Consider the following 115343-nt stretch of genomic DNA (forward strand, 5'->3'; position numbering starts at 1 on the left):
GGACTCGAAGATGGTATCCGCGAGACCTATGCGTGGTTTCTGGAGCAGGCAGACACCGATTTGCGCGCCAAATGACCGCCCGGGAATAGCTCTGGACGGTCTAAAGCTCAGAACCAGCGACCGGTTGCGATTACCGTTGGGGACAGGCTGCTTGTGTCCGAGGATGCCGATAGAACCTTAAAGGGCACTTGTGTTTCAGTGGCCGCGCCCAAACCTATAAACCGGCTTGTCGCGCCGCCACTGCCACCGACCGAGGGTGAGGTTCCGGACGCAAAGGCTGCGGGAAAGCTCCAGGTGGTCTCGGCGCTGGAATACAGCGATCCTTCGGCGTTCACGCAATCGGTGGCCGTCAGAACGCCCGTGCAGATTTGTGTACCATCCGCAAACCGGACGTATTCGCCATTGGCGGTTGATCCGCGTTCGACGACCGCGCCGGTTGGCACCCCGGCGGTTTCTGACACAGAGCCCAGCAGGTTTCCGGGGCAGTAGCCATAGTCGGCCCGCATCAGGCGACCTGCGGTGATGTCTTCGGCATCGTTTTGAATGGCAGAGCCTGAGGCTGTTCCGGTGGCTGGGTCAAAGCTCAGCGCCTCGGTCCAGGATCCGCCATCAGCCGAGACTTTGATGGAAAAACCGGTGTTGCCGGACAATCCCATCTCCGCATGACCGACCCAGTTTGACTGGAACAAAAGCGAGGCGGTATCCCCGGCCGCTGCCTTGTTGATCTTCAACTGGTGCCCCGCCCCGTCATGGCTGAGCAACGTCGCAGGCGACCGGACCGATAGCCGATTGGTGCTGTCATACCCGGTTGCGATGCCCAACCCGTCCAGGTTCTGGGTCGCGACCTGAGGTTCGGACCAGTCTGCGCCGTCCCAGATCTTAAACCGGTTGGCCTGTTCATCCCAGGCCCGCCAGCCGATTCCCGGGGTCACAAAATGCCAGGCGTCATCCAACCAGGCCGCAAGGGCGCCCGGTTGCGCGGCCCAATCCCCGGTAGGGTTGGCGCCAAGCGCGTGAATCTCGCCCTGTTCCGGCACCGCAGGCGGGACCGAGGCGTTTGTCGACGCTACGCTCAGCTGGACAATCAGGTCCAGAGCACGCAGCGCCTCGTTATGGGTGACGTGTTTCTGGGCCTGCGAAGGTTGCAGGAAAGGTAAATCCAATCTGGGTGAGTTTTGTGACACGGGCGGCGTCCTCCTGTAGCTGTCGGTCCGACTATTGCATTGCGCGCCACATTGCCGTGCCCAGGATGAATCCGGTCTGATCTGACCGAACGTTCGAATAATCATTTGCTAACGTTTGGAGGATTCCATGGGGCGTAGCCAAAGGTCAGGATTCAACGAAAAAGGGCAGCCGAAGCTGCCCTTAAGTTTACCAATCACCGTGAAAGGTTAGCTGCGGGCGTACACATCCTCGTACCGGATGATGTCGTCCTCACCCAGATAAGACCCGGTCTGGACCTCGATCAGAACCATCGGCACCTTGCCCGGATTCTCCATCCGATGAACGGCGCCGAGCGGGATGTAGACAGACTGGTTTTCAGAGATCAGGCGCACATCTTCGTCGATCGTAACTTTTGCCGTGCCCTGTACAACGATCCAGTGTTCAGACCGGTGGTGATGAGATTGCAGGCTTAGTGAGGCGCCGGGGTGAACGTGTATGCGTTTGACCTGGAACCGATCCCCGATGACCAGGCTTTCGAACCAGCCCCAAGGGCGATGATCGACCGGCAGCGATTCCGCTTGTTTGGCGCCTTTGGCCTTCAGGGCCGCAACCGCCTGTTTGACGTCCTGAGCCTTGTCCATGCTGGCCACCAAAACGGCATCGGGCATGGCGACCGCAATCATGTTTTCCAGACCCATCGCAACAACTTCTTGCGTGGGGGTTTCTGAACGCACCAATACGTTCCGGCAGTCAATGGTGGTAACCTGGCCCGTGGTGGCAACGCCATCGGCGTCTGGATTGCTCAGCTCTTGAACTGCCGACCAGCTGCCGACATCCGACCAGCCCGACGCATAGGGCACGACGCTCAGATTGCGGGCTTTCTCCATGACCGCGTAGTCGATCGAGATATCCTCGACCGTGCCCCAGGCTTGGGGGTCGAGGCGCAGAAACCCGAGGTCGGCCTTTGCCTCACGGACGGCCTTGCCGACCGGGTCCAGCAGTGCGGACGCATGTTCTTTGAATGCAGCGATTATGTCTTTGACCGCGAACAGAAATATCCCCGAATTCCAAAGATAGCTGCCATCGGCGATCATGGCTTGGGCATTCTGCAGATCAGGCTTTTCGACAAAACGGTCCAGCGCAATGGCGGTGTTGCCCGTATCTGGGGCATGGCTGAGCTTGAGATATCCATAGCCGGTTTCCGGCCGGTCCGGAGTGATCCCGAAAGTGACGAGATCCCCGCGATCAGCGATCACGCGCGCGCCTTCGGCAACGGCCTGATGAAACGCGGCTTTGTCCGGCACGACATGGTCCGACGGGGCGACAAGCATGATAGCATCCGGGTCGCTGGCGGCCAGATACAGCGCGGCGGCCAGCACCGCAGGTGCGGTGTTGCGCCCTTCGGGTTCGATCAGAATGGGACCGGGATCAATGCCAATCGCGCCCAGTTGTTCCGGAACCACAAAACGGAATGCATCATTGGTAAGGATCAGCGGCTTGGCATAGGGCGCGTCCTTGGGTCCCTGCATTCGTTCAGCACAATCCTGAAGCAGGCTTGAATCACCGATCAGAGGGACGAACTGCTTGGGGTAACTTTTGCGCGACAGGGGCCACAGTCGGGTGCCGGACCCTCCGCAGAGTATGATGGGATGGATGGTGGTCATTGCGGCTTGCCTCGAAGGTTCTTGGACTTTGTCACTTTTGAAACGACATGCAGAAGGTTGCGAGCGCTATTGAGCGGCCTTCCCGGCGGCGGCTATCTCGTTCAGATACTGGCTCAGGTCATCACGCAGATCACTACGGGCCAACGCAAAGGCAACAGTTGCCTGAAGGAACCCGGCTTTCGAGCCGCAATCAAACCGCTGACCGTCGAATTTATAGCCAAACACAGGCACGCCGTTGCGAATGTCTTCGGCAATCGCATCGGTCAGCTGAATCTCTCCACCGCTGCCTGCTTTCTTTTGGTTGAGGTTGTACAGGACCGAGGGCCCCAGCACGTATCGACCGATAACCGCCAGGTTCGAGGGGGCCTCTTCCGGCTTGGGCTTTTCAACCATACCTCTGGCACGAACCACCGTGCCCACGTTTTCGCCGACGTCCAGAACACCATAGGAACTGGTTTTCTCGGTCGGAACTTCCATCGTCGCGACCATATTGCCGCCGGTTTCCTCATAGGCTTCGATCATCTGCTGCAGGCAGGGCTTGTCTGCGGCGATGACATCATCAGGCAGCATGACGGCAAAGGGTTCGTCGCCAATCAGACGGCGGGCACACCAGACTGCGTGGCCCAGACCAAGCGCCTTGTGCTGGCGGATATAGGCGATGGCGCCGCTTTCCATATTCGTTGCATTCAGCGCTTCAAGCAGGTCATCCTTGCCCTTGGCCTTGAGCTCCTGTTCCAGAACGAGGTTGTGATCAAAGTAGTCTTCCAGCGCAGATTTGCCACGCGAAGTTACAAAGATGAATTCGGTAATACCTGCGGCACGGGCTTCGTCGATTGCGTATTGAACCAAAGGACGGTCAACCAGTGTCATGATCTCTTTGGGGACGGATTTTGTCGCTGGGAGAAAACGCGTGCCCAATCCCGCAACGGGGAAAATCGCCTTGGTGACCTTGCGTACCATGTTACCTCTCAAATTCAATTCTTGCCCGACCGCATAGGGCAGGCCGGGGTTTCCTATTAGGCTGCGCAGTCAGAACAATCAATGACATCGCGGCCGCAGTCTAAAATCTGACAGGAAGGTGCCACCGGGGGTAGGGGAAGTCAAAACGAACCGCCGTTTGATGCCTTTGAAACCCGTCATTTACCGGTGTTTTGTTGTACAATCCGGCCCTTCGTCCATTCATTGGCAAGAATACGCCAAGAATCGTCATGAAGTCGTGCAAAGCCGAACCTGTCCCCGAGGCTGTTCATGCGGCCTCGGGGACAGGGGATTTATGTGTTCGCCAGTATTGTCTCAAGCGGGTCATGCTCGGCCACGAAATGGTTTGGTGCGACCTCGTTGAGCTGTGGAACATAATCGTTCTGACCGGCCGATAGCCGGCTGGGCAAGAACCTGAGCGCCGCTTTCGGGTCCATCGGCGAAGGCAGCTCGCCCGGCAATTTGAGGCGCTGGCGTTGCCGTTCCACATCCGGATCGGGGATCGGGACCGCCGAGATCAGCGATTTGGTATAGGGGTGTAGAGGCTGCGAACAGATCACCTCTCCATCTCCCAATTCGACGATGCGCCCCAGATACAGTACCATGATCCGGTTTGACACTGTCCGTACCACGGACAGGTCGTGGCTGATGAAAATCATCGACAGTCCGAATTCCTGCTGCAGCTCTTTCAAAAGCTCTACGATCTGGGCCTGGATCGACACGTCCAGAGCCGAGACCGCCTCGTCACAAATGATCAGCTTGGGCTTGTTGATCATCGCCCGCGCGATCCCGACCCGCTGGTTCTGCCCACCGGACAGCTCGTGCGGATAGCGGTTGATCATGTTGGCCTGCAGGCCGACCCGCTCCATCATTTCGCCGACCATTTTCTTGCGCTCACGCTCTGTCAGATCCGGGCGATAGGTTTTCAGCGGTTCGGCGATAGAGGCCGAGATGGTCATTCGCGGATCGAGGCTGGCCAGCGGATCCTGGAACACAATCTGCAGGTCCTTGCGGTACTTGTTCAGCTCGGCCCGCTTTAGCCCGACTATCGGATGGCCCAACCAGCTGACATTGCCACCGCTGGGTTCGATCAGCTGCAGAACCGCCCGCGCCAGTGTGGATTTGCCACAGCCGGATTCACCCACAACGCCCAGCGTCTCGCCCTTACGGATGTCAAAGCTGACACCGTCCACGGCCTTCAGCGGCACCTTGCGCCCGAACAGCCCGCCCGAGACATGGATCGGGAAATGCACTTTGACGTCATCGACCCGCAGCAGAGGTTCATCGGTTTCTGCCAGCGCTTTTGGCGCGTCACCGGCATCAATGCGCGGCATCGCTTCAAGCAGGGTGCGGGTGTATTCATGCTGCGGCGCGCGGAAGATCTCGCGTGTGTCCCCGGCCTCAACAAACTGACCCAGACGCATGACCTGAATGCGGTCACACATCCGTGCCACCACGCCCATGTCATGCGTGATCAGCGCAATGGCAGTGCCTTCGTCTTTTTGCAGGTGCACCATCAAGTCCAGAATGTCGGCCTGGACCGTCACATCCAGCGCCGTGGTCGGTTCATCGGCGATCAGCAGCTTTGGGCTGCACAACATCGACATGGCGATCATGACACGTTGGCGCATGCCCCCCGACAATTCGTGCGGGTATTGATCCAGACGACGGTTTGCCTCGGGGATGCGGACCCGATCCAACCACTCCAGACAGCGCGCCCGAGCGGCCGAACCCTGCAACCCTTCGTGAACCTGCAGAACCTCACGCATTTGCTGCCCGACCCGCAGATGCGGGGTCAGGGCGGTCAGCGGATCCTGAAAGATCATGCCGACGTCATCGCCCCGGATCTGGTTCAGCTTGTTGATCGGCAGATTCAGGATTTCCTTGCCATTCAGTGTGGCCGAACCGATTGCACGACCCGCTGAAGGCAACAGCCCCATCGCGGCCATGAAAGTCTGGCTTTTACCGGACCCGCTTTCGCCCACAATACCAAGGCATTCGCCCGGATTAATGTCAAAGCTGATGCCTTTGACGGCCTCGACCACACCATCGGGGGTGTCGAACTGGACGCTTAGGTCCTTAACAGAGAACAGGCTCATATCAGCGATCCTTTGGGTCCAGAGCGTCACGCAGCCCATCGCCGATGAAGAACATCGTGATGATAATGGCGACATAGAATGTCAGAGGGAACATCAGCTGCCAGAGGGTTCCGTACCCCATTGTGCCTGCCCCTTCAGCGATCAGACGGCCTAGCGAGGTATAGGGCTCCGAGATGCCAAGTCCGAGGAACGAGATAAAGCTTTCGGTCAGGATCATCTCGGGCACCAGAAGCGAAGCATAGACGATTACCACGCCCAGCAGGTTGGGCAGGATATGGCGATACATGATGGTGAATTCGCTGACACCGGCGGCACGCGCGGCCTCGATGAATTCGCGGTTTTTCAGGGCCAGAGTCTGCCCTCTGACGATCCGTGACATGGTTAGCCAACCAACCGCGCCCAATGCGATGAACAGGGTAAAGAACGACCGACCGGCCACTACAAGCAACAGAATGATGATCAGAGTTGTTGGAATGGCCAGAAGGATATCGACGAACCGCATCATCGCGCCGTCAAGGCGCCCGCCAATATACCCGGCGGCGATGCCATAGCAGGTGCCAACAATCAACGCGGTGGCCGCCCCGACAAGCCCCACCAACAACGATGTTGTTGTGGCCTGAATGACCCGGCTGTAAAGGTCGCGCCCCAGATCGTCGACGCCAAAGAAGTGCCCGGTCTCAATCGATGGCATTCCCATGCCACGGATGTCACCCATCACGTTCCAGTCGATTTCCTCATTGCTCCAAACGGCGAAATATGGGCCGAAGATTGTGAACAGAACGATCATCAGCAAGATGAATACGCTCGCCATTGCGGCTTTGTTGCGGACAAACCGCATCCGCGCATCCTGCCAGAGGGAACGCCCCTGAACGGCCGTGAAATCGGTGATATCCTCGGCCAGATGGGCGGCTTTTTGTGATTTTCCTAGCATTTTGTGCCCCTCAGTACCGGATTTTCGGATCGAACCAGGCATAAGCCAGGTCGGTCAGCAGGTTCACGATGACAGTCAGCGTGCCGTACAGGATGGTGACCCCCAGCAGCACTGCATAATCGCGCGACAGGGCCGAGCCGACATAGGCCTGCCCCAGACCACCGGTCGAGAAATAGATGTCGACGAAAACCGATCCGGTCAGAACATAGACAAAGACCGGCCCCAGATAGGACACCACCGGCAGCAGCGTGGGCTTCAACGCATGGCGCCAGATTACGGTCCTGGTAGGCAAACCCTTGGCCCGGGCCGTGCGGATAAAGTTCGAGTTCAGAACTTCCAGCATCGACGAGCGGGTAATCCGCGCGATCGACCCCATATAGGATGTGGCCAATGCGATGACAGGCATGATCAGGTATTGCCACTGACCGCCGTTCCAGCCACCACCCGGCAACCATCCCAGCCACAAAGTGAAGGTCAGGATCAGGATCGGGCCCATGATGAAGTTCGGCAGCGCCTGCGCAGCGATCCCCAGACCTACAGCAAAATAGTCGATCCAGCTGTTGTGTCGGATGGCTGCGGCGATCCCAAGGCCAATACCTACGACACTTGCCAGCAGGAATGACAATGACCCATAAGTCAGCGAGATCGGGAAGCCTTGCGAAATGATATCATTGACGTCCCGGTCCTTGAACTTGAAGGACGGGCCGAAATCGAAATGCACGACAATGTTGTACAGATAGTCCCAAAGCTGTTTCCACAGCGGTTGGTCCAGACCATAGCGCGCCTCAATATTGGCCAGTACCTGCGGCGGCAATGGCCGTTCCGAGGTAAACGGCCCGCCGGGCGCGTAGTGCATCAGAAAAAAACAGGCAACGATCAGCAACAGGATCGTTGGAACGGCGATCAGCAATCGCCGGATGATATAGGCAAGCATTTCATGCCCCCATTATTGGCTTTGCCCCGGGGTGATCCTCGGGGCAAAGCGTGGTCTAAGGAAGGTTATTCGGCGATCTTGTAGAGGTTCTTGGAGTACCAGTTCTGCTCTACGTTCTTGACCGGCCAGTTGCCGACATCGCTGTCCATCATGTAGACGCCAGCATAGTGATAGATCGGGATAACCGGGGTCTCTTGTGCAATGATCCGCTCAACCTCGGTATACAGTGGTGCTGCGTCATCTGCTGTCTTGGCCTGGGTCAGCAATTCGTCAACCTTGGAGTTGTTGTACTTGCCGTCGTTATAGCCGGAATCCGACTGCAACAGGTCCAGGAAGGTCGAGGCTTCGTTATAGTCGCCACACCAGGCGCCACGGGCCAGATCGAAGTTCTGGTTGCCGCGCTCTTCCAGGAACACTTTCCATTCCATATTGGCCAACTCGACCTGTACGCCCAGTTTCTGTTTCCACATTTGGCTCAGTGCCACTGCGACTTTCTTATGGGCCTCTGATGTGTTGTAGACCATGTCAAAGCTCAGCGGGTTGTCGGGGCCAAATCCGGCCTCGGCCAGCAGCTCCTTGGCCAGCTCGTCACGCTCGGCTTGCGTCATCGAAGCCATTTCGACTTCAGGGACGGTGAACCCAGCGGTTGCTTCGGGTGCGAACGTATATGCGGGCGGCTCACCACCGGCTTTAACGTTCTTGGTGATGATGTCGCGGTCAACTGCAAGAGACAGGGCTTGACGTACATTTGGGTTCTTGAATTCTTCCGGTCCGCTGTCAGACAGGTTGAATGTATAGTAATAGTTGCACAGGCGCGGGAAGCTGATGGCCTCTTCGGGGTGCTCTTTCTGTAGGCGCGGGAACTGACCAGCAGGTACTTCAGTGCGGTCCAGCTCGCCTGCGAGGTAACGGGTCAGGGCTACGTTTTCGTCGTTGATGACAAGGGCCACGACTTTTTCGACAATCGTATTGTCGTTATCCCAATACATCTCGTTGCGCTCACGGACCGAGCGTTCCTGTGGCAGGTGTTCGGTCAGAACATAGGCGCCGTTCGAGACGATGTTTTCCGGCTTAGTCCAGGCGTCGCCGAACTCTTCGATCACCTTCTGCGGGGCAGGGAAGGTGGTGGAATGGGTCGTCATTTGCGCGAAATAAGGCAGTGCTGCGCTCAGCTTGACCTCAAGTGTGTGGTCGTCGATGGCGGTTACGCCCAGTTCGTCCACCGGCTTCTCACCAGCAATGATTTCGGCCGCATTTTCGATCGACATCAGCTCCATGAACCACGCATAAGGCGAGGACAGAGCGGGATCGACGGCACGTTTCCATGCAAAGACGAAATCGCCTGCCGTGACCGGATCACCATTGGACCATTTGGCGTTATCACGCAGTGTAAATGTGTAAACGTCCTTGGTATCGTTTGTGGTATAGCCGGTTGCGACGCCGGGCACCAAATTGCCGTCTTCGTCCTGGTTCATCAGGCCTTCGAACAGGTCGCGGACAATTTCCGCACCGGTAACGTCTTCAACAACCTGCGGGTCAACCGAACTGTGCTCATCCAGAACGCGATAGGTGAAGGTTTGATCATCCGCCAGCGCCTCGCCGGTTTCGGGATGGGTGCCGGCGGCAAATGCAGCGCCGGTGATCATGGTCGAGGTCAGTAACCCCGCCAGAGATGTCCGAATGTATTTGTTCATATCTTTCTACTCCCATTTGTGTGGTGGCAAGGTACGCACATCCGTTCAGGATGGTCGCTGACCACCATGATTGTCCGACTCAGATAGACCGGGACTTGTTCGAATTTTGCTTTTTCAGATCGCAATGAACACCGCGTCGCAGTCTTTCGGTTTGCTGTCGGAAACGTAGTTGCGAAAGTCGCCTTTCACTGATGCAGAACGTGGCACTATTTCAAAAAAGGTTAAAGCCTTTGCGTGCAAAATGGCCAAGTGCGGCCGAAATCTAAAAAATTCCACGGGAGAATGGAAATATTATAATGATACGCGATGGTTTCTTGACATTTTTGGGAAGCTCTTGATTAAGCGGTTGAGCGTTGACGCAAGGTCCGCTTTTGCGGCTTTCCAAAAATTGGCGCGAATCGCTATTGGGTCAGTGCCCGGACCATATGGGTCTGAGGAAAGCATGTGGCGGACTGATTGGTGGCCTCTTGCCAGCGCCCGATAGAGCGGCGTGTTCTAAAGCCCGGCAGGCCGTCAGCGCCGCCGACGTCATGGCCCATCTGTTCCAATGCGCGCTGCATGGCTGCTATATCCGATCGGTAAAGACCGCCGACTTTATCCCACCGGCCGCGGAAATCCTGGACGCCATATTCTATCCTATCCCCAACATGGCCGACGAACAGGGCGTATAGATCGCTTTTGTTGTATTCCTTCAGGACATAAAAATTGGGGGTGACAATGAAGGCCGGGCCATTGCGCCCGGCGGGCATCATCAAAAACCCTTGTCCCTGCATTTCTTGTTTTGGAAACGGCTTGCCAGATACACGGGTGATCCCCAACCCGGCCCAGTCGCGAATAGGACGGCCCTGATCCGGCCCTTCAAGGGTGCAGGAAACCGAAGACGGGACAGTTACTTCGAACCCCCAATCACGACCCGAGACCCAGCCATGTTGGTCGAGGTAGTTTCCGATCGATGAAATTGTGTCTTCGGCCGAGGTCCAGATATCCGCGCGCCCGTCGCCATTTCCATCGGCCGCATAAGTCAGGTAGTTCGATGGCATGAACTGCGGTTGCCCAAGCGCACCGGCCCAACTGCTTTTCATTTGATCCGGCGGTATGTGGCCAGCCTCGGCAATCTTGAGCGCGGCGATAAGCTCTGACGTGAAATATTCTGAGCGGGTGCTCATGAAACCTTTGGTGCCCAGAACCTGAAATGCATTATGCCGGATAGCCACCTGCCCATATCCGCTTTCGCGGCCCCAGATCGCCAGAATGATGCGCGCAGGGACGCCGGTATCGGATTCCACCTGGCTTAGCGTTGCGCTATAGCGCCGGGCCATCTTGCGCCCGACAGAGGTGGCCCCCTGAACCGAACCAGCGTTGAAATAGCGGCCCGGTGATCCGAACTCGGCCTGTTTTTGCTGTTTGGGAACTGCTTTTGCCGTGCCCGGAGGCACCAGATCTGGCAGTTTCCAGTTCAGCGTGACGCCGTTGAAGGCCCTGTTCATCGTGCGCTTTGAAATACCCTCGGATTTCGCCCGCGCCCAGACCGTGTGTTTCAGCCATGACTGAAACTGAGCCTCGATCGCCGCACGATCCTGTGCTGTCGCACTTGTCGACAGGTAGCAAAGTCCAAGAGTAAGGATTAACCAACGCATTATCCTATGATCTCACCTGCGATCTGCTTTAAGTCAACCTACCAGAATGGCGTTTCTGCCGCTGTGATCGGGGTGGCAAGATCAAATCTCGGGAAACTGGCAGAGCTGCGTAAAAATCCTTGTGAAAATTCAGGACTCTGCCGATAGTTGTCCCAATCAATTTTGAAATGAGGATGAACAGGCGTGACATATTCCAGACCGTCTTTTGCATCCTTGGTTGTCCTGTCTGCCGCCATCGCAGGTCTTGGCTTTGTGCCGGTTGCCGAAGCCAGCAACAATTTCTTGGACCCTCAGGGACCCGTCGCCGCCCTTCAGAAAAGCCATCTTTTACGGGCAACTGTTCTGATACTGGTCGCAGTTGTTCCGGTTCTGATCCTGGTGCCTTTGATTGCCATACGGTATCGAAGGCGAAAGGAGGGGCAGGCAGACTATCGACCGGAATGGGATTTTTCCGCCCGGTTGGAGTTTCTCATGTGGGGTATCCCGGTTGTTATTGTGGCCATCCTTTCATTCTATTTGTGGAAAGCCACCCACCGGCTGGACCCTTACGAGACCTCATTCGGAGAAGAACCGGCGCTGAAAGTGCAGGTTGTTGGTCTCGACTGGAAGTGGCTGTTCATCTACCCCGATCTTGGCATCGCCAGCGTCGGTGAGATGGGGCTCCCGGTCAACCAACAGGTGGCTGTCACACTGACAACAGATACGGTGATGCAGTCCTTTATGATCCCGGCACTGGCCGGGCAAATCTATGCCATGCCGGGGATGACGACCAAATTGCACCTTGTCGCCGATAGGCCCGAAACAATGCAGGGCGAAAATACGCAGTATAACGGACGTGGCTTTACCAAACAGAAATTCAAAGCCATTGCCATGTCGTCTCAGGAGTTCAATGACTGGGCCGAGAATGTCCGGGCAAACGGGGTTCCGTTGAGCGCTGAAACATACCGAACGCTTGCCATGCGAACGGACCGGGACGAGGTGCAGGCCATGTTGGGCAATGATCAGATGCCGACTGATGCGCTATATTTCACGCTAGCCGATGGTGATCTGTTTCAGTCGATCCTGCACCGCTATCACGGGGCCACACCCTTGCCTGCCGATCAGCAACCGGGCACTGCCGAATATGGTCAGGAGAAAACACAATGACCAATGTCGAGACTGGTTTTTTCGGCCGTCTAAACTGGGATGCTTTTCCGATCACCGGGTTGATCCAGTCACCCAACGCAAATGAGATCGTGGCAAATGCTGCCGCTGGGATCGTGATTGTGGGCGTCATTGCCGTTGTGGGGCTGCTGACATGGTTTCGTCTGTGGGGGCCGCTGTGGCGTGACTGGCTGACCAGCGCGGATCACAAGAAGATCGGCATCATGTATATCGTCTTTGCCATCGTGATGCTGGCGCGGGGCGTTCTGGAAGGCGTCGTCATGCGCGCCCAACAAGCCGCTGGCCCGGGCGAAGGCTTTCTGGAAGCCGAGCATTTCGCCGAGCTTTTCAGCACCCATGGTACGATCATGATCTTCTTCGTGGCCGTGCCGTTTGTGTTCGGCGCCGCCAATTTCCTGATCCCGCTGATGATCGGCGCCCGCGACGTGGCATTCCCGGTGATGAACCAGATCAGCCTCGGCCTGACCGTGTCCTCGGGCATGATGCTGATGGTGTCCCTGGTGGTCGGAGAGTTCTCGACCGGGGGCTGGACGGCCTACCCGCCCTTTACCGGAGCGGCCTTTAATCCCGGCGTTGGGCCGGATTACTGGATTTGGGCCATCGTTGTGTCGGGGATCGGAACGACGCTGACAGGGATCAACTTTGCCGTCACGATCTACAAACTGCGCGCGCCGGGGATGCAGTTCATGCGGTTGCCGATGTATTGCTGGACGATCATCTGCAGCTCGATCCTGATTGTCTTTGCCATGCCGCCGCTGGGTGTTGCGGCGCTGATGCTGGCCGCAGACCGGTACTTGGATTTCCACTTTTTCACCAATGACCTTGGCGGCAACATGATGAACTATGCCAACCTGTTCTGGCTGTTCGGACATCCCGAGGTCTATCTGTTGGTCCTGCCCGCCTATGGTATCTATTCCGAGGTTTTTGCGACCTTCTCGGCCAAGCGCCTGTACGGGTATAACTCCTTGGTGATTGCAACGATGTCGATTGCGGTGCTGTCCTTCACGGTCTGGCTGCACCACTTTTTCACTATGGGCCAAAGCGCGCTGATCAATGCGGTGTTTGGGATTGCCACGATGCTGATCGCCATACCGACTGGCGTGAAAGTCTATGATTGGATGGCCACGCTGTTTCGCGGGCGTATCCGGTTCTCGGTCCCGATGCTCTATGGGTTGTCTTTCCTGATGCTGTTCGTGATCGGAGGGTTGTCGGGCGTCATCCTGGCCAATCCGACCATCGACTATCAGGTGCATAACACCCTGTTCCTGGTCGCGCACTTTCACAATGTGCTGCTGCCTGGCGTCCTGTTTGGCCTGCTTGCGGGATACAACTATTGGTTCCCCAAAGCTTTTGGTTTCCGCCTGAATGAAGGCTGGGGACGGATATCTGTCGCGTTGTGGACCGTTGGATTTATGTTGACCTTCCTGCCACTTTATTTTGTCGGCTTGATGGGGATGCCGCGTCGATCTTACAGTTGGGAAGATCCCAGCTTTCACCCCTATATGATCGCCGCCGTGCTTGGGTCTATGGTCATTCTCGCAGCGCTTCTGTCGATCATTGTCCAGCTGTGGGTCAGCATTCGAGACCGGGAAAAAACCCGCGTGCCGGTTGGCGACCCTTGGGATGGGCGCACGCTGGAATGGTCAATTCCCGCACCGCCGCCTCCGTATAACTTTGCAATCATTCCGCATGTGACCGACCGGGATGATTTTGCCGCCGCAAAAGAGCGCGGCAACGCCTATCCGTCCCTTGATGCCTATGAAGATATCCTCATGCCACGCAATACGGCGATCGGGTTCGGTCTGTGCGTGCTCAGCGGTATCTGGATGTTTGCGCTGGTCTGGTGGATCTGGTGGCTGGCTATTGCGACGACAGCCGCGATGTTGGCGGCCTTCATCGCCTGGACGTTCAGAACCGACACCGAAGAGGTTATACCGGCCGACCAGGTCCGCAAAGAGCATGAAGCCTGGCTTGATCTTGTGCGCGCATCGGTTCCGGTCAATCGCGATCATGAATACGCGCCCGAGAACCGCGGCCTGGCCCGTCCCGATCTGGAGGCCACTACATGAAACGCGCGCCGACACACAGCTATCCGGGCCTAAACTTGGGCCGACGGCATCCGGGTGCCGACAAGGCCAGCGAAGTGGTCACCTTTGGGTTCTGGGTCTTTCTGATGAGCGATCTGGTCTATTTCGGCCTGATGTTCGCGATCTATATCACCATGATCGACGCGCAGGCGGGTGGGCCCGGTCCGCATGAGCTGTTCGACCTGACCAGCATTTTTGCCCAGACCCTGATCCTGTTGACCAGCAGCCTTACAGTGGGCCTTGCGATGCTGGCGTTGAAATACAACCTGCCACGGCCCCGTATCGTGCTTTGGTTCGCGGTAACTCTGGTTCTGGGTCTCAGCTTTCTGGTACTTGAGATACGTGACTTTCTGGCTATGGCGGAAAAGGGTGGCATTCCACAGCGCAGCGGGTTTCTGTCAGCGTTTTACGGGCTTGTGCCGCTGCACGGGCTGCATGTCGCTGCGGGGTGTCTGTGGTTGATCGTTCTGGGTATTCAGCTGCGTGTGTTTGGTCTAACCGACGTTCTGATGTCACGGGTGGTTCGTCTGGCCCTGTTCTGGCATTTTCTCGACCTCATCTGGATCGGCATAATCACGATCGTCTATTTCGGAGGGCTGACCTATGGATAGGCGCAGCGAAATGCACCGACGTGAACGCCGCCGATATGTGATTGGCTATGGCGGATCGCTGCTGCTGACACTGGCGGTCTTTACCATTGCATATACGTTCGGGATCGAGACCAAGGGCGTTTATTTGTCGATCGGTTTGTTGGGGCTGGCGCAGTTGATTGTTCAACTGGTGTATTTCCTGCATATCGACCGTCGACGCAGCAGCCGCGAGGACCTGGACCTGGTCCTGTTTTCCACGATGGTTCTATTGATCATCATTGTTGGGACGGTCTGGATAATGGGGAATCTGGCGGTGCGGATGCATACCTATCCGATGTAGGTCCGGCTGCACCGGATCAGCGCATCGCCATCAGCCCAAGCCACAGCGCGCCCCAACACAGCAAAAGGCTCAGCGCGATATTCCCCGCCGCCGTAGCGATTGTGCGTTCGCGCCGCAGTTCCAGTGACTGGTAGGCAAAGCTGGAGAAAGTGGTGAAGCCGCCACAAAAGCCGAACACCAGGCGCTGTTCCTCCTGGCTGACGCCCGTCGGTCCGCCCAGATACCCGACCCAAAGCCCAAGCAACAGACTGCCAAAGACGTTCACGATCAGCGTTGCAACGGGCAGGTCATGGCGAATTCGAATGGCGATCCAGTGCCGCAGAACCGCGCCCAGACCTCCGCCTAAACCAAACATTGCATGCAGGTAGAGATCGCTCACTCTGACGACCTCCGCGGGGAAAAGCGACGCCCGGCGGTTTCACCCAAAATCGCCGCAAAAAGACCCGCCACAATTTCCAAACCCGCTGCGGTTAGGGCAAGCCCGAAGCTGACCTCTGCCAGACGTTCCAATTCCGCGACAAATGAGGAAAACGTAGATAACCCGCCACAAAACCCAACCGCGCCCAAATGCAGGACGTGGGCATGCACCCGGTGCCGGATGGCGTATAACCAGCCAAGCACAAAGCATCCGGCTATATTGATGCCAAAGGTCTCGGTCAGGATCGGCAGGCCCGAGATCCCGAGCGACAACGCTTCTCTGACCAGTGACCCAGTCGCGCCACCCGTGAAAACGGCGCAGAACATGAGAGCCGTGGCCCATGCTGTTTGCGATTTTTTCACAGCCAATGATCCTGCCCGCGTTGCCCTGCCATCCGGGATACCGATTGGCGCGGCCGGGATCAACTGCGCATGGCGGATCACAAGTTTCACCATTTACGTGATTTCGGGCGTAAAGGCTTGCGTGCAATCGCGAATTTGTACCACGGTGACTCAGCTAACAGCCACAGTGGGAGAGCACGAATGATTATACGCAGACTCTATTACGTGTTGAGCCTCGTGTGCCTGCCACTGACAATCGTGGCCGGGTTTTTCTGGCCCCCGGCCCATTGGCTGCTGCTTTTCCTGATCCCATACGCGGTGGTCGGGCTATATGATATCCTGACCACAAGGCATAACGTGCTGAACAACTATCCGGTTCTGGGGCATTTCCGGTACATGCTGGAATTCGTCAGCCCAGAGATACGGCAATATTTTGTTGAAACCAACGAAAACGGCCGTCCCTATAATCGCATCATTCGCAGCCTGGTTTATTCCCGTGCCAAAGGGCAGGTTGATACCCAGGCATTTGGAACCCAATACGACATCCAAACCGTTGGATACCACAGGGCCAATCACTCGCTTGCGCCCAAACAGGTGCCGGAAAGCGAAGAACGGGTGATGCTGGGCGGGCCGCAATGTTCCCAACCCTATAGTGCCTCGCGCCTGAACGTTTCAGCGATGAGCTTTGGTGCCCTCAGCGCCAATGCAATCCGAGCATTGAATGGTGGGGCAAAGGATGGAGGTTTTGCGCATAATACGGGTGAGGGTGGTCTGTCGCCGTACCATCTGGCCGAAGGTGGCGATATCATCTGGCAGATTGGCACTGGGTATTTCGGATGCCGCGCACCGGATGGCGGGTTCGACAAAGACAAATTCACCGAAAGAGCCAGGAACGAGGTCGTCAAGGCGATTGAAATCAAGCTGTCGCAAGGGGCCAAGCCCTCGCACGGGGGGGTGTTGCCTGCGGCCAAGGTGGATGAAGAGATTGCGCAGATACGCGGTGTTCCCCTGCATCAGGACGTGATCTCTCCGCCAATTCATTCCGCATTTGACGGACCTACCGGCTTGATGAATTTCGTTCAGAATCTGCGCGAGATGTCGGGTGGCAAACCTATTGGGTTTAAGTTGTGCATTGGTCGTCCGTCCGAGTTCTTAGCGATATGCAAAGCCATTCTGGAAACAGGCATCCTGCCTGATTTCATCACCATTGATGGTGCCGAAGGCGGCACGGGCGCGGCCCCTGTAGAATTCACCAACCGGTTGGGCATGCCTTTGAACGAGGCGTTGATTTTCGTGAATAACTGTCTACGCGGTGTGGGTTTGCGCGATAAGATTCGCATAATTTGCTCGGGCAAAGTCGCCACAGGCTATGACATCATCGAGAAATGCGCGCTTGGGGCCGATATGTGTAATGCGGCAAGGGCAATGATGTTTGCAGTGGGATGCATTCAGGCGCTTCACTGCAACACAAACCGATGCCCGTCCGGCGTGGCCACACAGGATCCGGTCCGAGGCCGCGCTGTGAATGTTCCGCAAAAAAGACAACGGGTACATCGCTATCACGACGCGACATTAGAGAGCTTTCGCGAGTTGCTGGGCGCCATGGGCAAGGAAAAGGTCTCCGAACTTCACCCTTCGGACATCCTTCGGCGTACTGCAGATGAAAGAGATCGCTCTTATGCTGAACTCTATTTGCATCTTGAAGAAGGCGCTTTGCTGAAGGCTCCGCTTCCGGATGAATATGCAGAGGACTGGAATCGCGCATCGGCGGATCATTTCTGATTTTTTTGTGTGCATTGCCAAGGATTGATGTTTTTGGTTCGTCTTACCCATTGTGATGCGCATGAAAACATCGGATGAGAATCTGGCAAAGGCCGCTGCTGCAGGGGACGCTGATGCGTTTGCCACGCTATTGGCACGCCACTACGACAGGGTCTTTCGGTTGGCTTTTCGACTGACAGGACGCGCGGATCAGGCCGAAGATCTGACGCAGGATATATGCACCGCCTTGCCGTCAAAGATCGTAGGTTTTCGTGCCGAAGCCCGGTTTACGACATGGTTGTACCGTGTTGTTGTCAATGCAGCCGAGGATGCACGCCGTCGCGCGACCCGTCACACAAAGGCGGCCCACGGCTGGGGGGATGTAGAGCAGATGCGCCGGGCCGAGATGCAGGAAACGGCCGAGGCTGTCGATTGGTTGCAACGGGCCATGCGGTCCCTGCCACAGGACTTGCAAGACACTCTGGCCCTGACCCTCGAGGATGAGATGACTCATGCAGAAGCTGCAGAGGTGCTGGGTGTTTCCGAAGGGACAGTGTCCTGGAGGATGTCAGATATCCGCAAACGGCTGCGCGCCTTGCGGCAAGAGGAACTGGCACAATGACCGATGAACTGGACAAGCTGAAGATGCTGATGGACGCCGCCACGCCGACCCCGGATGCGTCGCGACGGATTGAAAATCTGAGCCAGGCGCAAAAAAAATTCGATAATATCCAAGGATCGACCTCTGCGCGACGTCCCACTGTCAAGCGCGGCCTCATAGCCCGCCTGACAGAAGGAGCGAAAGCCATGTTGAATGCCCTCTCTTATCGCGGTGTCCTGACCGCTACCACCGCAGTTGCTGCTGTGGCTCTGATTGTGATCTTGCCGCAGACGCGCGACGAGGTTGTTGCGCCACTGCCCTGGTCCGAGGACCGCGCCGACGCACGGCAGGAGTCTGACCTATTGGTGGCGGATATGCCCGAGGCCAATCTCGAAGAACCAGTTGTTGAGGCGCCTGTTGTGATTGAAGAAACAATCGAACCTTCCGCCAAGAGGCAGGGGGCCGTTGCGCAGCTGGGGGCTGCGGATCTTTTACAGAGCGCGCCGGCATCGGCGGTCGGGAAATTTGACATTCAACATGAGACTGTTCCCGCGCCGGAACAGAATACCGAAACTTTCGCCAACGCGGACAGCAACTCGCTGAAGATCACGACGGACGAACCGGTTTCGACTTTTTCGATTGATGTAGATACCGCCTCTTACGCCATTGTTCGGTCGTCTTTGATGAATGGCCATCTGCCGCCCAAGGATGCGGTGCGGGTTGAAGAGATGGTGAACTATTTCCCCTATTCCTACCCGGCGCCTGATGGGGCGGAACCGTTCCGTTCTACGATCACCGTGACACCGACGCCTTGGAATGAGGGGACGCAGCTTGTTCATGTCGGCATCCAAGGGGTCATGCCCCAGATCGAAGACCGTCCTCCATTGAACCTGGTTTTCCTGATCGACACATCGGGCTCAATGCAGGATGCTAACAAATTGCCGCTGCTGAAACAGTCTTTCAGGTTGATGCTGTCTGAACTCAGTCCGGAAGATCAGGTTTCGATCGTCACCTATGCGGGAAGTGCCGGGCAGGTTTTGCCACCGACCGCGGCAGCCGAAAAGACGACCATTCTCTCAGCCCTCGACAGGCTCGAAGCCGGTGGCTCGACAGCGGGGCAGGCCGGGTTGCAGCAAGCCTATCAAGTGGCAGAAGGTATGGCTGCGGACGGTGAGGTGACCCGCGTAATTCTGGCCACCGATGGCGATTTCAATGTGGGTCTGTCAGACCCTGATGCCCTGAAGGATTTTATCGCCCGCAAGCGCGACAGTGGTACATTCCTAAGCGTTCTGGGTTTTGGCCGAGGCAATCTGGACGATACCACCATGCAGGCTCTGGCCCAGAACGGAAACGGGCAGGCGGCATATATCGATACGCTGGTTGAGGCGCAAAAGGTATTGGTCGATCAACTTACCGGGGCGCTTTTTCCCATCGCCAACGACGTCAAAATCCAGGTCGAATTCAACCCGTCACAGATCGCTGAATACCGACTGATCGGTTATGAAACCCGATCCCTGCAGCGCGAGGACTTTTCAAATGACAAAGTGGATGCTGGTGATATTGGAGCAGGTCACACCGTAACGGCGATCTACGAGGTCACGCCAGTTGGTTCCGATGCGATCAGAAACGGCCCGTTGCGGTATGCTGAACAATCCATATCGGATGATTCAGCGGAAATTGGTTTCTTCAAAATGCGTTACAAGCTTCCTGGTGAAGATCAAAGCAATCTGATGGAGCAGCCTATTTTACCCGGACAAGGGAGAGTCACGGATGACATCCGCTTTTCCTATGCGATTGCAGGATTTGGTCAGTTGCTCCGGGGCGGAGAATATCTTGGCGGCTGGTCCTATGCGGATGCCATTGATCTGGCCACGCTGTCCCGAGGTGAGGATTCTTTCGGATATCGGGCTGAAGCTGTCACCTTGATGCGTCTGGCCCAGACGCTGGCTGAGTAAGGTCCGGGCTTGGGAGAAACTAGAATGACCTAGGGTTGTTGGCTGTATGGGTACTAATTCTACGAATGCTCCATTCGACAGCATCCCGCATGGTTTTCCCCAGAGCAACGTCAAAGGCAGTAACCAGATCTTCGGTCTGGTTACTTTTGGCAATTATGTTCTCTTGGAACGAATTCGAAGCGATGATCTTGTCGTCGAACTCGTCCACGATCTTGATATTCATGCGAACTTCGACGCGTACGGTCGAGCTTTCACCATCCTGGTTAACGACAATGCCCTGAAACTCGCGTAGATCGGGAACAATCACATAATCCGGACGAAGCCCCACGGTCGAACGACCCACGGCAGATACCCGTCCGCTGTTTTCATAGCTTTCGACCAAAAGCGCCTGGACGATCAGCGGCGCGCGATCCACCCATCTGGCACGCGGCAGATATTGAACCTGCAAAGGTGTCGGCTGAACTGCAATTTGATCGGTATTTACCGCGGCAGTCGCGGTTGGCTCTTGGACCACGATTTGTTTCTGGATGCGTGGCAGCGAAGAAGAAAACGTGCTTTTGGGTGTCAGCAGATAGAGATCATTGGGTTCTGAGGCCTGCCGCAGCGTTTCCAGTCCGGTACACGCCCCCAAAGACGCCAAAACTGCGGTCATTATCAAATGCCTGATCATTGACGATACTCCGATGCTTGGGTCCCAAGAAGGAAACGGGCGGGGTCGCGTTCAACTTTGTCCACCAGACGATCGAGGCTGATCACCAGTCGTTGGGATTCTTCTATGAAACGCGTGAATTGTGGCAGGCCAACCCGCATGAAATCGGACAGTTGACGGCGATTGTCCTGAACGATGCCGTCGATGGTTCCCAAAAGTTCCGAGGCCGATTTGGACGCGCTGAGGATATCGGCTGAAATATCATCAAGCCTGTCTGTCACTTTCGTCACCGTGGACGCCACTTGGTTGGCGGCATTGCGGACATCATCCATGACGACGCCGATATCTTTGTTGATCACCTCATTGGCCGAGTCAAATGCGCGTTCAGCTGAGGTCAAAGTGCCCTTTGCTGTTTCCATCGTACCAGTGACGGAGCCGAGCGTTTTGTTTGCGTTCACGAAAGTCTCGGAAACCGTGGCCAGCGCGACGCGCCCATCTTCGGTCAGGACCGTAAGGTGGTCTGCCAGGGTCGAGGCCCGTTCGATGAAGGGCTGCAGATCCTGCTGCATGATGCGATCTGCTGCGTCAAAAGTATCTTTTGCGCTGTCTAGGGCCGATACAGCTGTGTCGGATGCGGTTTTCAGGCTATTTAATGTATTTGTTCCGGCTTCCAGCGTTGTTTCTGCGGTGTCTGCCAATTTTTCGAGGCGTTTTGAGAAGGCTGAAATTTCTTTAGCTGCGCCACCCAAATCTGAGGACAAGTTTTCGAAATCTGCAAGGGTTTTGTCCAGCCTTCCGGTGGCCGAAGATACGTTCTCCAGAATCTGAGATACCTGCTGGCGGTTCTTGTCATCCACCACCTTGTCGATATCCTCGATCAGCGTAATCGCCTTTTCCAACAGTTTAGGGGCACCTTCGAACAAGGACTGGATGGTGCTGCGTTTGCTTTTGATCAGGCTGTCCTGTTCTAAACGCTTGGCCGAGGCCGAGCCTCCGGTCAGTTCCACATAGCTGACCCCGGTGACCCCAAGCGATTGTAACTGGGCGACGGTATCCTCGGTCACCGGGATACTTGCGTCTACTTCAATGCGGACGCGCACTTTGGATGGGTGCTCGTCATCCAAGTTAAGGGAGATTACCTGCCCGACTGGCAGTCCGTTGTAACTGACGCCACCTGCCGCAGACAGGCCGGAAACATTGTCGAACAGTACATTGTAATAGGCGTATTGCCGGGAAACCTCGAATTTGGCCAGCCATAGAAAAAAGCCAAACGCACCCAGTATTCCAGCCAGGGTGAATGCACCGATCAGGATATAATTTGCTCGGGTTTCCATGGGTGTTACCTGTCCTGACCCTTTTTTTGTGCTGCGCGCGCCCGGGGGCCGGTGAAATATTCTTGGACCCAAGGATGATCGACTTTGGTCATCTCTTCAATCGGACCATCAACCAGAACACGTTTTTCTGCAAGAACTGCGATCCTGTTGCAAATCGCATAAAGGCTATCCAGATCATGCGTGACCATAAACACAGTCAGACCCAGCGCTTGCTGAAGCTCGCCAATCAGGTCGTCATAAGCAGCGGCGCCGATGGGGTCCAAACCGGCCGTTGGTTCATCAAGAAATACGATCTCAGGGTCCAGCGCCAGCGCGCGCGCTAAAGCGGCACGTTTGCGCATCCCGCCCGACAGTTCAGACGGGAATTTGCCACAGCTCAGCTGCGGCAGTCCGACCAAGCTGATTTTCAGACCGCCAAGCGCCGACATAAGGCTTTCACTTATTCCTGTATGCTCGCGCAGGGGGGCTACGACATTCTGCAACACGGTGAGCGACGAGAAAAGCGCGCCGTCCTGAAAGGCGACGCCCCAGCGGCGTTCGATGCGCCGCCTCTCTTGTTCGGGGCCGTTCAGGACGTCGACGCCCAGAACTTCGATGCTTCCAGCGGCCGGTTTGTTCAGGCCGACGATGGTGCGGAGCAAGACGGATTTGCCCGTGCCCGAGCCGCCGACAATGCCCAGTACTTCGCCCCGCCAGACATCCAGATTCAGATCCTGGTGCACGATCTGCGGTCCGAACCGGTTGGTCAGATTGCGGACCCGTATCACCGCCTCGCGCTGGGTGTCGCCAATCGGCATCTGTTCGCGGGTTACACCGTCCATTTCAGACCCCCAGTACCGAGAAAAAGATCGAGAACATGGCATCCAGCGCGATCACCAAGAAGATCGCCTGGACCACGGACGCGGTGGTTCTTTGCCCAACACTTTGTGCCGATCCTTTGACCTGTAAGGCCTGCCAACAGGCGATGATACCGATGACCAGCGCAAAGAACGGTGCCTTGATCATACCGATGGCAAATTGCCAGATGCCGGTGTTTTCCTTGAGGCGGGTCACGAACATTCCGGGGCTGACTCCAAGGTCGATCCAGCTCATAAGACCGCCGCCAATCAAGGCGGCGATATCGGCGATGAACCCTAGGATTGGCAGCATGATCAGCAACGCCACAACGCGTGGAATGACCAGAACCTCGATCGGATCCAGGCCCAGCGTCCGCATGGCATCTATTTCTTCTTGCACCTTCATCGAGCCGATGGAAGCTGTAAAGGCAGATCCCGAGCGACCCGCAACAATGATTGCCGTCAACAAAATGCCCAGCTCACGCAGCACAGAGATCGAGATCAATTCGACCACGAATATCTCGGCCCCGAACTGCTTGAGCTGCGTGGCCCCCTGAAATGCTAGTACAACGCCGATCAGAAAACCCATAAGGGCAACGATCGGAATCGCTTTCAAACCGGTTTCTTCCATCTGCGATACCAGCGCAGCCCGCCGCAGACGCCGCGGCATCAAGATTGTGCGGACCAGCCGGTGTAGCGTCAGGCCCAGAAACTCAAGCAACGACAAGCTGTCTTTCCAGCCACCGACTGTACGCTCGCCGACACGTGCCACCCAATCCAGAAAATCTGGCTTTCCGGGATCAGGGGCAGATTCGTCCGGCATGTTGCGGGAAACCGTTTCGATCAGCGCGGAATGCGCGGCGGTTGCACCGTGCAGCTCTACTTGCCCGCCGCTGGACTTCACCTTGCGGACAAGGCCGGCAATCAGCCAAGCCCCGCCAGTGTCGAGTGCCTTAACGCCTGTCAAATCAACTGTGACCGTTCCGCCGTTGGGATGGAAATTCGCGAATTCACGCTCAACCATATCCAGAGACTGGGTGTGAAGATCACCCGATATCTGCAGGTGAACCTGATCCGTATCCAGGTCAGTTGTGAATGTAGGCGGGGTCATGGGGGTATCTGATGTGAATCTGCATGGTGCTGCAACGGGTTTTTGTCACGCTTCAAGTATTTAGCCATCAGGCGATGCAAGATGGCATTCATCGCAAGAATGATGGTGTGAGCTTGCAAAAGGCTTGTTTCGGCAACCAGTAGTGTTATTCTTTGCGCAGGTTTTTTGTTTGGTTATTATGGTTGTGTTCAATGTCTGATCATCACGCGAAGGTAGAAGTCGAAATTGGGTCCGAACGGGGCTTTGGTTACGTCTTCACCGCAGTTTTCTTAATTATCGCTCTTTGGCCCTTGTGGGGCGGAGGGTCGGTGCGCCTGATCCCAATGGTTATCGCTGGGGTTATTCTGGCTTTGACAGTTTTTGCACCCGCTACTCTGAAGGTGCCGAACCGGCTTTGGTTCAAACTCGGCATGCTTTTGGGTGCGATTGTGGCCCCAATCGTCATGTTTTTGGTGTTTATCACTACGTTTGTCCCGTTTGGGCTGGTTACGCGCCTGTTGGGAAAAGACCTGCTGTCACAGAAACTGGACAGTTCATCAGATAGCTACTGGATTGTTCGTGAAGAGCAGCCCGGCAGCATGAAACAGCAATTTTAACAAGGGAGTACCAGGCGTGACATTCGTATCCGAGCTCTGGTCATTTATGAAAGTCAGAAAGAAATTCTGGCTGTTGCCCATTCTGATCGTTTTGGGTGTGTTTGGTGGATTGATCGTGTTGAGCCAAGGCTCGGCGATTGCACCTTTCGTCTACACGTTGTTCTGATCACATGGCATACATTTTAGGTATTTCGGCGCTGTATCACGACAGCGCAGCGGCGTTGCTTTGCGACGGCAAGATCGTTGCGGCCGCGCAGGAAGAGCGTTTTACACGGCGCAAACACGACCCCGGATTTCCGGTAGAAGCCATCAATTACGTGCTGGCCGAATCGGGGGTTGCGCTTGAAGACGTCGACAATGTGGTTTTCTACGACAAACCGTTTCTAAAATTTGAACGGTTGATCGAGACTTACATTGCGGTGGCGCCACGCGGGTTCAATTCCTTCCGCATGGCAATGCCGGTCTGGCTGCGAGAGAAGCTGTTTCTCAAGGATCTGCTTGCAAAGCAGCTTCGCAAAATCGACCCGGAATTCGATCTCGAAAAACTGCTGTTCGCCGAGCACCACATCAGTCACGCGGCCAGTGCGTTCTATCCTTCGCCCTTCGAAGACGCGGTCGTGCTGACTGTCGATGGAGTCGGAGAATGGGCAACCACCACCGTGGGTATTGGTCGCGGTAACGAGCTGACCATGGTGAAAGAGCTGCATTTCCCGCATTCGCTGGGTCTGCTGTATTCTGCATTCACCTATTACACCGGGTTCAAGGTGAATTCTGGTGAATACAAGGTCATGGGCTTGGCGCCCTATGGCGACCCCAAATACAAGGATCTGATCCTTGAGCATCTTGTCGACCTGAAAGAGGACGGTTCGTTCCGCCTGAACCAGAAGTATTTCAACTATACAGCTGGTCTGACCATGACGAGCAAAGCGATGGAAGAGCTGTTCGACCAACCGGTTCGAAAAGCCGAAACCGACCAGCTGACGCAGTTCCACATGGATATTGCCGCCTCGGTTCAGGCCGTGACCGAAGAGATCATGCTGCGGATCACTCGGGACCTGGCGCAAGAGCATGGTATACGCAACCTCTGCATGGCCGGAGGCGTTGCTCTGAACTGTGTCGCAAATGGCAAAATTCTTCGCGATGGCGCCTTCGACAATGTTTGGGTGCAGCCCGCAGCGGGTGATGCGGGCGGGGCGCTGGGTGCTGCCTATGCGGCCTGGCATCAAGAGCTAGCGCAGCCGCGGCAAGTGACCTCGGGTGATCAGATGCTGGGGGCCTATCTTGGTCCGCGTTATGAAGATGACGACATAGCGCAAGAACTGGCGGCGGCCGGTGCGAAGTTTTCCACCTATGAAAATGGTGAGTTGATTGACCAGACGGCGCAGGCGCTGGCTGACGGTAAGGCCGTTGGTTGGTTCCAGGGGCGGATGGAATTCGGGCCGCGCGCGTTGGGTGCCCGCTCCATTCTGGGCGATCCACGGTCAGCTTCGATGCAGAAAACGCTGAACCTGAAGGTCAAGTATCGCGAAAGCTTCCGCCCATTTGCCCCATCCGTTCTGCGCGAAGACGTAGCCGATTGGTTCGAACTGGATGGCGATAGCCCTTACATGTTGATCGTGGCGGATGTGCAGGAAAAAATCCGGCGCAAGATGACCGAGGAAGAAGACGCTCTGTTCGGGATTGAAAAACTGAACGTCAAACGATCTGACATCCCTGCTGTGACCCATGTTGATTATTCTGCCCGTATCCAGACAGTCCACCAAGAGACCAACCCAGCCTATCACGCGCTGATTTCAAAGTTCAAAGAACTGACCGGATGCTCTTTGGTAGTGAACACGTCGTTCAATGTGCGCGGCGAACCGATTGTCTGCACGCCCACCGATGCGTTCCGCTGTTTCATGGGCACGGATATCGAGGTCCTGTCGATCGGGAATTGCCTGTTGCGCAAAGAAGATCAGGATCCCGCGCTCAGGGAGAATTACGAGACAAAATACGAGCTGGACTAATCTGTTGCGCAAGCGACTGAACCGCGACACAGTCTGCCCCTGAGATCTATTTGATGGAATCGGGGGCAGGGGATGCGGCAACGCGGTAATGTCTTGTTTGTCGTGATTGATCAGCTTCGGGCGGATTGTCTGGCCGGAGCGTTGGCCGCGCATGTCAACTTGCCAAACCTACGCGCTTTCATGGACGAAGCCGTCACATTTCAGCGCCATTTCTCGGTCACCAACCCATGCGGCCCGTCGCGCGCGTCTATCCTGACCGGGCAATATGCGATGAATCATAGATCGGTTCGCAATGGTACCCCGCTGAGGCATGACACCCCCAACATCGCGACCGAGATGCGCAAAGCGGGATATCTGCCGTTGCTCTACGGTTATACCGACACATCGGCGGACCCGCGGGTTTACGATGCCAACGATCCGATCTTGAAATCCTACGAACGTCCTATGGAGGGATTCCAGGAAGTCGTGGAAATGCGGCTTGAGGAATCTTATCCTTGGCGCGCCGATTTGTTGAAGAAAGGGTACCGGTTCGACAGCTATTGGGATCTGCACAAACCCACCTCACGCACAGGCAGGCCGCCCAAATTGAACGATCCGGCGGTTTACCGCGCCGAAGACAGCGACACCGCCTTTCTGACTACCGCCTTTCTGGACAGTATCGCGGGGTTCGGCGACCAAAGCTGGTTTGCGCATCTGACCTATATCCGGCCTCATCCTCCTCTGGTCGCACCCGCACCCTATAACGATATGTACGACCCCGACGCGCTGCCGGTGCCGGTTGGTCATCTCAGCCCAGAAGATGAACGGGCGATGCACCCGTTTTTCGGACCAACGATGGCGCGGTATTCGGCTTCGGATTTCGTTTTGGGTTTTGATGAGGTGCAACCCTCCACGGCCAATATTCAGGCGCTGCGCTCTGTTTATCTGGGTCTTGCAACAGAGGTCGATTATCATATCGGCCGCGTTGTCCAGTTTCTCAAGGACAGCAATCAATATGATGAGACATTGATCGTAATCACAGCTGACCACGGTGAAATGCTGGGTGATCGACATAGCTGGGGTAAGATGACCGTCTATGACGCAGCTTATCACACGCCTTTACTGGTCCGGATGCCAGGCAATCAGGCGCAGGCCGGAGCCGTGGTGACGGCACCGACCGAGTCGATTGACATCACGCCAACCATTTTGGATTGGGTGGGCCAGAGTATCCCGAATTCTATAGATGGGCGGTCTTTGATGCCGTTTCTGCAGGGGCAGGGACCCAAGGATTGGCGAAGCTTTTCTTTCAGCGAGCTTGACTTTGCCGAGCCGGAAAAACCAACCCTTTGGCAACAGGAATTGGGAACGGGCAATAGCGATTCATGCCTGTCCATCTTGCGTGACGAACGGTTTACGCTGGTCGAGTTTGCGGCAAACCTGCCTCCGCTTTTGTTTGACCACCTGCGTTGCGGCGAAATGGAAAACGTGGCGAGCAACCCGGAATACGCAACAGACCTGGCCAGGTTGGGGCGCGAGATGCTGCGGCACCGTATGCGAAATATGGACCATACGCTTTCCCTGCATTCCATCACCAAAGAGGGGCCAAAATCCAAGCTCAGGCATTAGTCGGGAATGTTGCCCTGTCTCTGCTACACCTGCGATCAATCTGATGTTACGCATAGCTTCAGAGAGGGGGCAGATTGAACATTACAGATAATCAGATAAAGGCAATGACGACAGCGGGGCTGAATCTGATCGGTCAGGCGTTGTCGATCTACGACAGTCAGTTGCGGCTGGTGCTTTGCAACCGGCCTTTTCAGGTGATGTTCGACCTTCCGGATGATCTGGTCCGGCCGGGTGCGTTGTTCCGTGACACAATACATTTTCTGGCGAGCATCGGCGAGTATGGCCATGATGAGGTTGTCGAGGACATCGTCGCACATAGGGTCAGTCAGGCCCTCACTTTTGAACCGCACTATATTGAGCGCGTCAGGGCGAATGGGCAGGTGATCTCGGTCGAGGGAGCACCGCTGCCCAACGGCGGATGGGTAACGGTCTATACCGACATCACAGATACCAAACAGGCCGAAGCGCTATTGCGGGCGCGTTCCGAAGAATTGTCGGACGAATTGTTGACCCGGGCCGAGGAAATGGCGGCGACCAACCGAAAGCTAGCGTCGACCATTTCGGCTTTGGAAGAGGCAAAACGTCAGTTAACCGAAATCGAAGCCCGCACCCGGATGACAACCGAAATGATGCCAGCGCATATTGCGCATCTGGATGCCGATGGGCGGTACGATTATTCCAATCGCAAGCTCAGTTCGGTTTTGCCCGGCCGTCCCTCTGAAATTCTTGGGATGCATATTTCTGACGCTTTGGGACCGGCCGCATTTGCGCGGATCGAACAGAACCTGAACCGTGCCTACGACGGGGAAGCCACGGTATTTGAATTCACAGAGGGTCAGGATTCACGTCGAATCCGTGTTTCGTTCACGCCCGACAGCGAAGGCGGTGTCTATGTGATGTCAGTCGACATCACTGAAGAAACGCAAGCCCGTGTGGCCCTGCAACAAACACGCCGCCGGGAAATGGCGGCGCAAATGACGAGCGGTCTTGCGCATGATTTCTCAAACTTGCTGACAATTATACTGGGGATGCAGGCCAAGCTTGATAAAATGGACCTGCCGGAAGGCGCACAAAAGCTGGTGGCCGCCACGCGCCAGACTGCTAAACGCGGCGGGCAGTTGCTGAACCGCATGGCAGGCATGACCGGCAATCGAACACCGCATCCCAAAGCCACGGATATGCGTGCTCTCCTCGAGGATTTGCGTATTCTCGCCACGCCGTCACTGCCGCGTGGCATGGGGCTTTCGGTCGTGAATACATTGCCGGATGTGGCACTTATGTTGGATCAGGGGATGATGCAGGACGCCATCCTGAATCTGGTGCTAAATGCGCGAGATGCCTGCGGAGAAACAGGTCAGATCACGATCAGCGCGCATACGATTGGTGGAACCTGGGTCGAGATTTCCGTCTCGGACACAGGGCCGGGCTTTTCGGAAGAAGCGCTTGGCAAGGCACTCAATCCATTCTTCACCACAAAGGGTGACAAGGGATCGGGTTTGGGTTTGCCCATGGTTTACGATACGGTCAAACTGACCGGTGGAAATCTGAGCCTGCGCAATACACCAAGCGGCGCCATGGTGGTTCTTCGGTTACCATACCGCGCCGCGCCGCCTGCGCTGGAAGGACTGGTTCTGTTGGTTGAAGACAGCAGCCAACTTCGTCGGAATTTCCGTGATATGCTTGTGGAGATGGGGTTCACCGTGATTGAGGCGACCTCAACCGATGAGGCGCTTTCATTGGTGAACCAGATCGAAGACATCGCATTGATATTGTCCGACATTCGGCTGGAAGGACCAGAGACAGGGCTTGACCTTTTGCAGAAAGTGAACCCTTCCTTGCCGTGCATTCTAATGACATCGCTGCCTTATTCCGACCCGCTGCATCGTCAGGCACTGGCTTTGGCACCAGTTCTGCGCAAACCGTTCACACAAGCGCAGCTTACTGCCTTAATCCGAAATGAGGCCGCATGATGAACCAACCGCTGGTAACCATCTTAGATGATGAGCCTGAGATACGTCGTATCCTGACCGACACACTGGAAGAGGCGGGGTTCCGCACTCAAAGTTTTTCCCGTGCTCGTGAATTTGAAGCATCGTTGAAAAGAGTGGTGCCCGATGTGTGTCTGGTCGACCTGTCTTTGCCGGATACAGACGGCTTGGCACTTGTTCATCGCCTGGCTTTGGAACAAGGTGCCGCAGTCATCATTATTTCGGGGCGGGCACAGGTACAGGATCGTGTCACCGGATTGGAACTTGGCGCGGATGATTACATCACCAAACCCTTTGATCCAGCCGAAGTGGTCGCTCGTATCCGGGCGCGGCTTCGATCATCGCGGGCACCAGCTCCTCAGTCAGAGATCGCAGAATTCAACGGCTGGACCGCGTATTTCGACCGCTATGTTCTTGAAGATGGTTCCGGATCAGAAACGCCGTTCAGCCACGCCGAGGCCGAGGTGTTACGTCTGTTTCTAGATAGTCCTAAACGATTGATCAGCCGGTCGCAGATGCAAGAAGCGCTCGGGGGAGGCGCGGGCGACAGCTTTGACCGGGCCATGGACGTGCGAATATCCCGATTGCGAACAAAACTGGGCGAGGACCCCAAGAACCCGCGATTGATTAAAACCATCTATGGGGCAGGGTACATCTTTTTGGGCGACGTCGCCTGGCGATGATGATGACGAAGCTGGGTGCATCTGGCATTCGGTGTGAAACGGGCTCATAAGCTGTCGGAACGTAGGGGCGTTAAAGCAGATATTACGGTCGCCACCCCGTTATTGTCGGTCGCGTGTTGATAATCTGTCGGCAGGCACTGGATTCTCGGCACAGTCGGGCATAACTAACACAACCGCGCGGTTCTTTGGCTAAGGCTAACTTGGGTTGAAACGTGATCAGATATCGAATTCGAAAAGGTTTTGGAGCGTAAAATGATCAAAGAGACCTTAGCGAACTGGAGATCCAGCCATCTCGGTCGACTTTTGAGTGAAAGTCTCCGGAAGCAGGGTTGGTTGTACGGTGTTGCCATGGTGGCAATGATTTTCGTCGCAGCAACAACGGCCGGAACCGCTTGGATGATGGAGAACATCGTCAATGCGATGACCACGCCTGAGATGAAATCTAAAGTCTACCTGATTGCCGCCGCGGTGGTGGGTTTGTTTTTGGGTAAGGCGGTCGCCTCTTATATCCAGTCGATCTTTCTGGCGCGTGCAGGCAATCGGATCATCGCTGTGCAACAGGAAAAGTTGTACAATAAACTGCTGAAACGCGGTGTTGGTTTCTTTGCGGAAACAGAATCGTCCAACCTTCTCATGCGTGTGACCCATGGGGCTCAGGCCGCGCGGCGGCTAATCGACGTTATGGTGACCAGTTTCGTGCGCGATGCTCTGACTCTGGTTGGGCTGGTTTTCGTGATGATTTACCAAGAGCCTATGCTGTCTATTCTGTTCTTCTTTGTGGGTCCCGTTGCGCTTTTGAGCGTGCGTTACATTCTCAAAGGTGTGCGGTCGATCATGCAGTCAGAAATGAAGGCGTTGTCCGAAATCATCAAGGTTCTTCAGGAAACATCCGCTGGCATACGGGTCATCAAGGTCTTTGCTTTGGAAGACAACATGACCGATCGTATGAACGCAGCGATCAGGTCGGTTGAAAAGCGGGCAAACTCGATTTCCAGATTGCAGTCGATTGCCAGCCCATTGATGGAGCTTCTGGCCGGTGTCGCGATTGCCGGTATTCTTATCATCAGCACCCTTGATGTTACCGGCAGCGAGCCGACTTCGGCGGGCCAGCTGATGTCATTTATCACAGCCCTTCTGATGGCTTATGAACCGGCCAAACGTTTGTCAAAAACGCGTGTCGTGATTGAAACTGCCCTGGTGCCTGTGGGGATGATGTTCGAACTGCTTGATCAGGAAGATCCGATGGTCGAAAGCTTGAACCCCGAGAAGCTGAAATCCGGCCCGGGTGAAATACGCCTGAACAACGTGACCTTTGGCTATCAAGGCGAGCAAAAAGTAATCAAGGATATGAACCTGACTTTCGAGGCGGGCAAGACCACAGCTTTGGTTGGTCAATCCGGGGGGGGCAAGTCCACGATATTCGGATTGATCATGCGGTTTTATGATCCCGACCAGGGCAAGGTGGAAATAGATGGCCAAAACCTTGTCGAAGTGAGTTTTGCGTCTTTGCGTCGCAAGATTTCCTATGTGGGCCAGGACACATTCCTGTTTTCGACAACTGTGATGGAAAACCTTCGCTATGCACGACCTGGTGCCACCGATGAAGAGGTGATTGAGGCTGCAAAAGCTGCCCATGCTGATGTGTTTATCTCACAGTTGTCAAATGGGTACGATACGCAGGTAGGCGAAAACGGCGCGTTTCTTTCTGGAGGTCAAAAACAGCGTCTGGCGATCGCGCGGGCAATTCTGCGCAATGCCGAGATTTTGCTTTTGGATGAAGCCACCAGTGCTTTGGATGCGGAATCTGAGGCGCTTGTTAAGGCTGCGCTGGACAAGTTGACCGAGAATGTAACAACCATTGTAATCGCACACCGGCTTTCAACTGTGCTTCAGGCAGATACCATTATGGTTGTTCAAGACGGTGAAGTTATCGAACAAGGCAACCTTGATGCGCTAATCGAACATAACGGGACGTTCCGCCAACTGTTTGACCAGCAATTCAAGCTTCCGGGATCCTAAGCTCAGTCCGAATGGGCGGGGTCCCACATAGATTCTGAACGGCATCGAGAAGTAATGGGCGTTGGCCCGGTCAATTACTACTCACGAAGGGCCTGATCTTTGATTTTGACAATCGGCTGCAGCAGGTAGTCCAAAACGGTTTTCTTGCCCGCAAGAATATCCACCTCGGCAATCATGCCGGGAATAATTTCAACCGCTACGCCGTTCCCATCCAACATCGAGTGGTTGGTCCGGATTTCCACGACAAAAACTTCTTCATCGTCCCGCTCAGATCGCATCACGGTATCAGCCCCGATACGGATAATTTGCCCGTCCAAGGCCCCGTATCGAGCAAAATCATAGGCAGTAATCTTGATCCGAACCAACTGTTCAGGGTGCAGAAATGCGATGTCTTCGGGGCGGACATAGGCTTCGACCAACAAAGACTCATCCAGCGGTACAATTTCGATCAGTTCCTCACCGCTCCGTGCCATACCGCCTATGGTCGTGCGGTGAATGCGATTTACGATGCCGCGTACCGGCGACCTGATCTGCGCCTGTTCCGCTCTGTTTCGTAAGGCTGGCAGTGATGGTTCCAGAGTAGCCAGTTCCGCAGTTGCCAATGCAAGTTCGGTCAAAGCCGCGCTTCGAAACCTGCTTTGTGTCGCCCGAACCCGATCATCAATTTCCTCCAATCCTGTCTTCAGACGGTTGGTAGCGGCTTCAGCCCTGGTCCGGCGGCCTTGCCACTCAGCCTCGCTGCGTCGCAAAGACAATAGTGTCGTGGCGGGTTCCATCTTCTGTTCTACTAGGGGGGTAATGATAGCCCGTTCCTCGGCCAGAACTTTCAAGGTCTCGGCCGCGGTCACCGTATCGACAAGCCCTTCTTCGTATTCTCTTAACCGCTGTTCCCGTTGGCTCATCAGAATTGAGATTTCTGCCTGCAACTCTGATCGCCGACCTTGAAACAGAGCTGTCTCAGACTGAACAACAGTCGGCGCACCTTGGACCAGGATCGTATCAAATGTCAGCTCGGTCCCGTCTATCTCAGCTTGCAGGCGCTGGGATCGGGCTCTCAAGCCATATGCACGCTGTTCCTCTTGGCTGAGCTTGCTGTCGATTTGGGTGGTATCGAACTCCATCAGCAACTTCCCCTTTTCAACAACCTCGCCTTCTCGGACATTCAATGACTGCAGAATGCCGGACTCCGTAGCTTCAATCATCTGAACATCCGCCGACGGCACGATGCGGCCTTCTACACGGGTGACATCATCAAGTTCAGTGAAATGGGCCCAAAACGCTGCTGCCGCCAAGAAAGTCAGGATTACCAAGAGAAGCAATGAACTCCTTACCGGTGACCCGCCTCGCATTTCCCGGGCAAGCGAGGCTAGGTCATGATGCTGCGACATTCAGATGCCTCCGTTGCTTTCCGGAATGCTGTGACAGTATGCTTTTTGGTCCATCTACCCGTACTTTGCCGCCCTCTATGACGATAACCCTATCGACAAGTTCCAATAGGCTGGTTCGATGGGTTACGATCAGCATAGTTGTGTCGGGGGTCGCCTTTTTGAGCCGCTGAATGACCTCAGCTTCGGTTTTGACGTCCATGGCACTTGTTGGCTCGTCCAGAAGAAGAACCGGAGGTTTACCAATCAAGGCTCTGGCCAAGGCGATGGCCTGCCGTTGTCCCCCTGACAATCCCTCACCGCGCTCTGCCAGATTTTGGTCATAGCCTCCGGGATGGCGGGAGACAAAATCCTCGACCCCAGCGACTTGCCCCGCCCAAATCAGGTCCTCATCCCTTGGCCTGATTGCGCCGCTTTTGATATTGTCGCGGATTGACCCGGAAAACAGCCAAATATCTTGCAGAACAGAGCCGATATTGCGCCGCAAATCACCTGGATCAATTTGTCTGATATCGACCCCATCCAATTGAACAGACCCGGCGTCTGGATCGTACAAACCAAGCATTAGCCGCGCGACCGTGCTTTTCCCCGAGCCGATCGGACCAAGGATTGCAACCTTCTCTCCGGGCGAGATGGTGAATGAAACACCGGACAAGACGTTGTCGTGTTTTTCGGGATAAGCAAACTGGATATTTTCGAAGGTTAATCTCCCTTCAAAGCGATCGCGACTGATCCAGCTCCGCCCTTCGGGGCGCTCACTGTCGGCCTGCATCAAGGCATTAAGGTTTCGATAGGCATTTCGGGCCTGATTAACCCGTGTCAGGGTCTGTGCCAGTTGCCCAAGTGGCGCAAGAGCCCGCCCGGTCAACATGACCGAAGCAACAAGCGCGCCCATGCTTGCCTGACCATCCATCACAAGAAAAACACCGTAGAAAACGATAAGGACCTGGGCGGCCTGTTGGGTAAATCCGGTCAAATTCAAGGCAAATTGAGTCACTGCCCTGCTGCGCGCGCCATGTGACGACTGAAGCTGTATGGCAGCCTCCCACCGCGACCTCATGGGCCGGGCCGCCGCTGTCGTTTTTATGGTCTCCAACCCGGATACAGTTTCGACCAGAACCGATTGCTTGGATTGACCATCGGTGAAGCTTTTCTCGGCAAGGTGAGAAAGTATAGGTTGCACGATGATGCCTGCTAGCAAAACGACAGGCACAGCCAGAGCTGGAACAAGTGCAAGTGGGCCACCGACCAAGTAAATGACAAAGACAAACAATGCTATGAAGGGTAGATCCACGACTGCCACCAAGGTGGCGGATGTGAAAAACTCACGGAGTGTCTCAAATTCACGAATGGTGCTGGCCATGGCCCCTGTCGAACCTGTGCGCGCCTTCATGCGAATGTTGAGGACCTGGTCAAAGACTCTACGGCCCATCGAAATATCTGCTTTCTGGCCAGCCCGATCTATGAATCCTGCCCGCAGGAGTTTGAGCACGAAATCAAAAAGCAGCGCGATCCCAACACCTGCTGTCAAAGCAATCAGAGATTCTGTGGCTTCGTTTGGCAAAACACGGTCATAGACGACCATGATAAAGACCGAGGTAGATAGACCAAGCAGATTTGCCAACGCCGCCGCAAGCGCAACCTGAGTGTAAGACCAACGATTTGCCGCCATAGCGGACCAAAACCAGTGGCCCGAAGCAGAACTGGACCCCGTGGCTAAATCCTCACGGTGGTTGCGCCGCAGCAGGATCGCAAACCCTGTATAGACTTCTGATAGATCGGTTTGCTGAATTTGACCTATTTCCGTGCCAACCTCCGGATCATAGATCAGAACCCGATCATTTGAGGTTCGGCCATGAAACACAACGGATCTTCCCCCTTCAAGAATCAACAACGCAGGAACCAAAGTGTTGTCAAAAGCTGACAAAGCCCTTTTTCCGTATCCCGCCTGGACCCCAACACGCCGTGCCAGTTCCAATGAATCGCGGATTGTAAGCTCTCCGTTCGGGCCTGTTTGGGCCGCGAGGATCCCGGCAAAAGTGATTGGACAGTCAAGATGGGCCGCAGCGTGCATCAGGCATTTTTCAAAGCACGATAACTCGGGCGTTGCGAAGGCAGGTGTCAATTGTTTCATTGAGAGCCCTCAACGGAACTGATTGAAATGCCAAGGAGGTCCAGGATGTCACCAGTCAAACTAAGGATTGCGTAGTCTGTCAGGAAATAGTTCTGTTCGGCTAGGATAAGTCTTTCCTGCGCATTCACATAGTCGCGCTGTGCGTCAAGGATTTCGATCAGACTGCGTCGTCCGATTGTGAATTGCGCGCGCGCTGCTGCAACACTGTCAGCATTCGCTTGCGCAGCTATTCGCGCCTCTCTAAGCCGTTGTGCTCCAGCAATTTGGTCAGCGCGAATTGTGTCCAGCTCTCTTTGTATTTCTCGCGTTAGGGATTGATGAACGAATTCCGCTTCGCGAACTTTGGCTTCAGCCGCGGTAATGGCGGCACGGCGCTGTCCAGTAGAGTCCAGCTCATAATTGAAAGACAGGTCGACCCCGAAATTTGCGTCATTGCTATCATCCCGATCCGCAAATGCCGAAACATTCACGCCGGGTTGACGGCGTGCCAAAGCGGCAGCACGTTCTGCCTTGGCAGCAAGCAGGGCCGCTTCTGAACGTCGAATCTGCAGGCTTCCCGTTACGATACTATGATCCGATTGTGAGATCGTCGGCGCTTTGACTGGGGGTTGAAGATCACCTGACGGGCTGCCAAAAACTTCACGAAACCGGGCATCGGCGAGGTCCACTCTGGCTTTTGCATCCGCCAGTCGCGTCCGTGCATCGGCCATCCGCGACCGCGCTGTCAATACATCGGCGTTCGAACCAGCGCCTAATGCAGACCTCTCGGAAATTTGTTGAACGAGCTGTTGGTGGACTTCCACATTTTTCACCGAAATATCCAGGATTTTCCGTAAATCCAAGACCACTATATAGGCCTCAATCGCAGCCAGAGCGGTTGCCGAGGCTGTTGATAACTGGCCGCCGCGACTTTCAAAAACCCGTGCTTTTGCAGCAGTCAAATCACCGGATGCGGCCCCCCCGTCATAAACGAGCTGTGAGATCCGCAGATAAGGGGTCACGTTGGCTGTGTCCGAGTCTACCCGCTCGGATCTGGCGTTGATTCCAAGTGAAACCTGCGGAAGAAAGGCCCCTTTTGCCGCGTCGTGGTTGGCTACGGCCACATCCAGCGCGGACATAGATCGCGCGAGGTTGGGGCTGGTCTCGACAGCGTTCCGTACACGCTTGCCAAAGGAACTGGTGGTCAGTTTCTGAGATGGTTCATGTGTGCGGAAACCCACGGCCCCGGTCGAAGAAGAAGCCTCGACCCCGGCAATGTCAGGTGGCTGGGTACAGGCCGATACTATGCTGAAAGAGAGAGCAGAAATCAGAAAACTCAAAAAGCGACCGCATGTGGGCATTTGTCATTCACACTTCATTAGGGCCAGATTACGTCATCGGTTTGGGCTTGGGCGAATGCACTCATGAAACCGGTAAGTTCTGAATTTTCGGTGTATTTTACAGATGCACCGGCCTGGGAAATCTGCTTTTGCGCCTGAAAAAGCCATCTGAGATTGGATAATGAAGCCTGATGGCCATAGATCAGGCGTAAGCCTTTTGTTTCGACCAGTTCCAATTTGCGTTTTGCCGATAGCTGTTCCAGGCGTGCAGAGTTGATTTGCAACCAGTTATGTGCAGAGCCTAATTCCAAATTGTCGCTCAAGGGCTCAAACAGCCCAAATGCGTCTATCATCTTGCAAATTTCGGTAGTTCTAATCTGAGAGGTTGCGCGCGCTTTCAGGAAGTCTTGAACTTCTTTCAATTCAGTGCCGAGCTTATCCGGAGCTGAAAAAAAGGGATTGTCAGAGCACTCTTCGGTCAACAGGCCCGAACCTTCATCTACCACCAGCTGAAAGGTGCTGCCGCTATCCAGCCGGCGGCACGTAAAAGGATGACTACGCAGTTCGGACGGAATATAGCTGGCCAGCCAACGCCCTTCTGTTGAAACAAATGGCGAGGGTTCACCAGCAAGAAGTGAATATACCGCAATCGGTTCAATTTCTGGGCCGGTCCTGCGAAACACGATCGGAAAAGTGGCTGCAATCTGGAGCACCTCTTCTTCCACGATCACGCTCTCGGTGCGTTCAGCTGCAAAGTCATAAGATGTGAAACGCTTCCAATACCGATGACTGTGACGGTTGAAATTGATCGGAACTAGGCCATTCTGTGCCATTTCTACCTCTTGAAAATCGAGAGTACTGCCACCCGCGTAGGGTGGCAGCGTAGTCGAGCGTCAGGCACTGGCCCCGGTTGGATCGGTATGCAGAATATTGTCAGCAGTAAGCCCGCTGAGGTCATCCAATCCGGTGAAATGGGCCACCGTTTCGACTGTCGCCGCATCGGATGCGGAATAGTCGACCTTGACCAGCACACTGTCAGTTCCATCCGTTGCCAGGACATAGATCTCGTCACCTGCTTCGGCGCCGGTAAGGCTTTCGACCGCGGTCTCGATGGTTTGAGCAGTCAGATCGCTCAGCTCTGTCGTCAAACCAACCACTCCGGTGTCCGCGCCTAGTGCATCCCCTACTGAAAGCGTTTCCACACCTGTACCGTCGCCGCGCAGGCTGTCGACATCCAACCCACTGAACATGATCGCATCAGCGGTGTCAGTCGCGGGTCCAGTCGTGAAGCCAGTGATCGTATCAACGCCATTTGCTGTTGGGTCCGGCTCGAACACGACAATGTCCCGACCAGCACCTGAGACATCCACTGTGTCATCGCCGTCCTGGCCACGAATGACGTTGTCGATGTCGGTTGCAATCAATGTGTCGTCGGCTGACGTCCCGATCTGCAGCACCGATGGACCACCATCCGGAGTCGTCAACGTCAGAACAATCGGTTCAGAGGCATCTAGAACTGTCATCGTGAATGTGACGATGGGTTGGGACAGGTCGGAATAGGTGGTCGCCGCGCCAGCAAAACTGACGGCTGATCCACTCACCGGGTTCGTCAGGAACAAATCGAATGCCCCATTCTCGACATCTGATCCGGTGTCAAACGTCACCACTGAGGGATCGAAACCCAGTTCGGCTGTGATCGCCAGACCGCTGGACAGATCCGTATCAGGATCTGCGTAGATTTCAAATGTGACCGTTGATCCACTTTTTCCGGCTTCAGTGATCACATAGGCTGCAGGTTCATGGGCCGTGTTTTCATCCGTAACTGGCAAAGGATCAGGTCCACCTGCCACAGATACCTCTGCACCAAAGTCCAGATCATCCCCCGCCTCGACTGATGCAAAGGTCGCAGCACTTACCAACAGTGCCCAGGTTCCGTCGGCTCCGACCGTAGCGGTTCCGACTGACACGGAATTCAACGTCACATCTACAGCCTCGCCTGCGGCAAGGCCTATTGACGTGCCAGAGACAACCACTCCTGAATTTTGGACGTCATCCAATGAAACAGCACCGTTTGTTCCAGCGTCATTGATTGTCAGGACAGGCCGGAAATCCGTGGTTAACGGGGTGGTGGCGGCGGTAGAGATGTTGCCGGCGGAATCCGTAACCGTCGCAGAAACCTGGAAGGTTGTGCTGTCTGCCAGCGCTTCCAAGTCTCCGGACGGAACGGTTGTCGACCAGGTACCACTTGAGGCGGTGGCAGTATAGGACTGCCCGTCCAACGTTACGGTAACCGTTTCCCCGTCGGCGGCATCTGTTGTGCCGGTGATCGTCAGGTCACTATCTTTTTCGGACACATCCAGCTCCGACCCGACCGAAAGAGGGTCGATGGTGACCGATGGCGCGGTAAAGTCTGTGTCAAAACTGGTTGATGTCGCTGTTGTGTTCCCAGCCGCATCCGAAGCAGATGCCTCGACATCGTAGGTTTCACTATCCTGAAGCCCCGCCAAATCCCCGGCTGAGGCGGTATAGGTCCAGGACCCGCCCGTTACAGTCGCCGTGCCGGTGACGTCAACTGTGCCGTCCTGCCGAACGATTTCTACGGTCACAACCGTGCCATCTGCCGCATCGGAAGTTCCGGACACCGTAAGGTCGGTTCCTTGTTCTGCTGCGTTCATGACAGCCCCATCCGACAACCCGGTGATGGAAACCGCCGGTGCTGTGAAATCCGTTGTGAAACTGCCGCTGGCCTGCGGGGCCGGATTGCCAGCCGCGTCAGAGACATCTGCGGTAACATTGACGGTTGCTGCATCGGACTGGGCAGCAAGATCTACCGCCGGGACGGTCGCCGACCAGGTACCGCCAGAGGCGGTTGCGGTGTAGTCCTGCCCATTCATGGAAACGGTTACGGTTTGACCATCCTCAGCGTTCGTCGTTCCAGAGATTGTCAGATCAGTGCCCTGTTCGGCTGCATTCATGACAGCGCCGTCGGAGAAGTTGTCGATGCTGACAGTTGGCGCAGTGGCGTCCTTGGACAGGGGCACACTTGCCTGCGGTGCAGATAGGCCGTCTGTGTCAAGCACATCCGCAGTGATTGTAAAACTAGCCCCGTCTGTCAGCGATGCAAGATCGCTTGCCGGGACTGTGACACTCCAACTGCCGCCGCTTACTGTGCCGCTGTAGCTTTGCCCATCCAGAGATACTGTCACCACCTGACCGTCCTGAACATTTCCTGTTGTGCCACTGATGGTCAGGTCGGAGGCGGTTTCGGCAGCGTTGATGACCGCGCCAACTGACAATGGCGCGATATTCACCGAAGGCCCCGTCAGATCGACCGGAACTGAGGCGGTGGCCGGTACCGATGAGTTTCCTGCCAAATCATCTACGGCAACACTTACCGTGGCCGGATTTCCGGTGGAAAGCGAGCCGAGGTCGCTGCTGGGTATGGTGACACTCCAAGTACCGCCTGACGCGGTGCCGGTATATGTCTGGCCATCGAAGGTCACGGTGACTGTCTGCCCGTCTGCGGCGGATGTCGACCCGGTGACACTCAGGTCAGAGCCGATGTCCCCCAGGCCGATCGAACCGCCAGAGACCGGATCAAGCGTGATCGTTGGAGCGCTAAAGTCTGTGTCAAAGCTTGCGCTTGTCTGTATCGCCGGATTTCCTGCGCGGTCGTCGACATCGGCAGTCACTGAAACGGTCACCCCGTCAGGCAGGGCGGCCAGGTCTGTGGCCGGCACGGTAACACTCCAGTGGCCGCCGCCATTCACTGTCCCAGTATAAGTCTGCCCGTTTACAGATACCGTTACTGTTTGACCTCTCTCGGCGTCAGAAGTGCCCGAGATTGTAAGATCAGTCGCTTGCTCGGCGGCATTCAGAATGGCCCCGTCCGAAAAGCCCGTAATGCTGACCGTCGGTGGAAGAGTGTCCACATCGAATCTTACCGTTTCGACCGATACTTCCTCACCCGCTCCATCCAGGTTGCGAACGGTGACTGTTGTCACTCCTTGAGGAAGGCTAGCCGCCTCAACCGCCGTAAGGGAAATACTCCAACTGCCATCTGGATAGGGCGTTGCCGTCTTGGTCAGTGACCCGATTGTCACCTCGACGGTTGTGGTTCCGGTCGGCGCCATCAGGTTTGCGCTGGCGCTGTTCAATGCGTTCGCTTGCAGACCAGCAAGGTTCAGGCTTTGGAAATCCGGCGCAGGCGACGGAGCCTCGTCATTTCCACCGCCGCCGCCACCACCTCCTCCTGCTGCGGCTGCACCCGCCAGACCAAGGCCTCCCAAAACAGCACCGGCTCCGCTAACGCCGCCAGCGGCTGCTGCGGCTCCCCCGGCTTCGGCGGCCAGTGCGAATTGCGCGATTTCCGCCGCCGCATCTTCGGCAATCATGATGGAGCCGCCGTCCAGGATATGAACATTCTCTGCCGAGACCAAAATCGTGCGCCCATCTTCCAGTTTGAGAAGAACATCGCCATTTGCCAGTAGCTTTGCGCTGTTAACGCCGGGAATCGCATCAGCGAATTGGAAGGTGTCCAGTTCTTCGGCCGTGGCCTGTGCCAACGCAGGAAGGGCAAGCAAGGCCGAACTTAGGCTGCCTGCGATACCGCGCCCGACCCAGCGGCGCATTTTGTTGTCGATCCACTTGCGTATCTGTTGCCGCTGACCCGCATCGGGCCGGGTACTTGCAGGATTGCGTGTAATATCAGGTGTTTTGGTCATCTTGCCCTCACATGCTGTTTCCGCGCTGAAATCATGGGCAGCGACGTTTTGTTCATGTGTGTTGCCCATCGGATGTTCATGCGGTCGGACCAGAAAAAATTGTGTTAAACTGAAACCGAACTCCTCGTTTTCACCACAATCCCGCTTTGGTATTGGACCGGGCATCAGATCATCCTGTTCAAGAGCCAGATTTTGGCGTGGGGTGATTTGGTATGATGCTTCAGTTCGGCGGAGTAGTTGCAACAGGGAGCGCAGCGCTCGATTCAGGTATCGGCGATACGGCTTTAGAAACGTTTAACGGGGAAACGTATCTGTACAGCCTGACCGGACAGGGAGGGGGCATTGTCGTATGGCACCTCGTCGAAGGCGCGGTTCCCCAGCAGCAAGACATAGAATATTTCAGTGGTGCAATCTCGGGCACCGTTGGACGTTCCGGGGTAATGGTTTCTCTGTTGGGGGGCGATCAGATCGTTCTGGATGTCAGGTCGGCAATCGGCCTTGTCAGCTACGAAATCCTTCCAGACGGATCTATCGGAGAATTACAGGAAACCGGGACCCTGAACGGTGGGGGTGGCTATTCGGCCTTAGTGCAGGTTTCCTTTGGATCGGTCGACATTCTGGCCGTGGCGCAAGAGGGCAGCGGGTTGATTTCGACCTATACGGTCGGCTCAGATGGCTCACTGACCTTTGCGGGGGCCGTTGCAGGTCAGGCCGACTCGATCCAGACCGCTCAGTCCGGGTCGGATCATTTTGTCGTCGCAACCGACGCTACCAGCAATTCGATAACGACCTATTTGGTGGACAGCAGCGCGGGAACCTTGAGCCTCGCAGATTCCGGCGATGGGGTCTCGACCTTGGGCATTGGCGCCCCAACGGCCGTCGAAATTGTGCAGGCGCATGGCCATTCCTGGGTCATCGTTGCTGGCAGCGAAAGCAACACGATCAGCGTCATGGAGCTGTCTGGTGATGGCCGGTTGATACCCACCGATCATGTGCTGGATACACTGAATACCCGCTTTGAATCGGCTCAGGACCTGGCCGTGGTCGAAGTGAATGGTCAGGTGTTTGTCGTGGCCGGGGGAGGCGATGATGGGGTGACACTGTTTACCCTGACACCGGATGGTCAACTGGTCTATCTGGACAGTTTTGCCGATACGTTGAACACCGGGCTGCAAAATGTCGATTCGCTCAGCCTGGCCCATGTCGGGGACGAAATTCAGATCTTTGCGGCCTCACAAGAAGAGGCCGGGTTGACGCAGCTTACTTTTTCGGTCGCTGACCCGGGTATCGTCGCGGACGGTTATGGGACAGTCACTGGCACCGCGCAGAACGATATGCTCAGTGGCAGCATCCTTGATGCCTCTCTACTTGGCGGCGGCGGCGATGACATCCTGATAGCGGGGATTGGGGCCACTACGATGACCGGCGGTTCCGGGTCTGATATCTTTGTGATGCAGACCGGAACCGCGATGACAACGATTACCGATTTTGAAGTCGGATCGGACAGGCTGGATCTGTTTGACTATCCATTTCTGCGCTCACCTGGACAGCTCACTTTTACGTCCACCGCGCAAGGTGCGCAGATCGAGTATCTGGATAATGTGGTTCAGGTGTTTTCGGCGTCAGGTGCTCCGCTGACCAGTTCAGATGTCTTTGGCGCCGGATTTGGCGGGCCAGACCATATTCCGGTGGATTTGAACGGTTTGGGCGGGCTCGACCCGGACAGTTCGGCAGGCATTCAAGGGAATATTACCATTGATTCACAAGCTGCAAACCCCGGTCTGTCAAACGCTGAAATACGTTTCACCCCGGAAGGGGGCGGCACGGTTAGTGTCCAAGCCGACGATGAAGGGAGGTTCGATCTGGATCTGCCTTCGGGCACATTTATCGGTGAACTGGATATCATAAAGTCCTATTCGGCTGGGACCGGCGAGATCACCGCTCTGGACGCATTGCAGGTCTTGCGACTTTCCGTGGGACTGGACCCGACATGGGGGCAGGCAGCACCGGAAAACCTGATTGCGGCCGATATAAATCAAGATGGCCTCATCAACGCTCTGGATGCGCTGGCTATCTTGCAGATCGCCGTCGGATTGCCCACAGCGCATGAGGCAGAGTGGGTGTTTCTGGACGCAGACGCCGATTTGTCGGGGATCACAAGTTCAAACGTGACCTACGAAACCGGTGTCGATGTCGTCGCGGTAGAAGGAGTGATCACGACTGACATGACTTCGATCCTGTTGGGCAATCTCGAAGCAGTTTAAAGACGACGGAATCTATTCCCGGAAGGCCCTGTTAAAGTAATCGGCCATCGGTTTTATCAGATATGAAAACGGGGATCGCTCGTCCGTCTTGATCATCGCTTCGACTGGCATGCCGGGTACAAGACGTTGCCCGTTCAGGCGCTCGATCTGGTTGGCATCAGGTAACATTTCAGCGCGATAAAATGTGTGTCCAGTGTTCTCATCAGTGAACGTATCGGCAGAAATCGTGACAACATGCCCTTCGATTTCGGGGGTTTCGCGTTGGTTGAAGGCGGGAAATCGCAGGAGGGCGGGCTGCCCAATATACACTTGGTCCACATGAATCGCATCTACGCGAGCGGCAATCAGCAGAGGAATTTCCTGTGGTACGACATACATCATCGGTTCTGCCGGTTGTACAACCGAATGCAGTGCAAACACCTGGCTTCCATAGACAGTACCGGAAACCGGCGCCCTAATATCCAGCCGCGATAGACGAACAGCAAGCGAGAGCCTGCGTTCAGACAGTTCGGCGATTTTCGATTGCGCATCGCGTAAGGCGGTGATTGCTTCTTCGCGGCGTGTCGCCTGCAGTTCTACAATCTTGATCTCGGTTGCCGCGATTTGGCCTTTGAGCCGCGCGGCAGCCGCTTCGAGCCTGCCTATTTCACCTGTCAGGCTGGCTTCTTCGCGTTGCAAGGCGGAGACCCGACTGGCTTGTGTCAGACCGCGTTGAAGCAGGCTTTGCTGGTCCTGCAGCTCCTCCTGTATCAGATCGACCTGACGGCGCAGCGAGACCAGTTGCGCCAAGGTGCCCTCGATCTCGCTTTCTATCTGAATGCGTTGCTTGCTCAACTGCTGAGTCTGCTGATTTAGGGTATTCAGACGTGCCTCGAACAGGCGTTGCTGGCCGGCGATCAGCTCAGGGTCAATGTCTTCTTGTTTCTGTACGTCGTTCAGCGCGGATGTCAAAACAGTCAGATCAGTACCATCGCGTTCGGCCTGAAGCCGCGCCTTTCGGACGAGTAATTCAAACAGCTGCGCCTCAACGATGGTCTTTTCCGAGGTCAGAAACGTGTCATCCAGACGTAACAGAATGTCGCCGCCGGTGACGGAATCACCGTCGCGCACAAAAATCTCGCCGACCACGCCACCGTCTGGATGCTCGACTACCTGTCGGTTGCTTTGAACTTCGATGACGCCCTGCGATACAATGGCGCCTGCCAGCCTGGTCTGCACCGCCCAAAAGCCCAACCCGCCGATTAAAATAGCCAGTGCGAGAAACCCGACCAGAGCAGGAAATGTAATGCGCCAAACAGGGCGCGTGTCATTATGATTGGGCTTTTGCATTACTCACCCACCCGTGCCAGACCCTTTTTGATCGCATTTGCGTTCTGAACCATGGCGCTTAGCACCTCATCGCGGCTGCCGGATTTCACGACCTGGCCATTTTCAACAACAGCAAGATCGTCGCATTCCGAAATGGCCTGTGGCCGGTGCGTCATGATGATGGCTGATTTACCCGCGGCCTTCAGTTCTCGGATCGCGGTGTTCAATGCCTCAGTGCCATCAGCATCCAGAGCCGAGTTCGGCTCGTCCAGGATCAGTAGGACAGGATCTCCATACAAAGCGCGCGCCAGAGCAATACGTTGCTTTTGGCCACCCGACAGTTGACTGTCATTGCCTTCCAGAAACGTGTCGTACCCCTTTTCCAACGTCAGGATTAGGTCATGTGCCTTGGCTTTCTTGGCTGCAGCGATGACCGCTTCCGAATCCGGGTTTTGGGACATCCGGGCGATGTTTTCGGTCACTGTTCCGTTGAACAAAGTGACTTCCTGCGGCAGATACCCGATGTGTTGGCCCAAATCATCAGTGCCGTATTGATCCAGCGTAGCGCCTCCAAGCCTGATTTCGCCAACGGCCGGTTTCCACAATCCTAACAGGGCTTTGGCAAGCGTGGATTTTCCTGACCCGCTTTTGCCGATCACGCCCAAAGCTTTGCCCGGCTCTAGTTTCAGTGAAACGTTCCTGAGTGTCGGTAAATCGGCGCCGGGTGGTACAACGGTCAGTCCTTTGGCGATCAGGCGCGCATCTGGTACAGGCAATTTGGTCCGGTCTGGCTCGGGCGGGGTGGTGTCCAGGAATCGGTTCAGTGAAATCCACGCAGATCGCGCACGCTCCACCAATGCCCACTGGCCCACCGCCTGCTCGACCGGGGCCAATGCGCGCCCAAGCAGGATGGACCCTGCGATCATTGCCCCGGGGGACAGTTCGTTTCTTAAAACCAGCAAAGCGCCCAATGCCAGCATGGCAGATTGCAAGAACAGCCGCATCGACTTGGTTAATGAGGTAAAGCTTCCGGTCCAGTCGCTTGCCGAGATGGTCTGTCTCAGCGCATCGGTCCTCTGGGTCAGCCAGCGTTGCGAGATGTCGTGCTGCATTCCTTGCGAGCGGACAACTTCAGCGGCTTGTCTGGCATGTTCTGAGAATGAGCCTGCCCGCGCCGAGGCCTGCTGCGCAGCGGCAACCTTTCTATGAGTGAGCGCCTGATTAAGCAGAGCGATGACAATCAGGATCGCGCCACCCGCAACCGCAAGCCATCCAAGTATCGGGTGAAATAGGAAGATTGCTGCCAGAAAAACCGGTGTCCAGGGGATATCCATTACGGCCAGCAAAACAGGTGAGGAACACAGGTTCTGGATTGCCTCAAGGTCGCGCAAGGCAGTGGCTGGGGCTGCACGGGCCTGCGGAACAAGAGATTTTCGCAGCGTTGCCTCGAACACCCGCTCGTCCAGTTGCGACTGGAACCTCGCTCCGAACCGCGCAACGATACGTCCTCGCGCAAAATCCAGCATGGCCATAAGGCTATATAATAGAGCGACAATCAGAAACAGCGCCGTGAGGGTTTCAACCGCCCGAGAGGCAAGGACGCGGTCATAAACCTGTAGCATGAATAAAGGCCCGGTCAGCATCAGCAGGTTGACAAAGATGCTGAACAGGAAGGCCAGTGCCAGAAATGACAGCCCCTTGTTGCGCACCTTGCGCAACTCATGTCTGGCAGGCAGGGACCTGGGAATTTCAGAGCTCACGTTGTTAGCCTTGGGTTACTGTTCGATACGGGCATTTGCGCCTTAATTTCTTGCACATTAGCCTTTGCTAAGCCTAATGCAAATGTGCGACTTCCCGGTTCAGGGAAATGGGCTGATATGTCAACATGATCACCACAGTCTCAAGCGGGTTTCTGCCAGACTGGGGCGATGGATCGCAAGGTGCTAAACGCTGCACTCAAATGAGCAACTTATGATCTGTAGGAAAGCAAAAACTGACCAACCTGAATCCGGCGTCAGCCTGAATTCTATTGATGCAGGTCAATGCGCAGCGCTAGCGAATGGCGTTCATGTAGAACCGTTCAGGTCGCCTCGGGGTCATTCATCCTTTGTAATCTCAAATTGAGACTGCATGAAGAGACCGGAAGTTTCGAAACCCAATCTCAGCTCTTTTAGGAGTTTGATGACATGAAGCTCAAGTTTCCAACTGCATATACAATTCTGTTTGCGTTGATAGCACTGGTCGCCATTGCAACCTGGTTTGTTCCCGCTGGCCAATATGACCGCGTCGCTAACGAAGCCCTGGGACGCGATGTTCCGGTACCGGGCAGCTATCAGGTTGTCGAGCCCAATCCGCAGGGGTTCTATGATGTCGTACTGGCCCCTATCGGGGGGTTCTATGACCCTGTCAGTTATGAAGCGCGGGCGATTGATGTTGCACTTTTTGTGCTGGTGATTGGCGGTTTTTTGGGAGTTGTAACGCGAACCGGGGCGATTGACGCCGGGATTGCGCGCGCAATGGTGCGTCTAAAGGGGCGCGAGAAATGGATGATCCCCATCTTGATGGCCTTCTTTGCTGCGGGGGGCACAATCTATGGCATGGCCGAAGAGTCACTGGCTTTTTACGCGCTGATCATCCCAGTGATGATTGCCGCGCGCTATGACGCGGTAGTGGGTGTGGCCATCATCATGCTGGGGGCGGGGGTTGGCACGCTGGGATCGACGATTAACCCGTTTGCCACAGTCATCGCCTCGGATGCGGCGGGGGTGCCCTTCACCAATGGCATAATGCTGCGCTTTGCGCTGTTGCTGGCATGCTGGTTGGCCTGTGTGGTCTTTGTCATGCGATATGCAGCCAAGGTCAAAGCCGATCCGGATCTGTCCATCGTTGCCGACAAGCGCGAAAGCAATGAGGCGCATTTCTTCAAAGGTGGCCGCACGGGCGGTGAAGCTCCGACCTTTACGGGTATGCATGGGCTGATCCTTTTGATCTTTGCGGCCAGCTTTGGCGTGATGATCTGGGGTGTCGCGGCAGGAGGCTGGTGGATGGCCGAGATGTCCGGCCTGTTCATTGTGTCCTCGATAATCGTGGGATTGATCGCACGGATCGGGGAAGAGGAATTCACCTCGACCTTCGTTGACGGTGCCCGGGATTTGCTGGGCGTTGCGCTGGTGATCGGGATCGCGCGCGGGATCGTAGTGGTCATGGACGCAGGAAACATCACCGATACCATTTTGTATTGGGCCGAAGGTGCCGTGGATGGTTTGGGCAAAGTGGCCTTTATCAATGCGATGTTCGCCTTGCAGGGGCTGTTGTCCTTCCTCGTCCCGTCATCCTCGGGCTTGGCGGTTCTGACCATGCCGATCATGGCGCCGCTAGCAGACTTTTCCGGCGTAGAACGGTCCTTGGTCGTGACGGCCTATCAGTCAGCCAGCGGTTTGGTGAACCTGATTAACCCCACCTTTGCGGTGGTCATGGGCGGGCTTGCCCTGGGGCGTGTGCCCTATGAACGCTGGCTCAGGTTCATGTGGCCGCTTTTACTGATCCTGATCGTCATCATCATGGCCGGGCTCAGCCTTTCCGCGTTGGCATGAGGTCGCATTATGCCCACCGACACCCGATCTAAACCCAAAGGAACCCTTGGGTTCTGGATGTGCACCGCGCTGGTGGTGGGCAATATGATCGGGTCCGGTATTTTCCTGCTGCCGTCTTCTCTGGCCGTGTTCGGGCCAATCTCGATGGCGGGATGGGTTCTGACCGCAGGTGGCGCGATTGTGCTGGCCTTGATCTTTGGACGGCTGGCGCGATTGTCTTCCAATACCGGCGGGCCATACGCTTATGCGCGCGAGGGCTTTGGTGATTTTGCCGGTTTCCTGATTGCTTGGGGCTATTGGATCGCGCTGTGGTCTGGGAATGCCGCCGTTGCCGTCGCCTTTGCTGGCTATCTCAGCTTTATGGTACCCGCCATCGGGGAAACTGCGCTCGCGGGATTGGCGGTCTCACTTGGTGCGATTTGGCTGCTCACCTGGGTCAATCTGCGCGGCGTTCGGCAGGCCGGGATTGTGCAAGTGCTGACCACGGTGATGAAGCTGGCCCCGCTGCTGGTGCTGATCCTGCTGGGACTGTCCCATGTCCAACCGGCCAACTTCCGGCCGGCCAACCTTAGTGGAATGTCGAACATATCGGCGATCTCGGCCTGCGCGGCGTTGACGCTTTGGGCCTTTGTGGGGCTCGAATCCGCAACGGTTCCGGCGGGCGATGTCAGGAACCCTACCAAAACGATCCCTCTTGCGACGATTGTCGGAACCTGTGTTGCCGCATTGGTCTATATCGCCACGACCTATGTGGCGCTTGGGGTGGTGCCATCCGGCACGCTGGCCGGAAGCAACGCACCGCTGGCGGATGTTGCGCATGTGATGTGGGGGTTTGGCGGTGCGGTATTCATCGCGGTCGGGGCCTGCGTTTCGACCTTCGGCACGCTCAACGGATTTGTGCTGCTGACCGGACAAGTTCCACTGGGCGCTGCCCGCGACGGGTTGTTCCCGGCCGGTTTTGCCCGGGTGTCACGGACTGGTACGCCGGCATTTGGCCTGATCTCTTCAAGCCTGCTAGCCAGCGCTCTGATCGCTATGAACTATACCCGATCCCTGGCTGAACAGTTTGAATTCATCATTCTGTTGGCCACCCTATCCACGCTGGTTCCCTACCTGCTTTGCGCAGGTGCCGAAATTATGATCCGCGCAAAACGCAAAGAACGCACCCGCCTGCCACCGCAGGCCTTTGTGCTGGCGGGTCTCGGTTTTGTCTATTCATTCTGGGCGATTTTCGGCGCTGGAAAAGACGTCGTTTTCTGGGGCGTCCTGTTGCTGTTGGCTGGGTTGCCCATCCATGTCTGGCTGCGTTGGCAGTCCGGCGCGATTACATCAAAGGAGATATCATGACTGGATTTGGCGCACATTCCGAGATTGGGAAACTTCGAAAGGTGATGGTCTGCGAACCGGGTCTGGCCCATTCCCGCCTGACCCCTGGCAATGCGGCAGAGTTGCTTTATGACGATGTCCTTTGGGTGCACAAAGCCCGCTCTGACCATGCCGATTTCCGCATGAAGATGGAGGATCGCGGGGTTCGGGTTTTAGAATTCCAGACGCTGCTTGCAGAAACGCTGAAGGACAAGGGAGCCCGTAATTGGGTTCTGGACCGCCGCATTACCGAGAATCAGGTGGGCGTCGGTATGCTGAATGAGCTGCGCGGCTGGCTGGATGAGATGGCGGCCAAGGATCTGGCCAGATATCTGATCGGCGGTATCGCGGTCGAAGATATGCCGTTCAAACCCTCAGGTATGTTCGGCAGCTATCTGGGGCCATTGGGCTTTGTGATTCCACCGATTCCAAATACGCAGTTCACTCGTGACAACAGTTGCTGGATCTATGGCGGCGTGACGGTCAACCCGATGTACTGGCCGGCGCGGCGCCCCGAAACCCTGTTGGTGACCGCGATCTACAAGTTCCACCCCGAGTTCCGCGACGCAGATTTCGAGATCTGGTGGGGTGACCCAGACAAGGATCACGGCGCGGCCACGGTCGAAGGCGGTGATGTCATGCCCTGGGGCAATGGCAGTGTGTTGATCGGCATGGGCGAACGCACCAGTCCGCAGGCGGTTGGTCAGGTCGCCCGCGCTCTGTTTGCCAAAGGCGCGGCGGAGAGGGTTGTTGCCTGTCAGATGCCCCGCAGCCGCGCGGCTATGCATCTGGATACAGTGTTCAGCCATTGCGACCGTGAGACCGCGACTGCCTATGTTGATGTCTGTAACGACATCCAGTGCATCAGCCTGCGCCCCGGAAACAAAGAGGACACGATCGACTTCCGGCGCGATGACAAACATCTGTTCGATGTGGCCGCCGAATGCCTGGGGATCAAATCTCTGAACATCGTTCAGACAGGCGGAGACGCATTTAATCAGGAACGCGAGCAATGGGACGACGGCAACAACGTGGTGGCGTTAGAGCCCGGCGTGGTCGTCGCCTATGACCGCAACACCTATACCAACACGCTGCTGCGCAAGGCGGGGGTCGAGGTGATCACGATCTCGGGCTCGGAACTGGGGCGTGGGCGAGGCGGCGGGCATTGCATGACCTGCCCGATCTGGCGTGACCCTGTGGATTACTGAAAAAGGAGATTGACCAATGGCATTTAATATCAAGGGCCGCAGCTTTCTGAAACTGCTCGATTTTGACCAACGTGAGCTGCGTTATCTGCTGGACCTGTCGCGCGATCTGAAGCGCGCAAAATATGCGGGGTCTGAAATCCAGCATCTAAAAGGCAAGAACATCTGCCTGATCTTCGAAAAATCCTCGACCCGGACCATGTGCGCCTTTGAAGTGGCCGCGATGGATCAGGGTGCCGGTGTCACCTATCTTGGGCCCTCGGGGTCACAGATCGGGCATAAGGAAAGCATGAAGGACACTGCCCGTGTGCTGGGCCGCATGTTCGACGGCATTGAATATCGCGGTTTTGGGCAGGAACTGGCGGAAACTCTGGCCGCCAATGCGGGCGTGCCGGTCTATAACGGGCTGACCGATGAGTTCCACCCGACCCAGATGCTGGCCGATCTGCTAACCATGCAGGAATTTGGCGAAAAGCCCCTGCATGACATCAAATACGCCTATGTGGGCGACGGGCGGTCCAATATGGGCCATTCGCTGATGATCGCGGGCTGCATGATGGGGATGGACGTCCGCATCGCCGCCCCACGTGATCTGTGGCCGTCCGACGAATTCCGCGGTCCGGCAGAAGAAGCCGCCGGGCGCTACGGCGCGACGCTGACCATCACCGATGATCCTGCGGCCGCCGTGGATGGCGTGGATTTCATCCACACCGATGTCTGGGTTTCGATGGGCGAAGCACCCGAGGTCTGGGACAGCCGGATCAAGCAGCTGACCCCCTATCAGGTCAACAGCGCGCTAATGGCAGCGGCAAACAATCCAAACGTCAAATTCATGCATTGCCTGCCCGCCTTTCACAATACCGAGACTAAAGTGGGCGAAGACATCCACGAGAAATTTGGCATCACCGAAATGGAGGTCACCGAAGAGGTATTCGAAAGCCCCGCCGGTATTCAGTTTGAACAGGCTGAAAACCGGATGCACACGATCAAGGCGGTTCTGGTCGCCACATTGGGGGCCTGAGCCATGCGGATCGTCGTCGCCCTTGGGGGCAATGCGCTGCTGCGGCGCGGTCAGGCCCTGACCGCCGAGAACCAGCGTGAAAACACGGCCATCGCCGCTCAGGCGCTGGCCACCATTGCCGAGGGGAACGAGTTGATTGTGACCCACGGGAATGGCCCTCAGGTGGGATTACTGGCCCTACAGGGCAACGCCTATAAACCGGATGAGGCCTATCCGCTGGACGTGCTTGGGGCGGAAACCGAGGGCATGATCGGGTACATGATCGAGCAGGAGTTGGGCAACCGTCTGCCGCCCGAGACGCCTCTGGCCACGCTGCTGACCATGATTGAGGTCGATGCCAAGGATCCCGCCTTTGACGACCCCACAAAATTCATCGGTCCGGTATATGACAAACCCGAGGCTGAACGAATGGCCGCCGACAAGGGCTGGCAAATTCGTGCGGATGGTGACAAATGGCGACGGGTTGTTGCCTCTCCGCTGCCGAAACGGATTTTTCAAATCAGGCCGATTAAATGGCTGCTGGAACGGCAAACCGTGGTGATCTGCGCCGGTGGCGGGGGCATTCCCACGGCCTATACTTCTCCGGGTTATCTGGAGGGGATAGAAGCGGTGATCGACAAGGATCTGGCCTCAGAGCTGCTGGCCCGAGAGGTCGGCGCCGATCTGTTCATTTCGGCAACGGATGCTGATTGTGCCTATCTGGACTGGGGTACCGATACTCAGCGTGGCATAAAAGCCGCCTCACCAGATGCCATGGCCAAGTTCAATTTCGCCGCCGGTTCGATGGGCCCAAAGGTCGAGGCCGCCGCCCAGTTTGCGCGGCTTACCGGCAAATCCGCAGCCATCGGCGCACTGGCCGATCTGGCGGATATCGTTGCGGGCAGGAAGGGCACAACCATAAGCAAAGACGCAGCTGAAATCCTATTTCACGACTAACTCAGATGATTGCTGGGGCTGACGGCACCTCTAACAGAACCGCCAGCGTGTTCAGTTCCACCTAAGTGGTTCTGTTTGAATTCTGGCAACAAGGGCGAGGCGGCACCGGACGTGTATTCTCCAGAACCAATAACGGCTTGAACTTTCATTTTCTTTGCGCGACTTGAAAGCATGAAGACTTTGAACTGTCCAAACTGCGGTGCGCAAACCCCGATTGCGCTGAAAGGGATAAAGGTTGCCACCTGTGCGTCCTGCGGTACGACGTTGATGATCAATGATGTCCAGGTTCAATCGGCGGGCCAGCAGGGTGAGATGCACGATGCACCGCTTTTGTTCGGGATAGGCGATCAAGTGCAACTGGGTCGAACGTCGACATTGATTCTTGGTCATGCGCGCTATTCCTACGGGCGGGGGTTCTGGGATGAGTTCTGCGGTGTCGATGGTGATGGCCGCACCTGCTGGATATCGCTCGATGAGGGAGATGTCGTTCGGCAGAAACGCTTGACCGAAAAGGACACGCCGAAATTCATGCCTCCGTTCAAGCTGGGCGAAACGCTGGATTTCGACGCGGCCACATTCACGGTTACCGAAGTTGAGCATGCCGAATGCATCGCCCTGCGCGGACAGTTCGATGAGGTGCTAAAGGTCGGGGAAAGCCATGAATTCGTGAACGCTTCCGCCGGGGATGAGGCTTTGTTGTCCGGTGAATTCTGGCCGGGTCATGCGATCTGGTTCTACGGTCGGTGGTATGACGCATTTGATGTGAAGGTTCAGCGGCAGTCATGACCCGAAATCCAAGTCTTCTTTCGATCAACTGCACTTGCTGCGGCGCCGGTCTGGATGTGCTGGGCGGGGGCAGGGTGATCGTGCAGATCTGTTCCTATTGCGGGGCCGAACTGGATGCACAGAACAACTACCGGACTCTACGCCAGTTCAAGGATCAGAAACGCCCGGAAACTCCGCTTTCGATTGGGATGAGTGGGTCGTTGTATGGTGCTGAGTTCACCATAATCGGTCTGATCGAGCATGCCGAACGCTGGGGCGGACGGGTCTATCAATGGATAGACCATCAGCTCTATTCGCCAACTCACGGCTATGCCTGGCTAACGCTTGAGGCGGGGCATCTGGTGTTTTCCAAACGCTATCGCGGATCGGCCTGGATGTCGGAGCGGTGGGTTGAGACAGCGGAATCTCCTCCCTCTGTGACGACCGAGGATGGGCGCTTTGTGTATTACGAGACCACCACAAGCGCGGTCACCTATGTCGAGGGCGAATTCACCTGGACGCCTTCACTGGGCGAAAAGACAACGACGATTTCAGCGATGTCTGATACGGCGATGCTGGGGTTTTCAACCACTGGGTCCGAACGCGAGACCTATCGCACGTTCTATGTTTCGAAACAGCAGGCCGAAGCAGCTTTTGGGGTTTCATTGAACCTGAACCCACATCGGGTGCATCCGCTGCAACCTTTCATCGAGGGCCCAAACTATAGATTTCTGCTGGTCGTATCATTCGTGTTTACGATCCTCTGTCTTGTGATGGCGGTCTCCTTCTCTCAACGATCAGGAGAGAGGGCGATAGAGCGTCAGGCGCTAAAACGTGGCGACTTCCCGGCCGAGATCACAATCCCGCTTGAAGCCAATAGCCAACTGACGAAGGTTTCCTTTTCGGGCAATGTTGAAAACAGTTGGATCTATCTGGACATCGAGCTGCTTGATCCGGACGGAGAGCCGGTGTTCCAGGCGGGTCGGACGATCGAATATTACACCGGCCGCGACTCGGACGGCACATGGCGTGAAGGCAGCAAATTTGCGAGCCTGACGTTTCGGCCAGATCGCACGGGTGACTACACATTGGCACTGGACGTGCCAGAGCAGGGGCTTTGGAACGGGTCGGGCGTAGGCCATGTACCGGGGCAGCCGTTCAGCCAGTTGCAAGTCAGAGTTATAACCGGACTGTCCAGTGGTCTTTGGTCATTCGCGCTGGCCGGGGTTTTTGGAGCGCTGTTCCTGTTTCAGTTCGGGCGCAAATGGTTGCATCAACGCGCCCGGTGGTCGGGAACTGATTGGGTAGATGAGGATTAAAGTGACAGCTTTCAGGATCATTTTCATCGTCATTTCGACCCTGGCCGTGGCCGCCACGGGTTATGTCTCGTGGCATGGGTATTGGGCTGAAAGCCGTGACTTGGACACTTCGGTTCGGGTCGGCAGCGGTGGCGGCGGGTACTATCGGTCAAATCGGATAAAATAGTGAGGGATCAATGGATTATATAGCAGCAATTCAGATTGCAGAAATCATCAGCACAATCTTTTACACCCTTCTGGGTGTGACGCTGATGTGGGTCGTGTGGAAGGTGATCGACTGGATGACACCCTTCTCGGTCGTGCACGAGATCGAAAAAGATCAGAACATCGCGTTGGCGATCCTGATCGGGCTGCTGTTTGTAGCAGTTTCCATCATCATCGCGGCCGTCATCCTGTCATGACCCAGCCCCGCGCGGTTGAGGCGCGTGCCGCGTGGTTGTTGCTGGCCACCTTTCTGGTGGCCGTAGCCGGGCTGATCTACGAGCTGATTGCCGCCACCTTGTCCAGTTATTTGCTGGGGGATTCCGTCCGCCAGTTTTCACTGGTAATTGGCATCTTTCTGTCGGCGATGGGAGTAGGTGCTTGGCTGTCGCGCTTTGTCTCGGATGCGTTTTCCGGTTTTGTCTGGGCGCAGATCCTACTGGGCATCGTTGGCGGTTTTTTGGCGCCGGTGCTGTTTCTGAATTATGCGTGGTTGGGGCAGGTGGCCTTGCCGCTTTACGGCGCTTTGATTGCCATTGGCATCCTGTCCGGGATGGAGATCCCATTAATTGCCCGTGTGCTTGAACAGATCGGGGCGCTGAAGTTCCGATTTGAGAACGTGCTGAGCGTCGACTACATCGGAGCGCTGGTCGCCTCATTGGCTTTTCCACTATTGGTGATCCCGTATCTGGGGCTGATGTCGGCGAGTCTGGCTTTTGGCGGTCTAAACCTTGCCGTGGCTGGCCTGTCTCTGCTGGTGTTTCGGGAATGGGCTACGCGGGTCCAGGTGGCAGTCTGGGCGGTGGCCTTTGTGGCAACGCTGGGCGCACTGTGGCAGTCCGAACGGCTGGTCTCGGTCGCCGAGGCCGAACTGTTCGAAGATGATGTCATCCTGTCCGAGGCCACGTCGTATCAGCAGATCACCGTCACCCGGTACCGCGACCGGGTGCGCCTGTTTCTGGATCATTCGATCCAGTTCGATTCCCTTGACGAACACCGCTATCACGAGCCGCTGGTGCACCCGGCCATGGCCCTTGCGCCGCGCGCGCTTGACGTTCTGATCTTGGGGGGCGGAGACGGCATGGCCGCGCGCGAGGTGCTGCGCTATCCCGAGGTGCAGTCTGTGACGCTGGTGGATCTTGATCCGCGTGTGACGCAGTTGTTTCGCGACCATCCAGATCTGTCCAAGCTGAACGACAATGCTCTCAGCGACCCGCGCGTGACGGTTGTCAACGAAGATGCCTGGAGATTTCTGGAGTGGGAAACCCAGATTTACGACGTGGTGATCATTGATCTGCCAGACCCCAAATCCATCGCCTTGTCCCGGTTATACACCAAGCAATTCTACGGCTTGCTGGCCGAACGGCTAAGCGGGCAGGGGGTCTTTGTCACTCAGGCCGGATCACCGTTCTTTGCCCGACAGGCCTTTTGGTCGGTGGCCGAAACGATCGAGAGCAGCCGCAATCCGCAAAGACCCGGGCGGGGACTGCAGGCGGTTCCCTATCACAGCTACGTGCCGAGCTTCGGCGAATGGGGGTTTGTTCTGGCTACATTTGAACCATTGACCGACCGTAGAATCGAACTGCCGGATGGGTTGAGCTATCTCGACGATGATGTTTGGCGCGCGGCACAGATTTTTGGCGGTGATACCGACCGGATCGATGCCGAACCTAATACACTGCAATCGCACGCATTGATGGGATATTACTTAGACGGTTGGGACTACTGGTTCCGGTAAACCGCGGTTGACGCGCGTAATTTCAACTCGGGCAGGGCGCAGGTGCTTCTCAAGATATGCGACCGCTTTGTCCGGTTGCGTTGTGCCACACATGAAGATTTCCATGGCGGCATAATCATTTTCCGGCCAAGTGTGGATCGAGATATGCGATTCTGCCAGCAACAACACCCCGGTCACACCGCCGTGCCCGCCAAATTTGTGGAACTTGCCCGACAGTATCGTTGCGCCAGCCTCCCGCGCCGCGCGGCTCAGTGCCTCTTCGATGCGCGTTACGTCGGTTAGGTATTGGCTGCCGTAATGATCGACCAGAATATGCATTCCCGAGCCAGCCAGCGTGCCTGTGTCAGCGTTTTTGATTGCCGGTATGGTCATGATCCTGGTCCTTTCTGCGATTTGATTTTTCGCAGATTCTTAGGGGTTTGTGCGCGGCAAGTACCTAGTTGGCTTCGCCCTTCAGGGCAATGGAAATGAAATTGAGGGACGCAAAGAGGACTTTTCGAATTTAATAGTTAAGAAAGAAGAACGTACTCAGGTTAAATTTTCTCTTGATCAAATGGGACGCAGCTTTCCACGATAATGCTCGACCTAAGGTCCAGACTTGCGTGTCATGGTTTTGGGGTGAAGGGCCGAGACGATAGGGTTTCACTGGACAGTAATTTGGAATTTTATCCTTGTAAATCTTCCACCAAATGGAATAAATGCAAGGTATGATCAAGCGCGGTGATAGAAAGTCAGTTGAAGACTCTCTCGAGAACCAGGCGGGCGTAGTCCTGCTTGGGCCGCGGCAAGTTGGGAAGACAACCCTCGCGCAGGATATCGCTGAAAGCCGTGACGCTGTCTATCTTGATATGGAGAGATCTGCTGATCGCCAGGTGCTCGAAGAGCCAGACCTCTATCTCGACGAGCAGGTTGGGCGCCTGGTGGTGATCGATGAAGTTCAGCTTATGCCAGGCCTGTTTAAGGCATTACGCGGTCAGATTGACCGACGACGAAGACAAGGGTATCGGACTGGGCAATTCCTGCTGCTGGGGTCGGCCTCGAACACGCTTCTGCACCAAAGCGCAGAATCCTTGGCTGGCCGGGTCAGCTATCACGAGCTGGCGCCTTTCATTTTGTCGGAAACCGGAGTGGACTCGATCTCTGCGCTGTGGTTGCGGGGTGGGTTTCCAGATAGCTTCCTTGCCAAGAACGACAAAACCAGCCTGGCATGGCGCGAGGATTTCATCCGCACCTATCTGGAACGCGATGTTCCGGCTTTTGGGTTGCGCATCCCGGCGGAAACATTGCGCCGGTTCTGGACGATGCTTGCCCATGAGCAAGGCGGGTTACTCAATGCGGCGAAACTTGCGGGAAACCTGGGTGTCTCTGGCCAGAGCGTTGCGCGCTATCTTGATTTGCTGGTCGACCTGATGCTGGTGCGCCGTTTGCAGCCATGGCATTCCAATGCCGGAAAACGTTTGGTCAAGTCTCCCAAGGTCTATATTCGCGATTCCGGGTTGGCCCATGCACTTCTTAGGATCGAAACGCAAGAAGACCTACTGGGGCATCCGGTTGTCGGCGGCAGTTGGGAAGGGTTCTGCATCGAAAACCTGATCGCCGCGGCACCGCGCGGAACAGAAGCAAGCTTCTATCGCTCTTCAGCAGGGGCTGAGGTGGATTTGATGTTGAAACTTCCCCGCGGCGGCCTCTGGGCCATAGAGATCAAGCGGTCGACATCAGCGAAGGTCACGCGTGGGTTTCACATCGCGACAGAAGAACTGGACGTCTCAGAGCGCATCCTTGTCTATGCCAACGACAAGGAAGTGCCGGGGCAGGGAGGTGTACGAGCTATGCCTCTCATGAGCGCGATGAAACGGCTGGCGTCTGCGTAGACGCAAGAGGGACCGCGCCATTGGCTCAACGTCATGCTCTAAATTCGAAGAAAACGTGGTCGTAGAAGCTATCGAATCCGACTGCTTGTAGTAGATTTCCCGAAGGAGTAGTCACGTTGACCGCCAGCCCGACAGGGACAGCTGGTTTACAGACGGTTGAAAGCTCTACAGAAAAACGCCTGTTTTGATTATTCCAAGCCTGCGCTTCTGCCGCGTCTCAACAAATTGAACCGAAAGCGGCGAGGGTCTCAAGCCGCTACTGAAAGGGAGCAGTACGGACAGGATACGGGATTTTCAGCGCATCTGCCCCGGTTCGTGGCTATACAATAGTCAAGACACTCGTTAAGGGGCTGTCTTTACCCATGGATGATGCATTGATTGCAATACCGCACAATCCCATCTCCTGACCGATGAAAAGAACCACCGCTGTGAAACAAACCATTGCAAATGCGCTGGCTCGCAAGGGCTATGACACCTTAACCCAAGTTCAGCAGGCTGTAACCCGGCCCGAACTGGAAGGGAAGGATATGCTGGTTTCGGCCCAAACCGGATCGGGTAAAACCATCGGGTTTGGCCTGGCGATTGCGCCGCGACTTTTGGGTGACGCTGAGACTTTCGAAACCTCGGGCGCACCGCTGGCACTTGTTGTAGCACCAACAAGGGAACTGGCGCTGCAGGTCAAGCGTGAACTGAGCTGGTTGTTCGCCGATGCGGGCGCGTTTCTGGCGTCCTGCGTCGGAGGCATGGATATTCGGGATGAACGCCGTGCATTGGCGCGTGGCGCGCATATTGTTGTCGCCACTCCGGGACGGCTGCGGGATCATATCATGCGGGGCTCGATCGACCTGACGGCCATTCGCGCCGTGGTTCTTGATGAGGCCGACGAGATGTTGGATCTCGGGTTCCGAGAGGATCTGGAATTCATTCTGGATGAAACACCATCAGACCGTCAGACTTTGCTGTTTTCTGCCACTGTCCCACGTGCGATTGCCAATCTGGCGACACGGTATCAGCGCGATGCAGAACGTGTGAGCACCGTCAGCGAAAAGACGCAGCACGCCGATATCGATTATCGTGCTATGTTGGTCGGCCCGCGCGACGGCGAGAATGCAATTATCAATGTGTTGCGCTATTATGAGGCGCCGAACGCCATCGTGTTCTGCAATACCCGCGCGATGGTGTCACGTCTGACAGCGCGCCTGTCAAACCGGGGCTTTTCGGTCGTCGCCCTATCCGGAGAATTGACCCAGAGCGAGCGCTCGAACGCCTTGCAGGCCATGCGCGATGGGCGTGCCAGGGTCTGTGTGGCAACGGATGTTGCCGCCCGCGGTATTGATTTGCCTAACCTTGATTTGGTGGTCCATGCGGAACTGCCAAACAGCCATGAAACACTGCTGCACCGCTCGGGTCGAACAGGCCGGGCCGGGCGCAAGGGTGTCAGCGCACTAGTGGTTGCACCCGCGTCGCGGAAAAAGGCGGAACGTATTCTGAAATTCGCCAAGCTGACCGCCGATTGGGGGACAGCCCCGTCAGCCGAAGAGGTGACCGAACGCGATCAGGTGAGAATGTTCGCATCAGATGACTGGCAAGCAGAGATCACGGAAAGTGAACGCGCAGCAGTTCAGAAAATGGTAGAGAGCTTTGCCCCTGAGCAGATTGCAGCAGCTTACCTGCGGCAGTACAAGCTGCGTCATTCCGCGCCAGAAGAGTTGTCGACGGTCGATCAGCAAAGCCAGAAACCGCGCGCGGCCTTTGGCCCCAGCGTCTGGTTTTCGCTGTCCGAGGGGCGCAATCAAAATGCGTCGCCGCGTTATATGCTGCCGATGATCTGCAAGTCAGGCAATCTGACGAAGGATGACATTGGGGCCATCCGGATTGCCGATGATGTGACCTATTTCGAGATACGTGAGCCCAGCGTCGAAGGGTTTCTGACAGCCGTTGGGCCCGAGATGAAGATCGAAAAGGTCAAGAATCTCGTGCGTCTGGACACGGCACCGGACTTTGCTGCAACTGGCCGGACCAAGCCCATCGGAAAGCAAAGAGGCAAACCGATTACGAGCAAACGAGATACGACTCCGACCGAACGGAGCAGCACTGCAACTTATGGACGTCGCAAGCCTGAATCCGAGGGCCGGGCACCTTCCAGCCCTGCAGAACGTCCCACAAGGGCCGTCAAATCAGCCAAAGTAGAACGCCAGCGTGCTTCGAAAGACGAGGCAGATGCCTTGTTCAAACCGGTTGGTGCAAAGCCAAAGGCACGTAAGGGCGGTAAATCTGAAGCCAAAGGCGGCGACATCAAATCTGCCCGAACAGCATCAAAGGGTCCACCTCCACCCAAAGGTAAGTCAAGCAGCAAGAAGAACCGAGCGCGAGTCGCAGCGGCCAAATCTACAAAAGGTGGCGATTCTGTCCCGAAACGGCGGAAGACTTAGCCTGCATTCCATTCCGAACCTGGTTTTTTGGCTCTGGGCATTACCTTTAAGGGACAATGGAAGGCATGGGCGAAAGAAACCGCTCCATCACGACCGGGATCGGACTATCCCCACAATGTACCTTTGGTTCACAGGTCGGGATTGTGTGAGAGGCTCACCATGGAGAGCCGGACAAGCCTATCCAGTTTCTGTACCACGCGGGTAGCAGAGACGCTGGTGGAAACCATTAGGCAGAGGTTCTTTCGTATTCGTTTGCTCCCAGAAAATTTGGCGAACTTCACATCAGAACGAGGAAAGCTTCGCGGACAGGTCGAAACCCATGTCTGTAATTGTCGAGAGGCAGATATAACTGCCTCTCGACAAATTGAACCACAATGGCTGCCTATCTGTTGAGGAACTCCATTTCGTACTTATCCTCAACATCGGGCACTGGATGCTCAGCGTGAAGCGACGAGACAATACCATAGATCATGAACAACAAGATCACGGCGATTGGTAGCCCTGCGACGATGGACGCTGTCTGTAGCGCGCTCAACCCACCGGCCAGCATTAGGACACCGGCAACAACGCCTGCGGTAATACCCCAAAACACACGGAACTTGATTGGCGGATGCTCGTCACCCATCGACAGCATTGTGCACATCACCAGTGTCCCCGAGTCAGAAGACGTGACAAACCACGAAATCAGCAGAACCGTAATCAACACTGTGATCGGGTACACCAACCATGTGTAGCCAAATCCTTTGACCGTTTGGAATACGCCAGCGGCGTAGTCATTGTTGACCGCCTCGACGACACCTGCGTCGTAGAACAGATCAACCCCGGCTGCAGCGCCACCAAAGACACCCATCCAGAGCATCACGACTGAGGTTGGGATAAGAAGAACGCAATAGCAGAATTGCTTGATCGTCCGCCCCTTTGAAACCCGCGCAATGAACAGTCCAACAAACGGGCACCATGCGATCCACCAGCCCCAGTAAAAGATCGTCCACCAGCTCTGCCATTGGTTTTCGGGCTCACCGTTGATCCAGAAACCCATGGGTATCACCGTCCAGAGGTAATCTCCAAATCCGGATATGGTTATGCCCAACAGGAATGCCGTGGGTCCCAGAATGATGAACAGGAGCAGCAGGCCAACACTTGCCATAACGTTGGCTTCAGACAAGATACGCACGCCTTTGCCAACACCCGATGCAGCAGAAGCCGTGCCAAGACAGGTGATGATTGCGACGAGGATCAACTGATTTGTCTGGGTGTTTGCCATCCAGCCAAGATCCTCAAGACCGGCGGCGATTGGTGTGACGCCCAACCCCAATGAGGTTGCGAGGCCAAAGATTGTACCAAATACGCCAATCAGATCGACGAGATGACCCCAGGGACCATAGATCCGTTCCTTCAGCACAGGATAAAGAGCGGTGCGCAAAGTCAGAGGAAGCCCATGGCGGTACGAGAAATATGCAAGGCAGAGGCCAACCAGCACATAAAGGGCCCAACCGTGGAAACCCCAGTGGAAATTCGTGATCGTTACCGCAGAAACCGCGGCGTCAACCGAACCTGGTTCAATTCCCGCCCGCTCAAGGAATGGGCTGCCTTGGATATGGAACATTGGCTCTGCAACACCCCAATAGATCAGACCAGATCCCAAGCCCGCACTAAACAGCATGCAAATCCATGAAAACGTTGAAAAATCTGGCTCGTCATCATCCTTGCCCAGCTTCACGTGTCCGAACCGGCTGATCATAAGCCAAATTACGAAAAACAGTGCCGCGTTAACGACCAGTACATAGAACCAGTCCAGGCTACCGATGATGAAGTTTTTACCTGTCGCAAAGATCGCACTTGAAGCTTCAACATCACGGATCGTGAAAAACACAAATCCCAATATCATCACCATCGAAGCGATACCCATCGTCGGATTCATACCTTTGAACAAGCCGCTCTTTGCTACAAGATTGTCAGGTTTCTGTGTTGATTGATCACTCATTTTGCACCTCTTAGACCTGTTGTTTCGGCTTACCGTGTTGAACCCGCAGCGCCCTGACGGGCGGAGGTTGCGAGCCAGGACTGGAACGCCTCTTCCAGGCGCCCGTGGTTGGTGGCCCACCACTCGGCGTCCGACAGAATGTAAAGATTGTCTTCATACGCCGGACCGTTCGGGATGCGCTCCAAAACGTCGTCTGACAGGAGTGTCATCGAAGATTTTCGGGTTGGACCATTTGGCAGGTGCCCGACCATATCGGCCAGCGAATTTGAGCTGCTAGCAAAGCGAATAAAATCAATGGCCTCTTCTTTATTCTGGCTTCCTTTTGGAATGCCGAACAGATCCAGCTCAATCACACGGCCGTCCATGTTGACCGTAAAATCGGAACCGTCTTCCTGGGCGGCCGTTGCACCGGTAGTGGCCCAGATCGATGACATCGCAATGTCACCAGAGTTCAGCAGACGTACGGGTTCACGCCCGGTTTCCCAGATTTGCAGGCCGGTTTTTATGTCGTCCATCTTTTTCAGCGCGCGCTCAACACCTTCTTCGGTTTCGAGCGTTGGATACACATCATCGCGGGCTACGCCGTCGGCCATAAGGGCCCATTCCATGATCACTGTCGGATCATTTCGGATGGCACGTGGCCCAGGATAGGTTTCTGTGTCGAAGAAATCCGAAATGGTTGATGGAGGCGTTTCTGCGAATTGAGAATTGTTATACGCATATGCGGTGCCCCATACGATGACTCCTACGCCACAATCATTCAGGGCACCTTCGACAAAATCCTCTCGAAATGGTGTGCCATCGACGCCATCAGGCAGTTCTATGTCAGATATATTCTCCAGCAAGCCCTCTTCGCAGGCGCGAAGTGAATCTGCTTGCGTAAGGTCGACCACATCCCAAATCACATTTGCGCTTTCGACCTGATCGCGGATTTCCGAGATGCCACCATTGTAATGTGCAACATGCACATCGGCGTTTTTGGCTTGCTCATAAGGGCGCACAAACCCAAGCATCTGACTTCGCATGTAAGGGCCGGTCCAGGATGTGAAGGTGATGGACGGCCCGGGCTCTGGGATTGTGGTTTCGCTCTCAGAGTTACTTTGCGCCATCGCATTACTCAAAGAGAGAGTAGAAAACAGCGCAGCTATCATTATCCGACAGCCCCTGACCGCCTTTAGCCTATAGTACATCATCAAATTCCTCCCTAGTCGCTTCTAATTTTGTATAAGCGCTTTGTTTGGGTCGTCCTCCTGGTCAATTCCCAGCACATTCAGCAAGAATACATCAAATTCACCCTGATGATCAGCAATAATCAAAAATTGCGAAAGCTAAATACGACTATTCCGCCAGACAGAGCGACAGATTTGGCAGAGCCACCAAGAAACAAGGCTTGCGGTTACAGGCTGTTTTCCAGAAGCCAGCGATACAGAGAAACCGGTTCCTGTTCATCGACCACAGTTAATTACGGACCTGATCTTGGGGCCTATCTCACCTTCGGCGAAAGAGCCTCAGGGGCGTGCGCAGGCGCTGGAATGACGACGCCCACGGGCGTAAAATTGATGTTTTTTCTCAAAACCTTGATGTGTCATCGCAATAAATCTGACCGACAGATCGCCAAATTGAATGCACACACAGCGTTTCAAACACGCTCAACCGAAAGGGACCAAGAAATGAAAAAGGCACTGATTTCCTTCGTCACCGCGTTCGCCATTGTTCTGAGTGCTGGAATGTCCATGGCGCACCCGTTGGATGGCTACGACCACCAAACTTCCAAAGCGTCTGGCCCTGGCTTCCATTTGAACTCAGAACTATCGAGTTCGGAACCTTGTGCTTCATGCACTGATGCATGGGGATAAACTTTGACAGCGGATGCTTTGGGGTTTTACCTTCTCCCTCACGTTGCTTTGTCGCGAGAACCTATGACCCGTGGCGGTGCCGACGAGGCGTCAGGTTTCGGATTCCCGATTTGTTGGCCCCACTTTACACTAATCTCGACACGAAAAAGCCGTCCTTAATTGCGACGACGCGAGCACTATGCGCTAAGTTTCAATAGCTGGGCGTGGTGAACGCTCGAATCATGTCGGCAAAACCATATCGGAAGTTTCGCCACCGATCTGCGAGAGTTGTTTTTACCCTCACTTGAACGTTAAAGCCCTCCGCGTGGTTGCGTTGTTCTTTCGCCGAAATTTTAAAGGGGATTTTATATCTACGCTGCAGCTTGTCTACGATATGAATTTCCAACTTTCTGGTGTCACCAATCTCCAGAAGTGTTTCGCTGTGTTCGACATTATGGATCGTCGTTCCGGCATAATGATGAATTCGCCCGTTGTGTGCGCCGTGGACAAAAAGCTGCGCACTTTCACCAGCGTCGATTTCTTTGTTGAATGGCTTATCGTCCGGTTCACCCTGCCAACGCATTCGATGACCTTCGTACCGGCGTGTCGCAGGATCATAAATTAGTGCTGATGCAACGGAGAGTGTGTCGCGTTTCACTGGGTACCCGAAGAAACTCGGTACGTTAGTGATGTTCAAGCGTGACGAACTGAATTTATCGCCGTTATCCAATTTGCCGCTGCGACTGCCGCTGCCAGTGACCCGAACCTTGGGGAGCTTTATCCTATGCCGTACGAATAGCAAAATGAACGATGTGAGAATTCCAAGCCAGTAGTCAGCTGTGGAGATGACGCCTCCTGCCGCTCCAAGTACGTCGAAAATGACACTCAACAAACCATCTTCGCTGCCGCCGTTCGGCACAGGATCAGTCGCCACGTTGCTTCTCTCGCATATATGTACCTTCGTCAATCTTTGGCCGCTCAAAATATAGTGTGTAAGTGTCCGGGAAAACACCCCACCACCGGCATTGCGCCGAAAGAATCTACCAAAAACCGAAGCTATTTGAACACTCGCCCAAAAAAACACCCCACAACTTTAAACGGAGCGACACTTTTTCAGGTCATTGCAATCATTGGTCGGAGTGAGAGGATTCGAACCTCCGACCCCTGCCTCCCGAAGACAGTGCTCTACCAGGCTGAGCTACACTCCGACCGTGGCGGGTGATTTATACCTGAGGGTTTGGATGTGCAAGAGGGATTCTGGGTCTGGTTTGTGATTAGTAACAGGCTTTGGACAGGCTCAAAATCCCTGTGATTAGCCCCATGTCAGATCAGGCGGTCAGTGCGATAAAGTCGGATTTTTGTGCCGCCGTGATCCACTACCGGCCCTGCCGGAAGCAAAGGAAGGCGCGTGGCATGGGCCAGGGATGGGGTGCTTGTTACGATGCCAACGCGCCAGCCTTTGAAGCGTGACATCAGAACCTTGCCGAAACTCCCATACAAGGATCGCAGACGTTTTTCATCGCCTATCCTGGCGCCATAAGGGGGGTTTACGATCACTAACCCCTCAGCACCTTGCGGGGGCTTCAGATCGCTGACGGAGTGGCAATGAAATGTTGTATTGGTCGAAACACCGGCTTGTTCCGCATTGGCTTTTGCGGCCTCGATCGCGCCTGCATTCCTGTCGGAGCCGAAGAACTGAACCTCGGGGGCAGGGGGTTTTGACCCGGCGCGCATGTCGGACCAGATGTCGGGATCAAAACTCCTTAGGCTTTCGAATGCAAAATTACGCGTACGACCGGGAAGCAGGCCCAACGAGATCTCGGCAGCCTCGATGACGAAAGTGCCCGACCCGCACATGGGATCCAGCACCGGTTCGGTCCCGCGATAGCCACATTCACGCAGGAACATGGCCGCCATTGTCTCGCGCATGGGGGCCTTGGCGACGGAAGTCTTGTGACCTCGCTTGTGCAGGGGCTCTCCGGAGGTGTCGATCGAGAATGTGCAGATGTCTTTCTCAATCCGCAAAAGCACGCGCAGGGCTGCATCTGTCGAGATTGGAGTCCCTAGTGTCTCGGCCAGCGCTCGCTCGATCCTTTGGCGCGCGGCACCTGCATGATAGATGCGCGATTTGCGGCTTGTCGCCTCGACTTTTACCGGCACTTCCGGGCGCAGGAAATCTGACCACGGAAATTTTCTGGCGCGTTTGTCCAGTTGTGCCAGATGGACAGCGGGAAAGCTGCCAATCCGAACCAGAACTTTATTTGCGCCCCGAAGGCAAAGGTTGGCACGCCATACTTCGGGCCACCCGCCCCGACAAACCACGCCACCAGCAATGACCTTGGCATCGGCGAATCCCTGTTCGGTGGCCTCGGCATGCAGCGGCACCTCTAGTCCGGGCGTTGCTACCAGAAAAATTTCCAGATCGTTCGTTTGTTCCATCAAGGGTGCTTACACCGGACATGATCGGGGCGCGACAGGCAATTTCAGCGAAAGTGATACAAGAAAGTGAATACCGTGAGGGAATTTTGACGGTTACAGGTTTGCTTTTGGTATCATCCCCGCGTAAAGGGGCCACAATCAGAGGGACGGCCGCGGATTTCAGTCGCAATTCGACGCTTTTGCGACGACTGCTTGGAATTCTCGCGTTATTGTCTGACACTAGATAGGTGTTGGCTCAGCCGGCACAGGTAAAGAGGCTTGGAAGACCGTAGCGACATGCAAACTTTCAAACTGAAAAAAGGGTTGGAGTTGCCGGTGCAAGGCGCACCGGAGCAAACCATCCATCCGGGTCCAGAATTCAAGACTGTTGGGGTTTTGGGGGGCGATTACCTTGGCTTGAAACCGCGAATGCTGGTTCAGGAGGGGGATGACGTTCAACGTGGCACTCCGCTATTCTGTCACAAGGACGCACCCGAGGCGATGATGGTCGCCCCGCTAAGTGGTAAGATCGTTGCCATCAACCGTGGTGCGCGCCGGGTTTTGCAGAGCGTTGTGATCGAGGTTGCGGATGCCAACGACACGGGTATCGATTTCTCGGGAGTTGGTGATGCGGACAGCGCCGAGGGTGTCACCGCCAAGCTATGCGCCGCGGGGCTGTGGACCGCTTTCCGTACGCGTCCCTATTCCAAGATGCCAGTTCCGGGCACCAAGCCAGCAGCGATTTTCGTCACAGCCATGGATAGCGAGCCACTGGCCGGAGATGCAGAACTCATCATCAATGACGCGGGCAAAGCATTTGCGGATGGTCTGGTAGTCGTATCCAAGCTGTCCGAGGGCAAAACCTATTTGTGCCAGCAGGACGGTGCTTCGGTTCCGGGTAGCGATCTGCCAGGCGTAGAGGCGGCGGCATTCTCTGGTCCGCATCCTGCGGGTTTGGCCGGTACCCACATCCATTTCCTCGAACCGCTTGCGGGCGAAAAGCAGGTCTGGACCATCGGGTATCAGGATGTCATCGCGATTGGCCGCCTGATGCAGACGGGCCATCTGGACCCTAATCTGGTGATCGCCCTGACTGGCCCGGGTGCCCGTCAGCCGCGCCTGATCCGTACGGTGATGGGAGCGTCGACCGAAGACCTGACCCGGGATGAGATTGATGTGGAGGGCACGGCACGGATCATTTCGGGCTCGATCCTATCTGGTCAGCATGCGGATGGCCCAACGGCTTATCTGGGGCGTTTTGCAAGGCAGATGACCATCATCCGTGAGGACCACGACCAGATTCCGATGGGTTGGATCCGCCCGATGCCTTCGAAATTTGCGGTTCAGCCGGTGCTGGGTTCTGCTTTCACCAAAAAGCTGTACGCGCTCAGCTCGAATCTGAATGGGGGGCGCCGCGCCATGGTGCCCACGGGTACGTTCGAAGAGCTGATGCCGCAGGACTATCTGCCGACGCAACTGCTGCGGGCACTACTGGTGATGGACACCGATACCGCGCAAGCTCTGGGCGCGCTCGAGCTGGACGAAGAGGATCTGGGCCTTGTCGGCTTTGCCTGTCCGGCAAAATATGAATACGGGCTGGCGCTGCGCGACTGCCTGAACAAGATTGAAAAGGAGGGCTGATCCAAATGGGTTTGCGCAGCTTCTTCGATCGGATCGAGCCGAACTTTACCAAGGGCGGCAAGTACGAAAAGTATTTCCCCATCTACGAGATGGTCGAAAGCTTTATCTACACTCCGAAAACCGTGACCTCTGTGGCCCCGCATGCGCGGTCTTACGTGGATATGAAGCGGATCATGACCTATGTCGTGATCGCGACCATTCCCTGTATCCTTTGGGGGATGTGGAACACCGGCTATCAGGCCAACTCGGCTATCGCCAGCCTCGGGCCGGACTCTGCCGCCGGTTGGCGCATCGCTCTGCTGCAGATGTTTGGTATCTCGCTGAACCCCAGCAGTGTCTTTGCAAATGTGATGCACGGGTTGATGTATTTTCTGCCTATCTACATCGTCACACTGGTCGCAGGCGGCATATTCGAGGTCATCTTTGCCACCGTGCGCGGTCATGAGGTGAACGAAGGTTTCCTCGTAACATCAATGCTTTACACGCTGATTATGCCGGCCACTACACCCTTGTGGCAGGTGGCTTTGGGCATCATCTTCGGTGTGGTTATCGGCAAAGAGGTATTTGGCGGCACCGGCAAGAACTTCCTTAACCCCGCGCTGGTTGGTCGTGCGTTTTTGTACTTCGCTTATCCTGCGCAGATGTCGGGGGACTCGGTCTGGACCCCGGTTGACGGGTTCTCGGGTGCAACCGCGCTGGCGGTGTCAGCGGCCGAGGGCGTACAGGCTCTTGCTGCCGAAGGGATCACATGGTCCAGCGCTTTTTACGGCACCATTCAGGGCAGCTTTGGCGAGACCTCGACCTTGGCCTGCTTGATCGGTATGGCCTTCTTGCTGATGACCAAGATTGCCAATTACCGCCTGATCGTTGGCTGTCTGACCGGGACCATCGGATTTACTCTGCTGCTGAACCTGATCGGGTCGGATACCAACCCAATGTTCGCGATGCCCTGGTACTGGCATGTTGTTCTGGGTGGCTATGCATTTGGCCTGACCTTCATGGTCACCGAACCGGTTTCCGCCAGCCACACCAATCTGGGCCGCTATATCTATGGCGCCTTGATCGGTGTGATGGTTGTGATGATACGCGTGATTAATCCGGCCTTCCCCGAAGGCATGATGCTGGCCATCCTGTTCGGCAATGTCTTTGCACCGCTGATCGACTATTTCGTCGTGCAGGCCAATATCAAACGGAGGGCGCGTCGCCATGTCTGATCCGCAACCTCAAGAACCCAAGGGCGCATTGGCTCGCTTTCTGGCCGCCTCGCCGGATTCGGTTGGCAAGACGATCTTCGTCGCCGTTGCCGTCTGTCTTGTTGCCTCGATGGTGGTCTCCGCCGCTGCGGTCAGCCTGCGCCCGGTGCAAGAAGCCAACGCGCTGAAGGACAAACAGGTTAACGTTTTGCAAGTGGCTGGTGTCTTCGAGCCGGGCATAGATGTGACCGAAGCCTTCGCTGCGTTCGAGCCGCATGTGCTCGAGCTTGCCACCGGCGAATTTGTCGACGATCAGTTCGATCCGGCAACCTTTGATGACCAGGCTGCTGCAAGTGATCCTGAACTCAGCGTAGCATTGGACACTGACCCGGCGGGTATTGGTCGTCAGGCCAAGTACCGAGTGATCTATCTGTTGCGCGATGATGCGGGCGATTTAGACAAAGTGATCCTGCCGCTGCATGGTTATGGCCTGTGGTCGACGCTCTATGGTTTTATCGCTCTAGAAAATAACGGCAACGACATCTACGGCCTGCAGTTCTATCAGCATGGTGAGACCCCCGGCCTTGGCGCCGAGGTGGACAACCCGCGATGGAAAGGTCTGTGGAATGGCAAGAAATTGCGCGACGATTCAGGCGAGCTGCAGATTACCGTCGCCAAGTCGCAACCCGCCGCCGGTCCCGATTTCTATGTCGACGCGCTTGCTGGGGCTACTCTGACCTCGGTTGGTGTCGATAACCTGGTGAAATTCTGGATGGGTGACGCGGGCTACGCCCGGTTCCTGGCCAAACTGCAAGCAGGAGAGTTTTGATGTCTCAGACCAAGAAAGAGATGCTGGTCGACCCGCTTGTCGACAATAACCCGATCACGCTGCAGGTCCTGGGCATCTGTTCCGCGCTGGCCGTGACTTCCTCGTTGCAGGTGGCCTTTGTAATGGCGCTGGCTGTGACCTTCGTGACCGCCTTCTCGTCGATGTTCATCTCGATGTTGCGCAACCAGATACCCGGCTCAATCCGGATCATCGTCCAGATGGTGATCATCGCATCGCTGGTGATCCTGGTGGATCAGGTTCTCAAGGCCTATGCTTTTCAGATTTCGAAGACCCTGTCGGTATTCGTCGGGCTGATCATCACAAACTGTATCGTGATGGGCCGTGCCGAGGCATTTGCGATGAAGAACCCCCCAATCGCATCTTTTATCGACGGTGTTGGCAACGGCATGGGCTATGGGCTGATCCTGCTGCTAGTCGGCTTTATCCGCGAGCTGTTGGGGGCCGGGTCGCTGTTCGGTGTCACCATCTTGCAGACTGTGAACAATGGCGGCTGGTACGTGCCTAACGGTATGCTTCTGTTGCCGCCTTCGGCGTTCTTCATCATCGGCCTGATCATCTGGGCCTTCCGTACATGGAAGCCGAACCAGGTCGAAGAACGTGAATACAAAATCCAGCAGGTAGAGGCACACTGATGGAAGGGCTTATCTCACTGGCCGTAAAGGCCATCTTTGTCGAAAACCTTGCGCTCAGCTTTTTTCTTGGCATGTGTACCTTCATCGCCGTGTCCAAGAAAATCTCGACCGCGCTGGGTCTGGGGATCTCGGTCATGGTCGTGCAGGCGATCACCGTTCCCGCCAACAACCTGCTGCTGACCTATCTGTTGAAGCCCGGCGCATTGGCCTGGGCTGGGTTCCCGGATGTGGACCTGACCTTCCTTGGCCTGATCTCATATATCGGTGTGATAGCGGCCATGGTTCAGATCCTTGAGATGGTCTTGGACAAGTATTTTCCGCCGCTCTACAACGCGCTGGGGATTTTCCTGCCTTTGATCACGGTGAACTGTGCCATCCTGGGCGGATCGCTGTTCATGGTCGAGCGGGATTATAACTTTGCAGAGGCGACGACCTATGGTCTGTCCTCGGGCTTTGGCTGGGCGCTGGCTATAACTGCAATGGCGGGCGTGCGCGAAAAGCTGAAATACTCGGACATTCCCGACGGCCTTCAAGGTCTGGGGATCACCTTTATCACCGCGGGACTGATGGCGATGGCCTTCATGTCCTTCTCGGGCGTGAAACTGTAAGGGGGCGGCAATGGAAACCTTTAGCCTTGGCGTCATTCTTTTCACGCTGATCGTTCTGGCGCTTGTCGCCCTTATCATGGCCGCCCGGTCGCGGTTGGTGTCGACAGGCAATGTCAACATCACCATCAATGGTGAGAAAACCGTGTCCGTGCCCGCCGGTGGCAAGCTGCTGCAAACGCTGGCGGCTGAGAAACTGTTCGTACCGTCCGCCTGTGGCGGCGGTGGCACCTGTGCGCAATGCCGCGTGCGCGTGCATTCCGGCGGTGGTTCGATCCTGCCTACCGAGGAAAGCCATATCACCAAGCGCGAGGCCGCTTGCGGTGACCGCCTGTCCTGTCAGGTTGCGGTCAAGCAGGACATGGATATCGAAGTCCCTGAAGAGGTCTTTGGCGTCAAGAAATGGGAATGCACGGTTCGGTCGAACGAAAACGTTGCCACCTTTATCAAAGCGCTGACGCTGGACCTGCCCGAAGGTGAGGATGTGAATTTCCGCGCTGGTGGCTATATCCAGATCGAAGCCCCCGCCCATGCGCTGAAATACACTGATTTCGATGTCGAGGAGGAATATCGCGAAGATTGGGATCGCTTCAATCTGTGGCAATACGACTCGGTCGTTGCCGAACCCATCGAACGCGCCTATTCCATGGCCAACTATCCGGACGAAAAGGGCATGATCATGCTGAACGTCCGGGTTGCCTCACCGCCTCCGGGTTCCGAAGGGATACCGGCGGGCCAGATGTCGTCGTATATCTTCAACCTGAAACCGGGTGACAAGGTCACGATCTCGGGTCCATTCGGTGAATTCTTCGCCCGCGAGACCGGAAGAGAGATGGTGTTCATCGGTGGTGGTGCTGGTATGGCGCCCATGCGCAGCCATATTTTCGACCAGCTCAAACGGCTTGAGAATCGCGACCGCAAGATCACCTTCTGGTACGGTGCCCGGTCCAAGAAAGAGATGTTCTTTGTCGAGGATTTCGACAGCCTCGCGGAAGAGTTCGACAATTTCGAATGGCATGTCGCCCTGTCGGATGCCCAGCCCGAGGATGACTGGAAAGGCTATACCGGCTTTATCCATAACGTGCTGTTCGACGAATACCTCAAGAACCACCCGGCACCCGAGGATTGCGAGTTCTACATGTGCGGACCGCCGATCATGAACCAGTCGGTCATCAACATGCTGCTGGATCTGGGTGTGGACCGCGAAGATATCATGCTCGACGATTTCGGCGGGTAATCAGTTATCCGGCGCCCTGTGGCGCCGGTTTCATTTTAGGTCCTTTGGTTCGATTACAGGCGCAGGTCGCTTGCCTCGCGTGGCAGGCAGGATTTGATGTCGAAGACTACGCTGTTTTCTTTGCCATAGGCTCGAAACTGCAAAGGATCGAGTGCCCGATATTCCGCATGCGCGACGGCCAGGACGACCCCGTCATAGAGCCCTGGCTCAGGTTGGTCGATCAGGTCCAGGTCGTATTCTTCTTGCGCAGCTTTGGGGTCGGCATGAGGGTCGTGGACATCGACGCTGATGCCATAGCTTTGCAATTCTTCGATAATGTCGACGACACGGGTGTTGCGCAGGTCGGGGCAGTTTTCCTTGAACGTCAGGCCCATCACCAGAACACGGGCGGCGCCAACATTGATACCGCAACGGGTCATACGTTTGACCAGTTGCGACACTACATAGCTGCCCATCCTGTCATTCAGGCGCCGCCCTGCAAGGATGATCTGCGGGTGATGGCCCACGGCCTCGGCCTTGTGCGTCAGGTAGTAAGGGTCCACGCCGATACAATGCCCGCCGACCAGACCGGGGCGGAAGGGCAGGAAGTTCCACTTGGTTCCGGCTGCGCGCAGCACAGCCTCGGTATCAATGCCCATGCGACCGAAGATCATCGCCAACTCGTTCACCAGAGCGATATTCAGGTCGCGCTGGGTGTTTTCGATCACCTTCGCGGCCTCAGCCACGCGGATGCTTTCGGCCTTGTAGGTTCCAGCGGTGATGATCCTGGCATAGAGCGCGTCAACCAGATCAGCGACCTGCGGGGTTGAACCAGCGGTGACTTTGCAGATGTCCGCGATACGGTGGGTCTTGTCACCGGGGTTGATCCGCTCGGGGCTGTAGCCTGCAAAGAAATCCGTGTTGAAGGTCAGGCCCGAGGCGCGTTCCAGCACCGGAACGCAATCTTCTTCGGTTGCGCCGGGATAGACGGTGGATTCGTAGATCACCAAATCACCGGGTTTCAATACGTGGCCAACTGTTTCCGACGCGGCCAGAAGGGGGGCTAAATCAGGCTGCTTACCTGCGGTGATCGGCGTGGGGACGGTTACGACATAGGTATCGCAATCGGCAATCTCCGAGGGGTTGGTTGTGAATTTCAGGCCGCCCGCCGCGCTCAGGTCATGTGGCTCAACCTCATGCGTTGCATCTACGCCAGCGCGTAGTGCCTCGACCCGCGCCGCATTGATGTCAAATCCGATCACCTTGCCAATTTTGCCGAAGGCCACGGCCAGGGGCAGGCCGACATAACCCAGCCCGATCACAGCAATCTTTCGGGAATTGGGGTCGGTTTCAAGCATATGCGTCACTTACCATGATAGTCGCGGAACCATTCGACAAACTGGGCGATTCCATCTTTGAAATTTGTCTGCGGACGATAGCCGGTCAGCTTTTGCAGCAGATCACTATTCGCCCACGTGGCAGGAACATCACCCATCTGCATAGGCATGTAATTGCGGATGGCTTTCTTGCCGATAGCTTCCTCAATGGCTTCGATAAAATCCATCAGGCGCACTTTGTCGCCATTGCCTATATTCACCACGCGCCAGGGCGCCGCTGGCGACAGGCTATCACCTTCTTCAATCTCATCTGCGCTGTCCGGCCGCACCGGAGGGACGTCGATCAGCAGTCGGATACCGCGGACAAGATCTTCGACATTTGTGAAATCTCGATACATGTCGCCGTGGTTATAGATATCGATCGGGCGGTCATCCAGGATGGCGTCCACAAATTTATAGAGCGCAAGATCGGGTCGCCCCCATGTGCCGTAAACGGTGAAGAACCGGAACATGGTCGTGGGCAGGTTCCACAAATGGGCATAGGAATGGCCCATCGCCTCGTTTGCCTTTTTGGTTGCGGCGTAAATCGTCAGCGGTGTGTCGGCCTTTTCGACCTCAGTAAAGGGCATGACCTCGTTGGCGCCATAAACCGAGGATGTCGAAGCCATCAGAAGGTGGTCTACCTTATGCTCGCGCGCGATTTCCATGACGTTGAACGTGCCGACCACGTTGGAATTGATATAGCTGCGCGGGTCCTCAAGGCTATAGCGGACACCAGCCTGCGCCGCGAGATGCACGATCACTTCGGGCTGAAACTCCTCAGCGACCTTTGCAAGCTGGTCGTAGTTTTCCAAAAGATCCTCGGTTGCGGAAAACCCAGGGGATTGCAAGAGCATCTGATGGCGGCGCTGCTTGAGCGAGACGTCGTAATAATCCGTCATCCCATCGTAGCCGTGAACCTGAAACCCCTCGGCCAGTAGCAGTTTTGCCAGGTGAAAACCGATGAACCCTGCTGTGCCTGTGACTAATACACGCTTCATTTAACCCTCGACCCAAACCAAAACCGTTTGAAACATCAGGGATACTTTCAGCCCCTCAAGGTCAAGGGGATTTTCCCACAAACCGCGCCATTGGGGCAATCCGGAACCCGAATTCACTTGCGGATTGTTGTTGCCCGCCAGTCAGGGTAGGAAATTGCGATGGTGTGGGATTGGATCAAAACCAGGTGGAAAAAACCTCAGGCGGCGCAGAATTCAGTTTCTGACATCGCGCCTGACCAGAGGTTTTATGCCGTGGGGGATATCCACGGGCGATTGGATCTGTTGCAGACTTTGCTGGCAAGGCTGGACCCAGATTGCCCCACGATTTTTGTCGGGGACTACATTGATCGTGGCAATTACAGCGCCCAGGTGCTGCACCAGTTACGGCACCTTAGCCGGGTCCGGGGCAATGATTTCATTTGCCTGCTGGGTAATCACGAGGAGATGCTGCTGCGGTTCACCGATGACCCAAAACGGGTCGGCAGGCTTTGGCTGCAAAACGGTGGCCTGCAGACGCTCGCCTCATTTGGGATAACCGGTGTGGATGAAGACACAGTCGGCACGAATGCCATCTCGGTCGCTGACAGATTGCGACGCGCGATGGGCGATGATTTGCTGTCTTGGCTGCGTGCCCGCCCCCTGACCTGGACCAGCGGCAATGTCACCGTGGTGCATGCAGGGCTGGACCCGGGCAAGCCATTGGATGAGCAGACACGCCAAGTCCGCCTGTGGGGCCATCCGAATTTCTCACGGCAGATGCGGGAAGATGGCCAGTGGGTTGTCCATGGTCATACGATCACGTCAGAGCCCCGCGCTGAGAATGGCGTTGTTTCGATCGACACCGGCGCCTTCTTCAGTGGCAGGTTGACCGCCACTGATATTCGCGCCGGCGAGGTCCGGTTCATCGCAACCGACGAGCAGCCGGAATAGCTGTCAACCGACGATCATCTGCTTCATGCGAAGGGCTTCATACTCCAGCTCTTTGAGGCGGAAATGCACGACATCACCGATCGTGATCACGCCACGAAGATGGCCATCGCTGAGGACGGGCATGTGGCGAAAGCGCCCCTCTGTCATGGTTTTCAGCACATCGTTCAACAGATCCTCGGGCGCGCAGGTTTGTACGCTCCGGGTCATCAGATCTTCGACAGATTGGGGCAGGGTCTGGCCCGGAGTATCAGCCATACGGCGCACAATATCACGCTCGGACAGGATACCCTGAAGCGTACCGTTCTGATCTGTCACCACCACAGCGCCAATCCGCTTTTCCTTGAGGATATTCACCACCGAATGAATTGTGTCTTTCGGGCGCACGGAAAAAACCGCGTCCCCTTTGCCAACAAGCAGCTTTTCGACTGTTGTCTGTGTATGAGAAAGGTTCGATTCAACCGACTGGCTATGTGAGGCAGCCGCGGCCTTGTCGCCGCGTGTCGGTGGCTGGTAAGAGCTTGGGGCCATGGGCAATCTCCTCTTGCTTTGCTTTTCACCTTACCGCAGCCATATGACCTGTATAGGGTACAAATGCCCAAACCGGGGAAAACTGCCAAAAACCAAGGAAATCCGGCCCGTTGTCCAACTTTTATCTGACCCCCCCTGTTGCCGCGCTGATATTTTTTGCGGTTGTCGTTTGTGGCCATAATTTTCGCATGAACTGGAAACAGCAGGCTCCGGGATGGCAAAAGAAAGCATGGCTGTTCGGGGTGCCCGCCGGAATCGGTTTGTTGGCGCTAGGCTTCCTGCCGCTGAAAGCCTGATGCAGGTTTGACTCTGATTGGGGCCGCTGTCATACGCCGGGCACGCTTTTCCTCAGGAGGGACCCACATGCGTTTCTTGCCAGTCCTGGCTGTCGCCACACTTATTTCCGGCTGCTTGTTCGACAAAGAGCCCGAGGTGGTACGCCTGTCAGGCGAAACGATGGGGACGACCTTCAACATCACGGCCATCGGTGTCGATGTTGATGAAGAAGCGCTGGCGGGTGCGGTCGAACAGACACTGGCCGAAGTTAACGCAAAGATGTCGAACTGGGACCCGAATTCCGAGGTTTCGACCTTCTCGGACTCGGGCAGCACTGAACCTGTTGCCGTTTCGAATGAATTTGCGCTGGTGCTTGATGCCGCGAATGATGTGCACGAGAAATCCGGGGGTACATTCGACGTGACTCTCGGCCCGCTGATCGAGCTGTGGGGCTTTGGTCCGCGCAAACCGGAAGATCCGGTGCCCGCAGATGCTGACATCCAGGCGGCTTTGGGCAGGGTCGGACAGGCCAGATTGCTGCAACTGGATCGCGATGCCGGAACTTTGGCGAAGGCCGATGCTGGAGTCGGCATTAACCTGTCCGCCATTGCCAAGGGGTATGGCATCGACGCCGTGGCCGAAACGCTGCGCACGGCTGGGATTGAGGACTATATGGTCGAGATCGGAGGCGATCTGGTCACAAGAGGCGATAACGACAAGGGTGAGACTTGGCGGATCGGGATCGAAAAACCCCAGGCCGATGCGCAGAATCTGCAGTTGATCGTACAACTTGATGATCTGGGAATGGCGACATCCGGCGATTACAAGAATTTCTTTGAGCAAGATGGTGTGCGGTATTCGCATATCATTGACCCAACTACTGGCCGCCCGATCACGCATCGGACCACTTCGGTCACGGTACTGGCCGAAAATGCTATGATGGCAGATGCTTGGGCGACAGCGATGTTGGCCTTGGGTCAGGAAAAGGGTTTGAAACTTGCCGAGACGCATAAACTTGCCGTGTATTTCATCTCGCGGGATGTGACAGGCGGTGAGGATGCCTATATCACGGTACACAGCACAGCGTTCAAAGAGGCGTTGGGCACCAACTGACGGGTTGAGCTGAGATGAGCACTTTTATTCTGGCCTTCATTCTACTGCTGATCATCATGGTTGGCATGTCGCTGGGTGTAATGTTGATGGGTAAGACCATCAAGGGCAGCTGCGGTGGCCTGAATGCGATCTCGGGTGCGGATAAATGTGTGGTCTGCCAAAAGGACGTGGACCCTAACAGCCCCTTGCGCGACAAGCTTCAGTGCAAACGCGCCCAAAAGATGCTTGAGCAGATGGAACGGCAGGCCTAATAACTTAGCGCTTCGTTTGGCGGTTGGAATTGGCTAAGCAGGTCCCTGAATAACGGGGGCGCAGATTTGGCCAAAGCAAGAAACATCCTGTTCATCATGTTCGACCAGCTGCGCTGGGACTATCTGAGCTGTTACGGACATCCGCATCTGCACACCCCCAACATAGACCGCTTGGCTGCGCGTGGTGTGCGGTTTGACAGGGCCTATATCCAGTCACCTATTTGCGGTTCCTCCCGTATGTCGACCTATACCGGGCGCTATGTGCATTCGCATGGGGCTTCTTGGAATGGAATCCCGCTGAAAGTGGGTGAGATGACCATGGGTGATCATCTGCGCAAGGCTGGGATGGACTGTTGGCTGGTGGGCAAAACCCATATGCGCGCGGATGCCGAAGGCATGGCGCGGCTGGGGCTGGAACCGGACAGTCTGATCGGTGCCCGCGTGGCCGAATGCGGGTTCGACGTGTTCGAGCGTGATGACGGAATGCTGCCCGAAGGGCCGGATGGGTATTATGACCCGGACGGGGCCAAGGAATACAACAAATACCTATCGGCCAAAGGATATGACAGTGACAACCCCTGGCATGACTTCGCCAATTCAGGTCTCGACGCTGAGGGCAATGTTCTGTCGGGCTGGTTTCTCAAGAACTCGTCCCAACCGGCGAATATTGCCGAGGAAGACAGCGAAACGCCCTATCTGACTGGGCGGGGGATCAAATTCGTGGAAACCCATGACGGCCCCTGGTGCTGCCACCTGAGCTTTATCAAACCGCATTGGCCCTATGTCGTGCCGGAACCCTATGCCTCAATGTACGGACCGGAACATATCCTGCCCGTGGTTCGGTCTGAGGCGGAACGCCGGAATGCCCATCCGGTGCTCCGGGCATTCATGGACACCAAGGTTGGCGAGGCGTTCTCGCGGCAGGATGTGCGCGACGCCGTGATCCCCGCTTATATGGGTCTGATCAAGCAGGCCGACGACCAGATGGGCCGGCTGTTCGCATGGCTGGAAAAGACGGGTCGGATGGAGGACACGATGATCGTGTTAACCTCGGACCACGGGGATTTTCTGGGCGATCACTGGATGGGTGAGAAGACCTTTTTCCAGGACGCATCGGTCAAGGTGCCGTTGATCATCTATGACCCATCCCCCGAGGCTGAGGCGACCCGTGGCACTGTGAGCGACGCGCTGGTCGAGTCCATCGACCTCGCCCCAACATTCTTGGACATAGCCGGAGGCGAAGCGTCGGGTCACATTCTGGAAGGTCACTCCTTGTTGCCGATCTTGCGTGGCCATCAGGTCGAGACACCTCGGGATGTGGTAGTCAGTGAGTATGACTATTCCGCCTCGCCCATGGCGGAAAAGCTGAATGCCTCGGTTCGGGATGCAGTGATGTTCATGGTGGCCAACAAGAATTGGAAGCTGATCCATTGCGAAGGCGGGCATCGGCCACTGCTGTTCGATCTTGAAAACGACCCGAATGAACTAACCGACCTTGGCAACAGTGCTGAACACGCGGATATCATCGCCAAGATGTATGACCATCTGTTCACTTGGGCGCGTCGCCCGTCGCAGCGCACAACACGTTCCGAACAGCAACTGATCGATATGCGCACCAATAGTCGGGGCAGAGGGGTGGTTATTGGAATCTATGACGAAAACGACGCGCCGCTGGAGCTGACGGTAAAATACCGGGGCCGCAAGGCGCGCCCCTATCTGGACCATACCGGCAAGGAATAGCCTTTGTAACATGAATTCTGACCTGATCAGGGCAAAAGGCGGTTCACCCTGCGCGGGGCAGGCGATACAAGACCAACCAAGAGCAGCAAACCCGGAGAGCCGAAATGACCGCCCCGAAACCCGTCGTCCTGTGTATTCTTGATGGCTGGGGCCTGTCCGAGGACACCGAGGCCAATGCGCCTTACCTTGCCGACACGCCAACATTTGATGCGATCATGGCCAAGGGCCCACACGCCAAGCTGATCACCCATGGTCCGGACGTTGGTCTGCCAAGTGGTCAGATGGGCAATTCCGAAGTCGGTCACACAAATATTGGGGCTGGCCGCGTTGTTGCGATGGATTTGGGCCAGATTGATCTGGCGATTGAGGACGGTTCTTTCTTTGCCAACTCCGCGCTGCAGAACTTTATCGGTAGGGTAAAGGCTGCAGGTGGCACCGCACATCTGTTGGGGGTGGTCTCGGACGGGGGAGTGCATGGCCACCTGAACCATATCATTGCTGCGGCAAAGGCGATAACGGATGCTGGTGTGCCCGTTGCCTTGCACGCGGTTACGGATGGCCGGGATGTGGCCCCGAAATCAGCGCCGACCTATATCACAGAGCTTGAGGAACGCTTGCCCGACGGCGCCCGTGTTGCCTCGGTCTGCGGGCGCTATTTTGCCATGGACCGCGACAACCGATGGGAACGTGTCAGCGAAGCCTATGGTGCAATGATCAAAGGGCAGGGGCGCAGCGCTGTTTCGGCGCGCAATGCCGTGGATCAGGCCTATCAGCAGTCGGAAACGGACGAATTTATCGTCCCGACAGTTCTCACCGGGTATGACGGCATATCAGACGGAGACGGTTTCTTCTGCCTCAACTTCCGCGCCGACCGGGCTCGTGAAATCCTGCGGGCGATTGGCGAACCCGGCTTTGACGATTTCGACACCGGCCCGCGCCCGCAGCTTTCAGCCCTGCTGGGCATGGTCGAATACTCCGACGGGCACAGCGCCTATATGACCACTGTTTTCCCCAAACGTGACATCATCAATACACTGGGCGAATGGGTGGCAAAACATGGGCTCAGCCAGTTCCGTCTCGCCGAGACCGAGAAATACCCGCATGTGACCTTCTTCCTCAATGGCGGCAAGGAAGTGCCTGAGGCGAACGAAGACCGCTTTATGCCTAAATCGCCCAAAGTGGCGACCTACGACCTGCAACCCGAGATGTCATCGGCCGAAGTAACCGCAAAATTCGTCGAAGCCATCGGGGCGGGCTATGATCTGATCATAACCAACTATGCCAATCCGGATATGGTTGGGCATACCGGCGACCTGCAAGCGGCAATCCGCGCCTGTGAGGCTGTGGATCAAGGGCTGGCGCAAGTGGTCGCCGCGTTGGAAAAAGTGGGGGGCGCAATGATTGTAACGGCCGATCATGGAAATTGCGAGATGATGGTCGATCCCGAAACCGGCGGGCCGCATACAGCCCATACGCTGAACCCCGTGCCCGTGGCGTTGGTCGGGGGACCAGCAGGGGTATCCTTGCGAGATGGTCGCCTGTCCGATCTGGCGCCCACGCTGCTGGAACTGATGGCGTTGGATCAGCCCCCTGAAATGACTGGAAAGAGCCTGCTTTCATGACGCTTCGTGCGCTGCTTCTGGCGATTTTCTTTGCATCCAGGGCGGTTGCCCAGACCGACCCCGCGACCGCCGCATTGAATGCAGCGCAGATGCTTGAGCAGGCATCAGTATCGTTGACCGAGGCCGAAAGCGCCCGCGACCGGGTCCGTGCCCTGACCGAAACCATACAGGCGTATGAGGCGGGTCTGTCGGCCATGCGCGATGGCCTACGACGGGCGGCAACACGCGAAGCCCAGCTAACAGCCGAATTGCGCAGTCGGGAAAAGGATGTGGCACAGCTGTTGGGCGTATTGCAAACGATCGAAACCACGGCGCCTCCGGTTCTGATGCTACACCCGTCAGGGCCGTTGGGCTCGGCCCGGGCCGGTATGATGCTGTCCGAGGTTACGCCGGGCCTGAACGCAAAAGCGCAGTCTCTTGCGCGTGATCTTCAGGAAGTGCGCACGCTTCGATTGCTGCAGCAAAGCGCCTCGGAAACCTTGGTCGAGGGCTTGACGGGCGTTCAGAATGCCCGCACCCAGCTCAGCACCGCCATCGCAGACCGAACGGATTTGCCGCGGCGCTTTGTCGAGGACCCGATCCGCACTGCTATCCTGATCTCATCGACTGAAACACTTGACGGTTTTGCCAGCGGGCTTTCCCAAATCTCCGAAGGGCAAATCGCCGAAACGGATGCGGATATATCAAGTATCAAGGGTCAGATTGCGCTACCGACGCAGGGCATCATCCTGCACCGGGCAAATGAAACTGATGCGGCCGGTGTCAAACGCCCTGGTATCGTATTGGGCACCCGACCGCGCGCAATAGTCACCTCGCCAACGGCGGCCACGATACGGTATCGCGGGCCGCTACTGGAGTTGGGGAATCTGGTGATCCTCGAGCCGCAACCGGGGCTTCTATTTGTCTTTTCCGGGCTACAAGAGGTCTACGGAGAAGCCGGTCAGGTGATTCCCCGGGGGACGCCAGTCGGATTGATGCCTGCAGAATCGAAGGAAATCGGCGCAATTTTGTCAACAAGCGGTGATGGCACTGGAACTGACCGATCAGAAACGCTCTATATAGAGGTAAGACAGGATAACAGCCCCGTGGACCCGGAATCGTGGTTTCGGACCGACAAGGATGGATAAACGAGTATGAAGAAATTTGTGATGGCCGGTTTGGCTGGAACTATAGCAGGCCTGATTGTAACGACGCAGATCGCCGGTCCGTTGCTTGCCCAAGAAGCCGAAAACAAGGCCAGTGTCTATGAACAGCTGGATCTGTTTGGCGATATTTTCGAACGCATCCGCGCGCAATATGTCGAAGAGGTTGAGCCCGAAGACCTGATTGAGGCGGCCATTGACGGTATGCTGACCTCGCTGGATCCGCATTCCAGCTATCTGTCGCCGGATGATGCCGAACAAATGCGGGTCCAGACCCGTGGCGAGTTTGGCGGTCTGGGTATCGAAGTCACGCAGGAAGAGGGCTTTGTCAAAGTTGTCTCGCCGATCGACGATACGCCTGCGGATGAGGCCGGGATCGAAGCCGGAGATTTCATCACCCATGTCGATGGCGAAAGCATACTGGGCCTGACCCTGGACAAGGCGGTCGATCTGATGCGCGGGCCGGTAGGCTCGGAAATCGTGATCACCGTTGTCCGCGAGGGTGAACAGGAACCTTTCGACGTGCCTATCATCCGCGACACAATCAAACTGACGGCAGTACGCGCGCGCACCGAAGGGACCAGTGTGGTTCTGCGTGTGACCACCTTTAACGACCAAACCTATCCCAACTTGCAGGAAGGTCTGGCCGAGCAAATCGAAGAGGCCGGAGGGATCGACAAGGTGAATGGTGTCGTTCTGGACCTGCGCAACAATCCCGGTGGTCTGCTGACACAGGCAATCAAGGTTTCGGACGCATTCCTAAACGAGGGTGAGATCGTATCAACCCGTGGCCGCGATCCAAGCGATGGTGAGCGTTTCAACGCAACTGTGGGTGATCTGGCAGAAGGAAAGCCGATTGTCGTGCTGATCAATGGCGGGTCCGCCTCAGCATCCGAGATTGTAGCCGGCGCGCTGCAGGATCATCGCCGCGCAATCGTTGTGGGAACCAAAAGTTTCGGCAAAGGCTCGGTCCAGACTGTCATGCCACTGCGGAGCGATGGCGCGATGCGTTTGACCACGTCGCGCTACTACACGCCGTCGGGCCGGTCTATTCAGGCGCTTGGTGTCAGCCCCGACATCATCGTTGAACAGCCCCGCCCAGCCCCGGAGACCGAGGAAGAAGAGGCCAATGGGAACACCCGTTCCGAGGCTGATCTGCGTGGCAGTCTGAACAATGACAGCCTGAGCGAGGATGAAATCCGCCAGATCGAAGAAGATAGGGCCAAGGCCGAAGCCACCGCCGAATTGCGGGAAGAGGATTACCAGCTGGCCTATGCCATCGACATCCTCAAGGGGCTGTCAGCCTTCAACCCGGACGGGCCATCGCAATAAAGAAACCGGGCCGCCTGACAGGCGGCCCTTTTCCTGATGGGGCCGCTGCCGATCGAGGTAAGGTGGCTGATTAGAGCCCGATGCCACCTATGTTGTCTCCCAACCAACGTCCGCTCTGTGAAAAGCTAGTCAGAAAAACACATCTTGTTTCCATCCAGGTCTCGAACGTATGCAGAGAACTTTGGCCCGCGTTGGTTGGGGGCCCCCTCACAATAACCCCCGAGATCTGTGGCTAAAGCGTGCAGCCTTCTGACTTCTGCCTCGCCACCAACGCAAAATCCAACCATCGTTCCATTACCGTTAGTGGCCGGCAACGTGTCGAAGGGTTTGGCCACGGCGAAGGCAAAATCCTTTCCAAGCCAGTAAGTCATTCTTTCTGAAGGCGACATGCTTTGGAGACCCGATTGCGAAAACAGTGTGTCGTAGAAGGTTCTTGCAGCTGCCATGTCATTCGTTCCGACAACAAAGTAATTCATTTTCATCGATTTAGCTCCTGCAAGTGAGTGGCCTGCGTCAGGCATTGGTTTCAGTGACCCAAGCTATATCGACTAATGTGCCATTTTATGTCTTATTTGATTCATGGCACGGGCTAATACGCACAACAGGCTGAGGCGATTGGAATTGCTTGCGGTTCAACTCAAGCAAGATGCCCATTGTACGGTTAGAGACTTGGCGCAACAGCATGGTGTCAGTATGCGCACGATAGCCCGCGACCTTGTGCTTATGCGGGACCAAGGCATGCAGATAGACGCTGATCGCGGTCGTGGAGGAGGTGTGCGCCTCGACCGCAACTGGGGCGTTGGTCGTATGAACCTGACATACGCTGAGGCGGTCGATCTGCTAATCAGCATTGCTGTCGCAGAGCAGATGAAATCACCAATGTTGCTTGCGAACTTGGCATCGGTAAGGCGGCAGCTTGTGGCCTCGTTTTCACCCGAGAAACGCAACAAGGTGAACCAGCTCAAGTCCCGTATTCTTATAGGCATCACGGCTTCGACTTATGTTCAAGCCAGCGCGAGCGCCCCACCAAAAAGTATTGTGCAAGCGGTTCATCAGGCTTTCGTCGATCAAAAGGTCTTGGAGCTGCGATATCAAAGAGAAGACGGTGTCATTTCCAACCGGCAAATTGAGCCTCAGTATCTCTTGTTGAAGTATCCCATTTGGTACGTCGTTGCGATCGACCGTCTGAGAAACGAACCAAGGACATTTCGGTGCGACCGGATGCTTGGGGCCTCAATGGGCGAAACGCGCTTCAAGCTCCTGCCGAAAGAAAAATTTCAACCCTCATTGGTAATTGATGATTCTTCGATGTGATCGGGTCATGGCCAACCGTATGCGGACAATGACGCCTGAATTATAGGCACGCACTTCGTCCGCACTTCGTCCGCCTACTGAGACCGGCGAAAGACTCGTTTTAGCATATCAAGCTCTGCTCGTATCAGGTCCAGTTCGGCGCGCAGGTCATCGGCGGCGGCGTTTCCTGCAATGATCGAGAACCCGCCCAGTTTAAGCCCTGAAACGGAATCTGAGATTACAAAACTGTGGACCCCGTCAGACAGGGCCACATCAGGCACCTGTACACGAAGCTCCCACCCGGTGTCGGCTGGTGACAGGTGAACCTCATCCAGCGCGTCACCACGGTAGGACACGCTGATCTCGGGCTGCGTATCAGCCTGCAGGTGGCCCATCCAGGTGCCATTTTCCAGGCCCAGTGATGTGAGTATCAGATCGGTCATGGCAGGGTTCTCATAAATCGGCGCGATGGTGACGACAGACGGTCAGGTCCTGCAACACTATCCGGTTCATCCGAGGATTATCCAGAATGATATCCAGCCAGACTTTGTCCATGCGGCGTTCATTCAGTGGTAAATGTGCAAGATCAAAATCCACGCTGTTTGAAGGACCAGTGGGATCAAGTTTGCGCAGAACCTGTTCGGCGTTTGGGCCGTGTCGAATATTGAGCCGCGCGAACAATTCCTGTGGGCGTTCGGCCTCAATATGGCAATCGACTCGGATCAGATGCTGCCGCGTCAGCTCTTGCACAGCCTCTTGTGGAAGCTCGATAGAGAGAGAGAGAAATGATCCCTCGAACCCGAAAACCTCGACCGCCAAGCTGAACGGTGACAGATCATGCTTGCGCGTGTTCCTGATCTGGCGCGTGCTGATTTCCTGGCGCGGACAGTCGTGAAACAGCGTTGCCTCATCGTTGATACGTGCCTTACGCGGGGCCGAGGCGACACCGGGGCGGGGCTGAGGATAGCGCCACAGCTCGGGCCTCCAGCTCCAGTCGGTGCCCAACGGTTTCGGGAAATGGGCTGATCCCGCCACAGGCCGTGTAAGGCGGCTGTTGGCCTGGAGAATCAGCGCATCGAGCTCGGATCGCAAGCGACGTGCATCATCACGCTGCTGCCGCAATTCAGAAAGCACAGCCTCGGGCGCTGCCCGGGCGTCCCGCTGCCAGCGCGTCAGTGCTTTGCGGTGAATATAGCGATCCAGTAGCTTGCCCATGATCCCAATCTATTGCTCCACACATCTTTTGTCGGATATCCACCCGAGGATAAAGCCGATTTGCATCATAGCGTCGGTAAATTACCGAAAATGTGAACACGCTTTTGGCTAGGCAGCAAAGTTGTGACCTGCTACGGAGGGCGCCGTTCTTGCAATCAACCCGGTCAGTGCGTACCGTCTGACACCTGATTGCAGTGGACCATCCGTTACAACCCTATAGCAATATTTCCGAGGCAAAGACGGGGCATGGAACCCACTCTATTCGCATTCATCTGGAAGCATTCCAAGAAACAGCAACTGGTTTTGTTGCTGCTGACATTGTTTTCTTTTCCCTTCCTCTATGCATCATTGGAGCTGCCCAAGCAGATCATTAACGATGCGATTGGTGCACCAGGCAGCTCGGTAACTTTCTTAGGAGTTACGGTGACGCAGGTGCAGTATTTGTTGATTCTGTGTCTGGCCTTTCTGGCGACCGTAATCGCCAGCGGTCTGATGAAAATGCGGATCAACACGATGAAAGGTGTGTTGGCCGAACGCATGTTACGCCGACTGAGGTACACGCTGATCCACCGAACTCTGCGGTTCCCGAAATCCTATTTTGCCACCACCAGCCAAGGCGAGCTGGTGTCGATGATCACGTCCGAGGCTGAACCGATGGGCGGCCTGATGGGAGATGCGATCGCACAACCCGTATTCCAGTTTGGTCAGATGATGACCATTGTGACGTTTCTGTTCATGCAAAGCGTGTGGTTTGGTCTTGCAAGTATTGCGCTGATCCCACTGCAGGCTTGGTTGATTCCAAAATTGCAGCGCCAGATCAACCTGTTGAACAAAGACCGAATTCAAGAAGTTAGGCGCTTGAGCTCAGAAATCGGCGAAAGCGCAGCCGGGATCAGTGATCTGCGCACCAACGGAGGCTGGCGGCACAGATTGGCCCAGTTCAGCCATCGTTTGGGAACTTTGTTCGAGATCCGATTCAAGATCTATAACAAAAAGTTCTTCATGAAGTTTCTCAACAATCTGATCACTCAGATGACCCCGTTTCTGTTTTATTCGGTGGGCGGATACCTGGCGATCACGGGCGAGGTAACAGTGGGCGCGCTGGTGGCGGCACTGGGAGCATATAAGGATCTTAGCGGACCTTGGAAGGATCTGCTGACCTATTACAATCAAGTTCAGGACATGTCGTTGCGGTGGGAAATCGTGACCGAACGCTTCGCGCCCGACAACATGGTGCCCGAAGAGCTGTTCGAGGGCGAGCCTGATTCCATTCCGCATCTGACTGGCGAGATCAAGCTGCAGAATATTACCGTTCGGGATAACGATGGGAAAACTGTTCTCGAGGATATAGACCTCGTCATACCCAAAGGGGCCCGCGTGGCCATCAAATCCTCGAATGCGGCCGAAAGAGGGGCATTGGCTCAGCTGCTGACCCGCGAATTGCTGCCGGTTCAGGGCGACGTCACGATTGCTGGACATGACATCCAATCCTTGCACCAATCCGTCATCGCGGCGCGGATCGGATATGCCTATTCTCGACCATATCTGTTTGATGGGTCGATTGGGGACAACTTGATGATGCCCCTGAAAACACGCCCTCAGCATGAAGCCGACGCCGCCAGGGCCCCTAGCCGCCGCCAGATCGAGGCCGCGCGAGCGGGGAACTCGGTGGATTCGCTGTCAGATGAATGGATTGATCCCGGTCTGGCCGGGCTCAACAACACTGACGACATCCAGGATTGGTGGTTCAAGCTGGTCGAGGCGATGGGAACGGATGAATTCATGTTCCGCCGCACCCTGCGCAGCCAGTTGAATCCGGATCAGCATCCCGAGTTTGTGCAAAATATCATCGACCTCCGTGGCCCCATCCATGACAAGTTGGTGGAAAAAGATCTGGACCGCTTTGTCTACCGGTTCGATCCGGACAGGTTCAACCCAACTGTGCCTTTGGGCGGCAACCTTCTTTATGCAGCACCGTCGCAGGAAATCTCGCCGGACATTCTGGCCGGCGATAATCGGTTCATGCAAATGCTGCGTACACATGAGCTTGATGACGACGCGCTGAGTATCTCAAGCGCTGTTCTGGAAACGCTGAGCCATGCTTTTGGGCGGGACGGAACCGACCATCCGCTGTTCCTGCGCCTGGGCTTGAGCAAGGAAATGTTCCACCGGCTGCTGGCAATCGAAGACAAGCGCAAGGCAAAAGGAGTAGACGAGCTGTCGCAGCGCGAACACGCCTTTCTTCTGACCGTTCCGTTCCTGCTGACCGCCGAACAGATTGGCCCTGATTTCCCGGATGAATACAAACAGAAGATTCTGAAAATCCGCACTGAACAGGGCGAGAGGCTACGCGGAAGCCTGCAAGAGATATTTGTACCGGTCACACCGGACACATACATCGCGCGCATGACGGTTATGGAAAATGCGCTTTTCGGGCGGGTATCTGTGACGGCGGGAGCTCATGCTGACGAGATAGAGGATGTGGTTGCCGAAGTGATCAATGCCGCAGGTCTGCGCAGACAGGCAGCGGCCATCGTCTATGATCTGTCCGCAGGGCTGGGTGGGAACAATCTGACAACCGTCTTTCAGGAACGAATTGCCTTCTCGCGCGCCGGGATTAAACGGCCGGATTTGCTAATCCTGGATAAAGCGTTGGCCAGCCATGACTCTGAGAGCCGTTTACGCACCCGGTTGAAACTGCGCGAACTGCTGCCCGATTCCATCATGATTTTCATGGAGGACAGTTTCGCCCATCCCGAGGCCTATGATCTGTTTGTTGAAATCAAGGATGGTCGCATTGACGGTGTCTCGAAAACGCAGCTCGAACAAGAATCCGGCACCACCGCTGACCTCAGCCGCAAGCTGAAGATTATCTCATCAACTCCGCTTTTTGCCAATATCGACGGTCGCAACCAGAGATTGCTGGCGTTTTCGGCGCAGTGGTATGATGCTGCCGCTGGTCAGGTCATTTTCTCTCGTGGGCAGGCGCCGGATGCGGCCTATCTGTGCATTTCGGGTCATGCGAAGCTGATGTGGCACGAAGAAGACGGTTCGACCCGGTCCATATCTGTCATTGAACCCGGGCGCCTGATCGGTGACCTGTCTGTTATCACCGGTGAGACCAGGCAGTTGGATCTTGTGGCAGGCGAAAACTGTTCATTCCTGCGGATTGGTGCAGTGGAACTGCGCGCGGTGATCGAAAGCGATGCAAGCGTTGCGGTTCAGTTGCTTGAAACAGTTGCCGGATACCTGACAACCATTTCGGAAAAGATCAACGCCACCAAAGCATCGACCTTGTTCTTCGATGATGAGGACCAGGCCGAAAGTTCCCACCAGAATGTCTGAAATCCGCGCGCCCTCTTACGCCCCGCATGAGCATCTGGTCGCCGACGCACGCGACAAACCACAGCTGTGGCGCCTGCTGGCCGGCCTGGCAACAATCGTAGTCGTTGCAACCGTCTTCAATCTGATCCTGTTTGCAGTCGTAACCGTGGCCGGACCGCAGGAATGGGCCAGCGGGTTGATGAACGGCTCGACCCCGATCTCGATGGTGATCCTGCTGTCAAGCTTTGGGTTTGTCACATTTGGTGTGTGGACCGCAGCGCGACAGTTTCAGAAACGGTCCCTGGGTTCCATTTTAGGGACTCGGGGCAAAGCGGCCAGACAGTTCTGGCTTGTGCTGCGCGCCCTGATGGTGCTTGGCGTGGTTATCGTAGCCGTGCCGCACGTCATTATGGACGCGCCGCTTGTTCAAAACCTGTCCTTTTCGGTTTGGCTGGTATTCCTGCCTCTGTCGCTATTGGCTGTGTTTGTCCAAATCAGTGCGGAGGAGCTGCTTTTCCGCGGATATATGCAGCAAAGCCTGGCGGCGCGATTCCGTTCTCCGATCATCTGGATGGGGGTACCGTCGCTTCTATTCGCGGTGGGGCACTATTCGCCCGATGCGGCGGGCGGCAATGCAGAGTTGCTGGTGCTGTGGACTGGTCTGTTTGGACTTTTGGCTGCGGATTTGACCGCGCGGGCGGGAACCCTGGGCCCGGCCATAGCGCTGCATTTTTTCAACAATGTCATAGCGCTCTTGTTTGTCTCGCTCCCTGACACCCTCAGCGGTCTTGCCTTATTTGTACTGCCCTTTGATATGACCGATACTCTGACATTGCGGCAATGGTTATATGTGGATTTTGCCGTGATGATTGTCAGCTGGTTTATCGCGCGCCTTGCGCTCAGGCGCTGATTGCAATTCTTTCCGTAGCGTCTTATGTGACGTCAACGCCGTACTAGCAAGGTTCCGACATGAACTGGATCACAAACTACGTCCGTCCCCGGATTAATTCGATCTTCTCACGCCGGGAAGTCCCCGAAAACCTTTGGCACAAGTGTGACGAATGCGGCACGATGCTGTTCCACCGCGAATTGGCGGAAAACCAGAATGTCTGCACCCAATGTGATCATCATATGGCGATCACTCCGCGCGACCGGTTCGGGCACCTGTTTGACGGTGGTATATTTACCGAGGTCGATGTTCCCGCTCCCAAAGATGATCCGCTACAGTTCCGGGACCAGAAGAGATACCCCGACCGGATGAAAGCAGCGCAGAAGAAAACTGGCGAGCAAGAGGCGATGCTGGTCGCCAAAGGTGATATCGGACGTACGCCGGTCGTGGCAGCGGCCCAGGATTTCTCGTTCATGGGCGGCTCGATGGGTATGTATGTCGGCAATGCCATCATTGCGGCCGCGCAAGAGGCAGTGAAGTTGAAACGCCCGCTGATCCTGTTCTCGGCAGCGGGTGGCGCGCGAATGCAGGAAGGCATCCTGAGCTTGATGCAGATGCCGCGAACCACCGTGGCGGTTGAGATGCTGAAAGAGGCCAAACTGCCCTATATCGTTGTACTCACCCATCCTACCACCGGAGGCGTGACCGCTTCTTATGCGATGCTGGGCGACGTCCATATCTCGGAACCCAATGCGCTAATCTGCTTTGCAGGCCCGCGCGTGATCGAACAGACCATTCGGGAAAAGCTGCCCGAAGGATTTCAGCGCGCAGAATACCTGCTGGACCACGGAATGCTGGACCGGGTAACGAAGCGTACCGAAATGCGTGACGAATTGATCACGATTACCCGCATGCTGATGAATCAGCCTCCTGCGGTCAAAGGTGATTTGCCCGCGCCCACCCCCGAAGCCCCAGAGAAAGACGCGGATCAGGAATGACTTCGCCATCGTCAGACGTCATCCTTGATCGGATGATGGCGCTGCATCCCAAGATCATTGACCTGACGCTGGATCGGGTGTGGCGTTTGCTTGCCGCACTGGAAAGCCCTCAGACCAAATTGCCTCCGGTCGTGCATATCGCAGGGACAAACGGCAAGGGGTCTACGCAGGCCATGATCCGCGCCGGTATGGAAGGGGCGGGGAAAACGATTCACGCCTATACCTCTCCGCATCTTGCCCGGTTTCACGAGCGTATTCGGCTGGCAGGTGAGTTGATTTCGGAAGCCGAACTGACAAACGTCCTTGATGAGTGCTATGCCGCCAATGGTGGTGAGAACATCACCTATTTCGAGATTACGACCTGTGCGGCCCTGCTGGCCTTTGCGCGCAAACAGGCTGATTATACCTTGCTTGAGGTCGGCCTTGGCGGGCGCCTGGATGCAACAAACGTGGTGCACGAACCCGCCGTGACGGTTATCACGCCGGTTTCCATCGACCATGAACAGTTTCTAGGCGACACGTTGGGCAAGATCGCTGCCGAAAAAGCCGGGATCATCAAGCCGGGCGTCCCTTGTATCGTCGGCCCACAGCAGGACGAAGCGCTTGAGGTCATCGAATATACAGCGGCCCGTCTGGGTGCCCCATTGCTGGTACACGGTCAGCACTGGCATGTGACCGAGGAAAACGGACGTCTTGTGTATCAGGACGAAATCGGGCTGCGGGATCTGCCGCTGCCCAACTTGCTTGGCGCACATCAAATTCAGAATGCGGGTGCGGCAATAGCGGTATTGCGCCATCTCGAACTTGGTGATCAGGCCTATGAGGCCGCCGTTACCAAGGCCGAGTGGCCAGCACGGATGCAGCGTCTGAAATCCGGCCCGCTTGTTGAACAGGCCGCACAGGCCGAGCTGTGGCTGGATGGTGGGCACAATGCCGCCGCGGGAATTGCGCTTGCTGAAGTGCTGAGAAAATTACCGCAATCTCCGACACATTTGATCTGCGGAATGCTCAACACCAAAGATGTCGCTGGCTATCTTGCACCGCTTGCCACGCAGGCTCAAAGCCTGACCGCAGTGTCGATACCGGGTGAGGCCGCGACGCTTAGCGCTGAAGATACGGCGCAGGCTGCTGACCAGGTTGGCATGAAAGCCGACACAGCAGAGAGTGTATCCGCGGCCCTGCAGAAAATCACAGACCAAGACCCTCAGGCCCGTATCCTGATTTGCGGATCACTCTATTTGGCGGGCAACATCCTACGGGAAAACGGATAGGTCTTCACCTGGCGGAGGTACCTTGGGGAAGGCGCGCAAAACGTGACGGGGCAGCGCCCCTATGCCCCCCAATCTTCGGCTTGCATCTCGCGCAGTCGCGAGGCAGTGCGTTCGAACTCGAACGTCCCTTCACCCTCGACATACAACATCTCGGGCTCTGCGGCCGCCGAACAGATCAGGCGTACCCGCGCCTCATACAAGGCGTCAATCAACGTCACAAAACGCTTGGCCTCATTGAAATTATTCCGGGACAGGCGCGGGATGTCCTCCAGAACCAGAACTTTGACCGCCTCGGCAACGGCCAGATAATCTGCAGGGCCCAGCATCCGTCCGCACAGATCATAGAAGCTTGCTCGGGATATCCCGTTCCGAAAGGCCGGCAATTCGACAGCACGGCCATTTACCTGCAACACCAGCGGTTCCGCCGCACCGCCCGCGAGATCGTTCCAGACGGATCGGATATTCTGTCGAGCCTCGGGGCCGATCGGCGTGAAATAGACTGGCGCACCTTCAAGACGGTTCTGTCGGTAATCAGTGGGCGAGACCAGTTCCCATATCTGAAGCTGTTCCTTGATATGCGCGATGAATGGCAAAAAGAGCTGGCGGTTCAAGCCGTTCTTGTACAATTCGTCCGGGTGCCGGTTGGATGTGGTGATGACCACGACCCCGCCAGCATGCAAAAGATCAAACAGCCGCCCGACGATCATCGCATCGGTGATATCGGTGATCTGCATCTCGTCAAATGCCAGCAGTTTTACGGATTTGACAACCGAGTCCGCGACCGGTGCAAGCGCATCCTCAACTCCGTCCTTACGAGCTTTGTGCATTCCCGCGTGGATTTCCTGCATGAAAGCATGAAAATGGACGCGACGGGCAGGGATGTCGCCAAGCGCGTCGACAAACATATCCATCAACATCGACTTGCCACGACCAACTCCGCCCCACAGATAAAGTCCCTGGGGCGGCGGGGGTGTCTTGCGAAAGAAACCACGCTTGACCGGGGTAGCCAAGGCCGCGCGAATGCGTTCGAAATGCGGAAGGACAGCCTCTTGCGCATCGTCCCGCGTCAAAGTGCCATCGGCGATGCGTGTCTCGTAAAGCGATATCAAATCTGACATATCCCGAGGGATACCTTCACCTCTGGGCGTTGAAAAGCAGGCATTTTGAAGATGCATCAATTTTACTTATCCGCAACGTCAAAACTCCTGAATTGACCACGGTACAAATTTGGGTACCGTCGCGGCTCGGCCATTCCGAGGATTCAATGCCCCAACACGCCCGCTTGCTAAATCCGATCTTGATCGTCGGCTGCATCATTATCGCCGTCAGTTTTGCCGTGCGGGCATCCTTTGGCGTATTCCAGATCCCCATTGCGACTGAATTCGGCTGGCTGCGCTCCGATTTTTCGATGGCGATTGCGATCCAGAACCTCGCTTGGGGAATTGGACAACCCATTTTTGCCGCCATCGCCGAGAAGGTGGGGGATCGCCGTGCGATTGTGCTCGGGGCATTGACCTATGCAGCGGGCATGGTGTTGTCGGCGTGGTCCGTTACCCCGTTCGAGCATCAGATGTACGCCTGGCTTGTGGGCTTTGGGATTGCCGGCACGGGGTTTGGTGTCGTGCTTGCCGTAGTTGGGCGGGCGTCCTCTGATCATAACCGCTCTATGTCTCTGGCCGTCGTGACAGCGGCAGGAAGCTTTGGCCAGGTTTTGGGTGCTCCAACGGCGGAATGGCTTTTGTCTATTATGCCCTGGCAACAGGTTTTCATCGTGTTTGCCGTTGCCATCCTGGCACTGGTCATGACTCTGCCCTTCATGCGCGCCCCCCAAGCCGCAACCAAAGCCGAAATCGAAGAGAGCATGGGGCAAATTCTGGGCAAGGCCTTCCGGGACCCGTCTTATACCCTGATTTTCCTGGGATTTTTCAGCTGTGGGTACCAGCTTGGCTTTATCACAGCGCATTTTCCCGCTTTCGTTACCGAAATGTGCGGCCCGATTCAGCCGGGTGGAATACTGCATTCCATTGGTATAACGACAACTTCCGCATTAGGGGCTGTGTCGATTTCATTGATCGGGTTGGCCAATATCGGAGGGACATTGCTGGCGGGGTGGGCTGGAATGCACTTTCCCAAGAAATACCTTCTGGCCTCTATTTATACCGCCCGCACGCTTACAGCGGCGGCTTTCATAATCCTGCCGATCACGCCAATCACGGTCGTTGTATTCTCATTGGTCATGGGTTCGCTCTGGCTGGCAACGGTTCCACTGACCTCGGGGCTCGTCGCACATTTGTATGGGTTGCGCTACATGGGTACGCTTTACGGCATCATCTTCTTCAGCCATCAGGTCGGCAGTTTTCTTGGCGTCTGGCTTGGCGGCCGCATGTATGACCAGTACGGAGATTACACCTTTGTCTGGTGGATCGGCGTGGCCATCGGCGCCTTCAGCGCCATCGTTCACCTTCCCATCCGCGAGAACCGGCCGCTACCCGTCGCAGCCTAATCTAGCGGGCCTCTTCGCGGGTCAAAAGCCCCTCTGCCACCAACCGGTCTGCCCATCCTTGCGGGCCCTCAAAATGATGCGTTTGCCAGCCTCGCGCCTGCGCCGTTTCGATATTGTCGATCCGGTCGTCGGTGAACAACAACGCCTCAGGCGCCAGACCACAATCGGCTTCGACCATCTCGTAAATCGGGACATGCGGTTTCACTGTCTGCATGCGACCTGAAACATACAGCCGGTCGAACTCGTTGAGGAATGGATAGACCGTGGTTGCATACTCAAAATTCTGCACCCCGAAATTTGTGAGCGCAAAGACCGAGATGCCTTTGGCGCGCAGCGCACGTTGCAGTCGTACCGAGTGGGGAATTTCTGGCGTGGCCAATTCGATCCATTTGTCGTGCCACATCCGGATTTCATCCCGCCATTGGGGATATTTATCAGCCCAGCCATAGATGGTGTCCGTGAAGTGATGCCCCTGATCAACCAGATCATTCATTCCATGCAGGTCAACCTCGGCAAACATGGCCCGGCGACGGTCTTCACCAATAACCGCATCGTAGTACCGTTCTGGCTGCCATTCTATCAGGACATTCCCGATGTCGAAAACCACCGCTTCTATTGGCATGAATAATCCTTCTTAGAATCTCTGCTGGGGCTGACTGAATCAATCCTTGCTGCGCTTTTCAAGACAGGAACTGCAGCGCGCAGCGCTGCCCGGCCCAACCGGAGGGGACGCATCTCTGATGCGTCTGTGACGGGCGGGAGGGTCACGCCCTTAGTGCCGCCCGCAATTCCCGTTCCAACGCATCCAAAAACCGGGACCTATCGGCCTTGCCAAAAGGCTTGCCACCGCCCCCTGCGCCCAGAGGGTTTGCCGAACGCAGGTCTGCCATCAGGTCCCGCATCGCCAGTTGCTGGCCAATATTGGCGGCGGTAAAGGCCTCGCCGTTGTGACGTAATACACGCGCACCTGCTTCAACACATTTCGCGGCTAAAGGAATGTCAGAGGTCACAACCACGTCCCCTGTACCACAACGCTCTGCGATCCATTTATCGGCCTCATCCGCACCTGCGGACACGATCACAACCTGTACCAGAGGATTGGCCGAAGGCCTCAGGCCACCGTTCGATACCAGAGCCATCGGAATCTTATGTCGGGTCGCTACACGCTCGGCCTCGGCCTTCACTGGACAGGCATCTGCGTCTATGTACAGGGTTGTCACGCTTTCTTTGCCTGTTTCTCGGCAGGCTTCTTCTTGACCTTGAATTCCTCGGGGATGGGCATCCGGTTAAACGCATCCAGACCTGCGATCTTATAGGCCTCGGCCAAGGTCGGGTAGTTGAATGTGTTTTGAACGAAATAATCCACTGTGCCTTTCAGGTTCAATACAGCCTGTGCGATATGGATCAGCTCGGTCGCGCCTTCGCCTACGATCTGCACACCAAGAACCCGGCGGGTTTTCAGCGAAAACAGCATCTTCAACATGCCATGTTCCAACCCCATGATATGCCCGCGAGAAGTTTCGCGGAATCGCGCGACGCCAACCTCGTAAGGGATATCGCGCTCCTGTAACTCTTCTTCGGACATGCCGCAGGTGGATATCTCGGGCACCGAATAGATGCCGTAAGGGTACCAGGGGCTTTCCGGCAGGGTCGGGGTCTCCAACGCGTGACATGCCGCCACGCGCCCCTGCTGCAGCGAGGTTGATGCCAGCGAGGGATGTCCGATTACATCTCCGGTCGCATAGATATGCGGTACCGCTGTCTGATAGGTCTTGCGATCGACCTCAATCCGGTTGCGGTGATCGGTTGTCAGCCCGACCGCATCCAGATTCAAGGCCGAGGTCGCGCCCATCCGCCCGGCGGCAAACAGCAACATCTCGGCCCGGACATGCCGTCCATTCTCGAGCGTCACTTCTACGTGGCTACCTCCATCTTCGATCTTTTCAACGGCAGAGCCCAGCCGCAAATCCACACCGTTTTCGCGGATTTGGTGGGTAAAGTCGTGGATCAGCCGGCTGTCGATGAAATCCAGAAAGGTCTCGCGGGGTTCAATCAGGGTGACACGTACATCAAGCGCGGAAAACATCGTGGCATATTCCACACCGATTACACCGGCCCCGATCACGCATAGCGAGCGCGGTATCTCGGCCATCTCCAGAAAATCATCGCCATCGACGATGGTCTTCCCGTTGAAGGGCACATAATCGGGACGATAGGTCTTGGTTCCGGTGGCGATCAGGAACTTTGCGGCGGACAGACGTGTGGTTTCGCCTGCGTCGGTTGCAACCTCAATCTCGTGGGGACCGACAAATCTTGCCAGACCATTTAAGGTTTCCACGTGGTTCCGGTTGAACTGATGTTCAAGCACATCGACCTCATGGTCCAGCGTCATGTGCAGCCGAGCCTTGAGGTCTTCGGCCCGGATCTGATCCTTTACCCGGTACGAGCGCCCGTAAAAGCTGCGCTCGCGCCAACCAGACAGGTTCAGCACTGTCTCGCGGAGGGTTTTTGACGGGATGGTCCCGGTATGGACCGAGACCCCACCCAACCGATCCTTGCGGTCGATAACCAGCACCCGGCGTTTCAACTTGCCTGCCTGAATCGCCGCCGAACGACCGGAAGGGCCGGACCCGACAATGATCAGGTCATAGTCGTATTTGCTCATGCCTCAGTCTCCATACAGTGCTTCGGCGTGGAAAGTGATGTGGTCTTCCATGAAGGTCGACACAAAGAAGTAAGAATGGTCATAGCCGGGCTGCAGACGGAAAACTGCCTGTTGGCGACGTTCGGCTATCGCCTGGGCCAGCGCCTCGGGGCGCAACAGGTCGATGAACTGGTCATTGTCGCCGGCGTCGATCAGGACAGGGCCGTCGAAACCGGTGTTCTTCATCATCAGCGATGCGTCGTGCTTGGCCCATTGGGCCGCGTCATCGCCCAGATATGCCTTCAGTTGTTTGCGGCCCCAATCGGCGCTTGTTGGGTTAGAAATCGGTGCAAATGCCGAAACCGATCGGAACCGACCCGGTAGGTTCATTGCCAATGTCAGGGCGCCATGGCCGCCCATGGAATGGCCGGTAATGGCCTGGCGGTCTGCGTCGATTGCAAAGGTTTCAACCAGCAGAGCGGGCAATTCCTCGGCCACATAGTCCCACATGTTGAAGTGCGGTGCCCAGGGTGATTGCGTGGCATTCACATAAAACCCCGCGCCCTGGCCCAGATCGTAGTCCTCGTGATCGGCAACGCCTTCGCCGCGCGGGGATGTGTCAGGGAAAACAAGGGCGATACCCTGTTCCGCGGCCCAGGCCTGCGCCCCGGCCTTGGTCATGGCGTTTTCATGGGTACAGGTCAGACCAGACAGATACCATAGAACCGGAACCGGGCCGTCCTTTGCCTCGGCGGGCAGGAACAGTCCAAAAGTCATGTCGCATTGGCAGGCAGCCGAGGCGTGGCGATAGACGCCCTGGACGCCTCCGAAACAAGCATTTTCCGAAAGGGTTTCCATTTGGTTCCGTCCTTACGTTAGGTTCGCGCCATGGCTATCGTTACTCGGTCCGTGCGTAAAGTCTGTGTTCCTGCGGCCAGCGAGTATTTTCCCTATCTGTGGCTTAGAATGTTCCGGCTATGGCAATCACCAGCGGCAGTGTCAGGATGCTGACCACGGTAGACAAGAGAATTGCGGCCGAAGCCCGATGGGGTGCGACCCCGTAATAGGCCGCCAGCATATAGACATTCCCAGCGACAGGCAGTGCTGCCGCTGCAATGGCAACCGAAGCCGAGAAGCTTTCCGCCGGGATCAACCAGATTACGAAGACAGCAACGCAGAGCGGATGAATGATCAGCTTGCAAAAACTCAGCCAGGCGGCGATCTGCACACGCTCGGCGGATTTGCTGGCGAGCGATGCCCCTATCGCAAACAAGGCTCCCGGAGTGGCTGCCCCGCCCAGGATTGTCAGAAAATCGTTCAGTGGAACGGGCACGGGAATTTGGAAGGCTGACCACAAAAGCCCCGCTGAAATAGATACGATCATCGGGTTTTTCAGCAAACCGAGGCCAATCAACCGAAATGTTGCCGGCGTCAGCCGCCCATCGCGTCCGGCATTGATCAAAATCACGATCAGCGAGGAAAACACCACAAGGTCGACAGTCAATACCAGCATGACCGGGCCGATTGCTGCTTCGGTGAACAAAAGCGCAAGCATCGGCAGCCCCAGAAAGCCGACATTGCCGATCGCAGCGCATTGGGCCTCGACGGCAGAGGTTGGTATGTCAAGGCCGCGCATCCACGCGATCAGACTGGCCAGAGCATAAACCGTAAGCGTTCCCAGCAGATAGCCCGCGACCAATCTGCCGTCGAATATCTCGGCAAAGGGCAGGGTGGCGGCAAAGCGGAACAACATTGCCGAAAGTGCGAAATAGAACACGAATTTCGTCAGATAGGCCGTGGCTTCTTCCGAAAAGAACCGACTGCGCCCAGCCCAATACCCCAGGCCGATAATCGCAAAGAACGGCAGCGTACGCAGAAAAATATCAGCCATGGCCAGAGTGTTAGCACGGTTTTCTCTGGCGGCAACCCCTGGCCAATCAGGCCCCGCCGAACGAACTTCGCGGACTGACCTAACGGAAAAATTACCATAATCCCGCCTGCCCATGGCCGAAATCCTATGCGAATCGTTGTATCTGAACTGATCAGTTTATAGATTCGACGAATCCACCCCTGAAGGAGAGCGCATGTCCGAAGCAACTGCCATTTTGCGAACAGGCCGAAAATTTGATCAGGTCCTGCAAGGAGCCCGATCGGTGTTCATGGCAGATGGTTTCGAAGGAGCTAGCGTAGATGACATTGCGCGCGCGGCGGGTGTTTCCAAGGCGACATTGTACAGCTATTTCCCGGATAAGCGTCTTCTTTTCATGGAGGTCGCTCAGAACGAATGCTGCCGTATGGCCGAGAATGTCGTTTCGATGGTTGACGATACAAAACCCGCACGCGAGGTGCTGACCATCGCTGCGACCCAGCTGGCCGCATTTCTGGTGTCGGATTTTGCGCAGCAGGTGTTCCGCATCTGCGTGGCCGAGCAAGATCGGTTCCCCGAACTTGGCCGCGCCTTCTATGAGGCGGGGCCGCAAAATGGCACCCGGCAACTTGCAGAATATCTGCAAAAAGCGGTGAATAAAGGCGAATTGGTTATCGAGGACCTTCAATTTGCCGCTGAACAGTTTTCGGAATTGTGCAAGGTCCGCCTTTGGCCCCGATCCACATTCGGCATTCAAAGCAGCTTTTCAGAGGCTGAGATTGAAGAGGTCGCGCTGCAGGCTGTCGACATGTTCATGGCCCGTTACGGCGCCTGACATTTGGGTCGGATCGACTCGATTCAAGACATGGATGTGGAGGTCGATCCCTGAAGCCCGCGGCATTTAGGATTGAAGGCATTCAAGAGTTCGGACGCTCCTGCCCGGTGGCTTCGCCACTGCTTGGCTCTAATCGCCAAAGAACCGAAATCAGTTAGAAAACAGGCTCGACCAGGCAAATCATAACGCTGTACCTGCCCTCTTTTTTACTTCCTGATCGCTGGGCGGTGAACTCAGTTGACAATGGATTTTGTATTTTGGATACATTGGGCAGGGATTTCGCGGCGGTGACAGTCATCAAAGATTGTTCTGACTAGAAATTAGAACAACGCGAAAATCTGAAGAAAAAACATTTCTGGGAGAAACTCATGAAACTTAGATTGATGGCCGCAACTGCAGCGATTGCGTTGTCCAGTGCTGCGGCCCAAGCAAATACTTTGGTATATTGCTCGGAAGGATCACCCGAAGGCTTTGACCCGGCGCTATTTACCGCAGGGACAACCTTTGATGCCTCGTCACACCCGATTTACAACCGTCTGCTCGAGTTTGAGACCGGTACTACCAATGTTATCCCCGGTCTGGCGGAAAGCGTTGAGGCCAGCGATGATGGTCTGGAATATACCTTCAAATTGCGTCAGGGCGTCAAATTCCATTCGAATGACGAATTCACGCCGACGCGTGATTTCAATGCTGATGACGTGATCTTCTCGTTCATGCGCCAGAAGGATGAAGGCCATGCCTATAATCAGGTATCTGGTGGTACCTGGGAATATTTCCAGGGCATGGGTATGCCGGACCTGGTCGAGTCGATTGAAAAAGTCGACGACTACACAGTGAAGTTCACCCTGTCCAAGCCTGAAGCGCCTTTTGTGGCCAACATGGCGATGGACTTCGCCTCGATCCTGTCTGCGGAATATGCGGATGCGATGATGGCCGCGGGTACGCCTGAGAATCTGAACACAGCACCGATCGGGACTGGTCCGTTCTCGTTTGTAGCCTACCAGAAAGACGCGGTGATCCGCTATGCGCAGAATGCCGACTACTGGAAGGCCCCTGCGGATGTGGAGAACCTGATCTTCGCTATCACGCCGGATGCATCGGTTCGCTATCAAAAGCTGAAAGCGGGCGAATGTCATATCATGCCTTATCCGAACCCGGCCGACATTCAGGCGATGCAGGACGATGCAGATATCAACATGTTGGAGCAGGAAGGTCTGAACGTCGGCTACCTCGCCTACAACACCACCATGGCACCGTTCGACAATCCGAAGGTCCGCAAGGCGCTGAACATGGCGATCGACAAGAATGCGATCATCGACGTCGTGTTCCAGGGCTCGGGCCAAGTTGCCAAGAACCCGATCCCGCCAACCATGTGGGGCTATAACGACGCCATCACCGATGACGCGTATGATCCCGAAGCGGCCAAGGCGATGCTGGAAGCCGAAGGCGTATCCGACCTGTCGATGAAGGTTTGGGCTATGCCGGTACAGCGTCCCTATAACCCGAATGCACGCCGTATGGCCGAGCTGATCCAAGCGGATTTTGCCAAGGTTGGTGTCGACGTCGAAATCGTGTCCTATGAATGGGGTGAATACCTGTCGCGTTCGAAAGATCTGGACCGTGACGGAGCCGTTCTGCTGGGTTGGACCGGTGACAATGGCGATCCAGACAACTTCTTGGCGGTTCTGCTGGGTTGTGACGGACGCGAAGCCTCGAACCGGGCGCAGTGGTGCCACGAGCCCTTCGAAGAGCTGATCCTCAAGGCCAAGCAGTCCACCGATCAGGCCGAACGCACCAAGCTGTACGAAGACGCTCAGGTGGTATTCAAAGAGCAGGCGCCTTGGGCAACGATCGCACACTCGGTGGTCTTTATGCCGATGCGCAACGAAGTGCAGGGCTATAAAGTGCACCCGCTGGGCGGCCACATCTTCTACGGTGTGAGCGTCGAATAATTCATCACTTACCGACCGGAGCCGCCCGCGTGGCGGCTCCGGTTTCTTATTGGAGGTCGGCCCTGATGCCGAATTTGTCCGAGTACCGTCAACTGGCAAAGGACATGTCAGTTGATGCCGTGGCCCTTGTGCCCGGCCCGAATTTCACCCGCGCATTGGGAAAACCTTTCATGAGCCACGAACGGCCCTTTGTGGTCGTGGTCCCCGGCGAAGGTTCTCCTGCGGCCATCGTTCCCAACCTTGAGCTCGGCAGTTGGGACCTGGTTGGATTTGAAGGCGCCGTTTTCGACTGGTTCGACCAGACAGGGTATGATGACGCCTTTGCAGCCCTCGCCAAGCATATGCCGCTGACATCGCTGGCTGTGGAAGGGCAGGTGATGCGAGTCTTTGTGTCGAAGGCGTTTACCAACGCGTTACCGGACCTGCAGATTGTCGATGCCGAGCGTGAAATTTCTGGCTTGCGCATTATCAAGACAGAAGACGATATCGCAGCACTTCAAGCCGCGATCGACATCTCTGAACGCGCGTTAGAGCGCGTGATTGCGGATGTGCGCGTCGGTCAGACCGAATTGCAGATTGAACAGGCCTTGATTCAGGCACTGTTTGCGGAAGGCGCCGCCTCGCTGGCATTTTCGCCGATTGTTGCCGCCGGGGATAACTCGGCGCGGCCCCATGGTAAGGCGCGTGCGGATTACCAGATCAAACCGGGCGATGCGCTTTTGTTTGATTTCGGAGCCCGCAAACATGGGTTTGCCGCCGACATCACCCGCACGTTCTTTGTCGAAGAGGTCTCGGACGAGGGCAGGGCGGTCTATGACACCGTTCTGCGCGCCAATCTGGCAGGATTCAAAGCCTGCCGTCCCGGTGTCACGGCGCATGATATCGACGATGCCGTGATCGGCGTTCTCGAAGCGTCACCCTATGCCGATCGGATCCGCACCAAAACGGGCCACGGTCTGGGCCGCGACGTTCACGAAGCGCCGTATATCATGCGTGGAAACGACCAGAAAATCCTGCCGGGCATGGTTTGGACAAACGAGCCGGGCCTTTACGCGCTGGACAATTTCGGCGTGCGCATAGAAGATGACGTGCTTGTTACAGGGGATGGCTGTCGGTCGCTGACCCACTTTCCCAAAGATCTCACAATCATAGGTCGCTGATGTTTGGCTACTTTCTTTCTCGTCTCGGTATGTTCATTCCGACATTTCTGGGTGTAACGCTTATCTCCTTCATGTTCATTCGGGTTTTGCCCGGTGATCCGATCATCGTCATGGCCGGTGAACGCGGAATGTCCGAGGAACGCTATCAGGAAATGGTGGTCAAACTGGGCTTCGACAAGCCGGTCCTCCAACAATATTGGGACTATCTGACCGGCGTTATGCAGGGCGATCTGGGCGAAAGCTTTGTCACCAAGAAACCGGTTTGGGACGAGTTCTTTGCCCTGTTCCCAGCGACGCTGGAGTTGTCAATCTGCGCGATGATCTTCGCGGTGGCCCTTGGGTTGCCCGCCGGTGTCATTGCCGCAGTCAACCGGGGCAAATTCTTTGACCGGGCGCTGATGTCTTCGGCGCTGGTTGGGTATTCAATGCCGATCTTCTGGTGGGCGCTGCTGCTGATCATCGTGTTCTCGGGCAATCTGGGCTGGACGCCTGTTTCGGGCCGGATCGACCTTCTGTATTACTTCCCCAGCGTGACCGGCTTTATGCTGATCGACAGTCTTTTGTCGGGGCAACCCGGGGCATTCACGTCGGCTGTTCGGCATTTGATTCTGCCAACGATTGTTCTGGGGACGATCCCGCTGGCTGTCATTGCGCGTCAGACGCGCTCGGCGATGCTTGAGGTTCTGGGCGAGGACTACATTCGTACCGCGCGGGCAAAAGGCCTGTCACCCACTCGGATCAACGGGCTGCATGCTCTGCGTAATGCGTTGATCCCCGTGATTACGGTGATCGGCCTGTCGGTTGGAACTTTGCTGGCTGGTGCAATTCTGACCGAGACGATCTTTAGCTGGCCGGGCATCGGCAAGTGGATGGTCGACAGCATCTTCCGGCGCGATTACCCGGTGGTGCAGGGCGGTCTTCTGATGATCGCCGTGATCGTGATGCTGGTGAACCTACTGGTCGATGTCCTTTATGGCATCATCAATCCAAAAATCCGGAGGCGGTGATGGCTGAACTATCCGCAAATGCACCCAAAACCGAAGACCGCCCAAGCGCCTTGCGCGAATTCTGGTTTTATTTCAGTGAAAACCGCGGCGCGGTGATTGGCCTGTGGGTATTCGCTGCCTTTGTCTTTTGTGCTGCCTTCGCACCTTTGCTGGCCCCCTACGATCCAACCGAACAGTTCCGCGAGCATATCCTGCAGCCTCCGGCGTGGCAGGAAGGCGGCAGTTGGGCCTTCCCGCTGGGGACTGATCCGCTGGGCCGGGATATGCTTTCGCGGCTGATTATGGGATCTCGCTATTCCTTCTTTGTCGGGATCGTCGTGGTTTGTGTGGCCGTGTCAGGCGGTGTGGTTCTTGGCCTGCTATCCGGGTTTGCACCCAAATGGGTCGATACGATGATCATGCGCGTGATGGATATTATCCTGTCCTTTCCGTCGCTGCTGCTGGCACTGGTTCTGGTCGCCATTCTGGGCCCGTCTCTGACCAATGCAATGATCGCCATCGCCATTGTGTTTCAACCACATTACGTGCGCCTCACCCGCGCCTCGGTTCTGGCCGAACGGCAAAAGGATTATGTGACCTCGGCTCGTGTGGCCGGTGCAAGCAAGGCACGCCTGATGTTCAAAACCGTGCTGCCGAACTGTCTGGCGCCGATCATTGTCCAGGCGGCGCTGTCCTTCTCGACCGCGATTCTGGATGCTGCGGCACTTGGCTTTCTGGGCATGGGGGCGCAGCCGCCAACGCCCGAATGGGGCACGATGCTGGCCGAAGCGCGCGAATTCATTCTGCGCGCCTGGTGGGTGGTAACTTTCCCGGGCCTGGCCATTCTGGTCACGGTGCTGGCAATCAACCTGATGGGCGACGGTCTGCGCGACGCGCTGGACCCCAAGCTGAAGCGGAGCTGACGACATGAGCCTGTTGGAAATCCGAAATCTTTCGGTCGAGTTTGCTACAGCGTCGGGTGAATTCCGCGCTGTGGATGGCGTTGATCTGTCTGTCAACAAGGGCGAGTTGATGGCCATTGTCGGGGAAAGCGGCTCGGGGAAATCCGTGTCAATGCTGGCGCTGATGGGGTTGCTGCCATGGACGGCGACAATCACTGCAGATGAAATGAGCTTTGAGGGTCGCGACCTGACCAAAATCTCGGCACGGGATCGGCGCAAGATCATCGGCAAAGATATTGCCATGATCTTTCAAGAGCCGATGTCTTCGCTAAACCCCTGTTTCACGGTCGGTTTCCAGATCAAGGAAGCACTGCGTATCCATTTGGGGCTAAACCGCAAAGACCGTCATCAGCGCGCGATTGAGCTGTTTGACCTGGTGGGTATCCCGGCACCCGAGAGCCGTCTGAATACATTCCCTCACCAGATGTCGGGCGGCATGAATCAGCGGGTCATGATCGCGATGGCGATTGCCTGCACCCCGAAACTTCTGATCGCGGACGAACCCACTACCGCGCTTGATGTAACGATTCAGGCGCAGATTCTGGATCTGTTGGTCCGATTGCGCGATGAGCAGGGAATGGGCCTTGTTCTGATTACCCATGACATGGGTGTTGTGGCAGAAACCGCCGAGCGGGTTCAGGTCCAATATGCCGGTCAAAAGGTCGAGGAACAGCCGGTACGCGATCTGTTCCGCACACCCCGCCATCCTTATACCTCAGCTTTGCTGAACGCTTTGCCTGAACGGGCAACTTCGAAATTGCTGCCGACGATTCCAGGTGTTGTTCCTGGTCAATTTGACCGTCCCAAAGGTTGTTTATTCAGCCCGCGATGCCAATTCGCCGATGACTTGTGCCGGAACACACCACCCGCTCCGCATGGAGCAGATTTCGGCAAGGCCCGCTGTCACCACGTCAAGGAAATCACCGCTGGAGAATTGGCATGACCGCCCCGATCGTTCAGGCAAACGCGTTGGCCCGGCACTATGAGGTCAAAGGGGGATTGCTGTCGAAATCGGCAACGGTCAAAGCCCTTTCCGGTGTGGATTTTGCCCTAGAGCCTGGCAAGACGCTGGCCATTGTAGGAGAGTCCGGGTGCGGTAAATCCACCCTCGCTCGCGTCGTGACGATGATTGAAGAGCCCACTTCGGGAACACTGACCATCGACGGCGTCGATATCACCCCGTCAAAATGGGCTGAGATGCGCAAAAACGTGCAGATCGTGTTTCAGGATCCCTATGGTTCGCTTAATCCGCGACAACGGATCGGTCAGATCCTGCAGGAACCTCTGATCATCAACCGGCCCGATTTGACCGCTGCGGAACGGGAAACTCGCGCGCGCGAAATGATTGATCTTGTCGGTCTGCGCCCCGAGCATTATGATCGCTACCCCCACATGTTTTCGGGCGGCCAACGGCAGCGGATTGCGATTGCCCGAGCCCTGATGCTGAACCCCAAGGTTCTGGTTTTGGATGAACCGGTATCGGCGCTGGATGTTTCGATCCAGTCACAAATCCTGAACCTGCTGGTTGAACTGCAAGAGCGTCTGAACCTGGCCTACCTGTTCATCTCGCATGACCTGTCGGTGGTGAAGCATTTCGCTGATGACGTAATCGTCATGTATCTGGGGCGCGCAGTCGAGAAAGCTCCGAAAGAACAGTTGTTCGCGGCGCCCCGGCATCCTTATTCCAAAGCGTTGTTGTCGACGACACCGCGTGCCGACCCCGAGGCGCGTAAGGAACGGATCAAGCTGGAAGGTGAGTTGCCCTCACCGATGAATATCCCCAAAGGATGTGCCTTTGCTCAGCGATGCTGGCTGGCAACTGACGAATGCCGTGCAGCACCACCCGATCTGCAAGGAACAACCCATCAGGCTGCGTGCCTGCATCCGCTGGGTTAGGTTAGCTCTCGGAACTGCGCGTTGCGGTGACCATCGCAAGCAAATGGTCTTTTGTGCGCCCAATATGTTGGGTCAACAGCGCGCAGGCTTCCTCAACGTGCCCATTCTCGGCCAGCGTCAGCAGTTGGCGATGGTCCTTTTTTGCGGGCTCGCGTTGTTCCATAACGCTCAGGTGCATACGGACATAGCGATCGGACTGTAGATTGATCCGTTGTAGTATATCATTGGTGATCCCACGGTCTGCTGCAGCGTAAAGCGCATTGTGGTATTCGTAGTTCAAACCACCCCACCGCCCGACATCATAGGCTTCGTAGGACGTTTCCATTTCGTCCAGAAACCTTTCGCATTCGGCAAAATTTGCTTCGGTCATCTGTGGAATTGCACGCCTGAACAGATCGACCTCCAACATTATCCGCAGGTCAAATATCTCACCGATTTCTGACAGCGAATGTCTTGTCACCGCAGCGCCGCGATTGTTGGTCAGCTGCACAAGACCCTCTGCATCAAGCCGTTTTAACGCTTCTCGTATGGGCATGCGTGACACGTCATAGTCTTCTGCCAATGCTTCTTGACGGATGGCTTCACCTTCTGCCATCTCACCGCTTAGAATCCGCTCGCGCAGGTCATTTGTGATGACATCGGGCAAACTTTGCCTGGGAATTGCGCGGGTTCTTGGCATTGTTACAGTCTCTGCTGGTGTAATTTTGTATCCAAAATACAAAATAGACACCGGTTTTCCAAGAGCCTTGCATTCACTAATGAATATAAAGTGTTGATTGATTTCAAGCCGCCTCGGCTGCCACAGTAAAAATGGTCACGTTCTATAAGGATTAAACATGAAAGAGGATCGTATGGATAATCCGCGCTTTTTGCCAAAAGGCGCAATTTCCGTGGACGTTTCCTATGACGGGCCGCCCAAGGCCTTCTATTTTCTACTTTTACCCAACACGACGATGCTGGCTTTCAGTGCCGCGATTGAGCCTCTGCGCATATCAAATCAACTGTCCAGAAAGCAGCTGTTCGAATGGTACGTGCTCTCCACCGACGGAGAACCCGTGACCTGTTCCAACGGCATACGTGTTCAGGCGGATCACTCGGTTCATGACCTGGAGAAGGGAGCGTTTGTCTTTGTGTGTTCCGGAACGCAACCGATGAGGTCTTTCAACACAAATGTCCTGAACTGGATTCGGCGACAAAAGGCGCATGGATGTGAGTTCGGTGGGATTTGTACCGGTGCATTTGCTTTAGCAAAGGCGGGCGTGATCGGAACCAGAAACTTTACCGTCCATTGGGAAAACCGGCCTGGCTTTTGTGAGAACTTCCCAACGATGGAGCCGACCCAGAATCTCTATGAAATTGACGGGAAACTTAGAACATGCGGGGGCGGGCACGCCAGCACTGACATGATGCTTGAAGTTATCGAGGAATTGTTTGGAAACGCCTTGGCGAACAACGTTTCGGAAATGTGCCTGCACAGAAGGCTGGGAGAAGGCGGTAGCAAACAGGTATCGCCGGTTTCGGCGCTTTTGGGCACGCGAAATGCCAAATTGATCGAAGCGGTGCAAATCATGCGCGAGAATATTGAAACGCAGCTCAGCCTCGAGGCAATAGCGGATCAGGCGTCCCTGTCCCGGCGGCATATGGAGCGGCTGTTCAGGCAGCACACTAACATGTCGCCGGGACGGTTCTACAATGAACTCAGGCTGGACCGTGCTTTTGCCCTGTTGAATGAAACAAACCTGAGCGTTTCTGAGATAGCCTTTGCATCCGGGTTTTCCAGTACGGATAGGCTTTCTGTGCATTTCCGGAACCGATTCAGAATATCACCGCATAATTTCCGGCGCTCATGGTCCGAGGAAACCCACCCAGAATAACTGGATGAGCACCACTTGATAGGTCCCAGGGACTATCCCTGTATGACGTTCTGACGTTGAACCCCCAGACCTTCGATTCCCAGTTCCATCTTGTCACCAGGTTTGAGGTAAACCTGCGGATTTTGCCCCAGACCCACACCGGGGGGTGTCCCGGTCGAGATCACGTCGCCGGGTTGCAGTGACATGAACTGCGACAGGTGCGAGATCACCGCTGTGACACTGAAATGCATCGTTCTGGTCGAGCCATCCTGATACCGATGCCCGTTCACCTCAAGATACATTGGCAGGTCTTGGGGATCAGGGATTTCGTCCCGTGTCACCAGCCAGGGACCGATTGGGCCGAACGTATCTGCGGATTTACCTTTGACCCACTGACCTGAACGGTGCAGCTGAAAATCCCGTTCTGACAGGTCATTGATCACACAATATCCTGCCACATGGGCCAGTGCTTCATCCTCCGAGATGTATTTTGCTTCTTTTCCGATGACGACGCCCAGTTCCACCTCCCAGTCGGTCTTGACTGACCCGCGGGGGATTTCAACCGTGTCATCGGGGCCTATGATGGCGGATGTCGCTTTGAAAAAGACCACCGGCTCAGCAGGTAGGTCCATGCCGCTTTCGGCCGCGTGATCGGCAAAGTTTAAACCGATGCAGATGAACTTTCCGACACGTCCAACACAGGCGCCGATACGGCTGTCGGCATCGACGGGTGGCAGCGTTTCAAGATCCAGCGCGCGCAGCCGTGCAAGGGTTTCATCGCTAAGCGCTTCCCCAGCAATGTCGGCGACGATCCCCGACAGGTCCCGGATAGTGCCGTCTTTATCAACTATGCCCGGCTTTTCCGCGCCTGCTGGGCCGTATCGTAGCAATTTCATTTCACATTCCTCATTTGCTTCAAATCGTCCAGCCGCCATCAATGGCAAAGGGCTGTCCGGTTGTGTATTTGCTGGCATCGCTGGCCAGATAGAGCGCAAGTTCCGCGATCTCATCTGCGGTTCCGATGCGGCCCATGGGTTGCCGCGCGATAAAATCAGTCATTGCTTTCTCGTAATCCCCAGTTGCGCGCAACCGGTCGTGCAAGCTGGGGCTGTCGACAGTGCCGGGGCAGATCGCATTGCACCGGATGCCTTGTGTGACGAAATCAGCTGCGATCGATTTCGTCAGTCCGATTACGGCGGCTTTCGAGGCGCAGTATGCAAACCTGTTTGGAACGCCCTTCAACGAAGAGGCGACCGAAGACATGTTGATGATAGACCCGCCACCATGTTCCAGCATGGTTGGCAGGGCACATTGGATCAGCCGGTACATCGATTTGACGTTCAGCTCAAAACTGAAATCCCAGTCACGTTCATCACATTCCAGAATGGACCCGCCAGCCACATATCCTGCGCAGTTGAACAAAACATCCAACGGGGGCGTGTCCGCGACGAAGGCCTGCACTGCCGCCGCATCGGTTACGTCAAGTTTTACCGACGTAACGCCTTGGATATTTTGCAACTCTGCCAGAGAGGTATCATTGATGTCGCTGGCAAAAACCTGTGCACCTTCGGCGGCGAACAATTCGGCAGTTGCACGCCCTATGCCCTGTCCCGCAGCGGTGATCAGAGCAGTTTTTCCAGCCAGACGGCCAAGGTTTTCGGATGATGTCATATCTATTTCACTCTCCTTCTAAAATCCAAGCTTCGGGGAACCACGACGGCAAAATCCCATCGGCATACAGCCTCGGAAAGATCAATCTAGTCCCTGAGATCATAGGCCTGGGCAGCATTACCGCCCCGTATCGCCTGATGCTCGTGTGGTGACAGACCGGTTAACAGCGTATCGGTCGCCTCGAGCCATCGTTCATAACTGCTGTTTAATGTGCAAACCGGCCAGTCGCTGCCCCAGATCAGGCGATAGGGCCCGAATGTGTTCAGCAGGTGATCCACATAAGGCTTCAAGTCTTCTACCGTCCAATTCGCCCCGGCCTCGGTCACCAACCCGGAAAGCTTGCACCAGGCGCTTGTATTTCGGGCCAATGTCGACATGTCTTCTTGCCAGCCCTCCATGACTCCCTCCCGGATCAGGGGCTTGGCACCGTGATCAATTACCGTGCGCATATGTGGGTGCCGTTCCAGCAGCTGTTGAAGCGGCCCCAGATGTCGCGGCAGGGTCAGCGCATCAAAGGTAAGGTTTGACTGTTGCAGAGCGTCAAAAGCCGGTGTCAGCCCATCCTTGAGCATCCATAATGGGTCGGGAATGTCCTGAACCATGGGGCGCAAACCGACAAAGACCGGGTGGCCAGCCAGTCGTGCGATTTGTTCCGGTGCGTCGGCGGCCTCAAAATCAACCCATCCGACAACGCCTTTTATGAACGGGGCCTGCTCGGCAAGCGACAGCAGATACTCGGTCTCAGCAGCTGTCGGCGCAGCCTGTACCAAGACCGTACCGTCAATTCCCGCTCCTTTCAGCAATGGGGCAAGATCCGCGGGCGCGAAATCCGCGTAAATCGGCCCCAGATCCGGTGTCAGCCAGCCATAGTCTTCGCGCGCCAATGTCCAAAAATGCTGATGGGCGTCGATCTTCATCCAAGAACACCCTTTTTCAGGATGATGTTGCCATACAGCCGACGTTCGCCGGTTTGCACGATCGCAAAAGCTGTGGCCGCCCGGTCGTAAAAGGCGAAACGTTCAAGGCCCTGTATCGTGGCCGGGTGGTCCGCTATTTCGCTGATAATGGTCTGAAAATCGGCTATGGCCTCAGGTATAGCATCCGGATCGCCAACAACCTGCATGGTCAGGGCCGGGTCAGGCACAAATGTGTCCAACGGCATGACAGACAAAATAGCTCTTAGGATTTCGCTGGCGCTTGACCCGTCGGCACGTATGCAGCCCGGCCCAGAGCTCGAGCCGGGGAAATTCGCATCCGCAATCACGATTTCATCGCCATGCCCCATAGCGCGCAGGGTGTACAACAGGTCAGGCGACAGGATGGGATCAATATTACGCAGCATAGGCAGCCTCTCCGGGAAGGGGGGCGTCGGAACGGATCAATCCTTCCGAACACAGATCAGACCAAAGCGCAGCGGGGATTTGACGTTCGAGCAGGGCCGCATTGGCCTGCACCTCGGCAGCATTCACCGCGCCGGGGACAACGGTTTTGACGCAGGGATGGCCAAGGACAAATTGCAAGGCAGCAGCGATCAGTGGCGTATCATGGGCTGAGCAGACAGCCTCGATTTGGCG

The 115343-nt window shown here is 55.9% G+C and carries 100 protein-coding genes and 1 tRNA gene (2 of these 101 cut by a window edge); 56 read left to right on the plus strand and 45 right to left on the minus strand.

Annotation, left to right across the window (positions count from 1 at the left end; translation table 11 throughout):
- Positions 1-75, plus strand: partial view of a GDP-L-fucose synthase gene (gene fcl / locus AC2FIP_RS10065; protein WP_496786241.1) — the end only. 903 nt of this gene lie to the left of the window's left edge; only the last 75 of its 978 coding nucleotides appear in the window; the start codon falls outside the window, past its left edge; its stop codon occupies positions 73-75.
- Positions 76-107: 32 nt separating this feature from the next.
- Here fcl and AC2FIP_RS10070 read toward each other — a convergent pair whose 3' ends face one another.
- From AC2FIP_RS10070 to AC2FIP_RS10105, 8 genes are all read right to left on the minus strand, one after another.
- Positions 108-1184 carry a DUF2793 domain-containing protein gene (locus AC2FIP_RS10070; RefSeq protein WP_496689235.1) on the minus strand — a complete coding sequence of 359 codons (1077 nt, stop codon included), beginning with the start codon at positions 1182-1184 and terminating at the stop codon, positions 108-110.
- Positions 1185-1391: 207 nt separating this feature from the next.
- The gene (locus tag AC2FIP_RS10075; RefSeq protein ID WP_496786242.1) at positions 1392-2828 is read right to left on the minus strand and encodes a mannose-1-phosphate guanylyltransferase/mannose-6-phosphate isomerase; all 1437 of its coding nucleotides are present in this window, start codon (positions 2826-2828) and stop codon (positions 1392-1394) included.
- Between the two features lie 66 nt (positions 2829-2894).
- Complete coding sequence (gene galU, locus AC2FIP_RS10080) at positions 2895-3788, minus strand: UTP--glucose-1-phosphate uridylyltransferase GalU (RefSeq protein WP_496786243.1); 894 nt, start codon at positions 3786-3788, stop codon at positions 2895-2897.
- Between the two features lie 311 nt (positions 3789-4099).
- On the minus strand, positions 4100-5905 hold the full coding sequence (locus AC2FIP_RS10085) for an ABC transporter ATP-binding protein (protein WP_496786244.1): 1806 nt from the start codon (positions 5903-5905) through the stop codon (positions 4100-4102).
- A gap of 1 nt (position 5906) precedes the next feature.
- Positions 5907-6836, minus strand: a complete 930-nt coding sequence (locus tag AC2FIP_RS10090) for an ABC transporter permease subunit (RefSeq protein WP_142639834.1) — start codon at positions 6834-6836, stop codon at positions 5907-5909.
- A gap of 10 nt (positions 6837-6846) precedes the next feature.
- Complete coding sequence (gene oppB / locus AC2FIP_RS10095) at positions 6847-7770, minus strand: oligopeptide ABC transporter permease OppB (RefSeq protein WP_142639832.1); 924 nt, start codon at positions 7768-7770, stop codon at positions 6847-6849.
- 65 nt (positions 7771-7835) lie between these two features.
- Positions 7836-9464, minus strand: coding sequence for a peptide ABC transporter substrate-binding protein (locus AC2FIP_RS10100; protein ID WP_142639830.1), 1629 nt, complete (start codon positions 9462-9464; stop codon positions 7836-7838).
- Between the two features lie 401 nt (positions 9465-9865).
- Complete coding sequence (locus AC2FIP_RS10105) at positions 9866-11101, minus strand: lytic murein transglycosylase (protein ID WP_142639828.1); 1236 nt, start codon at positions 11099-11101, stop codon at positions 9866-9868.
- Positions 11102-11284: 183 nt separating this feature from the next.
- Between AC2FIP_RS10105 and AC2FIP_RS10110 the strand changes: the two genes are divergently transcribed.
- Genes AC2FIP_RS10110 through AC2FIP_RS10125 form a run of 4 tightly spaced genes read left to right on the plus strand, consistent with a single transcriptional unit; the run spans position 11285 to position 15282 of the window.
- Positions 11285-12247 carry a cytochrome ubiquinol oxidase subunit II family protein gene (locus AC2FIP_RS10110; RefSeq protein ID WP_496749862.1) on the plus strand — a complete coding sequence of 321 codons (963 nt, stop codon included), beginning with the start codon at positions 11285-11287 and terminating at the stop codon, positions 12245-12247.
- Entirely contained in the window at positions 12244-14334 is a 2091-nt protein-coding gene (locus tag AC2FIP_RS10115) for a cbb3-type cytochrome c oxidase subunit I (protein ID WP_496786245.1), read from the plus strand. Before AC2FIP_RS10110 ends, AC2FIP_RS10115 begins: the two co-directional genes overlap by 4 nt.
- Positions 14331-14963 carry a cytochrome c oxidase subunit 3 gene (locus AC2FIP_RS10120; RefSeq protein ID WP_142639822.1) on the plus strand — a complete coding sequence of 211 codons (633 nt, stop codon included), beginning with the start codon at positions 14331-14333 and terminating at the stop codon, positions 14961-14963. The genes AC2FIP_RS10115 and AC2FIP_RS10120 overlap by 4 nt, the downstream gene beginning before the upstream one ends.
- Positions 14956-15282 carry a cytochrome o ubiquinol oxidase subunit IV gene (locus AC2FIP_RS10125; protein ID WP_142639820.1) on the plus strand — a complete coding sequence of 109 codons (327 nt, stop codon included), beginning with the start codon at positions 14956-14958 and terminating at the stop codon, positions 15280-15282. Before AC2FIP_RS10120 ends, AC2FIP_RS10125 begins: the two co-directional genes overlap by 8 nt.
- Positions 15283-15298: 16 nt before the next feature.
- Here the strand turns inward: AC2FIP_RS10125 and AC2FIP_RS10130 are convergent, their stop codons facing one another.
- Positions 15299-15661 (minus strand): fluoride efflux transporter FluC, encoded by a 363-nt coding sequence (locus AC2FIP_RS10130; protein ID WP_496698343.1) that lies wholly within the window; start codon positions 15659-15661, stop codon positions 15299-15301.
- The gene (locus AC2FIP_RS10135; RefSeq protein ID WP_496786247.1) at positions 15658-16155 is read right to left on the minus strand and encodes a fluoride efflux transporter FluC; all 498 of its coding nucleotides are present in this window, start codon (positions 16153-16155) and stop codon (positions 15658-15660) included. The genes AC2FIP_RS10130 and AC2FIP_RS10135 overlap by 4 nt, the downstream gene beginning before the upstream one ends.
- Before the next feature lie 87 nt (positions 16156-16242).
- Here AC2FIP_RS10135 and AC2FIP_RS10140 point away from each other — a divergent pair, with 87 nt between their 5' ends.
- The 3 genes from AC2FIP_RS10140 to AC2FIP_RS10150 all read left to right on the plus strand — a co-directional run bounded on the left by AC2FIP_RS10140 (position 16243) and on the right by AC2FIP_RS10150 (position 20358).
- On the plus strand, positions 16243-17823 hold the full coding sequence (locus tag AC2FIP_RS10140; protein ID WP_496786248.1) for an FMN-binding glutamate synthase family protein: 1581 nt from the start codon (positions 16243-16245) through the stop codon (positions 17821-17823).
- Positions 17824-17884: 61 nt separating this feature from the next.
- On the plus strand, positions 17885-18424 hold the full coding sequence (locus AC2FIP_RS10145) for an RNA polymerase sigma factor (RefSeq protein WP_496786249.1): 540 nt from the start codon (positions 17885-17887) through the stop codon (positions 18422-18424).
- The gene (locus tag AC2FIP_RS10150; RefSeq protein WP_496786250.1) at positions 18421-20358 is read left to right on the plus strand and encodes a vWA domain-containing protein; all 1938 of its coding nucleotides are present in this window, start codon (positions 18421-18423) and stop codon (positions 20356-20358) included. The genes AC2FIP_RS10145 and AC2FIP_RS10150 overlap by 4 nt, the downstream gene beginning before the upstream one ends.
- 19 nt (positions 20359-20377) lie before the next feature.
- Here AC2FIP_RS10150 and AC2FIP_RS10155 read toward each other — a convergent pair whose 3' ends face one another.
- From AC2FIP_RS10155 to AC2FIP_RS10170, 4 genes are read right to left on the minus strand one after another with little or no spacing between them, the layout of a single operon-like run.
- A complete protein-coding gene (locus AC2FIP_RS10155; protein WP_496702142.1) occupies positions 20378-21010 on the minus strand; it encodes an ABC-type transport auxiliary lipoprotein family protein in 633 nt (210 codons plus the stop codon).
- Between the two features lie 14 nt (positions 21011-21024).
- Positions 21025-22341 (minus strand): MlaD family protein, encoded by a 1317-nt coding sequence (locus tag AC2FIP_RS10160; protein WP_142636429.1) that lies wholly within the window; start codon positions 22339-22341, stop codon positions 21025-21027.
- A 5-nt stretch (positions 22342-22346) separates the two neighbouring features.
- Entirely contained in the window at positions 22347-23162 is an 816-nt protein-coding gene (locus AC2FIP_RS10165) for an ABC transporter ATP-binding protein (protein ID WP_271949003.1), read from the minus strand.
- A gap of 1 nt (position 23163) precedes the next feature.
- A complete protein-coding gene (locus AC2FIP_RS10170; RefSeq protein ID WP_496693778.1) occupies positions 23164-24288 on the minus strand; it encodes an ABC transporter permease in 1125 nt (374 codons plus the stop codon).
- Positions 24289-24479: 191 nt separating this feature from the next.
- On the opposite strand from AC2FIP_RS10170, the gene AC2FIP_RS10175 reads away from it, so the two are divergent.
- From AC2FIP_RS10175 to AC2FIP_RS10205, 7 genes are all read left to right on the plus strand, one after another.
- Positions 24480-24884, plus strand: coding sequence for an SxtJ family membrane protein (locus tag AC2FIP_RS10175; protein ID WP_496689252.1), 405 nt, complete (start codon positions 24480-24482; stop codon positions 24882-24884).
- Between the two features lie 16 nt (positions 24885-24900).
- Complete coding sequence (locus AC2FIP_RS10180) at positions 24901-25050, plus strand: DUF5989 family protein (protein WP_142636421.1); 150 nt, start codon at positions 24901-24903, stop codon at positions 25048-25050.
- A gap of 4 nt (positions 25051-25054) precedes the next feature.
- Positions 25055-26890 (plus strand): carbamoyltransferase family protein, encoded by a 1836-nt coding sequence (locus AC2FIP_RS10185; protein ID WP_496786251.1) that lies wholly within the window; start codon positions 25055-25057, stop codon positions 26888-26890.
- 72 nt (positions 26891-26962) lie between these two features.
- Complete coding sequence (locus tag AC2FIP_RS10190; RefSeq protein ID WP_496786253.1) at positions 26963-28495, plus strand: sulfatase-like hydrolase/transferase; 1533 nt, start codon at positions 26963-26965, stop codon at positions 28493-28495.
- 104 nt (positions 28496-28599) lie between these two features.
- A complete protein-coding gene (locus tag AC2FIP_RS10195) occupies positions 28600-30465 on the plus strand; it encodes a PAS-domain containing protein (RefSeq protein ID WP_496786450.1) in 1866 nt (621 codons plus the stop codon).
- The gene (locus tag AC2FIP_RS10200) at positions 30465-31166 is read left to right on the plus strand and encodes a response regulator transcription factor (protein WP_142636417.1); all 702 of its coding nucleotides are present in this window, start codon (positions 30465-30467) and stop codon (positions 31164-31166) included. The genes AC2FIP_RS10195 and AC2FIP_RS10200 overlap by 1 nt, the downstream gene beginning before the upstream one ends.
- Positions 31167-31514: 348 nt before the next feature.
- Positions 31515-33185 (plus strand): ABC transporter ATP-binding protein, encoded by a 1671-nt coding sequence (locus tag AC2FIP_RS10205; protein ID WP_496786254.1) that lies wholly within the window; start codon positions 31515-31517, stop codon positions 33183-33185.
- A gap of 77 nt (positions 33186-33262) precedes the next feature.
- On the opposite strand, the gene AC2FIP_RS10210 is transcribed toward AC2FIP_RS10205, so the two are convergent.
- From AC2FIP_RS10210 to AC2FIP_RS10230, 5 genes are all read right to left on the minus strand, one after another.
- Complete coding sequence (locus AC2FIP_RS10210; RefSeq protein ID WP_496786255.1) at positions 33263-34495, minus strand: HlyD family type I secretion periplasmic adaptor subunit; 1233 nt, start codon at positions 34493-34495, stop codon at positions 33263-33265.
- A 61-nt stretch (positions 34496-34556) separates the two neighbouring features.
- Entirely contained in the window at positions 34557-36704 is a 2148-nt protein-coding gene (locus tag AC2FIP_RS10215; RefSeq protein ID WP_496786256.1) for a type I secretion system permease/ATPase, read from the minus strand.
- Positions 36701-38023 carry a TolC family protein gene (locus AC2FIP_RS10220; RefSeq protein ID WP_496786257.1) on the minus strand — a complete coding sequence of 441 codons (1323 nt, stop codon included), beginning with the start codon at positions 38021-38023 and terminating at the stop codon, positions 36701-36703. The genes AC2FIP_RS10215 and AC2FIP_RS10220 overlap by 4 nt, the downstream gene beginning before the upstream one ends.
- Positions 38024-38061: 38 nt before the next feature.
- Entirely contained in the window at positions 38062-38856 is a 795-nt protein-coding gene (locus tag AC2FIP_RS10225) for a SapC family protein (protein ID WP_496702696.1), read from the minus strand.
- A 60-nt stretch (positions 38857-38916) separates the two neighbouring features.
- A complete protein-coding gene (locus AC2FIP_RS10230) occupies positions 38917-42747 on the minus strand; it encodes a beta strand repeat-containing protein (RefSeq protein ID WP_496786258.1) in 3831 nt (1276 codons plus the stop codon).
- 212 nt (positions 42748-42959) lie between these two features.
- Between AC2FIP_RS10230 and AC2FIP_RS10235 the strand changes: the two genes are divergently transcribed.
- Positions 42960-45011 (plus strand): dockerin type I domain-containing protein, encoded by a 2052-nt coding sequence (locus tag AC2FIP_RS10235; RefSeq protein ID WP_496786259.1) that lies wholly within the window; start codon positions 42960-42962, stop codon positions 45009-45011.
- Positions 45012-45023: 12 nt separating this feature from the next.
- Here AC2FIP_RS10235 and AC2FIP_RS10240 read toward each other — a convergent pair whose 3' ends face one another.
- Complete coding sequence (locus AC2FIP_RS10240) at positions 45024-46340, minus strand: HlyD family type I secretion periplasmic adaptor subunit (RefSeq protein ID WP_271948965.1); 1317 nt, start codon at positions 46338-46340, stop codon at positions 45024-45026.
- Positions 46340-48079: a type I secretion system permease/ATPase gene (locus tag AC2FIP_RS10245; RefSeq protein ID WP_496698371.1), complete on the minus strand. Its 1740-nt coding sequence runs from the start codon at positions 48077-48079 to the stop codon at positions 46340-46342. Before AC2FIP_RS10245 ends, AC2FIP_RS10240 begins: the two co-directional genes overlap by 1 nt.
- Positions 48080-48505: 426 nt before the next feature.
- Between AC2FIP_RS10245 and AC2FIP_RS10250 the strand changes: the two genes are divergently transcribed.
- From AC2FIP_RS10250 to AC2FIP_RS10295, 10 genes are all read left to right on the plus strand, one after another.
- A complete protein-coding gene (locus tag AC2FIP_RS10250; RefSeq protein WP_496786260.1) occupies positions 48506-49912 on the plus strand; it encodes a YfcC family protein in 1407 nt (468 codons plus the stop codon).
- Between the two features lie 9 nt (positions 49913-49921).
- On the plus strand, positions 49922-51259 hold the full coding sequence (locus AC2FIP_RS10255) for an amino acid permease (RefSeq protein ID WP_496698375.1): 1338 nt from the start codon (positions 49922-49924) through the stop codon (positions 51257-51259).
- Positions 51256-52485 carry an arginine deiminase gene (locus AC2FIP_RS10260; RefSeq protein ID WP_496786261.1) on the plus strand — a complete coding sequence of 410 codons (1230 nt, stop codon included), beginning with the start codon at positions 51256-51258 and terminating at the stop codon, positions 52483-52485. Before AC2FIP_RS10255 ends, AC2FIP_RS10260 begins: the two co-directional genes overlap by 4 nt.
- Positions 52486-52501: 16 nt before the next feature.
- Positions 52502-53503, plus strand: coding sequence for an ornithine carbamoyltransferase (argF, locus tag AC2FIP_RS10265; RefSeq protein ID WP_496698377.1), 1002 nt, complete (start codon positions 52502-52504; stop codon positions 53501-53503).
- 3 nt (positions 53504-53506) lie between these two features.
- Positions 53507-54439 carry a carbamate kinase gene (gene arcC, locus AC2FIP_RS10270; RefSeq protein WP_496786263.1) on the plus strand — a complete coding sequence of 311 codons (933 nt, stop codon included), beginning with the start codon at positions 53507-53509 and terminating at the stop codon, positions 54437-54439.
- A gap of 171 nt (positions 54440-54610) precedes the next feature.
- Complete coding sequence (locus AC2FIP_RS10275; protein WP_496727765.1) at positions 54611-55225, plus strand: DUF4178 domain-containing protein; 615 nt, start codon at positions 54611-54613, stop codon at positions 55223-55225.
- A complete protein-coding gene (locus tag AC2FIP_RS10280; RefSeq protein WP_496786264.1) occupies positions 55222-56523 on the plus strand; it encodes a DUF4178 domain-containing protein in 1302 nt (433 codons plus the stop codon). Before AC2FIP_RS10275 ends, AC2FIP_RS10280 begins: the two co-directional genes overlap by 4 nt.
- Position 56524: 1 nt before the next feature.
- Positions 56525-56689, plus strand: a complete 165-nt coding sequence (locus tag AC2FIP_RS10285) for a hypothetical protein (protein ID WP_496689284.1) — start codon at positions 56525-56527, stop codon at positions 56687-56689.
- Between the two features lie 10 nt (positions 56690-56699).
- Positions 56700-56924, plus strand: coding sequence for a DUF350 domain-containing protein (locus tag AC2FIP_RS10290; protein WP_142636390.1), 225 nt, complete (start codon positions 56700-56702; stop codon positions 56922-56924).
- Complete coding sequence (locus AC2FIP_RS10295; protein WP_496786265.1) at positions 56921-58462, plus strand: polyamine aminopropyltransferase; 1542 nt, start codon at positions 56921-56923, stop codon at positions 58460-58462. Before AC2FIP_RS10290 ends, AC2FIP_RS10295 begins: the two co-directional genes overlap by 4 nt.
- Here AC2FIP_RS10295 and speD read toward each other — a convergent pair.
- Entirely contained in the window at positions 58433-58834 is a 402-nt protein-coding gene (gene speD, locus AC2FIP_RS10300) for an adenosylmethionine decarboxylase (RefSeq protein ID WP_496786267.1), read from the minus strand. The two genes, AC2FIP_RS10295 and speD, sit on opposite strands and share 30 nt — an antisense overlap.
- 326 nt (positions 58835-59160) lie before the next feature.
- On the opposite strand from speD, the gene AC2FIP_RS10305 reads away from it, so the two are divergent.
- Together AC2FIP_RS10305 and AC2FIP_RS10310 are read left to right on the plus strand one after the other, a co-directional pair.
- Positions 59161-60333 carry an ATP-binding protein gene (locus AC2FIP_RS10305; RefSeq protein ID WP_496786268.1) on the plus strand — a complete coding sequence of 391 codons (1173 nt, stop codon included), beginning with the start codon at positions 59161-59163 and terminating at the stop codon, positions 60331-60333.
- A gap of 428 nt (positions 60334-60761) precedes the next feature.
- Positions 60762-62765: a DEAD/DEAH box helicase gene (locus AC2FIP_RS10310; protein ID WP_496786270.1), complete on the plus strand. Its 2004-nt coding sequence runs from the start codon at positions 60762-60764 to the stop codon at positions 62763-62765.
- Positions 62766-63147: 382 nt separating this feature from the next.
- On the opposite strand, the gene AC2FIP_RS10315 is transcribed toward AC2FIP_RS10310, so the two are convergent.
- From AC2FIP_RS10315 to AC2FIP_RS10335, 5 genes are all read right to left on the minus strand, one after another.
- Positions 63148-64749, minus strand: a complete 1602-nt coding sequence (locus AC2FIP_RS10315; protein ID WP_496698393.1) for a BCCT family transporter — start codon at positions 64747-64749, stop codon at positions 63148-63150.
- A 29-nt stretch (positions 64750-64778) separates the two neighbouring features.
- Positions 64779-65858 (minus strand): extracellular solute-binding protein, encoded by a 1080-nt coding sequence (locus tag AC2FIP_RS10320; RefSeq protein WP_185956670.1) that lies wholly within the window; start codon positions 65856-65858, stop codon positions 64779-64781.
- A 937-nt stretch (positions 65859-66795) separates the two neighbouring features.
- Positions 66796-67518 (minus strand): hypothetical protein, encoded by a 723-nt coding sequence (locus AC2FIP_RS10325; protein WP_496786272.1) that lies wholly within the window; start codon positions 67516-67518, stop codon positions 66796-66798.
- A 197-nt stretch (positions 67519-67715) separates the two neighbouring features.
- Positions 67716-67792, minus strand: a tRNA-Pro gene (locus AC2FIP_RS10330).
- A 115-nt stretch (positions 67793-67907) separates the two neighbouring features.
- A complete protein-coding gene (locus AC2FIP_RS10335) occupies positions 67908-69023 on the minus strand; it encodes a THUMP domain-containing class I SAM-dependent RNA methyltransferase (protein WP_496786274.1) in 1116 nt (371 codons plus the stop codon).
- A gap of 276 nt (positions 69024-69299) precedes the next feature.
- Here AC2FIP_RS10335 and AC2FIP_RS10340 point away from each other — a divergent pair, with 276 nt between their 5' ends.
- From AC2FIP_RS10340 to nqrF, 6 genes are read left to right on the plus strand one after another with little or no spacing between them, the layout of a single operon-like run.
- Entirely contained in the window at positions 69300-70643 is a 1344-nt protein-coding gene (locus AC2FIP_RS10340; protein WP_496786275.1) for a Na(+)-translocating NADH-quinone reductase subunit A, read from the plus strand.
- Positions 70644-70648: 5 nt separating this feature from the next.
- Complete coding sequence (locus tag AC2FIP_RS10345) at positions 70649-71857, plus strand: NADH:ubiquinone reductase (Na(+)-transporting) subunit B (protein ID WP_496786277.1); 1209 nt, start codon at positions 70649-70651, stop codon at positions 71855-71857.
- Entirely contained in the window at positions 71850-72665 is an 816-nt protein-coding gene (locus tag AC2FIP_RS10350; protein WP_271948921.1) for a Na(+)-translocating NADH-quinone reductase subunit C, read from the plus strand. Before AC2FIP_RS10345 ends, AC2FIP_RS10350 begins: the two co-directional genes overlap by 8 nt.
- The gene (locus AC2FIP_RS10355; RefSeq protein WP_142636378.1) at positions 72665-73318 is read left to right on the plus strand and encodes an NADH:ubiquinone reductase (Na(+)-transporting) subunit D; all 654 of its coding nucleotides are present in this window, start codon (positions 72665-72667) and stop codon (positions 73316-73318) included. Before AC2FIP_RS10350 ends, AC2FIP_RS10355 begins: the two co-directional genes overlap by 1 nt.
- Complete coding sequence (gene nqrE / locus AC2FIP_RS10360; protein ID WP_142636377.1) at positions 73318-73926, plus strand: NADH:ubiquinone reductase (Na(+)-transporting) subunit E; 609 nt, start codon at positions 73318-73320, stop codon at positions 73924-73926. Before AC2FIP_RS10355 ends, nqrE begins: the two co-directional genes overlap by 1 nt.
- Before the next feature lie 10 nt (positions 73927-73936).
- Complete coding sequence (gene nqrF, locus AC2FIP_RS10365) at positions 73937-75160, plus strand: NADH:ubiquinone reductase (Na(+)-transporting) subunit F (RefSeq protein ID WP_282021772.1); 1224 nt, start codon at positions 73937-73939, stop codon at positions 75158-75160.
- 53 nt (positions 75161-75213) lie between these two features.
- Here the strand turns inward: nqrF and tviB are convergent, their stop codons facing one another.
- Complete coding sequence (gene tviB / locus AC2FIP_RS10370; RefSeq protein ID WP_496696970.1) at positions 75214-76497, minus strand: Vi polysaccharide biosynthesis UDP-N-acetylglucosamine C-6 dehydrogenase TviB; 1284 nt, start codon at positions 76495-76497, stop codon at positions 75214-75216.
- A gap of 5 nt (positions 76498-76502) precedes the next feature.
- Positions 76503-77516, minus strand: coding sequence for a GDP-mannose 4,6-dehydratase (locus tag AC2FIP_RS10375; RefSeq protein ID WP_271948911.1), 1014 nt, complete (start codon positions 77514-77516; stop codon positions 76503-76505).
- Positions 77517-77675: 159 nt separating this feature from the next.
- Here AC2FIP_RS10375 and AC2FIP_RS10380 point away from each other — a divergent pair, with 159 nt between their 5' ends.
- Positions 77676-78446 carry a metallophosphoesterase family protein gene (locus AC2FIP_RS10380; protein WP_496786278.1) on the plus strand — a complete coding sequence of 257 codons (771 nt, stop codon included), beginning with the start codon at positions 77676-77678 and terminating at the stop codon, positions 78444-78446.
- Positions 78447-78449: 3 nt separating this feature from the next.
- Here the strand turns inward: AC2FIP_RS10380 and AC2FIP_RS10385 are convergent, their stop codons facing one another.
- Positions 78450-78974 (minus strand): CBS domain-containing protein, encoded by a 525-nt coding sequence (locus AC2FIP_RS10385; RefSeq protein ID WP_142636370.1) that lies wholly within the window; start codon positions 78972-78974, stop codon positions 78450-78452.
- A gap of 110 nt (positions 78975-79084) precedes the next feature.
- Between AC2FIP_RS10385 and AC2FIP_RS10390 the strand changes: the two genes are divergently transcribed.
- The 7 genes from AC2FIP_RS10390 (at position 79085) to AC2FIP_RS10420 (ending at position 86450) form a co-directional block, all read left to right on the plus strand.
- Positions 79085-79270, plus strand: coding sequence for a hypothetical protein (locus AC2FIP_RS10390; protein WP_496786279.1), 186 nt, complete (start codon positions 79085-79087; stop codon positions 79268-79270).
- Between the two features lie 67 nt (positions 79271-79337).
- Positions 79338-80363 carry an FAD:protein FMN transferase gene (locus AC2FIP_RS10395; protein ID WP_496786280.1) on the plus strand — a complete coding sequence of 342 codons (1026 nt, stop codon included), beginning with the start codon at positions 79338-79340 and terminating at the stop codon, positions 80361-80363.
- A gap of 14 nt (positions 80364-80377) precedes the next feature.
- Complete coding sequence (gene nqrM, locus AC2FIP_RS10400) at positions 80378-80614, plus strand: (Na+)-NQR maturation NqrM (protein ID WP_271948901.1); 237 nt, start codon at positions 80378-80380, stop codon at positions 80612-80614.
- A 66-nt stretch (positions 80615-80680) separates the two neighbouring features.
- Complete coding sequence (locus AC2FIP_RS10405; RefSeq protein ID WP_496786282.1) at positions 80681-82354, plus strand: sulfatase-like hydrolase/transferase; 1674 nt, start codon at positions 80681-80683, stop codon at positions 82352-82354.
- A gap of 104 nt (positions 82355-82458) precedes the next feature.
- Positions 82459-83976: a 2,3-bisphosphoglycerate-independent phosphoglycerate mutase gene (gpmI, locus tag AC2FIP_RS10410; RefSeq protein ID WP_496786284.1), complete on the plus strand. Its 1518-nt coding sequence runs from the start codon at positions 82459-82461 to the stop codon at positions 83974-83976.
- Positions 83973-85103 carry a murein hydrolase activator EnvC family protein gene (locus AC2FIP_RS10415; RefSeq protein WP_281995101.1) on the plus strand — a complete coding sequence of 377 codons (1131 nt, stop codon included), beginning with the start codon at positions 83973-83975 and terminating at the stop codon, positions 85101-85103. The genes gpmI and AC2FIP_RS10415 overlap by 4 nt, the downstream gene beginning before the upstream one ends.
- A 6-nt stretch (positions 85104-85109) precedes the next feature.
- Positions 85110-86450: a S41 family peptidase gene (locus AC2FIP_RS10420; RefSeq protein ID WP_142636359.1), complete on the plus strand. Its 1341-nt coding sequence runs from the start codon at positions 85110-85112 to the stop codon at positions 86448-86450.
- Between the two features lie 125 nt (positions 86451-86575).
- Here the strand turns inward: AC2FIP_RS10420 and AC2FIP_RS10425 are convergent, their stop codons facing one another.
- A complete protein-coding gene (locus AC2FIP_RS10425; RefSeq protein ID WP_496786285.1) occupies positions 86576-86932 on the minus strand; it encodes a VOC family protein in 357 nt (118 codons plus the stop codon).
- Between the two features lie 97 nt (positions 86933-87029).
- Between AC2FIP_RS10425 and AC2FIP_RS10430 the strand changes: the two genes are divergently transcribed.
- Positions 87030-87764 carry a helix-turn-helix transcriptional regulator gene (locus AC2FIP_RS10430; RefSeq protein WP_496786287.1) on the plus strand — a complete coding sequence of 245 codons (735 nt, stop codon included), beginning with the start codon at positions 87030-87032 and terminating at the stop codon, positions 87762-87764.
- Between the two features lie 74 nt (positions 87765-87838).
- Here the strand turns inward: AC2FIP_RS10430 and AC2FIP_RS10435 are convergent, their stop codons facing one another.
- Together AC2FIP_RS10435 and AC2FIP_RS10440 are read right to left on the minus strand one after the other, a co-directional pair.
- Positions 87839-88186 (minus strand): hypothetical protein, encoded by a 348-nt coding sequence (locus tag AC2FIP_RS10435; RefSeq protein ID WP_496786289.1) that lies wholly within the window; start codon positions 88184-88186, stop codon positions 87839-87841.
- 10 nt (positions 88187-88196) lie between these two features.
- Entirely contained in the window at positions 88197-88958 is a 762-nt protein-coding gene (locus AC2FIP_RS10440) for a DUF6478 family protein (protein ID WP_496786291.1), read from the minus strand.
- Positions 88959-89204: 246 nt separating this feature from the next.
- Here AC2FIP_RS10440 and AC2FIP_RS10445 point away from each other — a divergent pair, with 246 nt between their 5' ends.
- Genes AC2FIP_RS10445 through AC2FIP_RS10460 form a run of 4 tightly spaced genes read left to right on the plus strand, consistent with a single transcriptional unit; the run spans position 89205 to position 95440 of the window.
- Entirely contained in the window at positions 89205-92303 is a 3099-nt protein-coding gene (locus AC2FIP_RS10445) for an ABC transporter transmembrane domain-containing protein (protein WP_496786293.1), read from the plus strand.
- Entirely contained in the window at positions 92296-93192 is an 897-nt protein-coding gene (locus tag AC2FIP_RS10450; protein ID WP_496786295.1) for a CPBP family intramembrane glutamic endopeptidase, read from the plus strand. The genes AC2FIP_RS10445 and AC2FIP_RS10450 overlap by 8 nt, the downstream gene beginning before the upstream one ends.
- A 59-nt stretch (positions 93193-93251) precedes the next feature.
- Positions 93252-94169, plus strand: a complete 918-nt coding sequence (gene accD, locus AC2FIP_RS10455) for an acetyl-CoA carboxylase, carboxyltransferase subunit beta (RefSeq protein ID WP_496689318.1) — start codon at positions 93252-93254, stop codon at positions 94167-94169.
- Positions 94166-95440, plus strand: a complete 1275-nt coding sequence (locus AC2FIP_RS10460; protein WP_496786297.1) for a bifunctional folylpolyglutamate synthase/dihydrofolate synthase — start codon at positions 94166-94168, stop codon at positions 95438-95440. Before accD ends, AC2FIP_RS10460 begins: the two co-directional genes overlap by 4 nt.
- 59 nt (positions 95441-95499) lie before the next feature.
- On the opposite strand, the gene zapE is transcribed toward AC2FIP_RS10460, so the two are convergent.
- Positions 95500-96558: a cell division protein ZapE gene (gene zapE, locus AC2FIP_RS10465; RefSeq protein ID WP_496786299.1), complete on the minus strand. Its 1059-nt coding sequence runs from the start codon at positions 96556-96558 to the stop codon at positions 95500-95502.
- A gap of 146 nt (positions 96559-96704) precedes the next feature.
- On the opposite strand from zapE, the gene AC2FIP_RS10470 reads away from it, so the two are divergent.
- On the plus strand, positions 96705-97943 hold the full coding sequence (locus tag AC2FIP_RS10470; protein WP_496786301.1) for an MFS transporter: 1239 nt from the start codon (positions 96705-96707) through the stop codon (positions 97941-97943).
- Between the two features lies 1 nt (position 97944).
- Here AC2FIP_RS10470 and AC2FIP_RS10475 read toward each other — a convergent pair whose 3' ends face one another.
- From AC2FIP_RS10475 to AC2FIP_RS10495, 5 genes are all read right to left on the minus strand, one after another.
- Positions 97945-98565 carry an HAD family hydrolase gene (locus AC2FIP_RS10475; protein ID WP_496786304.1) on the minus strand — a complete coding sequence of 207 codons (621 nt, stop codon included), beginning with the start codon at positions 98563-98565 and terminating at the stop codon, positions 97945-97947.
- Between the two features lie 142 nt (positions 98566-98707).
- The gene (locus AC2FIP_RS10480) at positions 98708-99163 is read right to left on the minus strand and encodes a YaiI/YqxD family protein (protein WP_281972917.1); all 456 of its coding nucleotides are present in this window, start codon (positions 99161-99163) and stop codon (positions 98708-98710) included.
- Positions 99160-100608 (minus strand): Si-specific NAD(P)(+) transhydrogenase, encoded by a 1449-nt coding sequence (gene sthA, locus AC2FIP_RS10485; protein ID WP_142636327.1) that lies wholly within the window; start codon positions 100606-100608, stop codon positions 99160-99162. The genes AC2FIP_RS10480 and sthA overlap by 4 nt, the downstream gene beginning before the upstream one ends.
- Positions 100609-100611: 3 nt before the next feature.
- Positions 100612-101445 (minus strand): S-formylglutathione hydrolase, encoded by an 834-nt coding sequence (fghA, locus tag AC2FIP_RS10490; RefSeq protein ID WP_496786306.1) that lies wholly within the window; start codon positions 101443-101445, stop codon positions 100612-100614.
- 103 nt (positions 101446-101548) lie between these two features.
- On the minus strand, positions 101549-102478 hold the full coding sequence (locus AC2FIP_RS10495; RefSeq protein WP_142636323.1) for an AEC family transporter: 930 nt from the start codon (positions 102476-102478) through the stop codon (positions 101549-101551).
- Between the two features lie 193 nt (positions 102479-102671).
- On the opposite strand from AC2FIP_RS10495, the gene AC2FIP_RS10500 reads away from it, so the two are divergent.
- The 7 genes from AC2FIP_RS10500 (at position 102672) to AC2FIP_RS10530 (ending at position 110245) form a co-directional block, all read left to right on the plus strand.
- On the plus strand, positions 102672-103289 hold the full coding sequence (locus AC2FIP_RS10500; protein WP_142636321.1) for a TetR/AcrR family transcriptional regulator: 618 nt from the start codon (positions 102672-102674) through the stop codon (positions 103287-103289).
- A gap of 368 nt (positions 103290-103657) precedes the next feature.
- Positions 103658-105241, plus strand: a complete 1584-nt coding sequence (locus tag AC2FIP_RS10505; protein ID WP_496691598.1) for an ABC transporter substrate-binding protein — start codon at positions 103658-103660, stop codon at positions 105239-105241.
- A 65-nt stretch (positions 105242-105306) separates the two neighbouring features.
- Complete coding sequence (locus AC2FIP_RS10510) at positions 105307-106401, plus strand: M24 family metallopeptidase (protein ID WP_271948866.1); 1095 nt, start codon at positions 105307-105309, stop codon at positions 106399-106401.
- Positions 106401-107408, plus strand: coding sequence for an ABC transporter permease subunit (locus AC2FIP_RS10515; protein WP_142636316.1), 1008 nt, complete (start codon positions 106401-106403; stop codon positions 107406-107408). Before AC2FIP_RS10510 ends, AC2FIP_RS10515 begins: the two co-directional genes overlap by 1 nt.
- Positions 107408-108310: an ABC transporter permease subunit gene (locus AC2FIP_RS10520; protein ID WP_185956667.1), complete on the plus strand. Its 903-nt coding sequence runs from the start codon at positions 107408-107410 to the stop codon at positions 108308-108310. Before AC2FIP_RS10515 ends, AC2FIP_RS10520 begins: the two co-directional genes overlap by 1 nt.
- A 4-nt stretch (positions 108311-108314) precedes the next feature.
- Positions 108315-109292, plus strand: coding sequence for an ABC transporter ATP-binding protein (locus AC2FIP_RS10525; RefSeq protein WP_142636312.1), 978 nt, complete (start codon positions 108315-108317; stop codon positions 109290-109292).
- On the plus strand, positions 109289-110245 hold the full coding sequence (locus AC2FIP_RS10530; protein ID WP_496697000.1) for an ABC transporter ATP-binding protein: 957 nt from the start codon (positions 109289-109291) through the stop codon (positions 110243-110245). The genes AC2FIP_RS10525 and AC2FIP_RS10530 overlap by 4 nt, the downstream gene beginning before the upstream one ends.
- A gap of 1 nt (position 110246) precedes the next feature.
- Here AC2FIP_RS10530 and AC2FIP_RS10535 read toward each other — a convergent pair whose 3' ends face one another.
- On the minus strand, positions 110247-110924 hold the full coding sequence (locus AC2FIP_RS10535) for a GntR family transcriptional regulator (protein WP_496786309.1): 678 nt from the start codon (positions 110922-110924) through the stop codon (positions 110247-110249).
- A 157-nt stretch (positions 110925-111081) separates the two neighbouring features.
- Between AC2FIP_RS10535 and AC2FIP_RS10540 the strand changes: the two genes are divergently transcribed.
- Positions 111082-112119, plus strand: a complete 1038-nt coding sequence (locus AC2FIP_RS10540; protein WP_246097212.1) for a GlxA family transcriptional regulator — start codon at positions 111082-111084, stop codon at positions 112117-112119.
- A 32-nt stretch (positions 112120-112151) separates the two neighbouring features.
- Here AC2FIP_RS10540 and AC2FIP_RS10545 read toward each other — a convergent pair whose 3' ends face one another.
- The 5 genes from AC2FIP_RS10545 to AC2FIP_RS10565 all read right to left on the minus strand — a co-directional run.
- The gene (locus tag AC2FIP_RS10545) at positions 112152-112994 is read right to left on the minus strand and encodes a fumarylacetoacetate hydrolase family protein (protein ID WP_496693755.1); all 843 of its coding nucleotides are present in this window, start codon (positions 112992-112994) and stop codon (positions 112152-112154) included.
- 19 nt (positions 112995-113013) lie between these two features.
- The gene (locus tag AC2FIP_RS10550) at positions 113014-113769 is read right to left on the minus strand and encodes an SDR family oxidoreductase (protein ID WP_496749811.1); all 756 of its coding nucleotides are present in this window, start codon (positions 113767-113769) and stop codon (positions 113014-113016) included.
- Between the two features lie 86 nt (positions 113770-113855).
- A complete protein-coding gene (locus AC2FIP_RS10555) occupies positions 113856-114686 on the minus strand; it encodes an amidohydrolase family protein (RefSeq protein WP_496786311.1) in 831 nt (276 codons plus the stop codon).
- The gene (locus tag AC2FIP_RS10560; protein WP_142636301.1) at positions 114683-115111 is read right to left on the minus strand and encodes an RbsD/FucU family protein; all 429 of its coding nucleotides are present in this window, start codon (positions 115109-115111) and stop codon (positions 114683-114685) included. The genes AC2FIP_RS10555 and AC2FIP_RS10560 overlap by 4 nt, the downstream gene beginning before the upstream one ends.
- A protein-coding gene (locus AC2FIP_RS10565; protein WP_496786313.1) for an aldo/keto reductase crosses the window boundary here: on the minus strand, positions 115101-115343 show its 3' end. Its footprint extends 810 nt past the window's final position; only the last 243 of its 1053 coding nucleotides appear in the window; its start codon lies off the right edge, out of view; the stop codon is at positions 115101-115103. The genes AC2FIP_RS10560 and AC2FIP_RS10565 overlap by 11 nt, the downstream gene beginning before the upstream one ends.

This window comes from Ruegeria sp. CDSB114 (assembly GCF_059611025.1).

Bases quoted from the DNA above. Each gene is read 5' to 3' on its own strand.
- AC2FIP_RS10440 (WP_496786291.1), bottom strand. From the start codon at position 88,958: ATGGGCAAGCTACTGGATCGCTATATTCACCGCAAAGCACTGACGCGC.
- AC2FIP_RS10190 (WP_496786253.1), top strand. From the start codon at position 26,963: ATGCGGCAACGCGGTAATGTCTTGTTTGTCGTGATTGATCAGCTTCGG.
- oppB (WP_142639832.1), bottom strand. From the start codon at position 7,770: ATGCTTGCCTATATCATCCGGCGATTGCTGATCGCCGTTCCAACGATC.
- AC2FIP_RS10340 (WP_496786275.1), top strand. From the start codon at position 69,300: ATGCAAACTTTCAAACTGAAAAAAGGGTTGGAGTTGCCGGTGCAAGGC.
- fghA (WP_496786306.1), bottom strand. From the start codon at position 101,445: ATGGAAACCCTTTCGGAAAATGCTTGTTTCGGAGGCGTCCAGGGCGTC.
- AC2FIP_RS10105 (WP_142639828.1), bottom strand. From the start codon at position 11,101: ATGCGTTGGTTAATCCTTACTCTTGGACTTTGCTACCTGTCGACAAGT.
- AC2FIP_RS10530 (WP_496697000.1), top strand. From the start codon at position 109,289: ATGACCGCCCCGATCGTTCAGGCAAACGCGTTGGCCCGGCACTATGAG.
- AC2FIP_RS10430 (WP_496786287.1), top strand. From the start codon at position 87,030: ATGGCACGGGCTAATACGCACAACAGGCTGAGGCGATTGGAATTGCTT.
- galU (WP_496786243.1), bottom strand. From the start codon at position 3,788: ATGGTACGCAAGGTCACCAAGGCGATTTTCCCCGTTGCGGGATTGGGC.
- AC2FIP_RS10535 (WP_496786309.1), bottom strand. From the start codon at position 110,924: ATGCCAAGAACCCGCGCAATTCCCAGGCAAAGTTTGCCCGATGTCATC.
- accD (WP_496689318.1), top strand. From the start codon at position 93,252: ATGAACTGGATCACAAACTACGTCCGTCCCCGGATTAATTCGATCTTC.
- AC2FIP_RS10345 (WP_496786277.1), top strand. From the start codon at position 70,649: ATGGGTTTGCGCAGCTTCTTCGATCGGATCGAGCCGAACTTTACCAAG.
- AC2FIP_RS10195 (WP_496786450.1), top strand. From the start codon at position 28,600: ATGACGACAGCGGGGCTGAATCTGATCGGTCAGGCGTTGTCGATCTAC.
- AC2FIP_RS10420 (WP_142636359.1), top strand. From the start codon at position 85,110: ATGAAGAAATTTGTGATGGCCGGTTTGGCTGGAACTATAGCAGGCCTG.
- sthA (WP_142636327.1), bottom strand. From the start codon at position 100,608: ATGAGCAAATACGACTATGACCTGATCATTGTCGGGTCCGGCCCTTCC.
- AC2FIP_RS10395 (WP_496786280.1), top strand. From the start codon at position 79,338: ATGCGTTTCTTGCCAGTCCTGGCTGTCGCCACACTTATTTCCGGCTGC.
- AC2FIP_RS10295 (WP_496786265.1), top strand. From the start codon at position 56,921: ATGACCCAGCCCCGCGCGGTTGAGGCGCGTGCCGCGTGGTTGTTGCTG.
- AC2FIP_RS10425 (WP_496786285.1), bottom strand. From the start codon at position 86,932: ATGAAAATGAATTACTTTGTTGTCGGAACGAATGACATGGCAGCTGCA.
- AC2FIP_RS10560 (WP_142636301.1), bottom strand. From the start codon at position 115,111: ATGCTGCGTAATATTGATCCCATCCTGTCGCCTGACCTGTTGTACACC.
- AC2FIP_RS10320 (WP_185956670.1), bottom strand. From the start codon at position 65,858: ATGGCGCAAAGTAACTCTGAGAGCGAAACCACAATCCCAGAGCCCGGG.
- AC2FIP_RS10550 (WP_496749811.1), bottom strand. From the start codon at position 113,769: ATGACATCATCCGAAAACCTTGGCCGTCTGGCTGGAAAAACTGCTCTG.
- AC2FIP_RS10505 (WP_496691598.1), top strand. From the start codon at position 103,658: ATGAAACTTAGATTGATGGCCGCAACTGCAGCGATTGCGTTGTCCAGT.
- AC2FIP_RS10250 (WP_496786260.1), top strand. From the start codon at position 48,506: ATGAAGCTCAAGTTTCCAACTGCATATACAATTCTGTTTGCGTTGATA.
- AC2FIP_RS10305 (WP_496786268.1), top strand. From the start codon at position 59,161: ATGCAAGGTATGATCAAGCGCGGTGATAGAAAGTCAGTTGAAGACTCT.
- AC2FIP_RS10525 (WP_142636312.1), top strand. From the start codon at position 108,315: ATGAGCCTGTTGGAAATCCGAAATCTTTCGGTCGAGTTTGCTACAGCG.
- AC2FIP_RS10160 (WP_142636429.1), bottom strand. From the start codon at position 22,341: ATGGAAACCCGAGCAAATTATATCCTGATCGGTGCATTCACCCTGGCT.
- AC2FIP_RS10385 (WP_142636370.1), bottom strand. From the start codon at position 78,974: ATGGCCCCAAGCTCTTACCAGCCACCGACACGCGGCGACAAGGCCGCG.
- AC2FIP_RS10450 (WP_496786295.1), top strand. From the start codon at position 92,296: ATGTCTGAAATCCGCGCGCCCTCTTACGCCCCGCATGAGCATCTGGTC.
- nqrE (WP_142636377.1), top strand. From the start codon at position 73,318: ATGGAAGGGCTTATCTCACTGGCCGTAAAGGCCATCTTTGTCGAAAAC.
- tviB (WP_496696970.1), bottom strand. From the start codon at position 76,497: ATGCTTGAAACCGACCCCAATTCCCGAAAGATTGCTGTGATCGGGCTG.
- AC2FIP_RS10460 (WP_496786297.1), top strand. From the start codon at position 94,166: ATGACTTCGCCATCGTCAGACGTCATCCTTGATCGGATGATGGCGCTG.
- speD (WP_496786267.1), bottom strand. From the start codon at position 58,834: ATGACCATACCGGCAATCAAAAACGCTGACACAGGCACGCTGGCTGGC.
- AC2FIP_RS10255 (WP_496698375.1), top strand. From the start codon at position 49,922: ATGCCCACCGACACCCGATCTAAACCCAAAGGAACCCTTGGGTTCTGG.
- AC2FIP_RS10540 (WP_246097212.1), top strand. From the start codon at position 111,082: ATGAAAGAGGATCGTATGGATAATCCGCGCTTTTTGCCAAAAGGCGCA.
- AC2FIP_RS10355 (WP_142636378.1), top strand. From the start codon at position 72,665: ATGTCTCAGACCAAGAAAGAGATGCTGGTCGACCCGCTTGTCGACAAT.
- AC2FIP_RS10125 (WP_142639820.1), top strand. From the start codon at position 14,956: ATGGATAGGCGCAGCGAAATGCACCGACGTGAACGCCGCCGATATGTG.
- AC2FIP_RS10350 (WP_271948921.1), top strand. From the start codon at position 71,850: ATGTCTGATCCGCAACCTCAAGAACCCAAGGGCGCATTGGCTCGCTTT.
- AC2FIP_RS10415 (WP_281995101.1), top strand. From the start codon at position 83,973: ATGACGCTTCGTGCGCTGCTTCTGGCGATTTTCTTTGCATCCAGGGCG.
- AC2FIP_RS10115 (WP_496786245.1), top strand. From the start codon at position 12,244: ATGACCAATGTCGAGACTGGTTTTTTCGGCCGTCTAAACTGGGATGCT.
- AC2FIP_RS10135 (WP_496786247.1), bottom strand. From the start codon at position 16,155: ATGGTGAAACTTGTGATCCGCCATGCGCAGTTGATCCCGGCCGCGCCA.
- AC2FIP_RS10175 (WP_496689252.1), top strand. From the start codon at position 24,480: ATGTCTGATCATCACGCGAAGGTAGAAGTCGAAATTGGGTCCGAACGG.
- zapE (WP_496786299.1), bottom strand. From the start codon at position 96,558: ATGTCAGATTTGATATCGCTTTACGAGACACGCATCGCCGATGGCACT.
- AC2FIP_RS10185 (WP_496786251.1), top strand. From the start codon at position 25,055: ATGGCATACATTTTAGGTATTTCGGCGCTGTATCACGACAGCGCAGCG.
- AC2FIP_RS10215 (WP_496786256.1), bottom strand. From the start codon at position 36,704: ATGAAACAATTGACACCTGCCTTCGCAACGCCCGAGTTATCGTGCTTT.
- AC2FIP_RS10510 (WP_271948866.1), top strand. From the start codon at position 105,307: ATGCCGAATTTGTCCGAGTACCGTCAACTGGCAAAGGACATGTCAGTT.
- AC2FIP_RS10100 (WP_142639830.1), bottom strand. From the start codon at position 9,464: ATGAACAAATACATTCGGACATCTCTGGCGGGGTTACTGACCTCGACC.
- AC2FIP_RS10445 (WP_496786293.1), top strand. From the start codon at position 89,205: ATGGAACCCACTCTATTCGCATTCATCTGGAAGCATTCCAAGAAACAG.
- AC2FIP_RS10260 (WP_496786261.1), top strand. From the start codon at position 51,256: ATGACTGGATTTGGCGCACATTCCGAGATTGGGAAACTTCGAAAGGTG.
- AC2FIP_RS10075 (WP_496786242.1), bottom strand. From the start codon at position 2,828: ATGACCACCATCCATCCCATCATACTCTGCGGAGGGTCCGGCACCCGA.
- AC2FIP_RS10200 (WP_142636417.1), top strand. From the start codon at position 30,465: ATGAACCAACCGCTGGTAACCATCTTAGATGATGAGCCTGAGATACGT.
- nqrF (WP_282021772.1), top strand. From the start codon at position 73,937: ATGGAAACCTTTAGCCTTGGCGTCATTCTTTTCACGCTGATCGTTCTG.
- AC2FIP_RS10380 (WP_496786278.1), top strand. From the start codon at position 77,676: ATGGTGTGGGATTGGATCAAAACCAGGTGGAAAAAACCTCAGGCGGCG.
- AC2FIP_RS10230 (WP_496786258.1), bottom strand. From the start codon at position 42,747: ATGACCAAAACACCTGATATTACACGCAATCCTGCAAGTACCCGGCCC.
- AC2FIP_RS10495 (WP_142636323.1), bottom strand. From the start codon at position 102,478: ATGGCTGATATTTTTCTGCGTACGCTGCCGTTCTTTGCGATTATCGGC.
- nqrM (WP_271948901.1), top strand. From the start codon at position 80,378: ATGAGCACTTTTATTCTGGCCTTCATTCTACTGCTGATCATCATGGTT.
- AC2FIP_RS10545 (WP_496693755.1), bottom strand. From the start codon at position 112,994: ATGAAATTGCTACGATACGGCCCAGCAGGCGCGGAAAAGCCGGGCATA.
- argF (WP_496698377.1), top strand. From the start codon at position 52,502: ATGGCATTTAATATCAAGGGCCGCAGCTTTCTGAAACTGCTCGATTTT.
- AC2FIP_RS10335 (WP_496786274.1), bottom strand. From the start codon at position 69,023: ATGGAACAAACGAACGATCTGGAAATTTTTCTGGTAGCAACGCCCGGA.
- AC2FIP_RS10155 (WP_496702142.1), bottom strand. From the start codon at position 21,010: ATGACCGCAGTTTTGGCGTCTTTGGGGGCGTGTACCGGACTGGAAACG.
- AC2FIP_RS10170 (WP_496693778.1), bottom strand. From the start codon at position 24,288: ATGACCCCGCCTACATTCACAACTGACCTGGATACGGATCAGGTTCAC.
- AC2FIP_RS10240 (WP_271948965.1), bottom strand. From the start codon at position 46,340: ATGCAAAAGCCCAATCATAATGACACGCGCCCTGTTTGGCGCATTACA.
- AC2FIP_RS10470 (WP_496786301.1), top strand. From the start codon at position 96,705: ATGCCCCAACACGCCCGCTTGCTAAATCCGATCTTGATCGTCGGCTGC.
- AC2FIP_RS10475 (WP_496786304.1), bottom strand. From the start codon at position 98,565: ATGCCAATAGAAGCGGTGGTTTTCGACATCGGGAATGTCCTGATAGAA.
- AC2FIP_RS10520 (WP_185956667.1), top strand. From the start codon at position 107,408: ATGGCTGAACTATCCGCAAATGCACCCAAAACCGAAGACCGCCCAAGC.
- AC2FIP_RS10500 (WP_142636321.1), top strand. From the start codon at position 102,672: ATGTCCGAAGCAACTGCCATTTTGCGAACAGGCCGAAAATTTGATCAG.
- AC2FIP_RS10140 (WP_496786248.1), top strand. From the start codon at position 16,243: ATGATTATACGCAGACTCTATTACGTGTTGAGCCTCGTGTGCCTGCCA.
- gpmI (WP_496786284.1), top strand. From the start codon at position 82,459: ATGACCGCCCCGAAACCCGTCGTCCTGTGTATTCTTGATGGCTGGGGC.
- AC2FIP_RS10165 (WP_271949003.1), bottom strand. From the start codon at position 23,162: ATGGACGGTGTAACCCGCGAACAGATGCCGATTGGCGACACCCAGCGC.
- AC2FIP_RS10205 (WP_496786254.1), top strand. From the start codon at position 31,515: ATGGTGGCAATGATTTTCGTCGCAGCAACAACGGCCGGAACCGCTTGG.
- AC2FIP_RS10235 (WP_496786259.1), top strand. From the start codon at position 42,960: ATGATGCTTCAGTTCGGCGGAGTAGTTGCAACAGGGAGCGCAGCGCTC.
- AC2FIP_RS10225 (WP_496702696.1), bottom strand. From the start codon at position 38,856: ATGGCACAGAATGGCCTAGTTCCGATCAATTTCAACCGTCACAGTCAT.
- AC2FIP_RS10280 (WP_496786264.1), top strand. From the start codon at position 55,222: ATGACCCGAAATCCAAGTCTTCTTTCGATCAACTGCACTTGCTGCGGC.
- AC2FIP_RS10290 (WP_142636390.1), top strand. From the start codon at position 56,700: ATGGATTATATAGCAGCAATTCAGATTGCAGAAATCATCAGCACAATC.
- AC2FIP_RS10120 (WP_142639822.1), top strand. From the start codon at position 14,331: ATGAAACGCGCGCCGACACACAGCTATCCGGGCCTAAACTTGGGCCGA.
- AC2FIP_RS10515 (WP_142636316.1), top strand. From the start codon at position 106,401: ATGTTTGGCTACTTTCTTTCTCGTCTCGGTATGTTCATTCCGACATTT.
- AC2FIP_RS10315 (WP_496698393.1), bottom strand. From the start codon at position 64,749: ATGAGTGATCAATCAACACAGAAACCTGACAATCTTGTAGCAAAGAGC.
- AC2FIP_RS10275 (WP_496727765.1), top strand. From the start codon at position 54,611: ATGAAGACTTTGAACTGTCCAAACTGCGGTGCGCAAACCCCGATTGCG.
- AC2FIP_RS10150 (WP_496786250.1), top strand. From the start codon at position 18,421: ATGACCGATGAACTGGACAAGCTGAAGATGCTGATGGACGCCGCCACG.
- AC2FIP_RS10375 (WP_271948911.1), bottom strand. From the start codon at position 77,516: ATGAAGCGTGTATTAGTCACAGGCACAGCAGGGTTCATCGGTTTTCAC.
- AC2FIP_RS10435 (WP_496786289.1), bottom strand. From the start codon at position 88,186: ATGACCGATCTGATACTCACATCACTGGGCCTGGAAAATGGCACCTGG.
- AC2FIP_RS10145 (WP_496786249.1), top strand. From the start codon at position 17,885: ATGAAAACATCGGATGAGAATCTGGCAAAGGCCGCTGCTGCAGGGGAC.
- arcC (WP_496786263.1), top strand. From the start codon at position 53,507: ATGCGGATCGTCGTCGCCCTTGGGGGCAATGCGCTGCTGCGGCGCGGT.
- AC2FIP_RS10555 (WP_496786311.1), bottom strand. From the start codon at position 114,686: ATGAAGATCGACGCCCATCAGCATTTTTGGACATTGGCGCGCGAAGAC.
- AC2FIP_RS10090 (WP_142639834.1), bottom strand. From the start codon at position 6,836: ATGCTAGGAAAATCACAAAAAGCCGCCCATCTGGCCGAGGATATCACC.
- AC2FIP_RS10085 (WP_496786244.1), bottom strand. From the start codon at position 5,905: ATGAGCCTGTTCTCTGTTAAGGACCTAAGCGTCCAGTTCGACACCCCC.